Annotated in this window: 86 protein-coding genes, 4 tRNA genes and 2 pseudogenes; 46 read left to right on the forward strand and 46 right to left on the reverse strand. The window is 70.8% G+C overall.

The features are described 5' to 3' along the window. Positions 1-21: 21 nt before the first annotated feature. Entirely contained in the window at positions 22-636 is a 615-nt protein-coding gene (locus tag AB0I04_RS09800; protein WP_360881593.1) for a helix-turn-helix domain-containing protein, read from the reverse strand. 116 nt (positions 637-752) lie between these two features. Here AB0I04_RS09800 and AB0I04_RS09805 point away from each other — a divergent pair, with 116 nt between their 5' ends. Beyond that, positions 753-1070, forward strand: a complete 318-nt coding sequence (locus tag AB0I04_RS09805; RefSeq protein WP_360881595.1) for an antibiotic biosynthesis monooxygenase family protein — start codon at positions 753-755, stop codon at positions 1068-1070. A gap of 87 nt (positions 1071-1157) precedes the next feature. Here AB0I04_RS09805 and AB0I04_RS09810 read toward each other — a convergent pair whose 3' ends face one another. Then, positions 1158-1532, reverse strand: a complete 375-nt coding sequence (locus AB0I04_RS09810) for a MerR family transcriptional regulator (RefSeq protein ID WP_360881597.1) — start codon at positions 1530-1532, stop codon at positions 1158-1160. A 64-nt stretch (positions 1533-1596) separates the two neighbouring features. On the opposite strand from AB0I04_RS09810, the gene AB0I04_RS09815 reads away from it, so the two are divergent. Genes AB0I04_RS09815 through AB0I04_RS09830 form a run of 4 tightly spaced genes read left to right on the forward strand, consistent with a single transcriptional unit; the run spans position 1597 to position 3820 of the window. Continuing rightward, positions 1597-2805, forward strand: a complete 1209-nt coding sequence (locus AB0I04_RS09815) for an MFS transporter (protein ID WP_360881599.1) — start codon at positions 1597-1599, stop codon at positions 2803-2805. 60 nt (positions 2806-2865) lie between these two features. Then, positions 2866-3264 carry a Scr1 family TA system antitoxin-like transcriptional regulator gene (locus AB0I04_RS09820; protein WP_360881601.1) on the forward strand — a complete coding sequence of 133 codons (399 nt, stop codon included), beginning with the start codon at positions 2866-2868 and terminating at the stop codon, positions 3262-3264. After that, on the forward strand, positions 3264-3716 hold the full coding sequence (locus tag AB0I04_RS09825) for a DUF5753 domain-containing protein (protein ID WP_360881603.1): 453 nt from the start codon (positions 3264-3266) through the stop codon (positions 3714-3716). Before AB0I04_RS09820 ends, AB0I04_RS09825 begins: the two co-directional genes overlap by 1 nt. Then, positions 3713-3820, forward strand: a complete 108-nt coding sequence (locus AB0I04_RS09830; RefSeq protein WP_360881605.1) for a DUF397 domain-containing protein — start codon at positions 3713-3715, stop codon at positions 3818-3820. The genes AB0I04_RS09825 and AB0I04_RS09830 overlap by 4 nt, the downstream gene beginning before the upstream one ends. Positions 3821-3898: 78 nt before the next feature. Here AB0I04_RS09830 and AB0I04_RS09835 read toward each other — a convergent pair whose 3' ends face one another. Continuing rightward, positions 3899-4120 (reverse strand): aldo/keto reductase, encoded by a 222-nt coding sequence (locus AB0I04_RS09835; RefSeq protein WP_360881764.1) that lies wholly within the window; start codon positions 4118-4120, stop codon positions 3899-3901. A 92-nt stretch (positions 4121-4212) separates the two neighbouring features. Between AB0I04_RS09835 and AB0I04_RS09840 the strand changes: the two genes are divergently transcribed. Beyond that, complete coding sequence (locus tag AB0I04_RS09840; protein WP_360881607.1) at positions 4213-4614, forward strand: hypothetical protein; 402 nt, start codon at positions 4213-4215, stop codon at positions 4612-4614. Between the two features lie 109 nt (positions 4615-4723). Here AB0I04_RS09840 and AB0I04_RS09845 read toward each other — a convergent pair whose 3' ends face one another. Then, the gene (locus AB0I04_RS09845; protein WP_360881609.1) at positions 4724-6151 is read right to left on the reverse strand and encodes an Ig-like domain-containing protein; all 1428 of its coding nucleotides are present in this window, start codon (positions 6149-6151) and stop codon (positions 4724-4726) included. A 271-nt stretch (positions 6152-6422) separates the two neighbouring features. Between AB0I04_RS09845 and AB0I04_RS09850 the strand changes: the two genes are divergently transcribed. Together AB0I04_RS09850 and sigJ are read left to right on the forward strand one after the other, a co-directional pair. After that, complete coding sequence (locus AB0I04_RS09850; RefSeq protein ID WP_360881611.1) at positions 6423-7160, forward strand: NAD(P)H-binding protein; 738 nt, start codon at positions 6423-6425, stop codon at positions 7158-7160. Beyond that, positions 7157-8056, forward strand: a complete 900-nt coding sequence (gene sigJ / locus AB0I04_RS09855) for an RNA polymerase sigma factor SigJ (RefSeq protein ID WP_360881613.1) — start codon at positions 7157-7159, stop codon at positions 8054-8056. The genes AB0I04_RS09850 and sigJ overlap by 4 nt, the downstream gene beginning before the upstream one ends. 50 nt (positions 8057-8106) lie before the next feature. Here the strand turns inward: sigJ and AB0I04_RS09860 are convergent, their stop codons facing one another. Then, positions 8107-9375 (reverse strand): SGNH/GDSL hydrolase family protein, encoded by a 1269-nt coding sequence (locus AB0I04_RS09860; RefSeq protein ID WP_360881615.1) that lies wholly within the window; start codon positions 9373-9375, stop codon positions 8107-8109. A 143-nt stretch (positions 9376-9518) separates the two neighbouring features. Between AB0I04_RS09860 and AB0I04_RS09865 the strand changes: the two genes are divergently transcribed. Further along, a tRNA-Ala gene (locus AB0I04_RS09865) sits at positions 9519-9591 on the forward strand. Between the two features lie 66 nt (positions 9592-9657). Here the strand turns inward: AB0I04_RS09865 and AB0I04_RS09870 are convergent. Together AB0I04_RS09870 and AB0I04_RS09875 are read right to left on the reverse strand one after the other, a co-directional pair. After that, positions 9658-9993, reverse strand: coding sequence for a hypothetical protein (locus tag AB0I04_RS09870; protein ID WP_360881617.1), 336 nt, complete (start codon positions 9991-9993; stop codon positions 9658-9660). A gap of 94 nt (positions 9994-10087) precedes the next feature. Then, positions 10088-10825, reverse strand: a complete 738-nt coding sequence (locus AB0I04_RS09875; RefSeq protein WP_360881619.1) for a hypothetical protein — start codon at positions 10823-10825, stop codon at positions 10088-10090. 211 nt (positions 10826-11036) lie between these two features. Here AB0I04_RS09875 and AB0I04_RS09880 point away from each other — a divergent pair. The 12 genes from AB0I04_RS09880 to AB0I04_RS09935 all read left to right on the forward strand — a co-directional run bounded on the left by AB0I04_RS09880 (position 11037) and on the right by AB0I04_RS09935 (position 26085). Then, positions 11037-11109 (forward strand) — tRNA-Trp (locus AB0I04_RS09880). 28 nt (positions 11110-11137) lie between these two features. Continuing rightward, positions 11138-11210: transfer RNA gene (locus AB0I04_RS09885), tRNA-Trp, on the forward strand. 162 nt (positions 11211-11372) lie between these two features. Further along, positions 11373-11444, forward strand: a tRNA-OTHER gene (locus tag AB0I04_RS09890). 23 nt (positions 11445-11467) lie between these two features. Beyond that, positions 11468-13402: an SDR family NAD(P)-dependent oxidoreductase gene (locus AB0I04_RS09895; protein ID WP_360881621.1), complete on the forward strand. Its 1935-nt coding sequence runs from the start codon at positions 11468-11470 to the stop codon at positions 13400-13402. Further along, complete coding sequence (locus AB0I04_RS09900; RefSeq protein ID WP_360881623.1) at positions 13402-14535, forward strand: gala protein; 1134 nt, start codon at positions 13402-13404, stop codon at positions 14533-14535. The genes AB0I04_RS09895 and AB0I04_RS09900 overlap by 1 nt, the downstream gene beginning before the upstream one ends. Next, positions 14532-16442 (forward strand): hypothetical protein, encoded by a 1911-nt coding sequence (locus AB0I04_RS09905; RefSeq protein WP_360881625.1) that lies wholly within the window; start codon positions 14532-14534, stop codon positions 16440-16442. The genes AB0I04_RS09900 and AB0I04_RS09905 overlap by 4 nt, the downstream gene beginning before the upstream one ends. Continuing rightward, entirely contained in the window at positions 16439-18340 is a 1902-nt protein-coding gene (locus tag AB0I04_RS09910) for an ankyrin repeat domain-containing protein (protein ID WP_360881627.1), read from the forward strand. Before AB0I04_RS09905 ends, AB0I04_RS09910 begins: the two co-directional genes overlap by 4 nt. Beyond that, positions 18337-19569 (forward strand): AAA family ATPase, encoded by a 1233-nt coding sequence (locus AB0I04_RS09915; RefSeq protein WP_360881629.1) that lies wholly within the window; start codon positions 18337-18339, stop codon positions 19567-19569. Before AB0I04_RS09910 ends, AB0I04_RS09915 begins: the two co-directional genes overlap by 4 nt. A 3-nt stretch (positions 19570-19572) precedes the next feature. After that, positions 19573-20745: a VWA-like domain-containing protein gene (locus AB0I04_RS09920; RefSeq protein ID WP_360881631.1), complete on the forward strand. Its 1173-nt coding sequence runs from the start codon at positions 19573-19575 to the stop codon at positions 20743-20745. 196 nt (positions 20746-20941) lie between these two features. Continuing rightward, positions 20942-22135: an alpha-hydroxy acid oxidase gene (locus AB0I04_RS09925; protein WP_360881633.1), complete on the forward strand. Its 1194-nt coding sequence runs from the start codon at positions 20942-20944 to the stop codon at positions 22133-22135. 383 nt (positions 22136-22518) lie between these two features. Then, positions 22519-24387 (forward strand): hypothetical protein, encoded by a 1869-nt coding sequence (locus tag AB0I04_RS09930; RefSeq protein ID WP_360881635.1) that lies wholly within the window; start codon positions 22519-22521, stop codon positions 24385-24387. Between the two features lie 249 nt (positions 24388-24636). Continuing rightward, positions 24637-26085, forward strand: a complete 1449-nt coding sequence (locus AB0I04_RS09935) for a hypothetical protein (protein WP_360881637.1) — start codon at positions 24637-24639, stop codon at positions 26083-26085. A gap of 47 nt (positions 26086-26132) precedes the next feature. Here AB0I04_RS09935 and AB0I04_RS09940 read toward each other — a convergent pair whose 3' ends face one another. From AB0I04_RS09940 to AB0I04_RS09960, 5 genes and pseudogenes are all read right to left on the reverse strand, one after another. Next, entirely contained in the window at positions 26133-29372 is a 3240-nt protein-coding gene (locus AB0I04_RS09940; RefSeq protein ID WP_360881639.1) for a hypothetical protein, read from the reverse strand. Positions 29373-29488: 116 nt separating this feature from the next. Continuing rightward, positions 29489-30682 carry a hypothetical protein gene (locus AB0I04_RS09945; protein WP_360881641.1) on the reverse strand — a complete coding sequence of 398 codons (1194 nt, stop codon included), beginning with the start codon at positions 30680-30682 and terminating at the stop codon, positions 29489-29491. A gap of 127 nt (positions 30683-30809) precedes the next feature. Next, a complete protein-coding gene (locus AB0I04_RS09950; RefSeq protein WP_360881643.1) occupies positions 30810-32021 on the reverse strand; it encodes an Ig-like domain-containing protein in 1212 nt (403 codons plus the stop codon). A gap of 175 nt (positions 32022-32196) precedes the next feature. Further along, positions 32197-32733 (reverse strand): aldehyde dehydrogenase family protein, encoded by a 537-nt coding sequence (locus AB0I04_RS09955; protein WP_360881645.1) that lies wholly within the window; start codon positions 32731-32733, stop codon positions 32197-32199. Further along, a pseudogene (locus AB0I04_RS09960) lies at positions 32703-33464 on the reverse strand (aldehyde dehydrogenase family protein); the annotation flags it as partial. The gene AB0I04_RS09955 and the pseudogene AB0I04_RS09960, both read right to left, overlap by 31 nt. Positions 33465-33608: 144 nt before the next feature. Here AB0I04_RS09960 and AB0I04_RS09965 point away from each other — a divergent pair. The 4 genes from AB0I04_RS09965 to AB0I04_RS09980 all read left to right on the forward strand — a co-directional run bounded on the left by AB0I04_RS09965 (position 33609) and on the right by AB0I04_RS09980 (position 38991). Further along, complete coding sequence (locus AB0I04_RS09965) at positions 33609-34214, forward strand: isochorismatase family cysteine hydrolase (protein WP_360881647.1); 606 nt, start codon at positions 33609-33611, stop codon at positions 34212-34214. 400 nt (positions 34215-34614) lie between these two features. Beyond that, the gene (locus AB0I04_RS09970) at positions 34615-35874 is read left to right on the forward strand and encodes an MFS transporter (RefSeq protein WP_360881649.1); all 1260 of its coding nucleotides are present in this window, start codon (positions 34615-34617) and stop codon (positions 35872-35874) included. Between the two features lie 272 nt (positions 35875-36146). Further along, on the forward strand, positions 36147-38225 hold the full coding sequence (locus AB0I04_RS09975; RefSeq protein WP_360881651.1) for a tetratricopeptide repeat protein: 2079 nt from the start codon (positions 36147-36149) through the stop codon (positions 38223-38225). A 79-nt stretch (positions 38226-38304) separates the two neighbouring features. Continuing rightward, positions 38305-38991: a maleylpyruvate isomerase family mycothiol-dependent enzyme gene (locus tag AB0I04_RS09980; RefSeq protein ID WP_360881653.1), complete on the forward strand. Its 687-nt coding sequence runs from the start codon at positions 38305-38307 to the stop codon at positions 38989-38991. A gap of 121 nt (positions 38992-39112) precedes the next feature. Here AB0I04_RS09980 and AB0I04_RS09985 read toward each other — a convergent pair whose 3' ends face one another. Together AB0I04_RS09985 and AB0I04_RS09990 are read right to left on the reverse strand one after the other, a co-directional pair. After that, entirely contained in the window at positions 39113-40246 is a 1134-nt protein-coding gene (locus AB0I04_RS09985) for an ROK family protein (RefSeq protein ID WP_360881655.1), read from the reverse strand. Further along, a complete protein-coding gene (locus AB0I04_RS09990) occupies positions 40243-41439 on the reverse strand; it encodes an ROK family transcriptional regulator (RefSeq protein WP_360881657.1) in 1197 nt (398 codons plus the stop codon). Before AB0I04_RS09990 ends, AB0I04_RS09985 begins: the two co-directional genes overlap by 4 nt. A gap of 267 nt (positions 41440-41706) precedes the next feature. Here AB0I04_RS09990 and AB0I04_RS09995 point away from each other — a divergent pair, with 267 nt between their 5' ends. The 4 genes from AB0I04_RS09995 to AB0I04_RS10010 all read left to right on the forward strand — a co-directional run bounded on the left by AB0I04_RS09995 (position 41707) and on the right by AB0I04_RS10010 (position 47332). Further along, positions 41707-43377 carry a carboxylesterase family protein gene (locus AB0I04_RS09995; RefSeq protein ID WP_360881659.1) on the forward strand — a complete coding sequence of 557 codons (1671 nt, stop codon included), beginning with the start codon at positions 41707-41709 and terminating at the stop codon, positions 43375-43377. A gap of 117 nt (positions 43378-43494) precedes the next feature. Continuing rightward, complete coding sequence (locus tag AB0I04_RS10000; RefSeq protein ID WP_360881661.1) at positions 43495-45996, forward strand: glycoside hydrolase family 3 C-terminal domain-containing protein; 2502 nt, start codon at positions 43495-43497, stop codon at positions 45994-45996. A gap of 434 nt (positions 45997-46430) precedes the next feature. Further along, a complete protein-coding gene (locus AB0I04_RS10005; protein WP_360881663.1) occupies positions 46431-46715 on the forward strand; it encodes a hypothetical protein in 285 nt (94 codons plus the stop codon). Between the two features lie 125 nt (positions 46716-46840). Next, the gene (locus AB0I04_RS10010) at positions 46841-47332 is read left to right on the forward strand and encodes a MarR family winged helix-turn-helix transcriptional regulator (protein WP_360881665.1); all 492 of its coding nucleotides are present in this window, start codon (positions 46841-46843) and stop codon (positions 47330-47332) included. A 41-nt stretch (positions 47333-47373) separates the two neighbouring features. Here AB0I04_RS10010 and AB0I04_RS10015 read toward each other — a convergent pair whose 3' ends face one another. Continuing rightward, positions 47374-48024: an NAD(P)H-dependent oxidoreductase gene (locus tag AB0I04_RS10015; protein ID WP_360881667.1), complete on the reverse strand. Its 651-nt coding sequence runs from the start codon at positions 48022-48024 to the stop codon at positions 47374-47376. A 148-nt stretch (positions 48025-48172) separates the two neighbouring features. Between AB0I04_RS10015 and AB0I04_RS10020 the strand changes: the two genes are divergently transcribed. Both AB0I04_RS10020 and AB0I04_RS10025 read left to right on the forward strand, forming a co-directional pair. Further along, positions 48173-48841, forward strand: coding sequence for a nitroreductase (locus tag AB0I04_RS10020; RefSeq protein WP_360881669.1), 669 nt, complete (start codon positions 48173-48175; stop codon positions 48839-48841). Between the two features lie 200 nt (positions 48842-49041). Then, positions 49042-49476, forward strand: coding sequence for a DMT family transporter (locus tag AB0I04_RS10025; RefSeq protein WP_360881766.1), 435 nt, complete (start codon positions 49042-49044; stop codon positions 49474-49476). On the opposite strand, the gene AB0I04_RS10030 is transcribed toward AB0I04_RS10025, so the two are convergent. The 10 genes from AB0I04_RS10030 to AB0I04_RS10075 form a co-directional block, all read right to left on the reverse strand. Then, positions 49456-50520 (reverse strand): LLM class flavin-dependent oxidoreductase, encoded by a 1065-nt coding sequence (locus AB0I04_RS10030; protein ID WP_360881671.1) that lies wholly within the window; start codon positions 50518-50520, stop codon positions 49456-49458. The two genes, AB0I04_RS10025 and AB0I04_RS10030, sit on opposite strands and share 21 nt — an antisense overlap. Next, complete coding sequence (locus AB0I04_RS10035) at positions 50517-51887, reverse strand: FAD-dependent oxidoreductase (protein WP_360881673.1); 1371 nt, start codon at positions 51885-51887, stop codon at positions 50517-50519. Before AB0I04_RS10035 ends, AB0I04_RS10030 begins: the two co-directional genes overlap by 4 nt. A 10-nt stretch (positions 51888-51897) precedes the next feature. After that, positions 51898-52686, reverse strand: coding sequence for an enoyl-CoA hydratase/isomerase family protein (locus AB0I04_RS10040; RefSeq protein WP_360881675.1), 789 nt, complete (start codon positions 52684-52686; stop codon positions 51898-51900). Beyond that, positions 52679-53473, reverse strand: coding sequence for an amidohydrolase family protein (locus AB0I04_RS10045; protein WP_360881677.1), 795 nt, complete (start codon positions 53471-53473; stop codon positions 52679-52681). The genes AB0I04_RS10040 and AB0I04_RS10045 overlap by 8 nt, the downstream gene beginning before the upstream one ends. After that, entirely contained in the window at positions 53470-54267 is a 798-nt protein-coding gene (locus tag AB0I04_RS10050) for a glucose 1-dehydrogenase (protein WP_360881679.1), read from the reverse strand. The genes AB0I04_RS10045 and AB0I04_RS10050 overlap by 4 nt, the downstream gene beginning before the upstream one ends. Continuing rightward, on the reverse strand, positions 54264-55547 hold the full coding sequence (locus AB0I04_RS10055; protein WP_360881681.1) for a CoA transferase: 1284 nt from the start codon (positions 55545-55547) through the stop codon (positions 54264-54266). The genes AB0I04_RS10050 and AB0I04_RS10055 overlap by 4 nt, the downstream gene beginning before the upstream one ends. After that, the gene (locus AB0I04_RS10060) at positions 55544-56458 is read right to left on the reverse strand and encodes a CoA ester lyase (RefSeq protein ID WP_360881683.1); all 915 of its coding nucleotides are present in this window, start codon (positions 56456-56458) and stop codon (positions 55544-55546) included. Before AB0I04_RS10060 ends, AB0I04_RS10055 begins: the two co-directional genes overlap by 4 nt. A gap of 59 nt (positions 56459-56517) precedes the next feature. Next, positions 56518-58167 carry an AMP-binding protein gene (locus tag AB0I04_RS10065; protein ID WP_360881685.1) on the reverse strand — a complete coding sequence of 550 codons (1650 nt, stop codon included), beginning with the start codon at positions 58165-58167 and terminating at the stop codon, positions 56518-56520. An 85-nt stretch (positions 58168-58252) separates the two neighbouring features. After that, positions 58253-59389, reverse strand: coding sequence for an acyl-CoA dehydrogenase family protein (locus AB0I04_RS10070; RefSeq protein WP_360881687.1), 1137 nt, complete (start codon positions 59387-59389; stop codon positions 58253-58255). Between the two features lie 34 nt (positions 59390-59423). Then, positions 59424-60608 (reverse strand): acyl-CoA dehydrogenase family protein, encoded by a 1185-nt coding sequence (locus AB0I04_RS10075; RefSeq protein ID WP_360881689.1) that lies wholly within the window; start codon positions 60606-60608, stop codon positions 59424-59426. A 61-nt stretch (positions 60609-60669) separates the two neighbouring features. Between AB0I04_RS10075 and AB0I04_RS10080 the strand changes: the two genes are divergently transcribed. Genes AB0I04_RS10080 through AB0I04_RS10090 form a run of 3 tightly spaced genes read left to right on the forward strand, consistent with a single transcriptional unit; the run spans position 60670 to position 63400 of the window. Continuing rightward, the gene (locus AB0I04_RS10080; RefSeq protein WP_360881691.1) at positions 60670-61857 is read left to right on the forward strand and encodes a thiolase family protein; all 1188 of its coding nucleotides are present in this window, start codon (positions 60670-60672) and stop codon (positions 61855-61857) included. Between the two features lie 23 nt (positions 61858-61880). Then, positions 61881-62645 (forward strand): SDR family NAD(P)-dependent oxidoreductase, encoded by a 765-nt coding sequence (locus AB0I04_RS10085; protein ID WP_360881693.1) that lies wholly within the window; start codon positions 61881-61883, stop codon positions 62643-62645. Continuing rightward, positions 62642-63400: a crotonase/enoyl-CoA hydratase family protein gene (locus AB0I04_RS10090; protein ID WP_360881695.1), complete on the forward strand. Its 759-nt coding sequence runs from the start codon at positions 62642-62644 to the stop codon at positions 63398-63400. Before AB0I04_RS10085 ends, AB0I04_RS10090 begins: the two co-directional genes overlap by 4 nt. A 117-nt stretch (positions 63401-63517) precedes the next feature. On the opposite strand, the gene AB0I04_RS10095 is transcribed toward AB0I04_RS10090, so the two are convergent. Both AB0I04_RS10095 and AB0I04_RS10100 read right to left on the reverse strand, forming a co-directional pair. Then, entirely contained in the window at positions 63518-64279 is a 762-nt protein-coding gene (locus tag AB0I04_RS10095; protein ID WP_360881697.1) for an FCD domain-containing protein, read from the reverse strand. A gap of 174 nt (positions 64280-64453) precedes the next feature. Continuing rightward, positions 64454-66013, reverse strand: a complete 1560-nt coding sequence (locus AB0I04_RS10100) for an amidase (protein WP_360881699.1) — start codon at positions 66011-66013, stop codon at positions 64454-64456. 436 nt (positions 66014-66449) lie between these two features. Between AB0I04_RS10100 and AB0I04_RS10105 the strand changes: the two genes are divergently transcribed. Beyond that, positions 66450-68432: a protein kinase gene (locus AB0I04_RS10105; protein WP_360881701.1), complete on the forward strand. Its 1983-nt coding sequence runs from the start codon at positions 66450-66452 to the stop codon at positions 68430-68432. Between the two features lie 104 nt (positions 68433-68536). On the opposite strand, the gene AB0I04_RS10110 is transcribed toward AB0I04_RS10105, so the two are convergent. The 5 genes from AB0I04_RS10110 to AB0I04_RS10130 all read right to left on the reverse strand — a co-directional run bounded on the left by AB0I04_RS10110 (position 68537) and on the right by AB0I04_RS10130 (position 74202). Then, positions 68537-69781 carry a SpoIIE family protein phosphatase gene (locus AB0I04_RS10110; protein WP_360881703.1) on the reverse strand — a complete coding sequence of 415 codons (1245 nt, stop codon included), beginning with the start codon at positions 69779-69781 and terminating at the stop codon, positions 68537-68539. Between the two features lie 108 nt (positions 69782-69889). Beyond that, complete coding sequence (locus tag AB0I04_RS10115) at positions 69890-70735, reverse strand: hypothetical protein (protein WP_360881705.1); 846 nt, start codon at positions 70733-70735, stop codon at positions 69890-69892. Positions 70736-70851: 116 nt separating this feature from the next. Beyond that, positions 70852-71628 carry an ABC transporter ATP-binding protein gene (locus tag AB0I04_RS10120; protein ID WP_360881768.1) on the reverse strand — a complete coding sequence of 259 codons (777 nt, stop codon included), beginning with the start codon at positions 71626-71628 and terminating at the stop codon, positions 70852-70854. 458 nt (positions 71629-72086) lie between these two features. Next, on the reverse strand, positions 72087-73127 hold the full coding sequence (locus AB0I04_RS10125; protein ID WP_360881707.1) for an iron chelate uptake ABC transporter family permease subunit: 1041 nt from the start codon (positions 73125-73127) through the stop codon (positions 72087-72089). Positions 73128-73215: 88 nt separating this feature from the next. Then, positions 73216-74202 carry an iron chelate uptake ABC transporter family permease subunit gene (locus tag AB0I04_RS10130; protein WP_360881709.1) on the reverse strand — a complete coding sequence of 329 codons (987 nt, stop codon included), beginning with the start codon at positions 74200-74202 and terminating at the stop codon, positions 73216-73218. A gap of 182 nt (positions 74203-74384) precedes the next feature. Between AB0I04_RS10130 and AB0I04_RS10135 the strand changes: the two genes are divergently transcribed. The 6 genes from AB0I04_RS10135 to AB0I04_RS10160 all read left to right on the forward strand — a co-directional run bounded on the left by AB0I04_RS10135 (position 74385) and on the right by AB0I04_RS10160 (position 83237). Further along, on the forward strand, positions 74385-75407 hold the full coding sequence (locus tag AB0I04_RS10135) for an ABC transporter substrate-binding protein (RefSeq protein WP_360881711.1): 1023 nt from the start codon (positions 74385-74387) through the stop codon (positions 75405-75407). 68 nt (positions 75408-75475) lie between these two features. Then, positions 75476-76408, forward strand: a complete 933-nt coding sequence (locus AB0I04_RS10140; RefSeq protein WP_360881713.1) for a siderophore-interacting protein — start codon at positions 75476-75478, stop codon at positions 76406-76408. 17 nt (positions 76409-76425) lie between these two features. After that, positions 76426-77949 (forward strand): aspartate aminotransferase family protein, encoded by a 1524-nt coding sequence (locus tag AB0I04_RS10145; RefSeq protein WP_360881715.1) that lies wholly within the window; start codon positions 76426-76428, stop codon positions 77947-77949. Then, positions 77933-79231 carry a lysine N(6)-hydroxylase/L-ornithine N(5)-oxygenase family protein gene (locus tag AB0I04_RS10150; protein ID WP_360881717.1) on the forward strand — a complete coding sequence of 433 codons (1299 nt, stop codon included), beginning with the start codon at positions 77933-77935 and terminating at the stop codon, positions 79229-79231. The genes AB0I04_RS10145 and AB0I04_RS10150 overlap by 17 nt, the downstream gene beginning before the upstream one ends. Beyond that, positions 79228-81678 carry a GNAT family N-acetyltransferase gene (locus AB0I04_RS10155; RefSeq protein WP_360881719.1) on the forward strand — a complete coding sequence of 817 codons (2451 nt, stop codon included), beginning with the start codon at positions 79228-79230 and terminating at the stop codon, positions 81676-81678. The genes AB0I04_RS10150 and AB0I04_RS10155 overlap by 4 nt, the downstream gene beginning before the upstream one ends. A gap of 107 nt (positions 81679-81785) precedes the next feature. Beyond that, positions 81786-83237, forward strand: a complete 1452-nt coding sequence (locus AB0I04_RS10160) for an exo-alpha-sialidase (RefSeq protein WP_360881721.1) — start codon at positions 81786-81788, stop codon at positions 83235-83237. A 277-nt stretch (positions 83238-83514) separates the two neighbouring features. Here AB0I04_RS10160 and AB0I04_RS10165 read toward each other — a convergent pair whose 3' ends face one another. From AB0I04_RS10165 to AB0I04_RS10185, 5 genes are all read right to left on the reverse strand, one after another. Next, complete coding sequence (locus tag AB0I04_RS10165) at positions 83515-84072, reverse strand: hypothetical protein (protein WP_360881723.1); 558 nt, start codon at positions 84070-84072, stop codon at positions 83515-83517. A 196-nt stretch (positions 84073-84268) separates the two neighbouring features. Beyond that, positions 84269-85498, reverse strand: a complete 1230-nt coding sequence (locus AB0I04_RS10170) for a hypothetical protein (protein ID WP_360881725.1) — start codon at positions 85496-85498, stop codon at positions 84269-84271. A gap of 242 nt (positions 85499-85740) precedes the next feature. Then, on the reverse strand, positions 85741-86775 hold the full coding sequence (locus AB0I04_RS10175; protein ID WP_360881727.1) for a Gfo/Idh/MocA family oxidoreductase: 1035 nt from the start codon (positions 86773-86775) through the stop codon (positions 85741-85743). Positions 86776-86788: 13 nt separating this feature from the next. Further along, complete coding sequence (locus AB0I04_RS10180) at positions 86789-87781, reverse strand: Gfo/Idh/MocA family oxidoreductase (protein ID WP_360881729.1); 993 nt, start codon at positions 87779-87781, stop codon at positions 86789-86791. Then, positions 87778-88938, reverse strand: coding sequence for a Gfo/Idh/MocA family oxidoreductase (locus AB0I04_RS10185; RefSeq protein ID WP_360881730.1), 1161 nt, complete (start codon positions 88936-88938; stop codon positions 87778-87780). Before AB0I04_RS10185 ends, AB0I04_RS10180 begins: the two co-directional genes overlap by 4 nt. A gap of 293 nt (positions 88939-89231) precedes the next feature. Between AB0I04_RS10185 and AB0I04_RS10190 the strand changes: the two genes are divergently transcribed. Then, complete coding sequence (locus tag AB0I04_RS10190; protein ID WP_360881732.1) at positions 89232-90161, forward strand: dihydrodipicolinate synthase family protein; 930 nt, start codon at positions 89232-89234, stop codon at positions 90159-90161. Between the two features lie 10 nt (positions 90162-90171). Here AB0I04_RS10190 and AB0I04_RS10195 read toward each other — a convergent pair whose 3' ends face one another. Beyond that, complete coding sequence (locus AB0I04_RS10195; protein ID WP_360881734.1) at positions 90172-90882, reverse strand: TetR/AcrR family transcriptional regulator; 711 nt, start codon at positions 90880-90882, stop codon at positions 90172-90174. An 82-nt stretch (positions 90883-90964) separates the two neighbouring features. Here AB0I04_RS10195 and AB0I04_RS10200 point away from each other — a divergent pair, with 82 nt between their 5' ends. Further along, positions 90965-91912, forward strand: a complete 948-nt coding sequence (locus AB0I04_RS10200; RefSeq protein WP_360881736.1) for an alpha/beta hydrolase — start codon at positions 90965-90967, stop codon at positions 91910-91912. Positions 91913-91937: 25 nt separating this feature from the next. Here the strand turns inward: AB0I04_RS10200 and AB0I04_RS10205 are convergent, their stop codons facing one another. Then, positions 91938-92528 (reverse strand): helix-turn-helix domain-containing protein, encoded by a 591-nt coding sequence (locus AB0I04_RS10205; protein WP_360881738.1) that lies wholly within the window; start codon positions 92526-92528, stop codon positions 91938-91940. A gap of 100 nt (positions 92529-92628) precedes the next feature. Here AB0I04_RS10205 and AB0I04_RS10210 point away from each other — a divergent pair, with 100 nt between their 5' ends. Beyond that, positions 92629-93042: an ester cyclase gene (locus tag AB0I04_RS10210; protein WP_360881740.1), complete on the forward strand. Its 414-nt coding sequence runs from the start codon at positions 92629-92631 to the stop codon at positions 93040-93042. Between the two features lie 70 nt (positions 93043-93112). Here AB0I04_RS10210 and AB0I04_RS10215 read toward each other — a convergent pair whose 3' ends face one another. The 5 genes and pseudogenes from AB0I04_RS10215 to AB0I04_RS10235 form a co-directional block, all read right to left on the reverse strand. Then, entirely contained in the window at positions 93113-94069 is a 957-nt protein-coding gene (locus AB0I04_RS10215) for a DUF1152 domain-containing protein (RefSeq protein ID WP_360881742.1), read from the reverse strand. 75 nt (positions 94070-94144) lie between these two features. After that, on the reverse strand, positions 94145-94627 hold the full coding sequence (locus AB0I04_RS10220) for a protein kinase (protein WP_360881770.1): 483 nt from the start codon (positions 94625-94627) through the stop codon (positions 94145-94147). A gap of 94 nt (positions 94628-94721) precedes the next feature. Then, a pseudogene (locus AB0I04_RS10225) lies at positions 94722-94877 on the reverse strand (serine/threonine protein kinase); the annotation flags it as partial. A gap of 226 nt (positions 94878-95103) precedes the next feature. Next, positions 95104-95889: a hypothetical protein gene (locus AB0I04_RS10230; RefSeq protein ID WP_360881744.1), complete on the reverse strand. Its 786-nt coding sequence runs from the start codon at positions 95887-95889 to the stop codon at positions 95104-95106. A 286-nt stretch (positions 95890-96175) separates the two neighbouring features. Then, the gene (locus tag AB0I04_RS10235; RefSeq protein WP_360881746.1) at positions 96176-97309 is read right to left on the reverse strand and encodes a DUF2637 domain-containing protein; all 1134 of its coding nucleotides are present in this window, start codon (positions 97307-97309) and stop codon (positions 96176-96178) included. A gap of 142 nt (positions 97310-97451) precedes the next feature. Here AB0I04_RS10235 and AB0I04_RS10240 point away from each other — a divergent pair, with 142 nt between their 5' ends. After that, positions 97452-99767, forward strand: a complete 2316-nt coding sequence (locus AB0I04_RS10240) for a penicillin acylase family protein (RefSeq protein WP_360881748.1) — start codon at positions 97452-97454, stop codon at positions 99765-99767. 189 nt (positions 99768-99956) lie between these two features. Here the strand turns inward: AB0I04_RS10240 and AB0I04_RS10245 are convergent, their stop codons facing one another. Both AB0I04_RS10245 and AB0I04_RS10250 read right to left on the reverse strand, forming a co-directional pair. Then, positions 99957-100160: a cold-shock protein gene (locus AB0I04_RS10245; RefSeq protein ID WP_360881750.1), complete on the reverse strand. Its 204-nt coding sequence runs from the start codon at positions 100158-100160 to the stop codon at positions 99957-99959. A 166-nt stretch (positions 100161-100326) separates the two neighbouring features. Further along, the gene (locus AB0I04_RS10250) at positions 100327-100404 is read right to left on the reverse strand and encodes a hypothetical protein (RefSeq protein WP_360881772.1); all 78 of its coding nucleotides are present in this window, start codon (positions 100402-100404) and stop codon (positions 100327-100329) included. 23 nt (positions 100405-100427) lie between these two features. Between AB0I04_RS10250 and AB0I04_RS10255 the strand changes: the two genes are divergently transcribed. Next, entirely contained in the window at positions 100428-100736 is a 309-nt protein-coding gene (locus tag AB0I04_RS10255; RefSeq protein ID WP_360881774.1) for a fatty acid desaturase, read from the forward strand. Positions 100737-100915: the final 179 nt, after the last annotated feature.

Consider the following 100915-nt stretch of genomic DNA (forward strand, 5'->3'; position numbering starts at 1 on the left):
CCGCCGATCCGCTCGTTCGGGTCAAACGTGATGTTGAGTCGCGAAGCCGTACAGGAGCAGGTCGGCGACCTGGGTCCCGATCGTCGACGGGTCGGTCTTCAGGCTTCGGGCGAATCGGAGGGTGATTCGCAGGGTGCCCGCGATCGCTTGCGGAAGGAGTTCGGCGGGGAGGTCCGCCCGCAGGCTCCCCCGCTCCTGGCCTCGTCGCACGAGTGCGATGACGGCCTCCTGCATCGCCTTGCCGGCAGGTGGCGGCGTAGGGCGCCGTACGTCCCCGGGCAAGGGCTGAAGATCGGTCCCGACGGACAGAAGCGGATAGCGCTGGGCGATCCCCGCCATCTCGATGATGAGCGTCCGAAGCGCGTCGACCGGATCCATGTCGTGGTCGATCTCCGTGATGACCTTCCCGGCCTCGGAGGCGGCCGCCTCGAAGATCGCGCGACGCAGCGCGTCGCGGTTCTGATAGCGCCGATAGACAGTGAGGCGTACCACCCCCGCCTCGTCGGCGATGCGCTGAATCGTCGCCTTGGGGTCTTCGGCGAGCACGCGCGCTGCCGCCTCGAGGATGAGCCGGTCATTGCGCTGAGCGTCGGAGCGGGGACCACGGCGTCGAGGTCCAGGCGAGTGTTCACGCACGGCCTTAAGTGTTACACACGAGGCACAGATATTTCTCTAACCTCGGGGACGAGCGGACCGGCAACCCAGACGAGGCAACGGCCGCCGCAACACATCTCCCGGAAAGAGGAACCGTCATGAACGTGATCCCGACAGCCGATCAGAGCGGCGTCCTGGCCCTCAACGTCTTCACCGTACGGCCCGAAAAGCAACAGGAATTGATCGACTGCATCCTCGGCGCCGGCGATGCGGCAGACGTTCCGGGACTGCTGTCGATGCACCTACTCCGCAGCCTGGACGGAACCCAGGTGATCAACTTCATGCACTGGACGAGTGAGGGTGAGCTCAAACGGGCCACGGCCAGCCACCCGGTCGTCAAGGCGACCAGAGAGCGGGTGGGCGACCTGATCGAGAGGGCCGCTCCCAACGTGTACGAGGTCATCCCCGTGGCCTGATGAGCATCGCGCCCTTGATCCCCGGCTTTCACTGCTCCCATGGCGCAGCGACGGCCAGGGATCACAGCGGGGTCTATGGCTCGCCTCTCACGGGCGATCGCGGACGCCGCCGAGTACGGCTTCGAGGTATTCGGCGATGGCGTCCCGGTTGCGGGTCAGGCACTCGATGCGATCGGTCATGCGGTCGCGTTCCCGTTCCAGCGTGCCGATCATCTCGGGGGTCGCGTCCGGGAAGTGGATGGACCGGGGCTTGTCGAGGCACGGCAGGATCTGCTTGATGATCCGGGTCGGCAGCCCGGCGTCGAGCAGGCCCCTGATCTGGATGACCCGGTCGACGAAGCGTGGATCATAATCGCGGTAGCCGTTCGCGCAGCGCTCGGAGACGATCAGGCCCTGCTCTTCGTAGTAGCGCAGCAGCCGCCGGGACGTGCCCGTGCGCTCTGACAACTCGCCGATGCGCATGTGCGTCACCTCATAGGGCCCCGGATTGACCTTCACATCTATGTGAAGGTTTGAGCATACGGGCATGGCCCTGAGCAATACAGAGCGACCTGTCCACTCACCTGCCGAGAACCGCCGGCTCCCCCTGTCGGCGCTGCTGGCGCTGGCGACCGCCGTCTTCATCACCAGTCTGACCGAGACCCTGCCCGCGGGCCTGCTGCCCGCGATGAGCGCGGACCTTCAGGTCAGCGAGTCCGCGACCGGACAGCTGGTGACGATCTATGCGCTCGCCACGGCGCTGACCGCGATCCCCCTGACCGCCGCCACGGCGGGATGGCGGCGCAAGCGCCTGCTGCTGCCCGCGATGACGGGGTTCGCCGCCGCCAACACGGTCACGGCCCTCTCGGCGAACTATCCCCTCACCATGGCCGCCCGGTTCGTCGCCGGAGTGGCGGCGGGCCTGGCCTGGGCGTTGCTGGCCGGATACGCACGCCGCCTGGCCCCCGCCCATCTCCAGGGCAGGGCGCTGGCCATCGCGATGGCGGGCATCCCGATCGCGTTGTCGCTGGGCGTGCCCGCCGGGACCTTTCTCGGCAAGTCGCTGGACTGGCAGACGGCGTTCCTGAGCATGACCGCGCTCACCGTCGTCCTCCTCGCCTGGATCGGCGCGGCTGTCCCCGACCACCCGGGCCGCCGGCAGAACGACCGGCCCTCCATCCTGGCCGCGCTGCGCGTCCCCGGTGTGACACCGGTCCTGTTCGTCACCCTGGTGTTCGTGCTCGCCCACACGATCCTCTACGCGTACATCGCGACCTTCCTCGACCGGCGGGGCATGGGCGGCTCCACCGACCTGGTGCTGCTGGTGTTCGGCGTCGCCTCCATGGTGAGCATCTGGGTCGTCGGCGCGCACATCCACCGCCGACTGCGAACCCTCACCATCGCCGCCACCCTCCTCGTCGCCGCCGCAGCAGCCGTGCTGGCCCTGTTCGCCGGAAGCCCTGCACTTGTGTACGGCGCCGCAGCGCTGTGGGGGCTCGGCTGGGGAGGCGTTCCCACCCTGCTGCAGACCGCCGTCGGCGACGCGGGCGGCGACCAGGGCGACGCCGCACAGGCCATGCTTGTCACCCTGTGGAGCGTCGCCATGGCCGGCGGTGGAATCATCGGCGGCGTCCTCCTCGACCACGTTGGCCCGGGATCGTTCCCGTGGAGCCTCCTGCTCCTTCTAGCCCCGGTCCTGCTGGTCGTCATCGCGGCCCGTACGCACGGCTTCCCGGCGAAACGCCACACCTCCTGAACGTTCACCCTGCGCGACTTTCCGTATTCGATTCGGCGCGGACGGTGACATGCCGGGCAGATGCCCTTCGCGAAAGCGCCCTCCGTACGCCTGCGCCGGATCGGATCGGCGCTGCGCAAGGCCCGTGAAGAGAACGGGATGACCGTGGACACGGCCAGCCGCCGCTACGGCCGTTCCACGGGCTGGCTCAGCACGCTCGAGAACGGCCTGCACCCCGTCGACCCGCAGGAACTTACCGACCTGCTCGACTTCTACGGCGTCCCCAAAGGCCCCCTCCGCGAGTCCCTCATCCACCTCGCCAAGCACGACCACAAGCAGTGGGGGCGCGCCTATGAGGGGCGCATCTCGTCCGCCGCTCTCGACCTCGCCAGTCTTGAAGAGGACTCAGCGCTAATTCGCAACTTCGAGCCGAACGTCATCCCTGGCCTTCTCCAGTCCGAGGCCTATGCCTCGCCCTGATGAAAGCCGGGCTCCGTAGTGTGAGACGGAACAGCGCCGAGCTCGTGCGGTTTCGGATGAAACGACAACGGGTTCTAACCAAACCCGGCCCGCCACGCCTTGAGGTGGTGATCGGTGAAGCCGCCTTGCGGCAGCAGGTCGGTGACCACTCGATAATGAAGGACCAACTCGAGCAGCTGATCAATGTATCCGGCCTAGCGCCGGTCACGCTGCATGTGCTTCCGTTGTCCGCCAACGTGCATCTCGGCATAGCAGGGCCGTTTCATATCCTGTCGCTCCGGCCACCCGGTCAGCTGATAGCGACGGTCGTCGAGGACTTCACCCAATGCACGTTCATCGAGAACGAGGCCAAGGTCGTCACGTACGAGAGGATCTTCACCTACTTCCAAGGCGCAGCCCTCGATCCTCCCTCTTCGCTTCGACTCCTCAAAGAGATAGCGTCAGCACCATGAATACTGCCGATCTCACCGGTGCGACCTGGCGCAAGAGCGCGCGCAGCGGATCCAACGAGGGCAACTGCGTCGAGGTAACGGTCGCATCGATCAGGAACCAATGAATACCCCGGAGACCTGACGAAAGAGCACCTTCAGCGGCTCGAACGAAAGCGACTGCGTCGAGGTGACGACCTGGACGGTCAGAGCCGGGTGACCCTCATCGACAGGTCGGCGAGGCGTTCGGTCTCCTCGTTGGTCAGCGCGATTCTCATCGCGCCGGCGGCCTCCTCGGCGTGGTGTGGTTTGGAAGCGCCCGGTGTGGCGACGACGGTGTCCCCGTAGTAGGTGATCAGCCACGCCAGTGCGACCTGGCCGATCGTGGCCTGATGCGCGTCGGCGATCTTGCGTAGTTCGTCGATCAGTGGAGCGGTGCGGTCGAGGTTCTAGTTGGATATGCCGGTCATCATTCGGCGCAGGCGTGGCAGTTTGGCGACCAGGTCGTTAGGTTCGGAGCATGGAAGGTGCGTTTCCGCCGTGTCCGATCCGTGGAGTGTGGGCGCGGTATGTGCGGCAGACGAGTTGTCCCAGTGACGTCGCGATCGTCCTCGTGGACTTCGAGCCGTGGGAGGAAGGCTTCACGTTCGAGGTCGCCGACAGCGCCACCGTCGAGGATCACTTCCACCCCGAGCTGCCCGGATACCGCGCCGCGCTGGCCGAAGGCATCCGGGAGGAGCTGGCGGAGCAGGTGACCGGCACACCGCTCGCGGTCGCGGTCGTCCTCCAGAAGATCCACGTGCATGAGGTCGACTCGCACGACGGAGCGTTTCGGATGGCGGGGCGCGTCGCCGTACGGGAGGCGCTTCTCCGGCTGAACGGCCCGCCGCCGAAGCCAAAGCGTCGCCGCGCACGCTCCTGAACGACTTGGCCGCGGGCCGAAACGGGACGGACACCGAAGCTCCTGTACAGCAGGGCGATCACCACAACCCCCTGCTGCACAGGAGCATTTGCGGGTCAGCGGTCGATCACTACGCCTTCGCCGCGGTCTTGGCCGTGGGCGGGCAGCGTGGGGTCTCGAAGACGACGCCGTCCAGAAGGTTGCCGGTCGATGGATTACCGCCCGCGGTCGACACCGACTCGAAGGAGAACCGGGTGACGGTCTGCCCAGGCGGGACGACGTACGTCCCGGTGTAGCGGCGCCAGCCGGTGTTGCCGTCGGTGATGTCCGGTGAGGAGGCTCCGGCGGGGATCTGGGCCACAGTCGCGCCAGGGGCTCCGATGAGCACATGCATGGTGTCGGTGCCCGCAACGCCCCGGTGATACAGCGACCAGGTCATGACGGTTCCGGGAACGGTGGGCAGGTCCTGATACAGCGTGGAGAACATGTTGGCGTTGAGTTCGGCGAACTGCTGCCCATCAGCTGATGGGACCCCGCTGTAGCCGGTACGCCAGAACTCCACCAGGTGGTCGGTGGCGGTGGTGTGCCAGCCGATGGCCGGGTTGGTCGAGGCGTCGGGGAGCATCTGGAACCCGGTCACCGGTGGCGCTTCGAAGCTGCCGTTGGTCAGGGTGACGGGCGTATCGGTGCATGGTACGGCGACGGTGACCTTGGCGGTGGCGGTTCCGCAGTCGGTGGCGATGGTGTAGGTGAAAGTGTCGGCGCCGACGAAGCCCGGAGCGGGTGTGTAGACGACGTTACCGCCGGAGATCGTCGCGGTCCCGGCCTTAGGCTGGGTGACGCTGGTGATCGTCGGTGCGGTCGCGGTGTCGTTGGCCAGGACGGGCACGCTGACGGGTTTGCCCTGGGTGGTGGCGGTGTCGTCGGCGGCGTTGGTGGGCGAGATGGACTGCCCGTTCACGATCTGGATCGGCGGGGCGGGCGTGTTGTTTCCGAGCTGGCCCGGAGCGGAGTTGTTGCTCCAGATCCCGACCGGCCGGATGGTCATGCTCCCGCCGATGGTGCCTTGCCTGACTCGGAAGGTGATGACCTGCGGGGGGGCGTCGCGTTTTCCTCCCGGCGAGGGGATCGTCAGGGTCGTGCCGCTGATGCTGCCGGCCCCCGACTGGCCGACCACATCGGCGTAGGCCAGCAGTGACGACACATCCCACGTGGTGCGGTACTGGGAGACCACCCACGGCCACTGAGCCGTGCGGTGCGTCAGAGTGAGGGTGAAGGTGCTGCCCGGTGCGATCTGCCCGCCCCACAGGGACGGTGAGGTGGTGACCGACACCGACCCGCTGCCCAGCCGCCAGCCGATGGGGTTCTTCCAGTAGTAGTCGACGGGGTAGGTCGCCTGCCCCTGCCGGACACAGGGCGCGTAGACGGTCCGCGTCTGCCGCACTCTGGGGGCGGCGTGCGCACCGGTACCGGCCGCCACCTGCGTTCCAACCGCGACCGCCAGCGCCAACAGGGCGCAGGCCGGCGCGGTGAGCGCGGATCTGAATCGTTGTGACATCAGCACTGAACTCCCGCTCTGTCGTGAGGGATGCCCTCGTAGATCGACTTCGCGAGCGACGCTACTAGATGTATTCGATCAATCACGCTAAGTATCTGATTGATGATCTCCGTGTCGCGCTCCAGGGCGTGCCTCCACGACCGGCCGTGGCCTACAAACTCAGCCGATCCCGGTCCGGATGTACAAAATGCCCGGCAACCGTGACCGCGGACCTGGAGCGAGTACGCAAGGGGGCATGTAACACATTCAGCGGCCATGTCGTCTCTAGGGCATGAGAATCGCTGTCGCTGGAGGAACGGGGACGCTCGGCCGGCATCTGGTCGAGGAGCTGCGCTCGCGCGGGCACGACGTGCGGGTGCTGAGCCGGAGCGCGGAGAAGTACCGGGTCGACCTGACGACCGGAGAAGGGCTCGACGAGGCCCTGGCGGGATGCGAGGTCGTGGTCGACGCGGCCAACGCGCAGAAGCAAGCGGCGGACACCCTCGTCGAGGGGTCGCGGCGACTGCTGGCCGCGGAGGAGATTGCGGGCGTAGGGCACCATGTCTGTGTGTCGATCGTCGGCTGTGACCGGATTCCGATGAGCTACTTCCGGGTGAAGGCCGAGCAGGAGCGGGTCGTCGAGGATGGCCGCGTTCCGTGGACGATCGTGCGCGCGACGCAGTTCCATGAGCTGGTCGACGCCACGTTCGCGTCGGGCGCGCGGTGGCGGGTGCTGCCGGTGCCGCGGGGCCGGCTGCAGTCCATCGCCGTCGCCGAGGTGGCGCGGGCGGTCGCCGATGCCGCGGAGGGCGCCCCGTACCGGCGGCGCGTCGACGTGGCCGGCCCGGAGGTCGCCGACATCCGGGACGTCGCCCGGACCTGGCGGTCGGTGACCGGCCGCCGCGTACTGCCCCTGCCCCTGCCGCTGCCCGGCGGGATCGGGCGGGCGCTGCGCTCGGGTGCGCTCACCAGCGATCGGCCCGACGTGCGCGGATCGACGCGCTTCGCATCATGGCTGGAGGCGCGATGACGGCGGCAGGGTCGAACCGCGACGGGACCGCCGATCAAGACGAGCTCGCGCGGGCGTTCGAAGCGGAGCGGCCGCGGCTGCTCAACGTGGCGTACGCGACGACCGGCTCCCTGGCCGAGGCGGAGGACTGCGTCCAGGAGGCGTGGCTGCGCCTTCGCCGGCTCGACGATCCGGCCGGGATCCGCGATCTGCGCGCCTGGCTGACGACGGCCGTCGGCCGGCTGGCGCTCGACGCGCTGGGCAGCGCACGCGTACGGCGTGAGCGGTACGTCGGCCCGTGGCTGCCCGAACCGCTCGTCAAGGAGGTCGACGACCCCGCCGACCGGGTCACGCTCGACGAGTCGGTGAGCATGGCGCTGCTCGTCGTCCTCGAGCGTCTGTCACCGGCGGAGCGGACGGCGTTCCTGCTCCATGACGTGTTCGGGCTGTCCTTCGGCGAGGTCGCCGAGGTCGTGGGACGCTCGCCGGGGGCGGTGCGCCAGCTCGCCTCTCGCGCGCGGCAGCACGTCGAGCAGGGCCTGCCGCGTTTCCCGCCCACGTACACCGAGCAGCGGAGGGTGGTCGCCGCGTTCGTGGCGGCGTGCCGGGACGGTGACCTGGAGGGGCTCGTCTCGGTGCTCGATCCCGATGTCACGTGGCGGGGCGACGGCGGCGGAAAGGTCTCGGCGCTGCGCCATGTCGAGCGGGGCGCGGCGAACGTCGCACGGAGGCTGCTGGCGTACGCCCGCATTCCGGTCGACGCTGTGCGGATCGTGGAGATCAACGGCGCTCCGGGGCTGGTCATGCGGGATGTCGGCGGCGTGCTGAGCGTCGTCGCGTTCACCGTCGACGGCGGCCGGATCACGGAACTCGACGTCATCCGGAACCCGGACAAACTGTCGGCCGTCAGCTTCTGAGACGTGCGGCGGGCCGGCGGTCTCGGTGAGGCCGGCGGCCCGCCTCGGCCTCACAGCCCGGCCAGGTCCACCGCGTCGGCCATGACGCGGTAGCCGGCGTCGTTCGGGTGCAGGTGGTCGCCGGAGTCGTACGCGGGGAGCATCGCGAGCGGGGCGGCCGGGTCACGGGTGACCGCGTCGAAGTCGACGACGCCGTCGAACGTGCGGCTGGTGCGGATGTACGCGTTGACCGCCTGCCGGGTGGCCTCGAGGGTGTCGTCGTACACCTTCCAGCCCTTGAACGGCAGGATCGTCGCGCCGATCACCTTGATGCCCCGGGCGTGGGCGCGGGCCGCGATGGTCTCGTACGCCGCCTCGAGCTTCTTCGGGTCGGTCTGGTGCGGCGTCTGCTGGATGTCGTTGATCCCTTCGAGGACGATGAGCGTACGGACGTTCGTCCGCGACAGGACGTCCTCATCGAACCGGGCGAGCGCGTTGACGCCGAAGGATCCGCCGTCGAGCAGGAGCCGGTTCCCGCTGATGCCGGCGTTGAGCACGCCCAGGCGCCGCACCGGCGGCAGGGCGCGGATGCGGTCGGCGAGGTAGTCCGGCCAGCGGTGGTTCGCCCCGACGGTCGACGCGTAGCCGTCGGTGATCGAGTCGCCGAGGACGGCGAGGCTGCCGCGCGTGGGCGGGTTCAGCACGTCGACGCCGGTGAGGTAATACCGCTGCCCGACCGTGCCGGTGTAGGCGTCACCGGACATGTCCCGCGCGTGGTCGCCGCCGGGAGCGTCGTACGAGATCTGCTGGGCGAGCGAGTGCGTGGTCACCGGGCCCGCGACGGCGGGAAGGTAGAGGGTGACGAGCAGGTCCGTCCCGGGCCGTACGGCGAGCGGGGTCGGGTCCGTGGCCAGGTCCGCTCCGGCCGGCACGGAGGCGGATCGCGCCCCGTGGAAGGTCACCTCGCGCATGGTGCCGGGAACGGCCGCCGCGCCGTCCGCGCCCGCCCGTACGGCGACGGTGGCATGCCCGAGGGTCAGCGGCTCGGTGCCGAACCTGTTCGACAGCCGGATCCGTACGGCCGCGCCACCCGCGCTGAGGTGCACGATGTTCCGGAGCGAGGAGCCGGACAGCGTGCCGGCCGGACCGGTCACGCCCTGGGCCGGTGACGCCTCCCAGGACCCCACCCAGCCGTGCCCCGGCTGCGTGGCGGACGCCGGACGGGCGGCCGCCTCGGCAGTCGGCGTGACCGCCATCCCGCATGCCAGGAGCACCGCCGCCGCGAGGACCCGTCCCCGTACCCGACCCCATCTCGATCGCTCCGCCGTCGCGCGCACCATCGAACCACCTGCCTCGGCTGGGAAAGCGCTTTCCGGATGGAACGTAAGACGCCTACCGAACCAGGGCAATAGGGCGGTCCACTATCGGCCGCCGACGGCCTTAGGGATCATTCGCCCCTTGTGTCGCTATCCTCGCTCGCGGCGAGGCCGTAGCGCAGAGGTCGTCGCGCCTGTTCTGCAAGCAGGAGGACGCCGGTTCGAATCCGGCCGGTCTCGCCCCCGTCCCGGTTCCCCGTCCAGCGGACACCGCCGGCGGTCGAGCGACCGCCGTTGCTCGGCACGTCACTGCCACCCGCTGAAGAAGTCCTCTGGGAGGTCGGGCAACGCGCACCGTAGCGCGGCGATGGGATCGGTGGCGAACAACGCGGTATTCGCCGGGTCGGCTTCGAGCCAGCGCATCACCGCATCGTTACGACCGATGAGCTGCTGCATCCCGGTGCAGAGCCGCTCGGCTCGCTGGGGATCGCGCTTTGCGATGTCCGCGAGCACCCCGTTGTTCGCCACGCTGAGGGTTGTCCCGTCCGCTGCGGACAGGAACGTCATCGTCGTGGTGGCACTCCCGAGTCGCGCGTTGGCACACCGCAACTGGACGAATCGCTGGTCTGGAGAAGCGGTCACGGGTGCGCCCCCTTGAGTGAACGTTTCAAATGCTTCATGTCCGGACCTCCAGGTCAGACGAAGAGCGGGTCGCCTCCGAGTCGGAGCGACGCGTTCAGGCCGGCGTAGTTGAGGCTGAAGCCCGAGCTGGCCGTCCACACGACAGGGCCGATGAGTCGAAGGAGGGCTGGGACGGGAAGGCATCACCGTCGTTCAACATGCACAAGAAGCACAGGGCACCGTCGCCGTCGCCGCCTTGAGAGACGAAGTACTGCCATTCGCCTGGATTGAGCCACGACGCCAGCTCCGGCGGCGTGGGGTTCACGTCGGCGAAGACGTAGGCGACCTTGTCCCGGTTCGCGAACAGCGCGTCGGCCATCAACCCCGACAGGATCCCCGTGGCCACCGCGTCCAGCCGGTTATCGGGATCGTTGATCTTCAAGGTTGCGACGTAGCCGGGATTGTTCTGGTCCGCGCCGGGATCCGGGTTGAAGGTCAAATGCGTCTGGTCGCCACTTCCGTTTTCCACCTGCTGGTCGCCTGTTCCGACCCAGCCGAGTGTTATCTGCAGTTCGGGCGTGACGCCACTGAGGTCGTAGCTGCCGACGATCGATCCGCCCGTCAGCGCGAGCGATTCCTGCTCGATGGGAATGTTGAGATTGACCAAGGAATTCTGCCCGCCCACCATCTGCCAGGGCGCGAGCCGAGCGTTCAGCGTGATCGTCGACCCGCTGTCCTGGTCCACTGCTAAATAGTCAATGGTCTGGTCGACGCTCTCGAGATTGCTAGTCAGGATCTCGTTGACCGTGTCGACGTTCAACGCGAAAACATAGTCATAGCCATAGGTTTTCATCAGTGAAAGCCTCCCAGCCACTTATTCAAGATGCACTGCGGCCGGCCGTCAATATTCCAGCGGTAAAGCATTTCCCTTAATGGCGAAAGTATTTATGTCGGTTTTGCCTCCGGGCATTTCGCCGGTAATCCCCCGGCGTCAGGTGGCACCGATCCGCGGGTGACGGCCCTTCGCCCTGCCCGCCGCCTGATGTCGCTACGCTCTCTCGCGCGAGGCCGTAGCGCAGAGGTCGTCGCGCCTGACTCCAGATCAGGAGGACGCCGGTTCGAATCCGGTCGGTCTCGCCCCGCATTCGTTACCCTCACCAGCGGCAGGGCCGTAGCGCAGAGGTCGTCGCGCCTGACGCCAAAGCGGGAGGACGCCGGTTCGAATCCGGCCGGCCCTGTCACTCACACCGGCCGATCCGGGCGGTCGGCACCGGCCACAGAGCGGGCGCGTCTTGGCGGTCGGCACCGGCCGCCGACGGGCCGGGTCTGCGCGCCTAGGAAGCGCATCCCTCCTGTTCAATCCCGAAGTGTCCGGGTTGTTCGCTACGCTCTCTCGCGGCAGGGCCGTAGCGCAGAGGTCGTCGCGCCTTACAGCAGGTTGGAGGACGCCGGTTCGAATCCGGCCGGCCTTGCCCTTTTTTCGTGGAGCAGATCGGTGGGGGTGTCCGTGGTCGTCGATCCCGACCGGCCCGGGAGCCGCCCGGCCGGATCCGGCACCGCCCCCGACCAGGCCGAGATCGACGCGTGCCTACGCGTGATGGAGCGGGCCCGCGCGGCGCATCCGGACGACCCCCGCTGGGCGGCCGTGCACGACGCCGCCGCGCAGCTGTACCGGGCGGGCAAGAAGGCGCGGAAGGCGTCCCGGCACGCCGACCGCAGACGGCACGATCGCGAGGCGACCGCCGCCGCGACCCGATACCGGGACCAGGACCCCGAGCCCGGTCGGCCAGGCGACCCGCCCGCGCCGTCGGAGCAAGGCGCCGCCCTGCAGTCCGGCCCACCGGGCGACCGGACCGTGACGTCGGCGCGACCGGAGCGGCATCCCATGCCGCCGCCTGGACCGTCGGCACGCCCCCCGGAGCAAGGCCCCGCCCTGCAGTCCGGCCCACCCAGCGACCGGCCCGTCGCGCCGGAGCGGCATGCCGTACCGCCGGACCACCGGCCCGCACCGACGATGCGCTCACCGGAGCAGGACCCCGGCCTTCGGCCCGGTCCGCCGGGCGACCGGACCGCGGGATCCGGGCGGCTGCTGGTCAAGGCGCGGCGCTGTTACGTCTGCAAGGCGCACTACCGGCTCATGCATCCCGAGTACCACCTGCTCTGCCCGGCGTGCGCCGAGGAGAATCTGGCCCGCCGGGACGCCCGGTGCGATCTGCGCGGCCGCCGCGCGATCGTGACGGGCGGGCGGGTGAAGATCGGTTTTCAGCTCGCGCTGAAGCTGTTGCGCGACGGCGCGGAGGTCCTGGTGACCACCCGTTTCCCGCGCGACGCCGCGCGCCGGTTCGCGGCCGTTCCCGACGCCGGCGACTGGCTGGACCGGCTCCGCGTGCACGGGGTCGATCTGCTCGACCTGGCCGCCGTGGCGGGTCTGCTGGAGGCCGCGCACCGGGAGTTCCCGTCCCTGGACATCCTCGTCAACAACGCCGCCCAGACGATCCGCCGCCCCGCCGCGTACCACCGTGAGGTGCGCACGGCCGAGCACGACCCCCTCACCGGCCTCGCTGCCCGAATCGACGTGACCGATGCCGCGACCGTCGGCGGCGCTTCGGTGCCCTTCGGGCCCGCGCCCGCCATCGGCGCTTCCATGCTCCTAGGACCGGCGACCACGCCCGGCGCGCCCTCACCGCCCCATCCGGGAGCCGCGCCCGGCGCGCCCTCGCTTCCCCATGCGCCTGCCGCGCCCGGCGCATTCCCACGCCCCCGTCCGCCGGTCGGACCCGGCGCGCCCTCGCTCTCCGAGGCCGGGACCGGCGAGCCCGTGCCGGTGGCCGGGCTCCCGGACCGCTCCCCCGACGGCATGACGGCGGTCGCGGCGTGGGACGACACCCTCGAGGCGCTGTTCCCCGCCGGGCGTACGGACGAGACCGGGCAGCCGCTGGACCTGCGCGACATCAACAGCTGGAGCCTCCGGCTGCACGAGGTGGATCCGGCCGAGTGGCTGGAGGTCCACCTGGTCAACTCCTTCGCGCCGTTCCTGCTGACGTCGCGGCTGCGCGGCCTGCTGGAGGCGTCGCCGTGGCCGGACCGGTACGTCGTGCAGGTGTCGGCGATGGAGGGCAGCTTCTCCCGCGGCCACAAGACCGTGCGCCACCCGCACACGAACATGGCCAAGGCCGCCCTGAACATGCTGACCCGTACCGCTGCGGCCGACTACGCGGCGTCCGGCGTCTACATGACCAGCGTGGACACGGGCTGGGTGACCGACGAGCGCCCGCACCCGGACAAGGCCGTGCAGCGGGAGGCGGGGTTCCGCCCGCCGCTGGACGTCATCGACGGCGCGGCCCGGGTCTACGACCCGATCGTGCGCGGGGTGGGCGGGGAGCGCCTGTCCGGCCTGTTCCTGAAGGACTACCGACCGGTGGATTGGTGATGACCGAGCCGACGCCCGTACGCTGCCCCGCGATCGAGCACCCCGACGTTCCGCCGGCCGATCCGGCGGACCTCGCGCCGCTTCTCGCCCGCCTCGCCGACCCGGCCCCGGTGGCCGCGGACGAGACGTTCCCGCTCGGCACGGTGCGCCCGGACGGCCGGGTGGACCTGTGCAAACAGGGACTGGGCCCGGCGGGCGCCGCCCTGCTGCTGCCCGTCGCCGCCGCCTCGCCGCACGCCGTACACGTGCTGCTCGGCACGAACGCGATCGGGGACGACGGAGCCCGGACGGTCGCGGACGCGCTGGTCCCCGGGCACGGTGTGGAGACGGTGTACCTCGGCTGCAACCGCATCGGCGAAGCGGGTACGGAGGCGCTCGCCGACCGCCTGGCCGCGGACACCACCGTCCGCGCGCTCTGGCTGAAGCGCAACCCGATCGGCGACGCGGGAGTGCGCGCCCTCGCCGGCGCGCTGCGCCGGAACACCACGATCCGCACCGTCGACCTGGTGAACACCGGCCTGACCGCCGACGGACTGCGGGCGATGCTCGCCGCGTTCGCCGACCGGCCCGTACCGGTGGAACGCGTCTTCCTCGGCGGCAACGGGCTGGGCCCCGAGGCGGCCGACGTGCTGGCCGCGCTCATCCGGGACGCCGGTGTCCGCGAGCTGTACGTCCCGGCGAACCACCTCGGCGACGCAGGGGCCGCCGCACTCGCGGCGGCGGCCGATCCCGCCCGCCCGGTCCGGCTGGGACTCGGCGGCAACGGCATCGGCCCGGAGGGCGCCCGCGCGCTGGCCGACGCCCTCGGCGGCCTCGAGGCGCTGGACCTGGGCCGGCCGCCCTCCGAGCGCAGCCTCGGCGCGCCCGCCAACGTCACCGGCGACGCGGGCGCCGCCACCCTGGCCGCCGCGCTGCCCGGCAGCCCGCTGCGCCGGCTCGAACTCCGCCGTACGGGGGTCACCGGCCGCGGTGCGAAGGCCGTGCTGGCCGCCGTGCCCGAGGACACCCGCCTGGAGTACGTCGGGTTCGGCCCCGGCGTGCCCCGGCGGGTCAAGCGAGCGCTCGCGCCCCGGCTGCGGCCGGCCTCAGGTCCCCACCCGGACGTACACGCCATCGCGAGCCTCTACCGATGAGCGCCGTACGGGTCCCGTCCCGCTCTTACCCTCCGCACGAAGCGTCGCGGCTGCGGCGGGTCCGGCGGTACGCGGTGCCCCGGTGGATGATCGAGCAGGCCACCGAGCGACGCCTCGCCGGCGACTGGCGCGGCGCCTGCGCCGCGGCCAACGTGGACATCGCCTTCGACCTCGCCGAGGTCGCGAACGAGCACGGCGACGCCGTCGCGGCCGCGATCGAGGAGGACCTGCTCCACTTCGCCCCGGACCTACTGCGCTGGCACCTGCCCCGCCTCGACCGGGGCCACACGACGCTCGTCCCGGACCAGAGGGTGATCCTGAACCATCCGGCGGGCGCACCGGCCCTGTACATCAGGACGCCGCGCTGGATGGCCCACGGTCCGCAGCGGCCGACCCTGTGCGTCGGGAACGTGCCCCAGGAGGAGGTCTACCTGGAGACCGACGTGGCGTACGCCGCGTTCTGGCGCAACATCGTCCAGGACTGGAGCGCCGCGCGGCACCTCTGGGACGTACGGCACGTCGGCGAGCTGCGGGAACGCTGCGGCGGCGACGAGACCCGGGCACCCTTCTTCGACAGCGACGGCACCCCGCGCACGAACCTCCCGGACGGGTGTACGGGCGTCACCGACGGCACCTCCCGCATGAACCCCCCGGACGGGCGTACGGGCCTCACCGACGGCACCTCCCGTACAAGCCTTCCCGACCTCGCGCCCGGCCCCGGCGACGCGGCGGCGCTCACCGAGTGGGTCACCCTGCTGCACGAGAGGGACGAGGTCGCGGCGGCGTTCGCCGCCGCAGGCGTCGAGTTGGACACCGATCCGGTCGAGGTCGACTCCTACTACAGTGCGCCCGAGGTCGATCCGCTCGCCGTGTTCGAGCGGATGCCGCTGGCCCTCACCCGGCTGGAGCCCGAGATGCGGCGGCTCGCCGCGCGGTCGGGGCGGAACCGGTTCTGGATCCCGTACCGGCAGTACGCCGCCATCCTGTTCGAGCTCGACGGATCCGGGGCGGGCGTACGCGCGCGGGTGGCCGCGTTCGAGATGTACGACGACCCGGACGACGCCGACGTGCTGCCGGAGGCGTGCTGGCGCCGGCTGCCCGACCTGGATCTGCTCCGGGACGGGCGTACGCCTCCTGAGCAGCTGCACCCGCTCGTCCGGGAGGCCCTGTTCCCCGCCCGGAAGGCCGCCGACGGCCCGGTCGGACCGCCCGATCCCGGGCCTCCCGCCCCGGTCCGCGTCCGGTGCAAGGGCGAATGGCACGAGGTCGCGTCTCGGAAGGGCGTCATCCACATCCCGCACGACGAGGAGGAGCAGCGGCGGGAGAGCGCGCTCCGGGCGTTCGGCGGCGCGATCGCGGGCTGCTTCGCCGTACGGGAGACGTGGGCGTCGGGGGCCGGACGGCTGCCGAAGGCCCTGCGCGCCCAGCGGGACGAGCTGTTCGCGCGGATCCAGCACGGCGACGCTCCTGGCGTGCTCGCGCTGCTGGACGCCGGTGTCGACCCCCGGGTGCGCGACGGCCGAGGACGCACGCTGCTGCACTTGCTGCATCTGCTGGACCGGGGCGCCGATCCGCGCGTGCGCGGCGCCCGGCGGCGCGAGGTCGCCCACACCTTGCGCCTCCTCGACCACGACGGGCTGCTCGCCCGGCTCCTCGCGGCGGGGCTGGACATCGAGGCCAGGGACGCGGAGCGCCGCACGCCGCTGTTCACGGCCATCTGCTGCGACGGCTCGACGGCGCTCGTCCGGGCCCTGCTGGCCGCCGGGGCGCGGATCGACGTGTCCGGTGAGATCCACGGCGAGGAGCTGTCGCTCTACCGGCTGATCGAGTGGCAGGGGCGCGACGACCTCGGCTTCATCACGGAGCGGATCGAACGCGAGTACCCGGAGCTGACCGAAGAAGAGTGAACGTCATCGGCACTCCCCACACCGCGCGCCGCCGTACGCGGTCGAAGTCCTACACATCGGACACAGCGGGACACCTGCGGCGGGTCCGGCGGTATGCCGTGCCCCGGTGGATGATCGAGCAGGCCACCGAACGACGCCTCGCCGGGGACTGGCGCGGCGCCTGCGCCGCGGCCAACGTGGACATCGCCTTCGACCTCGCCGACATCGCGCACGAACACGGCGACGCCCTCGCGGCCGCGATCGAGGACGACCTGCGCCACTTCGCACCCGATCTGCTGCGTTGGCACGTGCCCCGGATCCTGAGCGACCGAACGACGATCCGCGTCGACCATCAGGTGGTGCTGAGCGCCGTACGGACCGTGGCGCGCGAGTCCGCCGACGCCGGGCCGACCGGTCCCTGGGACCGGTCCACGGCCACTCCGTGCCTGCACGTGACGACGCCCACGGGGCCCGACGCGCCGCAGCGCCTCGTCCTGCGCTTCGGCCGGGTCGACGAGCGGGACGGGTCACAGTGGGCCGCGTGGCGCGTCCACGACTGGACCCGGGGGCGGCACCTGTGGGACGTACGGCACGCCGGCGAGCTGCGCGAACGCTGCGGCGGCGGGGACCGCGCGCCGTTCTTCGAGGCCGACGGCGGCCCTCGTACGGCGCTCCCGGAGGCCGCGCCCGGCCCCGCCGATCCGGCGGCGCACACCGAATGGGTCACCCTGCTCCACGAACGCGGCGAGGTCGAGGCCGCCTTCGCGGCCGCCGGGATCGAGCTGGACGCCACCCAGCCCACCATCCTCCGGTCCTACCGGATGGAGCCCCTGGCCCTCCTGGAGCGGCTGGATCTGGCCCTGACCCGTCTCGAGCCGGAGATCCGGCGACTGGCGGACCACGGCCACGGGAACCGCTATCAGATCCCGACCCTGTACCACGGGGAGATTGCCGTGCTCCTCGAGCGGCTCGACAGCGGTGGCCTGCGTGCCAGCCTCGCCCGCCAGGTCAACACCGGCCCCCCTGTGCTGCCCGAGGCCTGCTGGCGGCGGCTGCCGGACCTCGACGCCGTGCGGTACGGCGACGTGGACCCGGAACACCTGCACCCGCTGGTGCGTGCCGCGCTGTTCCCCCGCCGGGCGGACCCCGACGGCCCGATCGGTCCCCCGGATCCCGAGCCTCCCGCCCCCGTACGGGTCCGCTGCCGCGGCGACTGGCACGTCGTCGCGTTCCGCGACGGGGCGCTGCGGGTGCCGCACGGGGAGGACGAGCAGCTGCGGGAACGCGCCATGGAGGCGCTGGGCGGCACCGTCACCGGCTGCTTCGCCGTGCTCCCGGTGGTGCGATCCGGCAGGGGCCGGCTGCCGAAGGCGCTGCGCGAGCAGCGGCGTGAGCTGTTCGCCCGCGTCGAGCACGGAGACACACCGGGGGTGCTGCGGCTCCTCGACGCCGGAATGGACCCCCTCATCCGCGACGGCCGGCGGCGCACGCTCCTGCACCTGCTCCCCCTGCTCGACCATGAGGCGCTGCTGCCGCGGCTCCTGGCGGCGGGTCTGGAAGTGAACGACCGGGACGACCTGGAGTCCACCCCGCTGCACGCCGCGGTCGGCGGTGGCGGGTCGGCCGGGCTCGTCCGGGCGCTGCTGGCCGCCGGGGCGTCGGTGGAGGCCGTGAACCAGGACAGGGGCACGCCGCTGCTCGTCGCCGTGGGCCGGGGCGCCCCGGTCGCCGTCGTGCGTCAGCTGCTGGCCGCCGGGGCCCGGCGGGACGTCACCGACCGCTGGAGCTTGTCAGTGCGCGACCACATCCATCGGTGCAAGCGCCGCGACCTGGCCTTCCTCAAGAAGGAGCTGGATCGCGACCACCCCGGCCTCGGCCGCGGCCGGTGGCCGTGGCCCTTTGAGGAAGAGGAAGATTGAACACCGCCGACATCCCCGCCAAGGATCCGCGGGCCGCCGCCGACGCATCCGGGAAAGACGCCCTGTCCGCCGCCGACGACCTGGTCCGTCGCCTCGACGCGCGGCGCACGGAGCCGGCGGCGAACCCGCAGCTCGAGGCGCTGGCCCTCGCGGTGTCGGCGAACCTGCCCGTGCTGCTGTGGGGCGAGCCGGGCATCGGCAAGTCCGCCGGCCTGCGGCAGCTGGCCGACTCGCTCGGCGTCCCGCTGGAGACGGTCATCGCCAGCGTGCACGAGCCGTCCGACTTCGCCGGCCTGCCCATCGTCGGTGACGACCCCGCCGCCACGGGCGTGCCGATGGCCCCGCCGGACTGGGCGGTCCGCCTGGCCACGGCAGGGCACGGCCTCGTGTTCTTCGACGAGCTGTCCTCCGCTCCCCCGGCCGTGCAGGCCGCACTGCTGCGCGTCGTCCTCGAACGCCGCGTCGGCAGCCTGACGCTCCCCGAGCCGGTCCGCGTGGTCGCCGCCGCGAACCCGCCGTCGAGCGCCGCGGACGGCTGGCACCTCAGCCCGCCCCTGGCCAACCGGTTCGTCCACCTGCGCTGGACCCACGATCCCCGTACGGTCGCGCGGGGCATGGCGGGGACCTGGCCGGCCGTGTCCCTGCCGCGCGTCGACCCGTCCCGCGTGCCGAGCGCGGTGGCGCGGGCCCGCGGGGTGATCTCCGGGTTCCTCACGGCGCGGCCCGGTCTGGCCCACAGCCTGCCCGGTGACGCGGAGAGCCGCGGCGGCGCGTGGCCGTCGCCGCGCACCTGGGAGATGGCGCTGCGGCTGCTCGCGGCCGGGTACGCCACCGGGGCCGACGACAAGGCGGTCGCGGCCGCGCTGATCGGCGCCGTCGGCGACGGCGCCGGGATGGAGCTGCTCAACTACCTCGAACAGCTCGACCTGCCCGACCCGAACCGCGTCCTCGCCGATCCCGACGCCTTCGCCCTGCCGACGCGCGGCGACCGGCAGCTCGCGTTCCTGACCGCCGTCGTCTCGGCGGTCCAGAGCGACCTGACCCGGCGGCGCTGGGAGGCCGGCTGGGCGGTGCTGGCCAAGGCGGTGGACGCCGGGGTTCCCGACATCGCGGCCCGGGCCGCCGCCGACCTGGCCGCGCTGCGCGACACCGACTGGGCGGTACCGAGCGGCATCGACGCCTTCGTCGACCTGCTGCGGCTGTCCGGGGCCCTGCCGGGAGGCGGCTGAGCGATGGCCGAGCTCGACCGGGTCAAACTCCTCGCGGCGCGGTACCGGGCCGCGACCGACCGGCCGTACCTCGCGTCCGCGCTGTACTCGCTGACGGTCGTGCCGAGCACCCGGGTGCCGACGATGGCCGTCGACCGGCACTGGCGGTGCTACGTGTCGCCGGCGTTCGTCGCGGAGACGCCGGTGCCCGAGCTCGCGGGCGTCTGGATCCACGAGGTGGCGCACCTGCTGCGCGACCACCACGGCCGCGCCGAGCGGCTGCCCGCCGCAGACCAGGGCGACCGGCTACGCGTCAACGTGGCCCAGGACTGCGAGATCAACGACGACCTGCTCGACGACGGGCTGGCGCTGCCGGACGGGCGGGTGGAGCCCCGGACGTTCGGCCTCGACGCGGGCGGGCTGTTCGAGGAGTACCTCCCCCACCTGCCCCCATCGGTGACGTGCTCCGACTGCGGCTCCGGAGCCCACGGAACGCCGGGCGACTGGGAGATCGCCGACCCCGGTGGGGTCAGTTCGGTCGAGGCCGACGCGCTGCGGCGGCACACCGCCGAGGCCATGCGCGCGCACCAGCGCAACCGGGGCACCCTCCCAGCGGGCTGGCAGCGCTGGGCCGACCAGGTCCTCGAACCGACCGTCGACTGGCGCCGCGTGCTCGCAGGCGCCGTACGCGAGGCGGTCGCCTGGGCGGCCGGAGCGGTCGACTACACCTACCGGCGCCCGTCCCGCCGCACCGCCGCACTGCGCGGCGTGGTCCTGCCGAGCCTGCGCCGCCCGCTGCCCGCCGTCGCGATCGTGGTGGACACGTCCGGGTCGATGGGCGAGGACGAACTGGCGGCGGCCCTCGGCGAGGTGACCGGCGTGCTGCGCGAGGTCGGCGTCGGCGGGAACCGGGTCACCGTGCTGGCCTGCGACGCCGACGTCCACGCAGCGTCCCGGGTGACGTCCGCGCAGCAGGTCACCCTCGCCGGAGGCGGCGGCACCGACATGCGGATCGGCATCGCGGCCGCCCTCGCCCTGCCCGAACGGCCCGGCGTCGTGATCGTGCTGACCGACGGTTACACGCCGTGGCCCGAGGAGCCCTCGTCGGCCCGCCTCATCGCCGCCCTCATCGGCGAGGACGCCCCGCCCCCGCCGACCTGGGCCGAGACCGTCCACGTCACCGACCGCTCCGCGTGAGCTGACGCGCGCCGCCCGGCCCGAGGAGCGCGGGGAGCGTGAGCGCGTCGGGCACCCGCGGACCGCGTTCGCGTCGGCGAGCGCCCTCCGACACAGGTTGCGGAGCGTCTGAATCTCCGTGAAACCATGTCCTGCATCTGAGGCCGGACCGTCGCGGATGAAAGGCGTGAATGTGAATCTTCGGGAGATCCGGTCCTTGATCAGGCTCGAGCCGTTCGAGCGCGACCCGGTACGACGGCGGCTCGCCCACTGCCACGACATCGACGACCTTCGCCGGGTCGCCCGGCGCCGCACCCCGAGAGCGGTGTTCGACTACGTCGACGGCGGCGCGGACGACGAGATCAGCATGGCCGCCAACGTCGACGCTCTGCGGCGGTGGCGGTTCACGCCGCGCTCCCTCACCGACGTGTCCTCCGTCGACACCGCGACCCGGCTGTTCGACCGGCCGGCCGCGCTGCCCCTCGTCCTCGCGCCGACCGGCTACACCCGCATGATGCATCCGGTCGGCGAGCCCGCCGTGGCCCGCCTGGCCGCCCGCCGCGGGGTCCCGTACACGCTGTCCACGGTCGGCACCACCTCCGTCGAGGACCTGGCGGCCATCGCGGGCCATCCGGACCTGTGGTTCCAGCTGTACGTGTGGAAGGACCGCGAGACCAGCTGGGGGCTGGTCGACCGCGCGGCTGCGGCCGGCTACCGCGTGCTGGAGGTGACCGTCGACACGGCCGTGTCCGGGCACCGTGGCCGCGACGTGCGCAACGGGCTGAGCATCCCGCCGAGTCTGACCGTCCGCACCCTGCTCGACCTCGGATCCCGCCCCGGCTACTGGACCCGGATGCTCCGCTCCCCCGGCCTGGAGTTCGCGAACCTCATCGGCGCGAACGGTGTGCCCGGCTCGGTGACGATGGAGAACATGGCCGATCAGTTCGGCCCGGTGACCTGGGAGGACATCGCCGAGCTGCGGCGGCGCTGGGCCGGCCCGCTCGTCGTGAAGGGCCCGGTCGGCCCGGACGACGCCCGCCGTGCGGTGGACGCCGGGGTCGACGGCCTTCACCTGTCCAACCACGGCGGCCGTCAGCTCGACCGGCTCATGCCGCCGATCGACACCCTCGCGGAGGTACGCGCCGCGGTCGGCGACGACGTGTGCGTCCTCGTCGACTCCGGCATCCGGCACGGCGCCGACCTCGCGGTCGCCGTGGCCCTCGGCGCGGACGCGGGAGCGATCGGCCGGGCGTACCTCTACGGCCTGATGGCCGGCGGCATCCGCGGCGTCGACCGCGCCCTGGAGCTGCTGACCGCGCAGTTCACCCGCACGCTCCAGCTGCTCGGCGTCTCCTCCGTCCGAGAACTCCGCGACCACGGCCGAGAGCTCATCCGCCGAGAGCCGGCCTGAGAGTCCGGCGCGACCGCGAAGGCCGGACGGAAGTCGGTCCGGCCTCATTTCATGCCACCGATCGGATCACGCGCAGCCAATATGCAATTGGCTGTGATCATTTTCCACTCTCGCGGCTTTTGTCGTTGATCGAAATCGCGGAACGGTATTAGACCTATCGGACCGCAGTGGTTACGGTCGGCCATAATGCAAAATTCGGCGCGAGCTAAGCGAGTACACAGAATCGCTGGTAATAGTCTGTTACGGTCCCTTGACGCCGCTCTGCACGGCCGGTCGGCCCGAGGGACGGAGTATCGCTGCCGGAGGTTCGCATGGCTTTCTCGGGACGATCGAGCCTGCTCGCACTGATAGACCAATTTATCCGAGTGAACGGCGGTCACCAGGTGACGCCGGATACGGTTCGCCCCGTCCTGGTACTCGAAGGCATCGGCGGGTCGGGCCGATCGGAGGTGCTCCGGCACGTCTGGAGACTGAACGCCGAGGCGGCACCCACGGCGATGGTCGACCCATTGGCCGTTGGGCAGGCCGATTCGATGCGCGACGTGCTGCGCGCCGTCATGCTCGGGCTGACCGCGAAGGTGCCCACGTACCAGGTCTCCTTCCCCCGGGTGGTGCTGGCCCATATCGCCATGGACGGCCCGATCGACAGTGGCGATGCCATGAAGGACGTCTGGACCCTGCGGAAGCGGATCGACGCATATCAAGACCGTGGCGCGGTGGTCAGGCTCCTCGTCCCGCTGGTCACCGACGCCTCCGCATATCTGAAGACGCCGGGAGCGGACAACCTCGTACCGGCTGCGGCCGAGGAGATCGCCGGGAGGCTGGAGCGGCGCCGGGCCAGGCTGGCGTGGAATGACGCGAAGGTGTGGTTCGGCCATCAGGACCAGGACTTCCGCCACGACCCGGAGCGGGCGCTCGTCCTTCTCAGCCGCCAGGCGCAGCAGGCGAGCGCCTCCGTCCGGCAGGACGTCGACCACCTGCTGATCGCCGCGCTGCTCGCGGATCTGCGGGACAGCCTCGCGCGGACCGTCAACCGCCAGTCGAACGCCGTCGTCCTCCTGGACAACGGAGACGCACCCTCTGCGAGGGAATTCGTGCGAGCCCTGAACCGGGTGCGAAGCGAGCTGAGGACTCAAGGGGCGCCGCCGGATCCCCTGGTGGTGGTCACCACGAGCGGCGGTCTCACCAGGTTCGACACCACAGGTCCGACCGGCCGTACACCCGGATGGTCCGAGTCGGCCGTGGAGCACCTGACCGCCGAGGAGATCGGCCGGCCCGGCTCGTTCCTGCGTGTCGTTCTCGACGGGCTGACGGAGAAGGACGTCCAGCAAATGGCGCGCGGGCGGCTGTGGGAATCGCTCGGAACCAGCGTCATCGCATCGACGATCCACCGGTTCACCGGCGGACATGCCAAGGCCACCGACCTCGTACTGAACCAGCTCCATCATGAACCCGCGCTCATCGACAATCTGGACGCCGTGCTGTCGAGGCCGCTGATCGACCTCGACGATCGGCTGGAGCGGCACGTACTCGACTCGATCACCGCCGGTCTGAGTCCACGGCAACACCGCGACAAGCAGCTCAGGAACGATCTGATCACGCTGGCGGCCGCACGGGACAACGAGGAGGCGCGACTACTGGCGCCGCTGATGGGAGATCGGGTGAACGCCGAGCTGGTTCTGTTCACCTCCACGACGCTGTGGTCGGCTCCGGGCCTCAGGGGGAAGCCGGCGATGGCCCCTTTCGTCCGCCTCCTGCTCCTACGCGAGCTCGCCGCCCGTGATCCGGCGCATGCGGCGGGATGGTGCGAGGTCTTCAAGAAGCTGCGCGACCACGCAGACGACCACGACGACCTGAGCGGTGTGCTCCACCACGACCTCGCGCTGGGTGAGGTCGGGAGCGTTGTCCGCAAGCTCTTTGATCTCCTGCCTGAGCTGCCGACGAACCAGTGGCTGGCGCTGCTCGACGGAGCCGTGGCGACCCCGCCGTTGGCCAGGTGTGGTGGCGCCCCGGCGCCTGACGCGCCATCGGCCACCGACCCGGCGCCTGGCGACCCCCTGGCCAAAGTCGCCCTCACCCGGCTCGTCACCAGCCTGCATCAGCTCACGAACCCGTTGCTGAGCAACCGGGACGGGCTTATAGAGCTCTATCTGATCGTCCGCCGCAGTTATCAGCAGCTCGACGACCAGATCCAGCTTCGCTTCGTTGACCGCACGATGCGTTACGAGGCACTCGCAAACGCCCTGGCCTGATCGTCAGATGGTGTCCGCGCTCATGAGCGCCGGGGAGAGAAAGGAAACCGAGCAACGGTGCATGGCCACGACCAGCCTCCCCGTCACAAATGGTGGATCCTCCCGAATTGGCCACGTCAGCGGCCGAGATGGCACGGGTGGTGGGGCGGGGGCGACTTTTGGAAAGACTGGTGGACGGCCTGGCGGCGACTGATCGCGTCCCTCCTCGCATTGGCGCTCGCCGCCGGCGTCGCGTCGATACTCGGTCCGGTGTACGAGCGGTTGACCTGCCATGCCGCCATATTCGGCTCCGACATCTGGCGGAAGGACGGCGAGTGCGTCGGTACGAGCACCGGCCGGTACGCGTTCCGCCGGCCCGAGGTGAACGCGGTGATGCGCAAGATCGCCGATCAGAACCGTAACGCGCGGGACGGCTCGTGCGGGAAGAACTCCAAGGCGGTGACCGTCGGCGCGCTGGTCACCTTGACGTCGAAGGACGCCGGGGGCAGGGCCGTGGATCAGCTCGAAGGCATCGCGGCCGCCCAGGCGAAGGCCAATGAGGACAAGGCCAACTGCAGCCACCCCGTCCGTGTGCGCGTAGGCCAGATGGGAGCGTCCGAACAGGCGGCGACCTCGGTGGCGAGGCTGCTGGCCGACGACGGTGTCGTCGGGGTGGTCGGAATGGGGCTGAGCTTCCAGCAGTCGGCCGACGCCGCCCAGGTGCTCGCCGCGCGGCACATCCCCATGGTGGCGCCGGTGATCACGGCGGAGGGCTTCGACAAGAACGGGTCCGCGGATGATGGACCGGACTTCAGAGGCTGTAACCCCGGCGCCACGTACAAGAACGGGGTCGGACAGGGTTTCTTCTACCGGGTCGCGTATCGCAACGCCGTACAGATCAACCGGCTGGCCGAGTACTTCAACCCGAACAAGAACAGGGTCAACTTCATCATGACCCCGGTCACCATGGACGACCCGTACACATGCACGGCGTTGCCGCTGTTGCACCGCCGGTTCGGCAACGTTCAGGAGGTGAGGTTCGACCCCACCGACCCGACGACGGTGCGGCAGTCCGCGCAGCGGATCTGCAGCAGCCCTGGCGCGGTGAACGTCCTCTACGCTGCCCGCGCCCGCGACCTGCCGACATTTCTGACAAGGACCGCGGATCTCTCCGCGAACGGGCAGTGCCAATTCTCCAGCATCACCGTGATGAGCACCTCCGACGCCGCCAGAATGCGGTCCCAGGAGACGGACACGGACGTCGAGCAGCAGCGCAATGCGGCACTGAACGCAGCGATGTTCCGCAACGGCAAGGTGCGTCTGGTGTACACGCCACTGGCCGACCCCGACCTGCTCGCCAGGTCGAGCAGTCCCGCCTTCACCGCGCTCAAACAGGAGTTCGCCGATCTCGGCTTTGCCGCAGGGCATCTCGACAGCGGCTGGGCGGTCAACGGGTACGACGCCATGCTCACGGTCGCCACGGCTCTGAACTCACTCAGCGCCGGCCAGAAGGTCACGCCGACCGAGGTCAACACGGCGATCGGCGGATTCTCCAAGGGCGGCCAGTCGGTCGCCGGGGCCGGCGGGAACATCACCTTCGACAACAACGGCAACCGCGACGACTCGGTTCCGCCCGTGGTCCGGCTCTGCCCGGCCAAGACCCCGGGCCAGGCCCCGCTGACGGTGCAGCTCCTCTCGGGGCACGAAAAGTGCCCCTGATGACGGTGACGATCGCGCGAGTGAGGGCTGCCCGCGCTCTCGAGGGGTCATCGGGTGCCGGCGGTGCGCTCCCTTCCCGCGGCCGCGACCCGGAGCCCTGGGGCCAGCCGGCCGAGGTCGGCGTCCGGCCACCGCTGTTCGATCGCCTTGACGAGCGCGACGACCAGGTCCCGGCCGTCGATGCCGTGCCCGGGTCCGCCGTCGCCCGGCAGCCGCCGCCACAGGTCGTTTATCGCCTCGAGGTACAAATCGGTCGGCCGCACGGTGTTCGCCTGCCGGAACAGGTCGACCACCGTCGCCACCGGCAGCCTGCCGACGTCGTCGCGGAGGCGCAGGAGGACGAGCCGGTACAGCTCCGGGAAGGCGGCGACGGCACGGAGGCATTCGCCGTAGACGGCCGCGCGTTCCCGGTCGGACGCGTCTCGCGTGTGGTCGAGCCGCGCCAGCTGGTAGGCGGGCAGGATCGCCGTCTCGTCGTCCGCGGACCAGCGGATCCGATCGCCCAGGGATTGGAAGAAGGGCACGGACTGGAGGAAGAGCAGCCCGAGGCGCCAGTTCGGCAGGAACGCCATCCTCCTGACGAGGAACCCGATGTCGCTGGTGGCGGGCACCCGAAGGTCGAAGGAGCCGATGGGATCGCCGGAGAGGTACACGTCGTAGGCGGTCGCCTCCGGCCGTGAGCCCGGCTCTGAGATGGCGAAGGCGTCCAGCACCGACACCGCGGAGCCGTCCTCCCGGCTCAGCCGGATCCGGAGGTCGTCCGTCAGACTCACCGTGACCCGGAGCGTCATCACGATCCCGTCCCACTCCGACGACGACAGCTGCGCCCGCCAGAGGTGACTCAGCTGGACCCAGCGCTCCACCACGGCGGCACCGGAACCGGGGAACATCTCCGCCACGGTGATCCCCTCGTCGGAGAGGAGGACGAGGAGGACGGTGAGGTTGGCCGAGTAGGCGGCGAGCCGCCGCGTGATCGGGTGCCCGGCCGGCTCGTAGCCGGCGTACGACCTGCCGCCGTGCGGGTACAGGGCGCCGTCGAGGAGTTCCCGCAGCAGCGTCCTGCGGGGGTCGGGATCGCCTGCCGGGGTCCGGCGGAGCAGCTCCCCCAGGAAGCCGACGATCGGTGCGCGTTCGGCGACGCACGCGAAGGACAGGACCGCGAAGAGGAAGCCGTCGTCGGGCCGGCCGCCTGCCGCCGTCGAGCGCGCGCTCATGACCTCCCGGACGGCGACCAGGTCGCCGAGGGCGCGGACGGTCAGCCAGGCGACGAGGAACTCCCCGAATGTCGGATGCAGGAACTCGAAGCTGCGTGCCCGCTGGTCGCGTACCCGCGCCTCGGAGCGGTGGATGAAGAAGAACCGGCTGGTGACCTGCTGCGCGGGGCTGAGCGCCGACGCGTCGTCGGAGGCGGTCGCCACCCGCTCCGGCAGCAGGACGGCGAGGTCCCGGTCCAGTTCATCCTCGGAGGCGGTCTGCCTGCCCCGGGCGAACATGGCGGCCGCGGCGACGGCCAGCCGCTCCAGTTCCGCTTCGGCGAGCCTGCGCTGAGCCTCGGACGGCAGTGCCGCGTTGTGCGGAGACTTGCGTACCTCGCGGAACGCGAAGTCCATCAGCAGGGCCTCGTACAGCCCCGCCTGTCCCAGGGCGGTCGTACCCGCGTGCTGCAGTGCGTTGTCGTTCGCGTCGAAGATGGCGAGCAGGAGCAGGAGCAGCGGCTGCCGGGCGAGCTCGATATGGGCCAGTACGGTCTCGGCCGGCAGCATCCGCCGCGCCCGCGCCTGGAGGATCTCCGCGTTGTGCCGGTTCCAGACGTCCAGCCAGTACCGCACCTGGTCGTCGGTGAAGGGCTGGAGCTGCAGCGCGATGCAGCCCGCCGGATACCGTACGCGATCGGCGACCACGGTGCGGCTCGTCACGATGACGGCGATCGGGTTACCGATCGCGAGCTGCCGGCGCTGCAACTCGCGTACCTGCTCCAGATAGTCGTACCGATTGACGCCCGACGCCTGCAGCATCTCGTCGAAACCGTCGAGCATCACGACCGGCAGTGCCCCGCCGGCCGCGTCGAGGAGGTCGGGCAGGGTCACCCGTTCTCCCGACTGCTGGAGGATCGCCTGCTCGATCTGTTCTTGGATCAGGGACTCGGCCGCGACGTCCCGCAGTTCGACCCGGATCGGCAGGAAGTCCTCCTCCGGGAGCCGCGCGGCGAGGATCTCGGTGAGCTTGGACTTGCCCGACCCTGGTTCGCCGAGAACGACGAGCGGGGCCTGGACCGCCCGGGGCGAGGTGAGGTAGCCGGAGAGGAACGTCTCGGCGTAGGGCGTCGGCTCCTGGCGGTCCCACCATTCCTGTCCCGCGGGGCTGTCCCCCGGCCGGACCTCCGCCACCTTGCAGCGTGGGTTGACGTACGCCTCGCCGAGCGTGGGCAGGACGACCCCTTCGGGCGTCCGGCCCGCCGCGACGATCGGCTCGGCGAGTGCCGCGCGGTAGCTCCGCAGCAGGTGGCGTCGCGGCCGGTCGCCGGGCCGGCTCGCCGCCATCTCGGTGAGGAGCCGGCCCACCTCGGACAGTCCCGCACCGAGCGCGTCGACCCGGGTGAGGTTCGCCCAGACCTCGAACTCCCGGTTGTCGGCGGCCAGGCGACGGAACGCCTGTTCGTAGCCGCTCAGAGCGGTGGGCGGTACGGCCATGACCGCCCGCGTCAGGCGCGTGCGTTCGGGGCCGGTGAGGTCGTCCCAGGCGGCGACGCCGCGGATGAAGGTCGTGAGCCGCCTCGACATGAGCTCATAGGTCGCCGTGATCGCCGCCCGGGTGCGCTCGTACGGCACGTGCGGTTCGGGCAACGGGAGCCTCTCGTTCACCAGTCCTTCGAGCAGTTCGGCGCCCCCTCGCGCCGGAGCGCCGCCGGTCGCGGTCGCGACCCGTTCGGCGGCGGTCAGCTCCAGCCGGTCGAGCTCGATCGGCAGGTCCGCCTGCTCGAGAGCCTCGAAGTAGGAGGACACCACAAGGACGGCATGGGCCGCGGCGAGCCGCTGCGTCCGGTCGAAGCGGGAGAGCCCGTTGCGCCGCTCCGAGATCCGGCGCACGGTCTCATGCCCGAACCTGACAATCTCCTCTTTCAGGTCGAACAGGTTGAGAGGGGCCGACACGTCGTGTCCGGTGGCCGCCGCCGCGACCGTCCACGTCGCGAGTCCCGCCGCCGCCAGCCGGTCGACGATGCCGACCAGGCGGCTGTGCCGGGTACCGAGGATCTTCAGGGCGTCGGCGTAGGTCAGCGACTCTGCCACACAGGCTCCTGGCGTGAGGGGGGCGGTGTGTTCCCGTGGGGGGCGGCGCTCCCATGGGGGTGCTCCCATCATCACCCAGGGAGCCGGAGGTTCCCACGATGGCGAGGACGCCGTCCTCAGTGGCGGTCGCCCGGGTCGTCGTACTCGATCCGCGAGGCGGGCTGGAACGGCCCGCTGACGATCTCGCGGACGAACCGGCCGCCGCTGAGGATCTCCTCGGCGGAGACCTCGTACGTGAAGTCCTGACCGGGCTGCAGCACGCGAGTGCCGATCACGACGGAACGCGCGGCACGGTAGATCGACGCCCACGGTGAGCAGTAGTACATCGATCCGGTCCGTACGATGTCGCCTCGGTACAGCGCAGCGTTGATCTGCTCCTGGACGCGTAGCGTCTTGGCGGGGTCGGGGTCGTGCCGCCACATCTCGTCGATCGACCGGATGGCCTGCGCGTCGCTCGTCCAGCGATGGAGGGAGCCGGGGTCGGTCAGGCACCAGGGGTCGAAGCCCAGGGCGCCCGGAGGAGGCAGCCGGTCGCCCACCGCGCCCCCGCCCATCACGCCGCGGCCGTACGTCGTGAGCAGGACGGGCATCGCGAGGAGCTGGCCCAGGTGGTAGTACGCGCCCAGGGCGTGCTGGAGCCGCTGCTCGATGATCTCGTGCAGCTGCTGGCTCGCGCCGGGTTCGAAGACGTGCGCGGCGTAGTCGGCGGCGGACGACGCCTCGGCGGCGATCTGACGCAGCCTGGCCAGTTCGGCGCGGTGGCCGTCGTGGGTGCACGCGACCTCGAAGGTGCCCAGGGCGACCTCGGTGTGCTCCCGGATGGCCTCACCGGCCGCGATCATGGCCTGCAGGTGCGGCGCGGGGCAGGGCTCGATCTCGATCCAGCCGGGCAGGTCGGCCGGCAGCGTCATGCCGGGATCCGGCCGGTAGTCCGGGTTGGCCGCGGCCTGGCGGCTCAGTGAGAGCCAGCCTTCGACCTGGCCGAAGAACGCCCAGACCTGCTCGGCCGTCACCCTCGGGAGGTACCCGACGGTACGGGTGTCGGCCCGGTAGTCGGCCTCGATCATCTTGTCGCCCAGGGTCTGCAGGACGTAGGCGTTCCAGGCGTACAGCTGCTGGGCGGCCGCCGCGAGCGGGGCGTCCCAGGGGTCGATCCCCCGGGCGGTCAGGTCACGGCGTACGGCCTCGGCCTCGTCGAGCGCCCGGTAGACCGCGACCCCGGCCTTCTGGATCGACTCGATCGTGTTCGCGGGGACCTCTTTCTTGAATCCCGCGACCACGCGTGTCAGTAGGCCCGGATTGGCCGTCATCGCTCTCCCGTCATGCCCGAAGGTGCTCTTCGCCGTCCTTCGACGTGGTCAGGACGGGTCACGTTCCATGATCGGAAATAGACGTGGCGGGGCCGCAGTCGCGGCCCCGCCGTCCGTCGTCCGTCCGTCAGCCCGTCAGCGGCGTCGTCGTCACCGGCTGCTTCAGCGCGCTCTCCTTCATCCACTTGGTGAAGGACAGCTGCCAGTAGCCCCAGCCGTTGTTCCACTCCAGGTCGCGGCTGGTCCCGGTGATGACCACGACGTCACCGCGGTAGGAGAGGTTGAAGAACCACTTGGCGCCGGCGGGCGTCTGCCGGACGCAGCCGTGGCTGCAATTGCTGTGCCCGAGGCAGCCGTACTCGCCGGGACTCTCGTGCATGTACTCGCCGCTGCTGCTGATCTGGACGTCCTTGTAGACCAGCTCGTGGTAATAGCCGGGCTCGCCCTTCTTGATGTTCGGCGAGGTCATGGTCACCACGGGCTCCTTGCCCATCGTGAGGTGGACGCCGCTCGTGGTGCGGAAGTCGTTGCCGTGGGAGTCGCCGCCGCCCATGCCACCGCTCACCGGGATCGTCTTGGCGAGCTTGCCGTCGACGTAGACCTTGCTCTTGTGGCTCTTGAGGTTGACCTTCGCGATGTGGGACGCGCCGATCGAGAAGTTACGGGTGACGTCCTTGGTGCCGTACACGCCGTTGGAGGCACGGACGCCGGCCAGGTGCGCGACGAGGCTGACCTTGCTGTGCGCGGGCCAGTACGACTGGGTCCGGAAGATGGCCTGCTCGTTGGTGATCCAGCGCCACGCGCCCTGCATCGGGGAGGTCGAGCGCACCTCCAGGGCCTTCTCGACCGCCGCGCGGTTGCTGACCGGCTGGTCGAAGGTCACGGTGATCGGCATGCCGACGCCGACGGTCTCTCCCGCGTCCGGCGTCACGTCGCTGATCTTCACCGTCGAGGACGCCTTGAGCGTCGTGAACTTACTCGTGGCGGTCGTGACCTTGCCATTGGCGTTCTTGGCGGTGGCGGTCACGGTGTACGTGGCGCCGGGCTTGAGCGTCCACTTGGTGTTCCAGCTCTTCTTGTCCGCGGACAGAGTGCCGTCGACGGTGCTCTGGCCCGCCTGCACGGTCACCTGCTCCAGGACGCCACTGCTCGCCGTGACCGAGACGCCCTTGTCCGGGCGGACCTTCTTGGCCCCGTCGGCCGGAGCGATCGTGGCCGCCGCGTCGGGAGCCTTGGCCTCCTTACCCGCCGGGGAGGCGCTCCCGCTGGATGAACACGCCGCGGCCAGCGTGAGAACCGCTCCGGCCGCCGCCGGCATGATCCATCGACCCGATTGCATGCGCACTGATGACCCCACTTCGCGCAGAAGATGCGCGGCTGAGGAGGGCATGCCAAGGAGACGCCGCCGCGCATCGTAGATCCCCGGTAATTCGAGCATCATAGTATCGATCATCGGCAATTAGCCCGGCAATCGGTACTTTCCATGCTCTTCACAGGAAATCGTGATCGGATCGTCAGGGACCGAGCGCGATGGAGACGGGCTCGAGGTAGGTGCGCAGGCCCTCCGGCCCCATCTCGCGGCCGAGGCCGGACTGCTTGAAACCACCGAACGGCGTGCCGAACGCCTGCGGGAAGCCGTTCAGGCTGACCATTCCGGTCCGCAGCCGCCGGGCGACGCGCAACGCCCGCTCCGCGTCGGCGGACCAGACGGACCCGGACAGCCCGTACATCGAATCGTTCGCGATGGCGACGGCCTCCTCCTCGGAGGAGTACGGGATCACGGCGACCACCGGGCCGAAGATCTCCTCGCGCGCGACGCGCATGGCGTTGGTGACGCCGGTGAGGAGGGCCGGATTGACGTACCAGCCGTCGTCCAGGCCGCCCGGACGCCCGCCGCCCACGACCGTGGCGCCCTCGGCCCGGCCCGTCTCGACGTACCCCTCGACACGCGCCCGCTGCGCCTCGCTGACCAGACGTCGGCGTCGCCGAGCACGACGGCGGCGGACTTGCCGCCGAGTTCCAGCGTGACGCGCGCGATGCGGTCCGCGCACAGCGCCATGATGCGGCGGCCCGCGGCGGTGCTGCCGGTGAAGGCCACCTTGTCCACCCGCGGGTGCCGGACGAGGTGCTCGCCCACCTCACGCCCGGCCGGCAGCACGCCGAACGCGCCCTCAGGAAGGCCCGCCGCGGCAAGGGCGTCGGCGAGCAGGTAGGCGCTCAGCGGGGTCTCCGGCGCAGGTTTGAGGATCACCGAGCAGCCGGCCGCCAGCGCCGGGGCGACCTTCAGGGCGGGGGCGCTCAGCGGGCCGTTCCACGGGGTGATGGCGGCGACCACGCCGGCCGGTTCCTGGATCACCAGGCTCCGGTTGACGCCGTCCTCCCGGATCTCTTCGAGGGGCTCCCGCTCGATGAGGTCCGCGTAGTAGCGCAGGTGGCGGATCGGGTTCGGAACATGGGCGCGCTCGGCGAACCAGCGCGGGCAGCCGAGCTCACCGGTGAGAAGGTCGACCGCGGCGTCGCCGAGCCGCTCGATGTGATCCGCCGCGGCCCGAAGGACGGCGGCGCGCTCGGCGACCGGGCGGTGGCGCCAGTCGCCGGCGGCGAACGTCTCGGCGGCCCGTGCGACGGCCGCGTCGACGTCGGCAACAGTGGCCGGCCGCACCTCGCCCACGGGCTTCCCCGTGGCCGGACTGCGCACCTGGGTGACCGCCCCGCCGCCGGACTCGTCCCAGACGCCGCCCACGAACACCCCTGGCCGGTGATGAATGCCGGAGACTGTCATTTCGCGCCCTCCATGCTCCGCGGCCCGCTCGCTCGGCGTTGAGACGGACCTTCCCGGACTGCTCGGAGGCGCCGCCGACACGAGACCGATCGCAAATCTATGCGTATCATATTCCTACTATTAGCCCGCTGGAAGGGAGCGCCCGTGGTCACCGCCGCGCTGGTCATCGACATGCAGAACGGGTTCTGCCGCGCCGACGGATCCCTCCCACGCGCCGGGTTCGGGCTGCCGCGAATCGACACGGTGATCCGGAACAACGCCGCGATGATCGACGCCGTACGCGCGGCGGGAATGCCGGTCGTCTTCACCCGGCATGTCTTCCGGCCCGACCTGGTGGACGTGCCGGCACGCATGATGGCGGCCCTGCCACCGGGCACGACACCCCTGGTCCGCGGCAGCCGGGACGCCGAGATCGTCACCGAACTCGCCCCGCTGCCCGGCGACCGCGTCATCATGAAGAACCGTTACGACGCCTTCCTCTACACGGACCTCGAACTCGTCCTGCGGCTGATGGGCGTCCGCCGGCTGCTCGTGAGCGGCGTCGTGACCAACGCCTGCGTCGAGGCGACCGTACGCTCGGCCGAACAGCGGGACTTCGAGGTCTCCGTGGCCGCCGACTGCGCCTCCGCCCCTGATGCCGCCCACGAGGCGGCCCTCGCGTCGATGGCCGTGTTCGCGACGGTCGGCCCCTGGCGGGAACTCCTCGCCGGGCTCCAGGCCGGCTCCGCGCCCGCCGGCGCGACGACCTGAAAGCCCGCGCGGAACCCGCGCGGAATGGGCGTCGGATCAGGGCAGTCCATTCCTCGCGGGCGCTGAACCCCGTCGGGCCGGGCGACGCGACTCACGTGCGAGGAACCGCGATCCGTACGGGTCACGCGCGGGGAAGACAAAGCCACAGTCGACCGGGTCCAACCGCGTGCTGTTGCGGCTGCTGCCGTCCTCGGCTCCTACCGGCAGGGCGGCCCGCCCGCGGGCGCTACTGAGCCGCCAATCAGTTGGGGTGGGCGGATCGGCGGTGACTGTTCGACCCGTGTTGTAAGAGCGGACCAAGCCCGGGCTCACAACGGTTGAGCTGACCATGATCTGGTCGCCTTCGCGGGCGACGAGTTGGGTCTTGTCCGGTTCGGCGGCCGATCACCATGATGTTTACGTGAACATCCGACAGGGCGGGGACGTGCGGCGGATGCCCGCCGGGTTGGTCGCGCTCGGGCTCGGCGGCTTCGGGATCGGTCTGACCGAGTTCGTGATCGCGGGTCTGCTGCCCCAGGTGAGCCGTGACCTGGACGTCTCCACTGCCGCGGCCGGGTGGCTCATCTCGGGGTACGCCCTGAGCGTCGCGATCGGCGCGATTCTGCTGACCGCCGCCACGACCCGCATCCGCCGCAAGGCCGTCCTCGTCGGCCTGGTGGCGTTGTTCGTCCTCGGCAACCTGCTGTCCGCCGTCGCGCCCACCTACGGCGTGGCGCTGCTCGGCCGCGTCGTCGCCGCCCTGTGTCACGGCTCCTTCTTCGGCATCGGCTCGCTCGTCGCCCGTCGCATGGTCCCGCCGGAGCGGGCCTCGCGCGCGGTCGCTGTGATGTTCGCCGGGCTGACGGTCGCCAACGTGCTGGGCGTGCCGTTCGGCGCCCTGGTCGGCGAACGTTACGGCTGGCGCGCCACGTTCTGGGCGATCACCGGGATCGGCGTGCTGGCACTGGCCGCCATCGCCGTGTGGGTTCCGGCCTGGGCGGGCGCCGTGGACGAGGCCCACAGGCCGACCGGCCTGCGTCCGCAGCTACGCTCCTTCCGTTCCTGGCAGGTCTGGCTGACGCTCGCCGCCACCGCCCTCGGCTACGGCGGCATGTTCGGGGCGTTCAGCTACATCGCGTACACCTTCACCGAGGTCACCGGCTTCTCCAGCACCGACGTCGCCTGGCTGCTCGTCGTCTACGGCTGCGGCCTGGTGATCGGCAACGTCGCCGGGGGCCGGGCGGCCGACCGGGACCGTGACCGTACGCTCATCGCGTCCCTGGCGGGACTCGCCGTCACGCTCGCGGTGTTCGGGCTGCTGGCCGACGGGAGGGTCGCGTCGGTGGTCCTGGTCTTCCTGATGGGCGTCTTCGGGTTCGCGAGTGTCCCGGGCATGATCACCCGTGTCACGGACGCCGCCGGCGGCGCGCCGCTCGCGGCCAGCGCCAACGTTTCGGCCTCCAACGTCGGCAACGCCCTGGGCGCCTGGCTCGGCGGCCTCGCGATCAGCGCCGGCCTCGGCTACACCGCGCCGCTGTACGTGGGCGCCGCGGTCGTGGCGGTCGGCCTCGGCGTGATGGTGGTCACTACACGCACCGCCTCGCCCCCGCCGGCCAGCCCTGACCAGGCCGCTGGTCACGCCTGGCTGGACCAGGAACGCGGGCACAGCACGAGCCGGTAGCCGCCCAGGTCCCCGGAGGCATTCCAGTAGGGGTTCGGCGACGCGACCCGCCTGCCCGCCTGCCCGCCTGCCCGCCTGCCCGCCTGCCCGCCTGCCCGCCTGCCCGCCTGCCCGCCTGCCCGCCTGCCCGCCTGCCCGCCTGCGACCGTGAGTCGCGAACCCTTAAAGCCGTGGCTCCTTCGGTAAAAGATCGGCGTGAAGTTCTTCTCGTTTCTTACGTGTTCGACTGTCGATCCCCGCGACGCGTAGCAGGACGTTCAACGCTTGTTGGCATGGAGATTGAAGGTGCGCCGCCGGTCAATTCGAGTGTGTCCGTCTTCCGCATACCGCCGGCGTGGTGGCGCAGGGCGATCGTCGGGTTCGCGGGTCTCTTGTCGGCCGCCGTGCTCGCCAGAGATTTCTCACGACCACACGCCCTTGTGGGGACGCATGAGTTCAACTCTTATAACGATGGCGTTTATTTCGGCGCGGCATTGCGACTGACCAACGGGTATCTTCCTTATCGAGACTTCACGTTCTTGCACCCGCCAGGCCTGCCGATGATATTGGCGCCTATCGCCGCGTTGAGCCACATCGTCGGTGAGCCGGTTGCGATGGCGATCGCTCGCCTCCTGACGGCGGTGACCGCGGTGGGAGTCGTCGTGCTGGGCACATTGATCGTGCGGTATCGCGGGCGTATCGCCATGATGACGGCAGGCGTGGCCTTGGCCTGCTCCCCGAGAATCGTCGATGCCGCCGATACGGTCGAGCTCGAGGGGTACCTTCTCATATTCTGCCTGCTCGGCACGCTTGCCCTGTTCGACTCGACCGGTCGTTTCACGTCAAGTCGGCATCGAACGTTGGCGGGTGGTCTGGCCTTCGGCTTCGCCTGTACGGTCAAAGTCTGGGCGTTGATGCCGATCGTTGCCGTGCTGGCCGTCTGTGCGGTTTCCTGTTTGGCGCACAAACAATGGTGGCGGGTCAGGTGGCTGCTCGGCGGCATCACCGCTGGTGCGGCTGTTCCTCTCGTCCCGTTCTTTGCGCCGGCCCCTGCGGCATTCGTACATGATGTGGTCGTCGTCCAGCTCACCAGAAGAAGCTCGGGGTGGCAGGAACTACCGATCGGCGCCAGGCTTCAGTCGATGACCGGCCTTGACGCGCTGCCCCGCCTGCACGCGGCATCCGCTATCGCCATCGGCGCATTGCTGGCGCTGGCGTTGGCGGTCGTCGTCAGCCATGTGATGGTCGGCGACCGCGTCGCACTGGACTGGTTCATACTCGCGGGCGCGACCGTCGCGGTAGCCGGGCTGTGTGTTCCGCACCAGTTCTTCAGAACCTACGGTTACCTTCCCGCGGTGTTCCTCGCTTTGCTGCTCGGCGTGGTCGTCGGCAGATTCGCTCGTGCGGGATTGGCCGGCCGTTATGGACCAAATCTCAACGTGGTGGCCTTGAGGCGTACGGCGACGGTGATTCTTTTGATCGTCGGCTACGTCGCCGTCCTGGCGCAAATCGGATACACGCGCAACTTTACCTCCAAGTACGTCGACTCTGGGCGTACGCTTTCCCCCTATATCCGCCCAGGCGCATGTGTGGTATCGGATGGCGCCTCAGCCCTGATCGAGGCCGATCGTCTCGTCGCGGCCCGGCGTTGTCCCGCGACGGTCGACGTCTACGGGCAGTGGCTCGCGGCAAACCCGGCGCACCCGCCCCCGTACATCGGACCATTCGAGCCGCGGCTTATTCGGACCTGGGAGTCGGCCATAAGCCAAGCCGACTACGTCCTTCTGGCCGGCCCGCAATCGACCTTCGTACCCTGGACGGTCGGGTTGCACTCGTATTTCTGGTCACACTATGCGCTGATATACATAGGGCCCGGCGGCTGCCTCTTCCAGAAGATAGAAACCCTCAACCCGAAAACCCTTCCGCCTGGATCCGCAGATCGACTGCTCGCAGCGGGGATCTCTGCCCAGCGAGCCGCCGACACGGCGGACGCCCAGATCTATTACACGGCCGCGGCACGAATAGACCCACGTAACGCGTTGACCCACTTCGACCTCGGCACCATCTTCCAGGGGAACGGGAACGCCGTCGGTGCGCAGAGCGAATACAAGCGTACCCTCGCCATCAATCCGCGCTTTGGCGGAGCGCTCTATAATATGGGCGTACTGCTGGCCGCGACCAGGCCGGCCAAAGCTATTTCGTATTATCGGAGGGATTTGCGAGTCGAACCGGGCCACGCGGCAGCAAATCTCAACCTTGGCCTGCTACTCGTAAGGCAGGGCGAGACCAGCCGAGGTCGAACTTTGATACGGAAAGCGATTCGCCTGAATCCGGCATTTAAACAACAGCTCCCACCGGGAATAAAACTGTAATGCCGGCACAAGGCGCCCAGCCCCGCCGAGACGGCGAACTCGAGTGAGTCCCGTCGGCGGTGCGCTGTATCTTGGCGCCATGGATTACCTGGCCGCTCTCCGACGCGAACTCGACGCGTTCGGTGCCGCACTGGACGGTGACTTGTCCGCTTCCGTCGAGCATTGCGGTGACTGGACGCTGTTCGAGCTGGCTGCCCATATGGGAGCAGGTAACTTGTGGGTCGTCACGGCCGTGGAAGAGGGACACGGCAATGACTACGACGAGGGTGCTGCGCCTCGGGACCAGGCGGCGCTTGAGGCCTGGTACGCCGAAACGGCGAACACGCTCGTGCGGGCGCTGTCGGTCGATCCCTCGACCGATGCGTGGACGTTCTTTCCTCCGCACACGGTCGGGTTCTGGCGTCGGCGCCGCAGCCAGGAGACGCTGATGCATCGCTGGGACGCCGAGAACGCGGTCGGCTCGGCGACACCGATGGACGTCGCGCTCGCCGCCGACGGCGTCGCCGAGGTCTTCGACACCATGGCGCCCCGCATGATCGCCAGGGGGCACGCCACCGAGCCCGAGCAAGCCGTCCGGATTATCGCCACCGATTCCGGCGGGTCCTGGACCTACGGGCCCGGCGAGCCGATAGCCGAGATCTCGGGTAGGGCCGAGGACCTGCTGCTGATGCTCTGGGGCCGGAAACCGCGGGATACGGATTCGGTGGCCTGGACCGGGGATCGCGAGGCGGGGCTGCGCGTCTTGGCCGGACCGCTGGTGCCCTGACCGGCTCGGATCAGGTCACGTTGGCTCTGGCGACGATCTGGCGTAGCCGAGATATCGCTGCACGCGACCACTCGGCTTCCGCGCGACCTGACCCGCCGCGAGTCGAGCGTCCGGGCCCCGTTCAAACCGCGCCTCGCAGGTGGGCGCCCCTGGCCAGCGCGATTCCGCCCAGTGGCTCCGCTCGGATGCCGAGTGGCGAGGGGATCACCGGTAGGTCGCCGACGGCGGGCAGCGCGGTGCGGCGTATCCCGTCCCGCATGCCGGCCAGCACGGCGGGGTGCGGTGGTACGTCGGCCGTGCTCACCACGACGCGTTCAGGGTCGATCATGTTGGCCAGCGCGCCGAGCTGCTCGCCCAGCAACTCTCCGATACGGCCGAGCACGCGCCCGGCGGCGGTGTCTCCGGCGTCGCAGCGCCGGAACAGCTCGGTCAGTGCCAGCAGACCGCCCTTGCCGCCGGTGCTGTGCCGGGCGGCGATGTACAGCTCCATGGCCAGGCATCCGCGGGCCCCGCACACGCACGGGTGACCCATCTCGTTGATCTGGACGTGGCCGATCTCGCCGGCGTAGCCCGCGGCGCCCCGGTAGAGCCGCCCTCCGATGACCAGCGCCGAGCCGATGCCGGGAGCCAGCTTCACGTACACCAGGTCGCGGCAGCCCTGCCCGGCACCCTCGGTGATCTCGCCGACGGCGGCCAGGTTCGCGTCGTTCTCCACCGTGATCCGGACGCCGGGCAGCCGGTCCCGCAGCCACTCCGCCGGCCGGAAGCCGACCCAGTCCGGCAGGATGCCGCGGGGCTGCGGCTGGTCCCCGTCACCGACGGGACAGGGCAGACCCAATGTAAGGCTCGTCAGCGACTCCACCGCCGAGTCCAGTGTCGTCAGGCATTCGTGCAGGAGCCGGTGGCCGCGGTCCAGCGCGCCCCTGGCGTTGAGGGCGACGTCCAGCGTCTCCTCACACTCTGCCGACGCCCCGTCATCGGCGTTCGCGACCCGGGCCCGGACGGAGTCACGCGAGAACGCGAGCGCGGCGAACATCCCCTGAGGCGGCCGCCTGCGCCAGCGCTGCGCGGGCCGTCCCCGGCCGCCGGACGCGACGGCGGGCTCGCACAGCACGGCCCCCTCCGCCTGCAGCCGGTGGAGCATGTCGGCGAGCGTCGGCCGGCTCAGCCCGCTGATCCGGACGAGGTCCGCCATCGTCACGGCGGTGTCGTACGGGATCAGCGCCAGCAGCCGGGACCTGCCCCCGCCGGTCATGCGCGCGCCTGCGACGTCGGCCGGACGACCGGGACGGCGATCTCCGTCGCCCGTATGAGGGCGCCCAGGCTGCTCCCGCGTTCGCCCAGCTCACCGGCCACCAGGCGCATCCCGTCGCCCACCGCCGGATGGGTGCGCCGGTCCAGCGACTCTCGGAGTCCGGCGAGCACCGGCTCGGCGGCGTCGGCCAGCAGTCCGCCGAGCACGACCGCGGCCGGGTTGAGCATGTTCGCGAGGTCGCCGACGACGGTGCCGATGGCCCGGCCCGCGTCGGTGAGCGCGCGCCGTACGATCGGATCGGCGTCGGCCAGCTCGATCAGCCGGGCCGGGCCGATCGTGCCGAAGGACGGCCGGAGCACTTCCAGGATCGCGACCGACGACGCCAGAGACTCCAGGCAGCGGTGGCCGCCGCACCGGCAAGCGCGGCCCGCGCCGCCGGCGGCGCCCACCGGGATGTGCCCCAGTTCTCCGGCGAGGCCGTGGAAGCCGTGGTGTACGCGTCCGGCGAGGATCAGGGCGGCGCCGATGCCGGACGAGACCTTGAGGTAAAGCAGGTCCTGAAGGCCGCGGCCGGCGCCGAGCCGGGCCTCCGCCAGCGCCCCGAGGTTGGCGTCGTTGTCGATGACGACGGGCAGCCCGAGCCGATCGCCGAGTTCGGCGGCCGGGCGGGAACCGCCCCAGCCGGGCAGGATCGAGCTGGTCACCACGCTCTGGTCGGCGGCCAGGACAGGTGCCGGAAGGCCCATGCCGACCGCGACCGGCTCCCGGGGACCCGGCAGCGGCGCGAGCGCGGCGCGGATCTCCTCCTCGGCCGCTCGCAGCGCGTCGTCCCGGCGGCCGGCCACGTCGAAGTCGATGGTGTGCTCGTTCAGCACCCGCAGGGACATGTCGGCGACGGCGACCGACAGGTGGCTGTGCCCGAAGTCGACGGCCGCGACCAGCCCGGCCGCGGAGGTGAGCGACAGCCCGGCGACCGGACGGCCCGGCCGGCGGTTCCCGGGGTCCGGGCCGGCGGTGCGCTCGGCCAGCAGCCCGGACGACAGAAGCTCCGCGACCGCGCCGGACACCGACGACCGGGACAGCCCGGTCCGCTCGATCAGCTCCGCCCGGGTGAGGAACACCTCCCCGCGCAGCTCGTCGAGGATCAGGCGCACGGCGGTCGGCCTCCGGCTCGCCCAGGCTGAGTCGGTCATACGCAAAACTCCAGCGGATCTCCCGGCTATTACGTTCAGTATTTTACATTAATAATTTTCGTAAAGCGCTGGACAAAATAGGTCCTTAATTAATCTCATTGACCGGTTAGATGCTGCTACCTAGTCTCCTCTTGCAGATCGAACCGGAGTCCGGCGCCGAAGGCAACCACTCGTGATCGGGGGCCGATTATGTCGCCACGCTGCGGAAAGCCGAAGTGACCACACCTCGGAATCCGCGGCCCAGGGCGGCTTGAGAGGCAGGTACACATGATCCGCCGACGACCGCGCCAAAGATCGATTCACTCCATCCTCATCGGGACGGCCCTCGTGCTGCCGGCCCTGTACGCAGCCCCGGCCCAGGCCGCGGCGTCCGGCGGCGGTGACCGGACCGTCGTCAGGACCGACAAGGGCCTCGTCCGGGGCAGCACGGTGCACGGTGTCGACAAGTTCCTCGGCATCCCGTTCGCGGCGCCCCCGGTCGGGGACCGCCGCCTCGCCGCACCCGCGCCCGCGCCGCGCTGGTCCGGCGTGCGCCAGGCCACGAAATTCAGCCCGGCCTGTCCACAGCTGCCGAGCGGCAACGGACCACGCTCGGAGGCCGAGGACTGCCTCTACGTCAACGTCTTCCGGCCCGCCGGGGCGCGGAGCGCGCACCGTCGGCTGCCGGTGCTGTTCTACATCTACGGCGGCGGCCTGCAGAACGGCGGCGCCCAGCAGTACGACGGGGCGAAGATCGCCGCTGACAACAACGTCGTCGTGGTCACCGCCAACTATCGGCTGAACGTCTTCGGCCTGCTCACGCTCCCCGGGCTCAGCGGGAACTACGCGCTGCTCGACCAGCAGGCCGCGCTGCGCTGGACGCGGACGAACGTCGCGGCGTTCGGCGGCGACCCCGGCACGGTGACCGTCGGCGGCGAGTCCGCGGGCGGGATGTCGGTGTGCGCGCACCTGGCCGCACCGGGCTCGGCGGGGCTCTTCGAGCGCGCGATCGTACAGAGCGGCTCCTGCCCGTCGGTACCACGGGCGCAGGCCGAGTCGCAGGGCACCGCGTTCGCCCGCTCGGTCGGCTGCTCCGACCCGGCCACCGTGGTGGCGTGCCTCCGCGCCAAGCCCGTCGCGGAACTCCTGGACGCGAGCACCCGCATCCAGACCTCCTTCGTGCACGGCGGTGATCCCCTGCCGACCGCACCCGCGGACGCGGTGAACACCGGCCGCTTCGCCCGGGTACCGGTGGTCATCGGCGCCAACCACGACGAGGGCCGGACCTTCGCCCTCGGGTTCCTCGGGTACACGCCGGCGCAGTACGAGGCCTGGGTCAGGTCGGTGTACGGGGACAAGGCCTCCGGGGTGCTCGAGCGCTACCCCGTCAGCGCCTACACCGGCCCGTACGCCCCGGTCTACGCCATCGCGGCGATCATGACCGATGCCGGCCTGGTCGCCGGCATCGGGGGATGCCCGGCGCTGAGCCTCGCCCAGCAGATCGCCCGCCACACCCGCACCTACCAGTACCAGTTCGACGACCGGAAGTTCCCCGGGCTCACCCCCGGCAAACCGGAGGGGTACGAGTGGGGCGCACCGCACGCGGGTGAGCTGCCCTACCTGTTCCCGAGCTTCGACAACGGCACGCCGATCACGCCGTACTTCACCGCCGCCCAGCGCCGGCTCGCCGACGACATGAGTCACTACTGGGGTTCGTTCACGCGCGCCGGCACTCCCAACTCGCCGCTCCACGGCCTGGCGTACTGGCCGGATCTCAGGGCGAAGGCCGTGCTTTCGCTCCGGCCCGGTGGGCAGAACACCCGTATCTCCTTCGGCGAGTACCGCGCCGAGCACAACTGCGACTTCTGGGACGGCTTGTCGGCTCCCGGCGCCTCGGCCCGCGCGACCGACCTGATGACCGCCCGCGGCGCCGGCCTCGGAACGCCCGCTCTCGGCTGACCGACCCCGGCGGGTTCCGAGGTTCCCGGGCCCGCCACAGCGCCCCGCTCAATCCACCGTCATCCGGGCTTTCGCCTGGATGACGGCTCCCCGCCAGAGGCAAGAGAAAGGATCTCCATGAGACGACCCGTCTCCCGGCGACGAACGGGCCGAGCGCTCCGCGTCACCACGCTCGCCGCGCTGATGACGCTTCTCGGCTCGGCCACGGCCGGCCCGGCCATCGCCGCCCCCGCGGCAGGGCGGTCGGCATGGTCGGCGACGGTGCGGTCGCTGGTCAGCGCCATGACGCTGGACGAGAAGCTCACGTTCGTCAGCGGTACCAGCGACCCCAAGGCCCTGGGCGAGGCCGGATACATCCCCGGCGTGAAGCGCCTGGGCATCCCCGAGCTGCGGCTGACCGACGGCCCGGCCGGTGTGCGGGTGACCGCCCACGCCACGGCGATGCCGGCGCCGGTCGCGCTGGCGTCGTCGTTCGATGAGGGGCTCGCCCGCGCCTACGGGCGGGTGATCGGACGGGACGGACGCGCGCTGGGCCAAGACGTCCTGCTCGCCCCCATGGTCAACACCATCCGGGTGCCGTACGCGGGCCGGAACTTCGAGACGTTCAGCGAGGACCCCCTCGTCTCATCCCGGACCGTCGCCGCCGAGGTCGGCGGGATCCAGTCCCAGGGGCTGATCGCCACCGTCAAGCACTACGCCGAGAACAACCAGGAGACCGACCGCGGGGTGTTCGGCCCGGCGGTGAACGTCAACGTCGACGAGCAGACGCTGCACGAGATCGAGCTGCCGGGCTTCAACGCGGCGGTCGAGGCGGGCGCCGGCGCGGTCATGTGCTCGTACAACAAGGTCAACGGCTCCTACGCCTGTGAGAACGAACAGCTGCTGAACTCGATCCTGAAGGAGCAGTGGGGGTTCCGCGGCTGGGTGATGTCGGACTGGGGCGCCACCCACTCCGCTGAGGCGATCACCAAGGGCCTGGACCAGGAGATGCCGGGCGACGCGTACGGCCCGATCTTCACGGCGTACTTCAAGGAGCCGCTGCGCACCGCGCTGCAGGACGGGAAGATCCCGACGTCCGCCCTCGACGAGGCGGTGGCCCGGATCCTCGGCCAGATGGAGCGGTTCGGGTTGCTCAAGAAGCAGGCGAGGCCGTCCCGCGACGCGGTGGGCGGCGCGCGGGTGGCGCAGACCGTCGCCGAGTCCGGCGCGGTCCTGCTGCGCAACCAGCACGACGCGCTGCCTCTCACCGGTGGCGCAGCGAAGAGCATCGCGGTCGTCGGCCCGACCGCCCGGACGCCGCTCGTCGGCGGCGGTGGCAGCGCCCATGTGATCCCGGAGTCCGCGAAGGCCCCCCTCGACGCGATCAAGGCACGGGCCGGAAGCGGTGCCCAGGTCGGCTACTCGGTCGGCGAGAACCTCGACGGGGTGCCGATCCCCGCGTCGGCGCTGTCGCCCGCGACGCCGATCGACCGCACCGGGGGCGACAAGGTGCCCGCCGGACAGTCGTTCTCGTACTCCGGGACCCTGACCGTGCCGGAGACCGGCGACTACCGGCTGGGCCTGCAGACGTCCGGCGGCAGCGGCACGGTGACCGTCGACGGCAAGGACGTCATCACCGCGGGCGGGTTCTTCAGCGGCAGCCTCATCCCGACCACCGACGGCCTGACCAACGCGCCGGTCACGCTGAAGCTCACCGCCGGCAGGCACACGCTCGCCGTGAAGACGACCGCGCCGGCCGACGCGGCGCAGAGCGTACGGCTCGCCTGGTCCACGCCGCAGACCGTGCAGGCCGACATCGCCACGGCGGCCGCCACGGCGAAGAAGGCCACGACCGCGGTGGTCTTCGCCTACGACGAGGGCACCGAGGGCTCCGACCGGTCATCGCTGTCGCTGCCCGGAAACCAGAACGAGCTCATCGCCGCGGTGGCGAAGGCGAACCCGCGTACGGTCGTGGTCCTCAACACCGGCTCGTCGGTCACCATGCCGTGGCTGGACGGCACCGCCGCCGTCCTCGACATGTACTACCCGGGTCAGGAAGGCGCCGAGGCCACCGCCCGGCTGCTGTTCGGGGACGTCGATCCGTCCGGAAAGCTCACCCAGACGTTCCCCGCCTCCGAAGCCCGTACGCCGGTCGCCGGAGACCCGAGGCGCTTTCCGGGGGTGGACCTGCAGGAGGACTACTCAGAGGGCATCTACGTCGGCTACCGCTGGTACGACAAGCAGAATGTCCGGCCGCTGTTCCCCTTCGGCCACGGTTTGTCCTACACGACCTTCTCTTACCACGGGCTTTCGGTGCGGCCGGGCCGGAACGGGCTGGAGGCGACGTTCACCGTCACGAACACGGGGCGGCGCGCGGGACAGGAGGTGGCACAGCTCTACCTCGGTGCCGCGCCCGGTGTGTCCCAGCCCCAGGCCGTACGGTCACTCGCCGGCTTCCAGAAGATCTCCCTGCGGCCCGGTGAGTCACGTCGCGTCCGGATCGACGTGAGCGAACGCCGGCTCAGCTACTGGGACAGCACGAGTCACCGGTGGACCGTGGGCACGGGCCTGCGCGCCGTCTCCGTCGGCTCCTCCTCGGCCGACCTGCGCCTGAACACCCGCGTCGAAGTCACCCGCTGACGGCCCGTCGCGTACGGCGGCGGTCTGCCCTCACCGGGCAGGCCGCCGCCTGGACCGTTGGCGCCAGGGAAACGTCGTGCGCCCACACCGTAAGCGCCACCGAAACCGCTGGACGGCGGCTTTCCGCTGAGCGGCAGGAAGTGAATTGGCCGAAAAATGCCTTCTGCTTGCCGGAAGGCGCTGGAACCGCGATGCCGTGCCATCGACCGGCTGCTAATGGTCGCGTCTCCGTGTCGCGTCGACGGCGGCCGCCGCGCGTGAGGGCGGTCATTGCGGCGGCGACGACCGCGCCGGACAGCCGGGCCTGCCTATTTTAAAGCGACCTTACCGAACACTTGCCCTATCAGCTGACTGGCGCGGGAAGCAGGATCTTAGCGCTCAAATCGGGCGCAAGTGTCCTAACGGTGCCATTTCAAGCAAGCAAGGGAGATGACGTGCTCAAAAAGACCAGTGCGTTCGGCGGGCTGGCGCTCACAGCTGCCGCCGCAGGCCTCATGTTCACGAGTTCGCCCGCGTCCGCCCAGGTCCCGACGTGGAAGCATCGGCATCACGCCCGCAGCGGAAACGTCAACGTGAACGTCAACCGGGTCTCCGTCGGGGTTCGCGTCAGTAACCGGAACAACAACGTCGCGATCGCCGATGACGGCTTCGGCGGCGGCTTCGGTCGCGGCTGCGGCTGGGGCTGCGACGGTTGGGGCGGTGACGGCTGGGACGACTGATCCCTCGGGCGTCCAGGTAGAGGTGGCCGTGCGGTCGACGGATCGGCCGCCGTGATATTCCGGTGCCGGACGAGCGTAGCCGCACTTAGTTTCACGCGAAACCATATCGAATGTAACGTGGCTTCATGACCGCCGACGTTCCTCACCGAACCACCGCCTCGCGTGCGACCGACCGTCCCGGGGACGCCTCGCCTTTCGCTCTCGGCCTTTTGCTGCGCCGCGCGCACTGGCGCGCGGCCGCGGTGATGACAGAGGCGCTTCGGCCGCTCGGCATCGAGTTGCGGCACTTCGCCGTGCTGATCGTGCTGGTCGACCGCGGGCCCACGATGCAGCGGGACCTGGCGGCGGCGACGGGGTCGGACAAGGCGGGGATCATGCGGATCGTGGACGATCTGGAGCGTCGGGGACTGGCCGTTCGCAAGACCGTTCCAGGGGACCGGCGGGCGCGGGCAGTCGAGATCACACCTCAGGGACTCGAACTGTTCGATGCGGCCCATGTCGCGGCGGAGCCGCTGGCCGAACGTCTGGTCGCCGATCTGGGGTCCGGCGAGTCCGGTCAGCTGAGGGATCTGCTGACCCGGTTCGCCTATCCCCCAGGCGGCGACGACGCCGTGTGACGTGCCGCATCGAGGCGTCACACGGCGTCCACGGCCCGGGGTTACGCGGCGAGGTGCTCCGCGAGTTCCCTGGCCTTGGCGGTCGCATCTTCGAAGGCCCGCTTACGGGAGTCCTCGTAGCGGGGGACCAGTTCTGACATGGCCGGGTTTCGGGTGGCCATGGTGAGTTCCGGGACGATGAAGTCGAGGTCCAGGCCGAGGGTGTCCCGGAGGACGACCTCCAGGTAGTTCTGCACGAACTCGTAGCCCTCACGCGGGGTGCCCGGCGCATAGGAGCCGCCTCGGCTGGCGACGACGACGGCCGGGGTGCCCTGGGCGGAGGGGGACTCGCCCGAGGTGCGGCCGGGCAGGAGCACGCCGTCCAGCCACGCCTTGAGGGTCGATGGGATCGAGTAGTTGTACATGGGGGCGCCGATCAGGACGGCGTCCGCCTGCTCCAACTCCTCGATGAGCTTCGCGCGCGCCGCGAACGCGGCGGACTGCTCCGGGGTGTGCTCGGAGGGGGCGGCGTAACCGGCGGACCAGGCGTCGGCGGTGATGTGCGGGACGGGGTCGGCGGCGAGGTCGCGATAGATCACCGTGCCCTCAGGGTGCTGCTCCTCCCAGGTCTTGCGGAAGGCGGCCGTGACCGAACGGGACGAGGACGCCTCGCCGGGGAACACGGACGAGTCGATGTGCAGCAGTGTGGCCATGGACTTTCTCCCAAAGCGAATGCCCGAGGCGGGGACCAAGGGCTGAGGATCCGTACTCGACGATAGTTACAGCCAATACGGTATCGAGTGATACTATCTTGGATGTAACGGAGGTGGAGCACGTCGAGCGGACGGGAGCCAGGCGATCATGGACGTCTATGAGGCGGTCACGAGCCGACGGGCGGTGCGCGGGTTCACCGATCGGCACGTGCCGAGGGAGACGCTGGAGCGCGTGCTGTCCGCCGCGGCCTGGTCGCCGTCGGGATCGAACATTCAGCCGTGGCACGCCTACGTGCTGACCGGCGGGCCGCTGGCCGAGGTCAAAAAGCGTGCCGGCGAGCGCTTGGCCGCAGGCGACCCCTGGGACGAGCCGGAGTACGAGCAGTACCCGCCCGCACTGAAGTCCCCGTACCACGAGCGCCAATTCGCCTTCGGTGAGCAGCGCTACGGCGCGCTCGGTATTTCGCACGAGGACCTGACAGCGCGCCAGAGGGCCGCTTCCGCGAACTGGGACTGTTTCGGCGCGCCCGCCGCCCTGTTCTGCTATATCGACCGTGACATGGGCTCGCCCCAATGGGCCGACGTCGGCATGTATCTGCAGACCGTCATGCTGCTGCTCCGCGCCGAAGGGCTGCACAGTTGCCCGCAGATGTCATGGGCGAAGTTTCACAGGAGCGTCGCAGAGGTCGTGTCACCGCCGGGCGAGCTCATCCTCTTCTGCGGCATGTCGATCGGGTTCGAGGACGTGACGGTGAATTACGCCCGTACGGGCCGGGCGCCGCTCGACGAGACGGTCATGTTCGTCGATGGTCATTGATGCCACCCAGCCTCAGCCCACGCAAAGCCTCACATCGGCCAGCGCCATGTCGACGGCCGCCTCGGCGTGCCCGGGGATCGTGTCGATGACGGGCACTGCGACGCCACATCGGGTTCTTCGCGGTCGGCGGCGCCCTGGCCGGCCTCGCGATCCTCGTCCTGGGCAACCAGCAGAGCGTCGTCCGTCCCCTCGGCGTCGGGCTGGCGCTGCTGTCGGCCGCCGGATACGCGGTGGCCAACGTCCTCGGCCGGTGGACCGGCCGAGACGGCACCGGCGAGGACCCCTACTCGCTCACCGTGTGGTCGTTCGGCATCGGCGCGGTCATCATGCTTCCCTTCGCGTGGGGTGAGGGCCTGTGGCCGCACACGGCGCACCTGGGACGGGTCGTACTGATGATGCTGTACGTGGCGGTCGTCACGACCGCGCTCGCCTACCCGCTGTACTTCGCCGGCGCGGCCGCCGTACGGACGGCCACCGCGGCGGTGGTGATGCTGATCGAACCGGTCAGCGCCGCCGCGCTGGCGGTGCTGCTGCTGGGCGAGCGGCTCACCCTGGCGACGACCGCGGGCACGGCCCTCCTGCTGGTGGCCATCACCGGTCTCGCCATCGCCGAATCACGGCTGACACGCAGCTGAGTCGGTGAAGGTGGTGGCGGAAGGTGGGCCCGTACGGTCGGTGAAGTACGGCATGACCTCGTCGCGGAACAGGCGCATGGTCGCCAGCACCTGCTCCTGCGGCAGGTCGTACCACTGCATTCGCAGGATCACGTATCCGACGCCGAGCCGCTCCAGGACCCGGAGCCGGTCGACGGCCAGCTCCGGTGTGCCGAAGATGTACGACTCGTCGGCGACCTCCTTCGCCGCCTCGGCGCTGGTCAGGTGACGGTAGGACGCGGTCCGGTCGGGCGCGTTGAACGCGGCGTACGCGCGGGTCAGGGCACCGCGGGCGCGCAGGCCGATCTCTCGTGCGCGGTCGCCGTCGTGGTCGAGGACGAGTTCGCGGCGGATGACGTACTCGTGCCGGCGCTCGTCTCCGAGCCGTTCGGTCTCCTCCCGGTGCCAGCCGAGCACCGTCGTCAGCCGGTCCGGTGAGACGTGCGGTGCCACGATCCAGCCGTCGCCGAGGCGGGCGGCCCGGCGGGCGCCGGTGCGGTGCGCGCCCGCGCCGACCCAGATCCGCGGGCCGCCCGGCTGGACCGGGGGCAGGCTGATCCGCTCCTCGTCGAGGGCGAAGTGCGCGCCTCGATGGCTGACCGGCTTCCCCGACCACAACGCCCGGATGATCTCCACGGACTCCTCGTACCGGGTCTTCCGCTCGTCCAAGGGGACGCCGAAGGAACGGAACTCGTTCTCCCGGTAGCCCATGCCGAACCCGGCGATCACCCGGCCGCCGGACAGGTGGTCGAGTGTGGCGAAGTGCTCGGCGACCTCGACCGGATGGTGCAAGGGCAGGATGAGCATGTTCGTGCCGATGTCCATTTCGCCGGTCTCGGCGGTCAGGGCGGCGAGCGTCGGCAGCGGCTGGAGGGTCGGCATGGTGCCGAGGTAGTGCTGCAGCATCCAGATCGAGGAGAAACCCGCCTCCCGGGCGGCGGCGACCTGCTCGCGCAGCCCGCCGATCCGCTCCGCCGGCACCACCTCCGGCGGAAAGTCGTTCATGATGGCCAGACCGAACCTCATCGCAGTCCCTTCGCCAGATCACCATGCGCGTCCAGTGCTTCCTGCCAGGTTCCTCCCGCCAGGAGCAGCCTGCGGAACGGGGCGAGCTCTCGGGTGACGCCGAATCCCGCGACCCCCTGCAACGCTCCGCCGTCACCGGCGACGGCGACGAAACGCCCGTCCTCCGGGTCGCCGTGCACGATCCGCACCTCGTCTTCGGGCCGGAACCGCCCATAGATCTGCAACCGCCCGCCGAGCTGGTCTGACCAGACGTACGGTACGGCGTCGCAGGTGACGTGGTCGCCGGTGAGGTTCGCGGCCACCACGGCGGCGTGGTCGACGGCGTTGGTCCAGTGCTCGCCGCGGACCGCTTCCCCGTACCGGGGATGGTGCCAGCGGGCGACGTCGCCGGCGGCGTACACACCCGGCGCGCCGATCGCGGCCAGGTGCTCGTCACAGAGAATCCCGTCGTCCAGGGTGAGCCCCGAGCCGGTCAGCCAGCCGGTCTCCGGCACCGCCCCGACTCCGAGTACGACCAGGTCGGCGGGGATGCACTCACCTCCAGTGAGCCGGACGGCCGTGACCGGACGACGGCCCGGATCACCGGCGACGTCCGTCCCCGCGCCGTCGGCACCGGCCCGCTCCACCCCCGCCACATCGCCCCCGGCGCACTCGACCGCTGCCGCATCAACCCCGGAGCGCTCGACCATCGCCACATCGCCCCCGGCACGCTCCACCGCCGCCACATCGCCCCCGGCACGCTCGACCGCTGCCACGCCTGTGCCGAGCCGCGGCGTCACTCCGGCGCGGGTGTGCATCCGGGTGAGGGCGGCGCCGAGGTACGGCCCGAGGCCGCGCTCCATCAGGGCAGCCCGCGGCTCGACGATCGTGACCTCACAGCCCAGGCCACGGGCGGTCCAGGCGACCTCGGCACCGATGAACCCACCGCCCACGACGACGACACGGGCGCCCGGCCGGCAGCCGGCGCGGATGGCGGCGGCGTCCTCGGGGGTGCGCAGCACGTGCACGCCGCCGCCCGGCCGTACGCCGGGGAGGAGACGCGGAGCCGACCCGGTCGCCACGACGAGCGCGTCGAAGCGGACCCGATCGCCGGCGTCCAGGGCGACCGTCCGGTCGCCGAGGTCCAGACCGGTCGCCCGCCTGCCCAGGCGCGTGTCGACGTGGAGTTCGGCCAAGCGGTCCGCGGACAGCAGGGGCGGCGCCTCGGCCCCAGGGTCAGCGAGGTAGGTCTTGGACAGCGGGGGCCGGTCGGCCGCGACACGCGGTTCGGAGCCGATCAGTGTGATGCGGGCGTCGGATCCCCTGCGGCGCAGGGCCTGCACGGTGCGGACGCCGGCCAGCGACGCGCCGACCACGACGATGTGCACGGGAAGCTCCTCAGCTGTCGGGGTCGGGGAACCGGGGACGGCGCTTCTCCAGGAACGCCCGCGCCCCTTCGGCCATGTCCGGGCTGCCGATGGACTGGACGAGCATGCCCAGTCCGGTGCTGAAGGAGTCGCGGGCGGCGTTCCACCAGACGTTCGAGCTGACCTTGGTGATCTCCAGGTAGCGCGGGCTGAGCACGGCCAGTTCCGCCACCCAGGCGTCGACGGTCGGGATGAGCTCGTCATCGGGCACGACGGCATTGATCAGGCCGAGTTCCAGGGCCTGGGCCGCGGTGTAACGACGGCAGAGCATCGCGAGTTCCTTGGCCCGTTTCTCCCCGATCTGCACGCCCATGACGTTGGTCGCGCCGGTGACCGGCGAGCTCCCGACGCGCGGACCGGTCTGGCCGAACGTCGCCGACTCGGCCGCGATCGCCAGGTCGCAGGCGACGACGAGTTCGTTCCCGCCGCCGGCGGCCGGACCGTTGACCGCGGCGATGACCGGTCGGGGGCAGGACCGTACGGCGTCGAAGAGGCGCAGCGACGCGCGGTACAGGCCGCGCATCTCCGTGACGTCGGGCTCGCCGAGGCCGGCGAGCGCGCCGCCCGCGCAGAACGCGCCTCCGGCGCCGGTCAGCACCACCGCCCGTGAGCGGTTCGCGGCGTCGATGGCCTCCGCGACCGCCTCGGCCATCGCCGGGTCGTAGGCGTTGCGGCGTTCGGGACGGTTGAGGGTGATCCAGGTGGCGTCACCGCGCTGTTCCAGCAGGACGTCACCACTGCCGTGCACACGATCAGTCATTCCCGTTCAGCCCCATCAGGCGGGCGAAGTTGCCGCCGAGAATGCCCTCGGTCCGCTCGTCGGACAGGCCGAGGGCGCGGATCGCCGCGATCTCCCGTGCGGGGTCGGCCATCGGCCAGTCCGAGCCGAAGACCACCCGGTCGGCGCCGTGCCGGTCGATGATCTTCCGGACTCGGTCGGGGTCGACCTCGGCCATCGTGGGCGGCCACGACGTCTCCAGGTAGACGTTCTCTCCCAGGAGCACGTCCTCGGCCTCGTCGAGACGGTGGTAGCCGCCGAAGTGGCAGGCGATCAGCCGCAGGTCCGGGAATCGGCGTGCGATGTCGCGGACCATCGCCGGCGTGGCCCGCTCGTTGCTCCGCCGGTCACCTCCCGCGCCGACGTGGGCGATGACCGCGATCTCCGAGCCGAACACCTCGAGGACGTCCCACAAGCGCGGATCGTCATAGGCGAACCCCTGGAACAGCGAGTGGAGCTTCACGCCGGGGATGCCGTTCCGGCGGAGGCTCGCGAGGTTCTCCTCGGCCGACAGGTCCGGATGCACCGTGCCGAAGCCCAGCAGGCGGTCGCCGCGCTCGCGGGCGACGAACCGGTTGACGCCGTCCACGTGCCGGGCGGTGTCGGCGATGCCGAGGAGCACGCCGCGGTCCACCCCCGAACGGGTCAGCACGTCGCGCAGGCTCGAGATCCGGCCGTCGCCGTGCCGCTCCAGCTGCGGAACGCGGCCGCTCAGCGCCCGTTCGGCGAGCGCGTCCGGCCACGCGTGACAGTGCACGTCGATGATCATGATGTTCCTCCGCCGTCGACGGTGAGGATGGACCCGGTCGTGTACGAGGACAGGTCGCTCGCCAGGTACAGCGCCGTGCCGACGATCTCCTCGGGCCGGCCGCCCCGGCGGAGCGCGAAGCGGTCCGCACGCTCGGCGAACGCCGCCATGTCCCAGGAGTCCCTGACGTCGGTGAGGAAGGTGCCCGCCATGATCGCGTTGACCCGTACGGCCGGTCCGAACGCGTGCGCGAGACCGACGGTGATCGCGTTGAGGCCGGCCTTGGCGGCGGCGTACGGCACGATGTCCGCCCGGGGACGCGCCGCCCCGGTGCTGCTGATGTTGATGATCGAACCCTCGCCGGCGGCGGCCATGCGGGTGCCGGTGAGCGCTGCCAGCCGGAAGGGTCCCTTGAGGTTGACCCCGATGACCTTGTCGAACAGCTCCTCGCCGACGTCCGCGACGGTGTCGTAGCGCGGCGACATGCCGGCGTTGTTGACCAGCACGTCGAGCCGGCCGAACTCCGCGTACACCGCGTCGACGAGGCCGTCGAGTTCGTCCCAGTGCCCGACGTGACAGGCGTACGGGAGGGCCCGCCGGCCGGTCGCCGCGCCGATCTCGGCGGCGGCCCGCTCACAGGCGTCGAGCTTGCGGCTGGCGATGACCACGTCGGCGCCGGCCTCGGCCAGCCCCATCGCGATCGACCGGCCGAGCCCGCGGCTGCCGCCGGTCACCAGCGCCACCCGGCCGCCGAGGTCGATCGGCACGCCGCGCGGCACCGGCCGGACGCGACCTTCCTCGACACCCCCGGTCACCGGACCCCCGCCCGCAGCGGGCCCACGACCCGCTCCGCGCCGAGTCCGGCGAGTTCCGCGGACGACAGGGCGAGCAGCTCGCGCAGGCCCGGCTCGGTGTGCTCCCCGATCTCCGGTACCCCGTCGTACACGGGCCCCGGGTACCCGCCCAGGTGCAGGATGGGGCCGGGGACCAGCGCCGGGCCGAGGACGGTTCCAGCCAGGTCGACGAGCGTGCGCTCCCGGAAGTGCGGATCCTCGACGACGTCCCGCGCGTCGTTGACCGGTGCCGCGACGACCTCGTGCCGGTCCAGGTCGGCGAGCACGTCCGCGCGCGGCCGGGCGGCCACCCAGGCGGCGACGATTCCCTGCAGTTCGTCGTTGTGCTCCATTCGCGCCGTGTTGGTGGCGAACCGCGGATCGTCGGCGAACTCCGGGTGCCCCATCGCCTGGAACAGCCGGACCGCGATCCGCTGCGACGAGGCGGCGATGGACAGCCACCGGCCATCCCCCGCCCGGTAGATGCCGCGCGGCGACGCCGAGCCCGAGCCGTTCCCGACGCGCTGCTGGATCTCCCCGGTGCTCGTGTAGCGCAGGATCATGTCGCCGAGGATGAACATCAGCGGCTCGTACAGCGCGACGTCGACGACGTCGCCGAGGCCGGTTCGCGACCGCGCCAGCAGCGTCGTGACCGTGCCGTACGCCGCGGAGATCCCGGCGATCGAGTCGGCGAACCCGAACGGCGGCGAGGTCGGCGGGCTGTCCGGCCAGCCGTTCGTGAACGCGTACCCGCTGGCGGTCTCGGCCACCGTGCCGAAGCCCGGCCGCTCGCGGTACGGACCGGTCTGCCCGAATCCGGAGACGCGCGTCAGCACCAGCCCGGGGTTGTCCGCCGCGAGCACGTCGTAGCCGAGGCCCCACTCCTCCAGCCGGCCGGGCCGGAACGACTCCAGCACGACGTCGACGCGGGCCGCCAGCCGGCGGACCAGGTCACGGCCCGCGGGCCGCCGCAGGTCGATGCCGACCGACTCCTTGCCCGCGTTGAGCCGGGCGAAGCCGAGGGCGAGGCCCTCGTGCTGAGGCGTCCAGTGCCGGGCGTAGTCGCCGGTCGCCGGGTCCTCGACCTTGACGACGCGCGCGCCGAAGTCGCGCAGCATCCGGCCGGCCGTCGGGGCGGCGTACATCGTCCCGAGCTCCAGCACCGTCACCCCGGCGAGCGGAGGGCCGGCGGCCCCTGCGCGCCCGTCCGACGCCCGCTCGTTCACAGGCTGTCGTGCCCGGCCGGTCACCTTGTCGCTCATTCCCGGCCTCCGCTCGGTACGGCGCCCGGGGGCGTCCCGGGCGTGGCGGCGACGTGGGCGAGCCACGCGCGCGCGGTGTCGGCGTGCGCCTTGTCGATGTGCAGACCGCGATACCGGACCGCGCCGTCGCCGGCGGCGGCCGCACGCTCGTACGCGGCGACGAGCCCCTCGTGGAAGGCGATCTCGTCGGGCGAGGCGGAGAAGACCTCGTTGATGGTCGCGACGTGCGACGGATGAATCGCGATCATGCCGCGGAAGCCCAGCCGGCGGCCCTGCCGCGCGAACTCCCGCAGGCCGTCGAGGTCGTCGAGGCGTTCCCACAGGGCGGTGAGCGGGTGGATGCCGGCCTCCCGGCAGGCCAGCAGGACGCGGCTGCGGAGGTAGAGGGTCTCGTCCCCCTCCGGGGTCCACTGGTAGCCGACGGCGCGCGCGATGTCGGCGTGCTCGGCGGTCGGGCCGATCATCGCTCCGATGCGGGGCGAGGCGAGCGCGATCTCCCGGGCGCGCTGGATCGCGCCGACGGTCTCGACCGGGACGATGTACCGCAGTCCGGTGACGCCGTTGCGGTGCTCGAAGTGGTCGAGGAGCGCGTCGTACCGGATGACGTCGGCGGGTTCGCCGATCTTCGGGGCGAAGACGCCGGTGAGGCCCGGCACCACCGCGGCCTCCAGGTCGGCGCCGGTCAGGCGGGTGTCCAGCGCGTTGGGGCGTACGAAGAGCCCGACCCGGCCGTCGCGTTCCCGCACGTCGGCGACCGACTCGGCGATGGCCGTACGGGCCTGTTCCTTCAGGTGGCCGGGGACCGAGTCCTCCAGGTCGAGCACGATCGCGTCGGCTCCGGCGGCCAGCGCCTTGGCGACCCAGGCGGGTTTGTGCGCGGGGGCGAAGAGGATCGAGCGGTAGGGCACCATCAGCGGCCCCCCGTCCCGGCCAGGCGGTGGACGAAGAGGATCGAGCGGTAGGGGCACCATCAGGCGCCTCCCGCGCCGGCCAGGCGGTCGTGGGTGTCGGGTGTGACGCCCTCGGCGCGCAGCGCGGCCTTCCGTACGCGCTCGGACGGGGTCTTCGGCAGCTCGTCGACGAAGCGGATGAAGCGCGGTACGGCGAAGGCGGGGACCCTCCCGGTGCACCAGTCCCACAGCTCCTGCGGCTTGACGTCACGCGACGCGATGACGCACGCCATCACCTCGTCCTCACCGGCCTCGACGCCGGCGTCCACCCCGATCACCGCGCACTCCACCACCGCCTCGTATCCCAGGAGGGCCTGCTCGACCTCGTAGGAGCTGATGTTCTCCCCGCGCCGGCGCAGGGCGTCCTTGTACCGGTCGACGAAGTAGAACCAGCCGTCGGCGTCCTTGCGCAGCGCGTCTCCGGTGTGGAACCACAGGTTCCGCCACGCCTCGGCGGTGCGTTCGGGCATGGCGTAGTAGCCGAGGCTGCACGTCCACGGGTGCTTCGGCCGGACGACGAGCTCGCCGATCTCGCCGACGGGCACCTCCACGTCGGTGTCCGGGTCGACCAGCCGCACGTCGAACCAGTCCGCGGCGGCGAGCCCGGCGGCACCGGCGGGCCGGTCCTCGCCGTACGGGGAAAGGATGGGCGCGCTGGTCTCGGTGAGTCCGAAGACCTCGACGAACGCCTCGATGCCGAACCTCTCGCTGAAGCCGGCGAGGATGGAGCTCGCGGTCGGCGCGGCGAACACCGAGCGCAGGCGGTTGTCGGCGTCGCCGGGCCGGGCGGGCTGCTTCCAGATGAAGTCCATCATCACGCCGATGAGGTTGGTGACGGTGGCGCCGGAATCGCGCAGCTGGTCCACCCAGCGGCTGGCGCTGAACCGCGATCGCACCACGAGCCGCGCGCCGGCGATCAGCGCGGGGTAGGCGGCCATGAACTGGGCGTTGCCGTGGAAGAGCGGCGTGCAGGTGAAGTAGACGTCCTCGGCGGTGAGTCGCTGCAGGCTGACGACCTCTTCGCCGAAGAAGAACATCTGCGCGTGCGGCATGGCCACGCCCTTCGACGGGCCGGTCGTGCCGGAGGTGAAGAAGATCGAGGCGAGCGAGCGGGGCTCCGGCGAGGGCGGGTCGACCCCGGGGCGGGCGCCCTCGGCGAGTTCCTCCCACGGCCGGGCGTCCCACCCGGCGTCGCGCAGCGCGCGTACGGCCTCGGCCTGCGCGCCGTGGTCGATCACCCAGAACCGTTCGATCACGCGCGCCGCGTCGGCGACGGCGAGGAAGCGGCCTGCCAGGGCGTCGTCGACGACCGCCCACCGCGGGGCCGCGGTCGTCAGCTGGTGTTCCAGGAAGACGCCTTCGTAGGCGGTGTTGACGGGTACCTCGACGTAGCCGCCGACGCCGGTGCCCAGCCAGGTCCGTACGAACTGCGAGGAGTTGGCGGCCATCACCAGGACACGGTCGCCCGCGTCCGCGCCGGCCCGCGCGAGGCGGTCGGCGACCGACTCGGCCTGCTCGAGGGCCTGCGCGTACGTCCAGCTCAGCCCCTCTTCCGGAGTGTCGAGGAAGGTCGCGTCCGGCCGATGCCGCGCCTGGTGCCGCAGCACGGTCGCCAGGGTCCAGTCGCGCTGGTCCGGGAACACCGGCCTGAGGTCCGTGTAAGTACGCATATCACCCAATCCGCCCGGCCGCTCACACCGCCGGACAAAGCAAGATAATCATACGCATGGTTTTGCGGCCAGGGCTACTGCGGGTTCACCGGCCCGTCGACGACCGGGTCAGGGTCTTGGCGAGCTGGCCGGTCAGCACCTCGTTGCCGCCCTCGTAGATCCGCATCGGCCGGGCGTCGCGGTACAGCCGCTCGATCGCCGAGCCCGACACCAGGCCGAACCGGCCCATCATCTGCACGCACCGGTCGACCACCCGGCCCGCCATCTCGGTCGCGCCCACCTTGGCCATCGACGACCAGTGCAGGTTGGCCAGCGGGTCGGCGGCGGCCCGGGACGCGGCCGCGTACGTGAGCAGGCGCGCGGACTCCAGCTCGGTCCACGACGTCCCCAGCATCTGCGGGATCGGCCCCAGCCGGGACAGGGTGGTGCCGAACTGCTCGCGCCCGGTCGTGTGCCGCACCGCCTCGTCCAGCGCGGCCTGCGCCAGGCCCACCGCCGCCCCGGCCACCGAGACCCGGAAGGTCGCGAGCGTCCCCAGGACCAGGGGGAACGCCTGTCCGGGCGCGCCGATGCGGTGGTCCGCCGGGACCCTGGCGTCCTCGAAGCGCACCGTCCCGAGCACGTGCGGGGCGATGATGTCCGGGCCGCTCTCGACGCGCACTCCCCCGGTGGCCGCCGGGACCAGGACGAGGCTGTGGCCGTCGCCCTCCCGGCACAGCACCGTGTAGACGTCGGCCGCGCCGGCGTTGGTGATCCACGACTTGACGCCGGTGACGGCCAGCTCGCCGTCGCGCTCGGCGACGCGCGTGGTGACCGCCCGGAGGTCGGAGCCGACGCCGGGCTCGGTCAGGGCCAGAGCCGCGATCGCGTCGAGGGCCGCGATCCGCGGCAGCCATTCCCGCCGCACGTCGTCGTCGCCTCCGGCGGCGAGGGCGTATCCGCCGATGCCCTGCATCGCGAACATGGAGTCCAGGTGTCCCGAGACCGCCATCAGCGCCTCGCGGACGACCGTGACGGCGAGGGGGTCCACGGTCTCGTCCACGCCTCCGTACGCGGCCGGAACGGTCAGCCCGGCCAGGCCGCTCTCGCGCAGCGCCGCGCGCAGCGCTGGGTCCAGACCGGTCCCGGCGTCGGCCGCGCCGGCCCGGTCCCGTACCGACTCCGCCAGCTTCACGGCGCGTTCTCGCAGGTCCTCGTGTCGCCGTGGCAGTTCGAAGGGCATCTCGTCTCCTCGGGTCGGGTCGGCGGGCCGCGCGTCAGCTTCGCTGATCGAAGGTGCGGCCCAGCAGCTCGGAGACGATCCGGGTGCGCTGCATCGTCGGCGTGCCTCCGGCCAGCGCCCAGCCGTGCGCGTCGCGATGCAGCCGCTCGATGCCGTACTCCTCGGTGTAGCCGTTGCCTCCGTGCAGCTGGATGGCCAGGTCGGTCACCCGCTTGGCGGTCTCGTTGGCGGTGCACTTGGCGATGGACACCTCCAGGGGCGAGGGCAGGCCGCGCCCGGCGCCCCGGGCCGTGCGGTGCACCAGCAGCCGCGCGGCCTCCACCTGCATGACCATGTCCGCGACGGTCATCTGGGTGGCCTGGAACTCGATGATCGGCTTGCCGAACGCCTTCCGCTCCTGCACGTAGGCGACCGTGCGGTCGAGCGCCGCCTGCGCGATCGCCAGGCTCATCGTGGCGTTGCCGAGGCGCTCCAGCGAGAACCCGGTGAACAGGTCGCGGAACCGCCCGGCGGGAACGAGCAGGTTGGCGACCGGCACCCGGACGTCGTCGAAGAACACGTCACAGGAGGGGATGCCGCGGAAGCCCATCAGCCGCTCCTGGGCGCCGTACGAGACGCCGGGGGTGCCGGCGTCGACGACCAGTGCGCCGATGCCCCGGGCGCCGGGCGCGTCCGACATCCGGGCGTACAGCAGGTACTGGTCGGCGTGGCCGCCGCCGGAGATCCAGCGTTTGGCCCCGTTCACGCGGAAGTGGTCGCCGTCGAGGACCGCCGAGGTCGTCATGTCGGTGGCGGCCGAGCCGGCGTCCGGCTCGGAGATCGCCACGGCCATCGTCGCGTCCCCGCGAATGATCGGGGGAAGGTAGCGAGCGCGCAGGTCGTCGCCGCCTAGCAGGTTGACGACCGTCGCGGGGCCGGTGTTGCACTCGAACACCTGGAAGGCGGCCGGGCGGCACTCCTTGGCGAGCTCCTCGATCACCACGAGGGCGTCGAGGACCGGAGCGCCGGACCCGCCGAACTCCTCGGGCAGCGTGATGCCGAGCAGGCCCAGGTCGCCGAGCCTGCGGCGTTCCTCGGCCGGGAGCGGCGTGCGCTCGGCGTCCCAGCCGGCGGCCAGCGGGGCGTAGTGCTCACGGGCCAGGTCGCGTGCCATCGCGCGGATCTGCCGCTGTTGGTCGGAGAGGTCGGCGTCCTGTGGGCTGTCGATCACTGCGGACATAGATTTCATGATATTGGTATGCATAGTTAGACCGTCAAGACTGGCTGAGGAGGCCGGCATCATGTCCGCAGCCGTCATCGTCGACGCGGTGCGCTCGCCCATGGGCCGGGGTAAGCCCGGCGGCGCGCTCGCCGGGGTCCATCCCGTCGGCCTGCTCGCCCAGGTGCTCACCGCGCTGGTCGAGCGCACCGGCCTGGACCCCGGCACCGTCGACGACGTCCTCGTCGGCTGCGTGGGCCAGGCCGGCGAGCAGTCGGCCACGCCCGGCCGGCAGGCGTGGCTCGCGGCGGGCTTCCCCGAGCACGTCCCGTCGGTGACGATCGAGCGCAAGTGCGGCTCGGGCCAGCAGGCGCTCGACTTCGCCGTCCAGGGCGTCGCAGCCGGCGCGTACGACATCGTGATCGCCGCAGGCGTCGAGTCGATGAGCCGGGTGCCGATGGGCTCGGCCCGGATGGGCGCGGATCCCTTCGGACCCGATGTCCTCGCGCGATACGCCCCGGGCCCGGTCCCGCAGGGCGTGGCGGCCGAGCTCGTCGCGGACAAGTGGGGGCTGACGCGGGAGGCGCTCGATGCGTACGCCGTGCGCTCCCACACGCGCGCCGCGCACGCCGCCGCCTCGGGCGCCTTCGACCGTGAGATCATGCCGATCACGACGGCGGACGGCGTCGTGTCCGCCGACGAGACCATCCGGCCGGGCTCGACCGCCGAGCGGCTCGCCGCCCTCCCGCCCGCCTTCGCGGGTTCCGAACACGCCGCCCGCTTCCCGAGCCTCGACTGGAAGATCACCGCGGGCAACTCCTCCCAGCTCACCGACGGCGCCGCCGCGATGCTCGTCATGAGCGAGGAGCGGGCCACGGCGCTCGGCCGCACACCGCGGGGCCGGGTCGTCGCCTCGGCGGTCCGCGGCGACGACCCGGTGCTCATGCTCACCGGCCCCATCCCCGCGACGCGCAGGCTGCTGCGGCGCTGCGGCCTGTCGCTCGACGACGTGGCCGCCGCCGAGGTCAACGAGGCGTTCGCCTGCGTCCCGCTCGCCTGGCAGGCCGAGTTCGGCCTCGACGACGACCGGCTCAACCCGCGGGGCGGCGCGATCGCGCTCGGACATCCGCTCGGCGCCTCCGGCATCCGGCTGGCGACCACGCTCCTCGGTTTCCTCGAGGACACCGGCGGGCGCTACGGCCTGCAGACCATGTGCGAGGCGGGCGGCATGGCCAACGCCCTGATCCTGGAGAACCTCGGCGCCCGCTGAGCGCCCGGACGTGGAAGGACATCATGGACGTCACATCGGGATCGGCCGTCGTCACGGGCGGGGCGTCAGGACTCGGGCTCGCGACCGCCCGGCGGCTGGTGGGCGCGGGAGTGCCCACCGTGCTGCTGGACCTGCCCCAGTCCGACGGCGCGGCGATCGCCGCGGGCCTGGGCGACAAGACCCGCTTCGTCCCCGCCGACGTCACCGACCCCACCGGGGTGAGCGCCGCGCTGGACGCCGCTGAGGAGCTGGCGCCGCTGCGTACGCTGGTGCACTGCGCGGGGCGCGGCGGCGCCCTGCGGATCGTGGACTCGGCCGGTGAACCCGGCTCGCTCGAGCTGTACGAGTCCGTGGTGCGGGTCAACCTCATCGGCACCTTCAACACCCTGCGACTCGCGGCCGCGCGGATGGCCCGCAACGAGCCGGTCGAGGACGAGCGCGGCGTCTGCGTGCTCACCGCCTCCGTCGCCGCGTGGGAGGGGCAGATCGGCCAGCTCCCCTACGCCTCGGCCAAGGCGGGCATCGTCGGGATGACCATCGTGGCCGCCCGGGATCTGGCCTCGAAACTGATCCGCGTCTGCACGATCGCGCCCGGCCTGTTCGACACCCCGATCCTGGCGCGGCTCCCGGAGAAGGTACGGGACTCGCTCGCGACGATGGCGCCGCATCCGCGCCGGCTCGGCGCTCCGGACGAGTACGCGCGGCTGGCCCTGCAGATCGTGGACAATCCGATGCTGAACGGCGAGACGATCCGGCTGGACGGCGCGATCCGGATGCAGGCCCGGTGAGCGTCCGGACCGAGTGCGAGGACGCCGTCCTCGTCGTCACCATCGACCGGCCGGACGTCCGCAACGCCATCGACACCGCCACCGCCGAGGCGATCGGGGCCGCGATGGCACGGCTCGACGAGGACGACTCGCTCTTCGCGGGCGTCCTGACCGGGGCGGGCGGCACGTTCTGCGCCGGAATGGACCTCAAGGCGTTCCTCGCCGGGGAGCGCCCGGCGGTGCCGGGCCGCGGTTTCGCCGGCCTGGTCGAGGCGCCGCCGGCCAAGCCCCTCATCGCCGCCGTCGAGGGCTACGCGCTGGCCGGCGGGTTCGAGATCGCCCTGGCCTGCGACCTGATCGTCGCCGCCGACGACGCGTGGTTCGGCCTGCCGGAGGTCCGCCGTGGCCTGATGGCCGGGGGCGGCGGGCTGCTGCGACTCCCCCGGAAGGTTCCCCTCGGGAAGGCCACCGAATGGGCGCTCACGGGTGATCGGATCAGTGCCGCCGAGGCGCACGACGCGGGGCTCGTCAACCGGCTGACGCCCCACGGAGAGGCCCTGACCGAGGCGAAGGCCCTCGCCGCTCGGATCGCCGCCAACGGCCCGCTGGGCGTACGGGCCACCAAGCGCGTCCTGTACGAGAGCGGCCAGTGGCCGGCCGACGAGGCGTTCGCTCGGCAGAACGAGATCTACGAGCCCGTACGGTCGTCAGAGGACGCACGCGAGGGCGCGACCGCGTTCACCGAGAAGCGCTCCCCGGTGTGGCGCGGCCGCTGAGCGGTCTCCGACGAGGCACCGGGCGATCTCCTCAGTGACGCAGCCGCCCGGGCGATCTCCGGCCCCGGCCTCCGGGCCGGGACGCCGGGCCGAGACGCCGCCGGGCCGGGCTCGCGCCTATCGCCAGTCGACGACCTCGTTGACGAGGTGCGGGTGGCGCCGGCGTACGAAGTCGGCGTACTCCTGCATGTGCTGGCGCATGAGACGCTCGGCCTCGGCGGCCCGGCCCTTGGCGATGGCCCGGGCGATCGCCTGGTGCGCGGCCATGACCTCGTCGCGCCGCTCCCGGGGGAACAGCAGCCCGCTGACCTGGTCGTGGAAGATGTGCTCCAGCGACAGGGTCACCAGGTTGAGGATCGGGTTGCCGGACATCGAGGCGACCCGCTGGTGGAAGTCGTGAGTAGCGGCGAAGTACGCGCGTTCGTCGTCCAGCACGGACGGGTCGTCCGCGTCGGCGAGCCGTTTCTCCAGCGAGGGGTCGTTCCGCTGGGCCGCGATCCGCGCCATCATCGGCTCCAGCACGAGCCGCGCGTCCATCAGCTCGCCGAAGGTGACCCCGCCCAGGTGGTAGAAGAGGGTGGACATCCGGCCGTAGTCGCGGGTGCCGACCTCGATGAGCATCGGGCCGCCGTGCCGCCCCGGCTTCATCGTGATGAGTCCGTGCACCTCGAGGATGCGCAGGGCCTCCCGCAGCGAACCGCGCCCGACGCCGTACTCTTCGATCATCTCGGCCTCGGACGGCAGGACGGTGCCGGGCTCGAGCTTACGGGCGACGATCTCGCGGACGATCTCCTGGGCCAGCGACTCGGCGACCTTGGTCCCTCGCTTGATCCGCTTGCGGGGAGCCGCGTCCTCGTCCATGCCCCAAGACATCATCATGATGATAAGGATACGGATACCGGCGTACGCCACGGCGCGATCGGCGCAACAGGCCGGTGTGGATCACGCTCGCCCGGCTCGGCGGCCCGCTCTTCCTCATCGGAGACGAAGTTCCGCTCGCGGGTGGCGTACGCACACAGCTCCTCGTCCTCGACGGACACCCGGTAGTACGCCCTACTTCGGTGCCTGGAAGCCGCCGATCTTCTGCTCGAGCAGTTCGGCCAGCCGCAGCGGGGTGCGGTCCTCGAACATCGGACCGATGAGCTGCACTCCCACCGGCAGACCCTCGGGGGACCGGCCCGCCGGTATGGCGGTGGCGGGTAGGCCCGGCATCGTGGCCAGACCGGCCCAGACGAGCTGGTCGAAGTACGGGTACTCGACGCCGTCGATGTCGATCCGGCGTTCCCTCGGATCGGGGTTGTGGTCGTGCGGGAACGCGGGAGTGGGCGTGATCGGACACACCACGGCGTCGAACTCGGCGAAGAACTGCCGCCAGCCGTGGCGGTGGAGCTCGCGACGGTTGTCCGCCTCGATCCAGTCGCGGTGACTGAACACCATGCCGCGCAGCATCGCCGCGTCGAGACTCTGGTCGTCCGCGCTCAGTCCGGCGGCGCGGGTCCGCAGCTGCTCGTACGCTTCGACGGGAAAACGCGCAACGGAGCCCGAAAACAGCAACTGCCTGTAGAGCGTCGCGGCTTCGGCCAGATCGGGCAGCAGCGGACTGTGCCGTTCGACGCGGGCGCCGCCGTCGACAAGCGCGTCGGCCACCCGGTTCACGCCGGCCCGCACAGCGGACGCGGTCGGAATGAACGGATGCTCGTCGAGGACCAGGACCCGGAAGCCGCTCAGCCGCTCGTGACGTGCGGGCGGCAGCGTCAGGTCGTACGCCACACCGAGCGTCAGCGGGTCCGGTCCGGCCATGACGTCGAGCAGGAGCGTGAGGTCGCGGGCGGTGCGCGCCATCGGGCCGACGACGGCGAGGTCGCGGTCGGCCGGCAATGCCGGCGCGGGCGGCGGGACCATACCGCGGCTCGCCACCAGCCCGAGTGTCGGCTTGTGCGCGTAGACACCGCAGAAATGCGCGGGGGTGCGCAACGAACCGGCGAGGTCGGAACCGATGGACAGCGCGCCGAACCCGGACGCCAGGGCCGCCGCCGATCCACCGGAGGACCCACCCGACGTGCGAGCGTGATCCCACGGGTTGTTGGTGATGCCGTAGATCTCGTTGAAGCTCTGGATATCTTGCAGCCCCAAGGGCACATTGGTCTTACCGAGCACCACCGCCCCGGCGGCCTTGAGCCGCGATACCTGTACCGCGTCCTCGGCCGGCACATAGTCCCGGTACTGCGGCATGCCCCAGGTCGTGGGCAGCCCGGCGATGTTGTAGGACTCCTTGACCGTCACCGGAATACCGAGCAGCGGCCGATCCTCACCGCGGGCGCGTGCCTGGTCGGCACCGCGCGCGGCGGCCCGCGCGCGGTCGAAGTCCGGCACACAGATCGCGTTGATCGCCTTGTCGTCCCGCTCGATACGGGCGATCGCCTCGTCGGTCAGTTCCGCCGAGGTCACTTCACCGGCACGCATGGCAGCCGCGAGTTCTTCTGCAGTCTGAAATGTCCACTCCATGAATCCGGACCGTACCGGCCTCTGGAACAGGCCATAAAATGCCGCTTCACACAACTCCGACCACCGACAATTCGCCCGACCGCAGGCGATGGCGACGCGCGGCGGCATCGGTGTCGGCCTGGGAGTTCAGGAGATTTTCATCGGACACCCGCGTGTACTTCGCGAGGCCGCGAAACCGACGTATCCCCGGAGCCGGTGTGGACGCGCCCTTCTCCGCAGCGCGGGTCGACCGCGAGTGGCGTAGGCCGTGAGGGCGCAGGACGCCGAGTTGGCGGTCGTGGTCTGTGACTTCCGCGTCGTGGATGATGCCGATCTCGCCGACGATGGTGTTGATCGACCGGGGTGAGAGTCGGCCGCCGGGGCGGCGGGACCCGATCGAGACAGCGGCCGGGAACAAGACCTCGCTTAGCTCATCGGCGTCATCGGACCGTCCGTGCTGCAGGCAGTCGGCGATGGTGTGGCGGGCGTCGCGGATCTTTTCCTGAAATGATCTGGACCGGTGATGTTAGACACCAGCGTTCTTCTGAAATGAGGGTACGTTTCGATGGATCCGCTGCAGCCGGGCGACCCGCGCCAGGTTGGGCCATACCGGCTGACCGGGCGGCTGGGCGCGGGCGGGATGGGTCAGGTGTTCTTGGGGGTTTCCCCCGGCGGCCGGAAGGTCGCGGTGAAGGTGATCCGGGCCGAGCACGCTTCCAGTCCCCAGTTTCGGGCGCGGTTCGCCCGGGAGGTGCAGGCCGCGAAACGGGTGGGTGGGTTTCATACCGCGCCGGTGGTCGATGCCGACCCCGATGCCGAATCGCCGTGGCTGGTGACCGCGTTCATTCCCGGTCGGTCCCTGCACCAAGTGGTCACCGAGCAGGGCCCACTGGAACCGGGTGCGGTGCGCGGGCTGGGGGCGGGCCTGGCCGAGGGACTGGCCGCGATCCACGCCTGCGGAGTGGTGCACCGGGATCTGAAACCGGGCAATGTGATCATGGCCGAGGACGGACCGCGGATCATCGACTTCGGCATCGCCCGGCCGGCCGACGCCAGCTCCCTGACCTCGACCGGCGTGGTCATCGGCACGTTCGCCTACATGTCCCCCGAACAGGTGCACGGCGAGCGGGCCGGACCGGCCAGCGACGTGTTCTCACTGGGGTGCCTGCTGATCTTCGCCGCCACCGGGCAGGGCCCGTTCGACGCCGCGACCATTCCCGCGATCGTGCACCGCATCATCAACGAGAAGCCCCGCCTGGACGGCATCACCGGCGACCTCCGCGAGCTGGTTGGCGCATGCCTGGCCAAAACCCCCACCGACCGTCCGGGAGTTGAGGAGATCCTCAGCCGGCTCGCCACCGGAGCCAGCCCCACCTTCACGGCACCGGCGACGAAAGCGCAGACGACGCCACCGGCCGATCGGCCCGTCACCGCAGGTGAGCCGACCACAAACCAGCTGGCCCGGCCGCCACATCATCAACCACCGGCACCGACGGCCACCCCCACCCGGCCGCTCGCCGATGACGATGGCACCGGGCCGATCGACCCGACGCGGACAGCACCCCCCACGCCCACCCCGTTCCCTCGACGCACCCTCATCCTCGGCGCGCTCGGCGCAGCCGGCCTCGCGGCCGTCTCCTACCCGATCATCCGCGTGCTCGAACCGGACAATCCTCCCACCGGCACCCTCACCGGCCACACCGGCCACGTCTACTCGGTGGCCTTCAGCCCCGACGGCAACACCCTGGCCAGCGGCAGTACCGACAAGACCGTACGGCTGTGGGACGTGGCGACCCGACGCACCACCGCCACCCTCACCGGCTTCACCGACGACGTCAACTCGGTGGCCTTCAGCCCCGACGGCAAGACCCTGGCCAGCGGCAGTCACGACGGGACCGTGCGGCTGTGGGATGTGGCGACCGGGCGCACCACCGCCACCCTCACCGACTCCTCCAACAGCGTCCTCTCGGTGGCGTTCAGCCCCGACGGCCGCACCCTGGCCAGCGGCAGTCGCGGCAGCACCCTACGGCTGTGGGATGTGGCGACCGGGCGCACCACCGCCACCCTCACCGACCACACCGGCGGCGTCGAATCGGTGGCGTTCAGCCCGGACGGCCACACCCTGGCCAGCGGTGGCGACGACAAGACCGTACGGCTGTGGGATGTGGCGGCCGGGCGCGCCACCGCCACCCTCACCGGCCACACCAACAGCGTCCAATCGGTGGCGTTCAGCCCGGACGGCCACACCCTGGCCAGCAGCGGCTACGACAACACCGTACGACTGTGGGACGTGACGACCGGACGCACCACCGCCACCCTCGGTCACAAGGACGTCGTCCTCTCGGTGGCGTTCAGCCCGGACGGCCGCACCTTGGCCAGCGGCGGCTTCGAGAACACCGTGCGGCTATGGGATGTGGCGACCCGACACAACACCACCACCCTCACCGGCCCCACCAACGGCGCCGACACGGTGGCGTTCAGCCCCGACGGCCACACCCTGGCCAGCAGCGGCTTCGACAACACCGTGCGGCTTTGGAAGATCCGCTGATCTGTCTTCATCATCTGGCGGCGAGCGCAGGGCCCGTGCCGGGCACGCCGGGAAGCTCGTGCGGGCGGCCAGCCCGATCTTCCTTCACCTGCTCCGGGAGCGCCTCACAGGCGGACGACGACGAGGGCGATGTCGTCGCCGGCGCCGCAGGAGACCTCGAGATCGGACAGGACGGCGTCGGCCAGCCGTTCCGGGGCGAGCGTGCGGTGACGGACGAGGCTGTCGGCGAGCCGATCCAGGCCCGCGTCGATGTCCTCGCCACGGCGTTCGACGAGGCCATCGGTGTAGAGGGCGAGAACACTCCCCTCCTCGTACGCCCGGGTGGCCTGGAGCCTCGGGATGTGGTCGGGCCGCGCGCCCAGCGGCGGATCAGTGGCCTGGTCGAGGAGTTCGACGCCCCGGCCGGGGCACGCCAGCATGGGCGGGAGATGCCCCGCGCAGCTGTAGTCGACCGTGTGGGCGTCCCGGTCGATGACGGTCTGGACGGCGGTCGTCGCCAGCGCCCCATCGACGTAGCGGGCGTAGAGGCCGAGGATGTTCAGTGCCTCGGCGGGCCCGTCCACGGTACGGATCGTCGCGCTCAGGGCGCTGCGCAGCTGGCCCATCACGCCCGCCGCCGACAGGCCGTGGCCGACGACGTCCCCGACGGCCACCGCGAGACGGGTCACGGTCAGATCGACCAGGTCGTACCAGTCGCCGCAGACGTTCAGTGAGCCCACGGCGGGCAGGTAGCGGACGGCCGCGTCCCGGTGCTGGGACGGGATCATCCTGGGGAGCATGGACTGCTGGAGCGCCAGCGCAACCCTGCGCTCCCGGGCGTGGGCCTGCCTCAGCTGTTCGTTGAGCTCCTGCAGTTCCTTCGCGCGGGCGTACAGCTCGGCTTCCATCTCCTCTCCGCGCTCGCGCAGGTCCCGCACCCGGCCGCCGTGGATCCGGTTCCGTTCCCGGACGAAGGCGGTCACGTCCTCGACACGGTGGATCAGCAACATGACCTTTCCGTCCGGGCCCAGGACCGGCGTGTTGATCGGGCTCCAGTAGCGTTCCTCGAACACGCCGGGGCGACCGGCGACCGGGATGTCGTACTTCTGGGTCGCCATGGTGTCCCGCCGCCCCGTCGTCAGGGCCCGGCGCAGAGAGGCGCTGAGGTTGCGCGTCCCGTCGGCGGCCGGATCCGCCGGATTGTCGGGAAACGCGTCGAAGATGTACTGGCCGAGTAGGGCATCCCGCTCGCGCCGGGTCGCTTCCAGGTAGGCCTGATTGACGTCGACGATGATCAGCTCGGGTGTCAGGACCAGGCATGGGCTGGGCGCCGCGGCGAACAGGGCCCGATAATCGATGTCCCGTTCCATCACATGCTCTCTAAGTGCATGTCTTCCCCTCGATAAATCTACGGGATTTCGGATGATCAGGCATGAATCACCCTCCGGGTATCGTCCCGGATCATGCCTGGCGGCATCTCATCCCGGCGCGGATCCGTCGTCGGGGGCGAGGACCGTCAGGACTTCGGCGACCGGCCGCGGTTTCCTCGGCGTGCACGAGGCCGAGGCCTCGCCGAAGGCCGCGGTCCGCGCCGTGACCACGACCCTGCCGATCCGCAACCGGTCGACGCCCGCCGCCTTCGGGGTCCATCCGCCCGACAGGTCGCCGGTGACCGACTGGTACGCGGGCACCAGCCCGCCGGACCCCGTCACCCGGAACGCAGCGGACTCCGCGCCGGTGACGTCGACGTCGGCCGTGGCCTTCCAGGAGTCGACGGCGACCGGAGGCCGCAGACTCATCCGGGAGATGTGCAGGCCGACCCGTGTGGCCGCGTCGGCAGGGAGCCGGTTCGGCGCCGCGGTGAGCGTGCCTTCGAGGTCCACGGACCGCGTTCCCAGCAGCGGAACCGCGCACGTGTAGGTCATGGAGAAACGGTCCGCGCGCGCGTTCACCGGCGACAAGGCGACCCCGGCCACGGCGGCCCCGACCATAGGAACGCCGACGACGGCGACCCCGACCGCAGCGACTCCGGCCGCGGCGATCCCGACCGTCGCGACCCTGCCCATGGCGATCCCGGCTGCCGCGATCCGGGCCGTCGCGATCCGGGCTCTCGCGGCCCAGGCTGTCGTGACCGGGGCCGTCGCGATCCGGGCTGTCGTGACTGGGGCCGTCGCGATCCAGGCTCTCCCGGCCCGGGCTGTCGCGGCCCAGGCTCTCGCGACCCGGGCCGTCGCGACCCTCGCCGTCGCGGCCCTGCCAATGGCGGTCCCGGCCGTGGCGGCCCCGGCCACGACCGCCGAACGCCCGCCGAGCGACTTGATCATCTGGTCCCCTTTCACAGAGATCCTTCTCGGCGACGAGATCACCACGGGCGTAGGGCGGGCGGGGCCGGTGAAACGCGGCTCGACGGAATCTTTGTCCGCCGTCGACCTTGCGACTCTTACCGCCGCCGTGCGGCCGGGACGACCAGCGGCGTGCCGGTCTCCGGATCGTCGATCACCCGGCACGGCAACCCGAAGACCTCCTCGACCCGCTCGGCCGTGACGACGTCGGCGGGCGGCCCCTCCGCGACGACCCGTCCGTCGCGCATGGCGATCAGGTGGTCGGCGTAGCGGGCCGCGTGATTCAGGTCGTGCAGCACGGCGACCAGGGTGCGGCCCTGCTCCCGGTGCAGCCGCGCGCACAGGTCGAGGACGTCGATCTGGTGGGAGATGTCCAGGTAGGTCGTCGGCTCATCGAGCAGGAGGAGCGGGGTCTCCTGGGCGAGAGCCATCGCGATCCAGACGCGCTGCCGCTGGCCGCCGGACAGCTCGTCCACGTAGGCGTCGGCCAGATCGGCCACGCCGGTGGCGGCCATCGACTCCTGGACGACGCGCTCGTCGTCGCGCGACCACTGGCGGAACAGCCCCTGGTGCGGATGACGGCCGCGCCCGACGAGATCGGCGACCGTGATGCCGTCCGGAGCGATCGACGACTGCGGCAGCAGGCCGAGCGTCCTGGCCACCGCCCGGGTGGGGCGGGCATGGATGTCCTGACCGTCCAGCAGGACGGTGCCCGAGCGGGGTTTGAGCATCCGGGCGAGGGCGCGCAGCAAGGTGGACTTGCCGCAGGCGTTCGGTCCCACGACGACCGTGAAGGAGCGGTCGGGGATGGCCACGGTGAGCCCTTCGGCGACCGTCCGGCGCTCGTACGCGAGGGTCAGCCCCCGCCCCAGCAGCCTCGGCGCGCCGCCTCCGGCCCCGCCCGTTCCGCATCCCGCGCCCGCGCCAGCCCCGCCCGCGTCGTCCCTGCTCGTGCCGTCCCTGCTCGTGCCGTCCCTGCTCGTGCCGTCCCTGCTCGTGCCGTCCCTGCTCGTGCCGGAGCCCGTGCTCACGCCGCGTCCGTCCGCCTCGGATATCGCGCCGGCACCGGGTCCGGCCGCCTCGGATGCCGTGCCCGCGCCGGGTCCGCCCGCTCCAGATACCGCGCCCGCACCGGATCCGCCCGCTCCGGACACCGTGCCCGCGCCGTCCCCGCTCGTGCCGGAGCCCGCGCCAGCGCCCTGTCCGGCCACTCCGGATGCCGCGCCCGCGCCGCGTCCCGCCGCCTCGGATGCGGTGTCCGCTCCGTGTTCGCGTTCGCGCGTCCCGTCGTGTCCCACGTTCCCTGCTTCCGTTGTCGAGGTGTCCGAGGTCTTCACAGCCGCCCCGTACGGCGGCGGGCGGCGAGCAGTCCGACCAGGTACGCGCCGCCGAGCACGCCGGTCACCACGCCGACGGGCAGTTGGTGGCCGGGGATCAGCCGCTGGGCGGCGAGGTCGGCGGTGACCAGGAGGGCCGCGCCCGTGCACAGCGAGGGCAGCAGGTTCGGGCCCGGGTCGCGGGTCAGCCGCCGGGAGAGTTGCGGGGCGGTCAGGGCGACGAACGCCACCGGGCCGGTGGCCGCGGCGGCCAGCGCGCTGAGCAGGACGGCGGCGGCCAGCAGCACCAACCGCACCGCGTCCACTCTGACGCCGAGCGCCGTTGCCGCGTCGTCGCCCATCTCCAGGATCCGCAGCCCCCGGGCGCAGCCGAGCAGCACCACCGGCACGACGACGACCATCGCCGCCAGCAGCGGGGCGAGGTCGCCCCAGCCGCGCCCGTCCAGCGTGCCGGTCAGCCACAGGATGGCGCGCGCTGCGTCGGGGATGTTCGCGCGGGTCAGCAGGTAGCCGTTGATACCGGTCAGGATCGCGTAGACGCCGATGCCGACCAGGACGAGCCGGTTGCCGTGCAGACCATCACGCCAGGCCAGCAGGTAGATCACCACTCCGGTGACCAGTCCCCCGGCCACCGCCCCGCCCGCCAGGACGAACCCGCCACCGCCGATAACGACGATCACGGTCAGGGCCCCGGCCGCCGCGCCCTGAGTGAACCCGAGGAGGTCGGGGCTGCCCAGCGGGTTGCGGGCCAGGGCCTGAAACGCGGCGCCCGACAGCGCCAGCGCCCCGCCGGCCAGCAGCGCCGTGAGCACCCGCGGCAGCCGTACCTGCTCGACGATGAAGGTGTCGGCGGGGGTGCCCTGACCGAGGAGCGTGCGGACGACAGCCGCCGGGCTCATCGGATAGTCACCGCCGCCGATGGCGAAGACGGCGACGACCAGGGCTACGAGGGCGCATGCCACGCCGACGGCCACGGGGCGCGGCCGCAGCCGTACGGAGAACCCGCCGGCGGTCCGGAGGACGGTGGCCCGGGTCACGCGCCGACCGCCCGTCCGCGCCGAACGACGGCCAAGGGCCACAGCCGTTCCAAGGACCCACATGACGCCCACGTCCCGCTCGCCCGGATCACGCGCCCACCGCCCGTCCGCGCCGGACCACGGCCAGGAAGACCGGGCCGCCTGCGACCATGGTGACGATGCCCACCTGGATCTCGGCGGGGCGGCCGAGGACCCGCCCGAGCACGTCCGCGCCGAGCAGCGTCACCGGTGCGAGCACCGCGCAGTACGGCAGCAGCCGGCGTAGGTCGAGGCCGACGAGCGCGCGTACGAGGTGCGGCACCATCAGGCCGACGAACACGATGGGCCCGCAGGCGGCGGTGGCCGCGCCGCACAGGATGGTGACGGCGACGATGGCGGCGACGCGGGTGCCGCCAGGGCGTGCGCCGAGCGCGCGGGCGGCGTCGTCGCCCAGGGCCAGCGCGTTGAGCGGCCGGGCGAGCACGGCGGTGAGCAGTACGCCGGCCGCGATGAACGGGGCGACGCCTGTCACCGTCGAGGACCGTGCGGTGGCCAGCGAGCCGACGGTCCAGAACCGCATGGCGTCGAGCGAGGCGGTGTCCAGGAGTTCGACCGCGCTGACGTAGGCGTACAGCGCTGCGTTGACGGCCGCCCCGGCCAGCGCGAGCCGGGCCGGTGTGGCGGCGCGTCCGCCGCCGACGGCCCAGACGAGGGCCGAGACCGCGCCCGCCCCCGCGAAGGCGAACCACACGTACCCCGTCACGGACGTGATCCCCAGGAAGGTGATCGCGGAGACGATGGCGGCCGAGGCGCCGGCGTTGATGCCGAGCAGCCCGGGGTCGGCGAGGGGGTTGCGGGTCAGCGCCTGCATCACCCCGCCCGCGAGACCTAGGCCGATTCCGGCCAGGAGCCCCAGCAGGGTGCGCGGCAGCCGGGTCTCGCGGACGACCGTGTAGGCGGGCGCGTGCGGGTCGAAGAGGCCGTGCCACACCTCACCGAGCGAGAACTGCCGGGCACCGATGGCCAGGCTGGCGGCGACGACGGTGAGCAGGAGGAACAGCGCGGCGAGCAGCCCCGCCGCATGCCCTCCCCTCACCGGTGCGGCCGAGGGCGACGCCGCCGGCGGCCTCGATGACTTGGTGACAGACACTTACCAGCTCCGCTACGGACCGAGAGCACGATCACACTGGACAACATGAACTTAGGTTAGGTTAACCTAAGTTCGATCACGGCTCGAGGCCGAATCTCCCCCAAATCCCGATGAAGGAAGGCACCGTCATGCCCCATGCCCGGACCCCCTCCCAGCTGTCTCGCCGCGGCCTCCTGGCCGCGTTCGGCGGAATCGGCGCCGACGCGCTGGTCACCGCGTGCGGAGGCAGCGGATCGGGCACGGCGAAGAGCGGCGGATCCTGGGCGTTCACCGACGACCGCGGGCGGAAGGTCACCGTGCGGGGCCGCCCGCAGCGCCTCGTCGCCTACGTCGGAACGGCCGCGGCCCTGCGCGACTACGGCGTCGGGGATCAGACCGTCGGGGTCTTCGGCCCCACGAAGCTCAAGGACGGCCGGCCGGACCCCCTCGCCGGCACCCTCGACGTGAACAAGGTCACGATCCTCGGCAACACCTTCGGCGAGTTCAACATCGAGAAGTACGCCGCGCTGCACCCTGACCTGCTGGTCACCAACATGTATCTGCCGAACGCGCTGTGGTACGTGCCGGACAACAGCAAGGACAAGATCGCCGCGCTCGCCCCGAGCGTCGCCATCACCGCCGCCAAGGTGCCCCTCACCGAGCCCATCCGGCGATACGAGGAGCTCGCCGGGGCCCTGGGCGCCGACCTCAAGGCGCGGCAGGTCACCGACGCCAAGGCGCGGTTCGAACAGGCGTCGGCGACGCTGCGCGCGGCGGCCAAGGCGAACGGGGGCCTCAAGGTCATGGCCGCCTCCGGGAGCCCGGACCTGTTCTACGTCTCCGACCCGAACGCCAACGCCGACCTGCGCTACTTCCGCAGCCTCGGCGTCGACCTCATCGTCCCGAACAAGGTCAGCGCCCAGGGCTTCTTCGAGGACCTCAGCTGGGAGAACGCCGACAAGTACCCGGCCGACCTGATCCTGCTCGACGCCCGTACCTCCGCCCTGCAGCCCAAGGACCTGGCGGCCAAGCCCACCTGGGCGAAGCTGCCCGCCGTGAAGGCGGGCCAGATCACTCCCTGGCAGAGCGAGCCGAGGTTCAGCCACGCGGGCTGCGCCCCGCTCATCGAGGCCCTCGCCGCCGCGATCCAGAAGGCCAAGAAGGTCCGCTGACCCGCGACGAGCTGGCCCTCGACGAGCTGGCCCTTGACGAGTTGACCCACGATGACAGGAGAACCATCGTGAGCACGACCGCGACCGCGGCCCCCTTCCGCTTCTTCGACACCCGCGTCGTACGGACCCGGCGCCTCGGCCCGTCCATGATCCGAATCACGTTCGGCGGCGAACGCCTCACCGGTCTCGCCGCCGGCGGCCGGGACCAGCGTTTCAAGCTCTTCCTCCCCCACCCCCACCAGGACGCCCCCATCGTCCCCTCCGACGCGGGCGAGGAGTGGTTCGCGCGGTGGCGGGAGATGGACCCGGCCGTACGGGCGGTGATGCGCTCCTACACCGTGCGCGAGCAGCGCCGGGACCCCGACGAGCTCGACGTCGACTTCGCCCTGCACGGGGACGGCGGCCCGGCCTCCCGCTGGGCGGTCCGGGCCCTCCCCGGCGACCGCGTCGTCGTGCTCGGCCCGACGACCCCCGACAACGGCGGCGTGGACTTCCGGCCGCCGCCCGGCACCGACTGGGTCCTGCTCACCGGGGACGAGACCGCGCTGCCCGCCGTCGCCGGCATCCTCGCCTGGCTGCCCGCGGGCACGCGGGCGCGGGTGTGGCTCGAGGTGTCGCACGCGGCCGACGTGCAGGACCTGCCGACGGAGGCCGACGCCGAGGTCACCTGGCTCGTCCGAGACGACGCCGCCCACGGCCCCCTCCCTGACGACTCCGCCCCCGGCCTCCTCCGGGACGACTCCGCCCCCGGCCTCGTCCGCGACGACTCCGCCCACGGGCTCGTCCTGGACGCGGTCCGGGCCGCCACGCTGCCCGCGGGCGCGCCGTACGCCTGGATTGCGGGCGAGGCCGGTGGCGTACGGGCCCTGCGCCGGCACCTCGTCGGCGAACGCGGCCTCGACCGCCGCGCCGTCGTCTTCACCGGTTACTGGCGCCGGGGCGCCACCGAGGAGGACCTGCTCGCCGAGGCCGTGGCCGGCACCGCCGCCGCCGACGACTGACTCTGGAAGGACGACCCGTGACCTTCACGTCGCCTCTGCTCGACGCGCACACCGCCGAGCTGTACCGCAGCCTCGTCACCGCCGGCGTCGGCCGCGTGGCGGACCGGATCGCCTCGGTGGACCGGCCGTTCACCGGGATCGCCCCCGACCGGCTCGCCGAGGAGGTCGCCGCCGTCGACCTCGACCGACCGCTCGGCGACGCGACCGCCGCCCTCGACGAGCTGGAACACCTCTACCTTCGCGACGCCGTCTACTTCCACCACCCGCGTTACCTCGCCCACCTGAACTGCCCCGTGGCGATCCCCGCCCTGCTCGGCGAGGCGGTGCTGTCGGCGGTCAACTCCTCGCTCGACACCTGGGACCAGAGCGCCGGCGGCACGCTGATCGAACGCCGCCTGATCGAGTGGACGGCTCAGCGCCTCGGCCTGGGACCGGCCGCCGACGGGGTGTTCACCAGCGGCGGCACGCAGTCCAACCTCCAGGCGCTGCTGCTGGCCCGCGAGGAGGCGTACGCCGGGACCACTCTCCCGCTGCCGACCCGTGAGGAGGCGTGCGCCGGGACCGCCCTTCCCCTGCCGGCCCGCGAAGAGACGTGCGCCGCGCCCACGCGCCTGCGCGTCTTCGCCTCCGCCTGCGGGCACTTCAGCGTCGTCAAGGCCGCCCGGCTGCTCGGGCTCGGCGAGGACGCGGTGGTCGGCGTGCCGTGCGACCGGGACCGGCGGATGCGCCCCGGCGCGCTGGCCCGCGAACTCGACCGGTGCCACCGCCAGGGCCTGGTGCCGATGGCGGTGGTCGCCACCGCCGGGACCACCGACTTCGGCAGCATCGACCCGCTCCCGGAGATCGCCGAGCTGTGCGCGGCGGCGGGCGCGTGGCTGCACGTCGACGCGGCATACGGCTGCGGTCTGCTGGTGTCCCGCCGACGGCACCTGCTCGACGGGATCGAACGCGCCGACTCGGTCACCGTGGACTACCACAAGTCCTTCTTCCAGCCGGTCAGCTCCAGCGCGGTGCTCGTACGGGACCGGGCGGCGCTGCGGCACGTGACCTACCACGCCGACTACCTCAACCCCGCGCGCAGCGCAGCCCAGGGCATCCCGAACCAGGTCGACAAGAGCCTGCAGACGACCCGGCGGTTCGACGCGCTGAAGCTGTGGCTGACGCTGCGGATGATGGGCGCGGGCGGTGTCGGCGAGCTGTTCGACGCGGTGATCGACCTGGCCGCCGAGGCCTGGGCGCTGCTGCACGCCGACCCGCGCTTCGAGGTGGTCGTACGGCCCCGGCTGAGCACGCTGGTGTTCCGCTACGCGCCGCCCGGCGTGAGCGCCGGGGCGCTCGACCGGGCGAACCTGCGCGCGGCCGCCGCGCTGTCCGCCTCCGGAGCGGCGGCCGTGGCCACGACGGTCGTCGACGGCCGCCACCACCTGAAGTTCACGCTCCTCAACCCGCGCACCACCACGGGCGACATCGCCGCCGTCCTCGACCTCCTCGCCGGACACGCCCGCGCCTACCTGGGAGACGACCTTGCCCACGCCTCATGACTTCGTCGCCATCGGACTGGGCCCCTTCAACCTCGGCCTCGCCTGCCTGACCGACCCGATCGACGGGCTCGACGGGGTGTTCCTGGAGAGCAAGCCGGAGTTCGACTGGCATCCGGGGATGCTCCTCGACGGCACGACGCTGCAGACGCCGTTCCTCGCCGACCTGGTCACGCTGGCCGACCCGACCTCGCCGTTCTCGTTCCTCAACTACCTGAAGGCGTCCGGGCGCCTGTACTCCTTCTACATCCGGGAGAGCTTCTTCCCCCTGCGGGCCGAGTACGTCAACTACTGCCGCTGGGCGGCCGGCCGGCTCGCCGCGATCCGCTTCGGCCACCACGTCACGGCCGTGGAGTACGACGAGGCCGAGGGGGTCTACGTCGTCCATGCCGAGCGGCCGCAGGGCCGCGTGACCTTCCGGGCACGCAGGCTGGTCCTGGGCACGGGCACGCCGCCGTACGTCCCGGACTGCTGCCGTGACCTACCCGGCGACGCGATCCACGCCGCCGACTACCTGCGGCACCGGTCCGCGCTGCGGGCCAAGCGCAGCGTCACGGTCGTCGGAAGCGGCCAGAGCGCGGCGGAGATCTACCACGACCTGCTGCAGGACATCGACCAGCACGACTACGAGCTCAGCTGGGTGACCCGGTCGCCGCGGTTCTTCCCGCTGGAGTACACCAAGCTGACGCTGGAGATGACGTCGCCGGAGTACGCCGACTACTTCCACGCGCTGCCCGCCGCGACCCGCGACCGGCTGTCCGCCGCCCAGAAGGGCCTGTACAAGGGCATCAACACCGACCTCATCGACGAGATCTTCGACCTGCTGTACCGCAAGAGCCTGTACCGGCCGTGCCCGACGCGGCTGATGACCAACACGGCACTTCGGGACGTGCACTACGACGCCGGTTCGTACACCCTCGGGCTGCGCCAGGAGGAGCAGGGGCGCGACTTCACCCTCACCACCGAGGGACTGATCCTCGCCACCGGCTATCGGTACGAGGTCCCCGCGTTCCTCGCCCCGGTCCGGGACCGCCTCCGGTGGGACGAGTCCGGCCGCCTCGCGGTCCGGCGCGACTACAGCGTCGACGCGACCGGCCGGGGCGTCTACGTACAGAACGCCGAGCTCCACACGCACGGCTTCACAGCGCCCGACCTGGGCATGGCCGCGTACCGCAACTCCTGCATCATCCGTGGCCTGCTGGACCGCGAGCACTACCCGATCGAACGGTCGATCGCCTTCCAGGAGTTCGGCGCCGCGGTTTCGAGGGAGGTCGTGTCCGCGTGATCGTGTTCTCCCGTACCGACGACGTGCTCGGTGAGTTCGCAGTCCGCCCCGTCGACCCGGCCGACGACGCCGCGCTGCTGCATGCGTGGGTCACCCACCCCAAGTCGGTGTTCTGGATGATGGGCGACGCGAGCCCGTCCGACGTCGTCTCGGAGTTCGAGGCCATCGTGGCCCGGCCGGGCCACGACGCGTACCTCGGCCTGCACGAGGGCCGCCCGGCCTTCCTCGTCGAACGCTACGACCCGCGCCGCGAACTCGGCGAGGTGTACGACGTCCGCCCCGGCGACGTCGGGATGCACTTCCTCGCCGCGCCGACGGACACGCCGATCCACGGCTTCACCCGCGCCGTCATCGTCACCGTGATGGAGCTGCTGTTCGCCGAGCCGGGCACGCGCCGTGTCGTCGTGGAACCCGACGTTCGCAACACCGCCGTGCACGCGCTGAACGCGGCGGTCGGGTTCGAGGTCGTCGGCACCGTCTCGCTGCCGGACAAGCAGGCCCTGCTGAGCGTCTGCACCCGCGAGCGGTACGAGGCGACGCGGGACCGCCGGTCGTACGGAACGACACGAAGCCGCCGTGAACCGTACGAGGCAACGCGGAACATCACGATTTCGGGCGGGGACGACCGTCACGACGCGGTCGCGCACCTGACGCCCGGACGCTGGGCGCACGCCAACCGGCTCCTGGTGCGCAAGGCCCTCGCCGAGTTCGCGCACGAGCGGCTGCTGGTGCCGGAGCGGCTGCCGGACGGCCGGTACGCCGTGCGCAGTGACGACGGCACCGTGGACTACTCGTTCGCGGCGCGCGTTCTGGCGCTGGACCACTGGGACATCGACGCGCACTCCATCGCCCGATGGCGCTCCGGCGCCAAGCTCCGGCTCGACGCGCTCGATTTCGTCGTCGAGCTGCGGCACACGCTCGGCCTCACCGAGGAGGTCCTCCCGGTCTACCTGGAGGAGATCGGCAGCACCCTCGCGAGCAGCGCGTACAAGCTCGCCCGGCCCCCGGTCCGCGCGGCCGACCTCGCGCGGGCGGACTTCCAGGCCGTCGAGACCGGCATGACCGAGGGCCACCCCTGCTTCGTCGCCAACAACGGGCGGCTCGGCTTCGACGCCGAGGAGTACCAGCGGTACGCCCCGGAGGCCGCCCGGCCGGTCCGGCTGCTCTGGCTGGCCGCGCGCCGGGACCGCTCCACCTTCACGAGCGGCGCGGGCCTCGACCACGACGCGCTGATGCGCGCGGAGCTGGGCGCGGCGGCCCTCGAGCGGTTCTCGGCCACGATGGCCGGCCTCGGGCTGGACCTCGCCGACTACCACCTCATCCCCGTCCACCCGTGGCAGTGGCGGAACCGGCTGTCGGTGACCTTCGCCGGTGAGGTGGCGCGGCGCCGTCTCGTGCTCCTCGGCCCCAGCGAGGACGAGTACCTCGCCCAGCAGTCGATCCGGACCTTCTTCAACGTCGGGGCACCGTCGAAGCACTACGTGAAGACGGCACTGTCCGTGCTGAACATGGGCTTCCTGCGCGGCCTGTCCGCCGAGTACATGGCGGCGACGCCGGCCATCAACGACTGGGTCGCCGGCCTGGTCGCGAACGACGAGGTCCTGAAGCGGACCGGCCTGACCGTGCTGCGGGAGCGCGCCGCGGTCGGGTACCACCATGAGCAGTACGCCGCCGCCTCCGCGAAGGGCTCCCCATACCTGAAGATGCTGGCCGCGCTCTGGCGGGAGAGCCCGGTGCCGCTGCTCGGACCGGGCGAGCGGGTCGCGACCATGGCCTCGCTGCTGCACGTCGACCGGGCGGGTGACTCCGTCGCGGGCGCCCTGATCAACGGGTCGGGGCTGGACCCGGTCGCCTGGCTGCGCCGATACCTCGACGCCTACCTGACGCCGATCCTGCACTGCTTCTACGCCCACGACCTGGTCTTCATGCCGCACGGCGAGAACGTCGTCCTCGTGCTCGACGAGCGAGGCGTCCCACAGCGTGCCATGTTCAAGGACATCGCCGAGGAGATCGGCGTGATGAGCGCCGACCGGCCGCTGCCACCGGAGATCGAGCGCGTCCGCGCGGACGTGCCCGAGGACATGAAGATCCTCTCGATCTTCACGGACGTCTTCGACTGCTTCTTCCGTTTCCTCAGCGCGATCCTCGACGCGGACGGCACCCTCGACGAGGACACCTTCTGGTCGACGGTGGCCGCCTGTGTCGCGGACTACCAGGACTCGCTCCCCCACCTGGCCGACCGCTTCGCCAGGTACGACCTGTTCGCCGAGCGGTTCGCGCTGTCCTGCCTCAACCGGCTGCAGCTACGGAACAACCGGCAGATGGTCGACCTCGCCGACCCGGCCGGCGCCCTGCAGCTCGTCGGCACCCTGGAGAACCCCATCGCCCGCTTCGCGCGCCAGGGGCTCGGTCGCGCTGAGGCAAGTGGGAGACGAAAACGATCTTGAAGCTGTAGCCTCTGCTCTGCCGTTTGGCGCCCGCTGGGGAACACGCTGCCCGGGCTTGGCGGCAGCATCCCCTGTGGAGACACCCTCATCGAGGATAGGAAGGCACGTTGAAACAACGTTCCAGGGCAGTGGTGGCCGCGGCGGCCACCATGTTCGCCTGCACCATCGCGGCTCAGCCCGCCTTGGCGGATGGTTCTGATCCTGCCGGTCTGGTAGTGATATCGGGCACCAGCGCGCTGCCGGCGGGTTGTGGGCTGGCCGAGGGCAACGGTTACGTGCTGAACCCGAATGCCGAGGTTCAGCCCATGGTGGCGCGGGATCCGAAGCAGTCGAAGCATCTCGTCGCGATTTACCAGCAGGACCGGTGGAACAAGTACGGCAGCAACGGAGCCGTCACCGTCGTGTCCAACGACGCCGGCGTGACCTGGCACAAGTCGGCGGGGCAGCCCGCGTTCTCCCGCTGCAACGGCGGCACCGCGGCCAACGGCGGGGACTACGACGTCACGACGGACCACTGGATCACGATCACGCCGTCCGGTGCGGCGGTGGCCGCGTCGTTCTCGCTGTCGCGTACCGGTCAGGTGACGGCGATGCTGGTGTCGCGGTCCGCCGACGGCGGTGAGCACTGGGATGCCCCGGTGACGCTGCAGCGGGACGACACCACGGAGTTCTTCAACGACCGCCCGTCGATCACCGCCGACCCGTACCACCCGGGCGTGGTCTACGCCGTGTGGGACCGAAGCTACAGCGAGTCGGACGGCTCCTGGGGACAGCCGGTCTACCTGGCGAAGTCGACCGACGACGGGAAGACCTGGACGTCGAAGAAGGTCTACGACTTCCCCACCAACAACGGCGCCATCGGTGCCGTGGTGCAGCCGATGTCCGACGGGACGCTGCTGCTCGGCATGCACGTGGAGAGCGACACCACCGCCGCCACCCAGGTCGTCCGCTCGACCGACGGCGGCGACACGTGGTCGACGCCGACGCTGAACGCGGCGGCGCCGTTCACCGTGGGTACCAAGATCCCGGACCCCGACAACGGGACCGACCCGGTGCGCAACGCCACGCTCCCGCTGCTGGCGGTCCAGCCGAACAGCAAGGTGGTGAACGCGGTCTGGCAGAGCCAGAACGCCGACGGCACCTTCCACGTCGCGTACGCGAGGTCCACGGACGACGGGCAGACCTGGTCCGCCCCGGTTCGCGTGGACAAGACGCCCACCGGTTCGGCCGTGGTACCGGCGATCGCCGTGGCCCCCAGCGGCGTCGTGGGGATCACGTACTACGACTTCCGGAACAACACGTCCGCCGCCACGCTGCCCACCGACTTCTGGTCCATGACCTGCGCAGAGAACTGCACGGAGTCCGGATCGTGGAGCGAGCAGCACATGGAGGGTTCGTTCGACGCGCGGACGGTGCCGCTGACGAGCTCCGGCCGGATGATCGGTGACTACACCGGCCTGGTCTGGACGACCGGCTCGACCTTCCTGGCCGTGTACGGCGTGGCCACCGGCAACACCAGCAACCCGGTGGACATCCACAGCGACACCTTCGACCGCTGACCTGCCGGGTGCGATCCGCCGGCGGTTCCCAGCGCCGGCGGGTCGCACCTTACGGCTCGGCGGTGCCACACCGACCAGGGTGCGCACGGCCAGGTCCCGAGCTTTACGGGCCGGTCGGGTCGCCACGCGACCCGACCGGCCTTGACGTTAGGCGAGCACTCGCGGCCCGCATCCGGGCGCTGACGCAACGCAGGGACCTGAGGTCCATTCGGGACCCAGGGATTAGGCTTCGAGCCTCTTTCCACGGAAAGCCGAGCAGGCGATAGTTGGCTAAAGGTCAGACGGGCGGCATCAGATCGCTCTCGCTGATGGTGTACGTCAGCAGGGGGTAGATGAAGTCCGTTTCATTGTTCTCACGGCGCCGTAGTTGGTAAAACTCATGCCTCTGCTCGTCGTCGGCCGACATGAGGCGCGCACCCTGCGGGAGGTATACATGTCCGTCGCGAAACCGAACGAAGGTCTTTGACGTTCGAAAAGTTACACCCAACCATTGGTTGTCCGCCGCCTGGACGGGCGCGTCCAATACGATTTTGTGCTTGAGTCGCCGATTCGAGTCGACAGAAAACCCGACGATACCGTTGTGGGCGAGGGGGATCTCGAACTTCTCGCCACCGGACCCCTTTGATTCGAAGATCAGCTTCCTCGGCGGGCTCGCTTCGGGATGTTGGTAGCAGGAGAAGACGGCAATAAACGACTCGTTGGCCAGATCGAGGGCTTGGTCGGAATGGCTGCCCATGGTTTTGTAAGCGTTCATGTAGCTCTCAACGAGAGCATTGTTGAAGCCGACCGCAAGCGCCGCACGTTCTTGAATCTGTTGCGCCAGCCGTTCGTGCACCGCCCGGAAACGCTGCGTCGGACTGCTGTATCGAGTGGTAGTACGTACGAGAGGCACACCACCCGCCTCGTCGATCTTGGTAAGGACTGCGCCTCGCCAGCCTTTTCCTATGTCTTCCAAACGAACCGACGCGGACAGCTGAGCAAAGAGATTCTCCTCGGCCGGCAAAGCGCACGAGAGGATCTCATCCGAAATCCTAGACTCGGGGTGCAACGTAGTCTCCCGTGTTCATACTGAAGAGAAAGTCGTCGCCGTAATCAATGAAGGACGAGGTCCTGTTCTCCTCGGCGTACAGCCTGCGCAGCTCGTTCATGCCGGTCGGTGTGGGTGGCCCCAGCTTCACCAAATCTCCGGCCACTTTGAGGAACGTGTGGCCGTTCTTGTGAACGGCTTCGGCGCTCGAACAGCGCACCACGTATCCCAGGCGGGTCGGGAGCAACTCGGCATCCAACGCTGAGGGCCGGATTTCATGCGTATACCGGCGGTTGGTGGACAGCGGCATGAAGAACACGGAGCCGGGGTAGAGAGTCAGGGTGAACTGCGAGGGGAGCGCGACCCCGTCGCGTTCTTCGGTCGGCTCCTTGAGGCGAAAGTGGAGTTTGGTCAGCCCGCTGGCACCCTTCACACCATAGTCGAAGGCGTCTTCGGCCAGAGGCTGCAGCTTGTCGAGCCGGTCATAGAAAGTACAGAAGGCCATGATGCCATTGACGGGCATGTCCTTGGTCTTGTCGGCATGGGCCGAGATCTTGGCCTTGGACTGCTTGCGCTCGGCCGTGGCAACGGTGTTGTGGTAGATCTGAGCGAGGACGTGATTTAGCGGTGCCTGGTTCCGGAAGATGGCGGCGGCCTCGCGGTTCAGAGCCTCGACGATGCGCGTGTCGGTCGGGCGAAAGCTCTCGGTCGGCCCCGAGAGATTCGTGGAGCACCGGAGCAGGCGGAAATGTAGTTCGTCACCGTTTCGCGTGACGGGCGTCAGATAGATTCCGCTGCGATGGGCTGTTCCAGGTTTGGTGGACTCCGTCAGGGACTGGAACGCGTGCTCCGCACGGATCCGTCCGAAGTGATCGGCGTCGAGTCCGAAAAAGCGGCGATAGTACACGCCGACGCCGTGTACGCGGATGGGAACTCGGCCGAGGTCGACGAGGGTCCAAGGTTCGTCGACGTCCTCATGGTAACCGTGTGATAGCTCCCGGATAACGAATACCCGGGCAGCCGCACGCAGTTGGGGGCCGCTGATCCCGGATATATCGCCACACAGGTAGACGGTCTTCTGCGCGAGGTTGGGCGAACCAGAAGCAAGGTCCTCTGGCGTGATCGTGGACCCGAAGAAGTCCCTGATCAAGTCATTATCCTGCAACGCCGAAGGCGCAACCAAGATGTTGCTCGCATCCTCGATGCAGGCTTCTGCTAGCTCTGTTGTATACATCAAACGATACCTGCCATTAGCAGATCTTGGTGGATTACTTAGAACCGTTTATATTGCAACGGACCGCACTCTTTCATATGCGTTGCGAAGCGTAAACTAAAGGAGACGGACCGTTGAACCTTGATGCTCTCACGGGGCTCTACAGCGGGCAACGGGTGAAGTAACGCTCGCCCGAACCGGTGAAACGGCACGGTCGCTGCCGAGCGGCCGGGCCGGGTTGCGTCCGCTCCGGCCGCCGGCGGTCACGATTCGGCGGGGAAGACGATGCCGCACTGGGCACGGATCTCGTCCATGACGCGGAGCGTGGTGATCGAGTCGTCGAGGGGGCGGATCGGGGACTGCGGTCGTCCGGCGGTGATGCAGCGGGCGGCGTCGGCGGCTTCGAAGCACAGGGCGTCGTGGGCGGTGCGCGGTTCGGTGAAGGTCAGTGCCAGGCCGCCGGGCGGGGTGAGGATGACGTCACCGGGCTGGTTGAACGGGCCGGGCAGGGTCAGTGTCCCGTGCGATCCGGCGATGGTGGCCGTGGTCGGAGTATCGCCGAACAGGGTGGTGTGCAGGACGGCCTGGTTACCGTACGCGTCGCGGAGCACGGCGGAGATCTGGCCGTTGACTCCCGCCGGGTGGGGCTGTCCGGCGGCCATGACCTGCGCGGGCGCGCCCAGGACCCACGTGGCGAAGGACACGGGGTAGACGCCGAGGTCGAGAAGAGGGCCGCCGGCCAGGTCGGGGTTCATGATCCGGTGGTCGGGGGTGAAGTGCTCGCCGAAGTCGGCCAGGACGGTGTGGATCTCGCCGAGGACGCTGGCTTCGAGGACCTGGCGCACGATGTCGTACCTGGGCAGGAAGAAGCTCCACAGGGCCTCCGCGCAGAACAGCCTCCGTTCGGCCGCGACCCTGGTGATCTCGGTGGCCTCCTCGGCGTTCAGCGCGAGGGGCTTTTCGACCAGGACGTGCTTTCCGTGCTCGAGGGCGAGCCGCGCGCAGGTCAGGTGGGCGGTGTGCTCGGTGGCGACGTAGACGACGTCGAGGTCGGAGGCGGCGACCAGTTCCTCGTACGAACCGTGGGCGCGAGGGATGCCGTGGCCGCGCGCGAAGTCCTCGGCGCGGCCGTGGTCGCGGGAGGCGACCGCCGTGAGGCTCTGGCGGGTGTGGCGCTGGACGGAACGGGCGAAGCGCTCGGCGATCCAGCCGGTTCCGAGGACGCCCCAGCGCAGGGCCGGGGCGGCCATCGGGTCGGGGGTACGGGCGGCGGGCAGGGCCGTGGGGAAGGCGGGCATCGCGAAGGCTCCTCTACAGCGCCGGGGCCTGGACGGGGACGGTCCTGCCGCCGTTCCTCATGGAGTCGATGACCGCCGCCGCGACGGCGCTCGCGGTCAGCCCGTCGCGGGCCGTGGCCAGCGGGGACGGCGTGCCCGCGGCGATCGCGTCGACCCAGGTCTGGAGTTCGAGCCGGTACGCGTCGGCGAACCGGGGCCGCCAGTCGGCGGGGTGGCCGGTGGCCCGCCTGCGCTCGGCGTCGGTGACGATGCGGGCCGGGTCGGCGAGCGCGACCGTACCGCGGTCGCCGACGATCTCACAGCGGATGTCGTAGCCGTAGCCGGCGTTGAGGAACACCTCGACGGTGGTCAGGGCGCCGTCGGCGGTACGGAGCAGGATCAGCTGGGGATCCCGCAGCCCGGTCGCCGCCGGCGTACGGCGCGGAGCGCGCCATTCGACCTCGGTGACCGGGGAGTCCAGCAGCCAGGGGACGGTGTCGAACTCGTGGATCGCCGAGCCGGTGACGCTGGACTCGCTGGTGGCCCCCGGCGCGGAGGCCACCCCGCGGCTGACGCAGTGCAGCAGCAGCGGCACCCCGCAGGCCCCGGCGGCGAGCGCGGCCCTCAGCTCCACGTACGCGGGGTCGAAACGGCGCATGAAGCCGAGCGAGATCAGTCCCGTTCGTTCCTCCGCCCGTACGACGCGTGCGCATTCGGCCAGGGTCGGCGCCAGCGGCTTCTCGCACATCACGGGCTTGCCGGCCCGGACCGCGGCGATGGCCAGGTCGGCATGCGTGGCGTCGTGTGAGGCGATGACGACCGCGTCGACGGCGGGATCGGCGATCAGCGCGAAGGCGTCGTCGACGGTCCGGGCGTCCGGGACGCCGACCGCGACGGCGCGAGCCCGGGCGGGGTCGATGTCGGCCACCACGGTGACGGCGGCGCCGGAGACGTGGCGGTGCAGGGTGTTCACGTGGTCGGCGCCCATGATGCCGGTGCCGATGACGCCGACGCGGATCTCGCTCACGGCAGACTCACCCACGTCCCGGTCCGGGCGGAGCGGGTCATGGCGTCGAGCACGTCCGCGGCGCGGACGGCGTCCTCGAGCGTGGCGCCGTACGGCGTCCGCTCGGCGATGGACCGCAGGAAGCGGTACGCCTCGATGACTTTCAGATCGTCGTAGCCCATGCTGATCCCGGCGCCGGGCTGGAAGGCGGCGTACTCACCGTCACCCGGCCCGACGTGGACGGTGCTGACCGGCTGATCCTGGTAGGCCGTTCCCCGGCTGACGCCCAGTTCACCCATCCGGCGGAAATCCCAGTACAGCGCGCCCCTGGTGCCGTGGATCTCCACGCCGTAGTTGTTCTGCTCGCCCACCGAGACCCGGCAGGCCTCCAGGACGCCACGCGCCCCGGAGGCGAACCGCAGCAGGCAGGAGACGTGGTCCTCGTTCTCCACCCGTCCTCGCTCCCCTCCCGCGGACCGGGTGTGCCCGGCGGTGGCGCCGACCGGGCGGGCCCGCTCGGGTACGAACACGGCGGTGTCGGCGACCAGGGATGAGATCTCGCCGAGCAGGAAGCGGGCCAGGTCCACGCCGTGCGAGGCGAGATCGCCGAGCACGCCGCTGCCGCCGCGCTCGCGCTCGTACCGCCAGGTCAAGGCGCCATCGGGATGCGCCGCGTAGTCGCTGAACAGCCGGATGCGAACGTGCGTGACGGCGCCGATCTCCCCCGCGGCGATCATCTCCCGGGCCGTCTCGACGGCCGGGGCGTTGCGGTAGTTGAACCCGACGGTGCCCTGGACCCCGGCCCTGCCGACCGCGTCGGCCACCGCGCGGGCGTCCGTGGCGGTCAGGCCGACGGGCTTCTCGATCCAGAGGTGCTTACCGGCCTCCGCCAGCGCCACACCGATCTCACGGTGCAGGAAGTTCGGGGCGGTGACGCTGACGGCGGCAACACGCGGGTCGGCCACCACGTCACGCCAGTCACGGGTCGCCGTGGCGAAGCCGAATCGGCCGGCGGCCTCCTCAGCCCGGCCGGGCACCTCATCGGCGACCGTGACCGGCTCCGGGCGCAGGTCCAGCTGCGGGAAGTGGTGCAGGACCCGGGCGTACGCCTGTGCGTGCACCCGCCCCATCCAGCCGAACCCCACCACGGCCACGCCCAGGGGGCGATGACGAGCCATCGGTCACCTCACCCGGACTCGTTGTGGGACGTCGAACGGCCCGACATCCGCGAGTGGCGGTTCGACGCTGCTCACGTGGTGACCTCCCCTGACATCGCCTTGGGCAATGAGCTAGAGCGCTCTAGGCTGGCCACTATGAGCTGGGCCGCTGAGGGATGTCAAGAGCCACCGCGGGTTACGCGAACATCGCCGGATGCGAGGTCCGGCAGAACGGGGCAAGATCCCAGGGAGTAAATCCCCGGCGAGAGGCGTGGACAGATGACGGGAACGCATCGTCAGCGGATCGGTGTCCGGTGAAACCCCCGACGGGCACCTGGGCGACGGTGCTCCTGCCGCTCGACGAAGACGACGAACTGCGCTGGGAGCATGTCGGCGAGCAGGTGGACCAGATCATCGCCGCCGGTGTCGACGGCGTGTACACGGGTGGATCGGCAGCCGAGTTCTGGACACAGGATGAAGCGGAGGTCGATCGGCTCACCGCACTTGTGGCCGAGCGCTGCGCATCGGCGGGGATGCCGTTCCAGATCGGCTGCGCCCACCCCAGCCCGCAGGTCGCCCTTCACCGGCTCCGCCGCGCTCGGGAACTGGCGCCCGCGGCGATCCAGGTGATCCTGCCGGATTGGTTCGCCGTCAGCGACCGCGAGGCGATCGCCTTCCTGCGCCGGCTCGCCGACGAGGCGACACCGGTACCCCTGGTCCTGTACAACCCCCCGCACTCCAAGCGCGTGCTGGCCCCGGACGAATATGGGCGTTTGTGCGGTGAGATCCCGGAGATCATCGGGCTCAAGGTCGGCGACGGGGACGATGTCTGGTACGAGGCGATGCGCCCGGTGATGGAGCGTGTTTCGGTGTTCGTACCGGGCCACCATCTCGCCTCCGGCCACCGTCGCGGCGCGGCCGGCGCATACTCCAACGTCGCCTGTCTGAACCCCCGCGCCGCCGTGGCCTGGTGGCACGCCATCCGCGACGGCCTTCCCGCCGCGATGTCCACGGAGGCGCGCCTCAACGCCTTCATCGGCGAGTTCATCCAGCCGCTCCAGCGCGAATACTGCAATGCCGCGCTCGACAAACTGCTGGCCACGATCGGCGGCTGGTGCCCGATCGGCACGCGGCTGCGCTGGCCGTACTCCGGCGTGCCCGCCGAGCACGCCGAAACGCTGCGGACCATCGCCCGCGAACGCCTGCCCGACTTCGTCTCCTCTGGGTCGTCGACGTCTCCCTGAGCCGCGGCCGTCAGCTGGGGGTGTCCTGCCGTAGAAGTCCGGTCAGCACCCGGGTGATGACCCGGTCGAACAGGGACTCGGCTGGATCGTCCTCGGGAGGGCGGGCCGCCAGCGCGGCGGCCAGGTGAGGGTGACGACCCGCCTTCACGACCTCGCTCAGGTAGGCCGCCTGGTCCCGCTGCCACTGCGGGAGGGTACGGCCGGTGGTTCCCTGGGCGATCTCCGCGCGTGCCAGGAGCGCGACCAGGCCGTTCAGCACGCCGATCGCCTCCAGCTTGGTACGGGGGTCGGTGTCGACGCCCGCGAGGGCGGCCAGCGCGTGCTCGAGGTAGTCGACCGCGTTCGGCCCGATCGGGTCGTCCAGGCCACCTGCGTCGAGCAGCCAGGGGTGACGGAGGTAGATGTCGCGGCCCTGCCTGGCCAGGGTCAGCAGGTCCTGGAGCCAGTGCCCGGCGCCGGGCGCGGCGAGGTCGATTTCTCCGTTCACCTCGTTGATCATCAGTTCGATCAGCTCGTCGCGGGTGGCGACGTAGCGGTAGAGGGACGCCGGTCCGGTGCCGAGGGCGTCCGCCACCGCTCGCATGGTGACGGCGCCGAGCCCGTCCGCGTCGGCGAGCGCGACGCCTGCTGCGGCGATCCGGATCCGGCTGTACTCGGGCGCCGGGCCGCGTGCCCCACGCTCAGGTCGTAGCCAGATGCTGCGGTCGGGATCTTCGGCCACTCCCCTCTCCTTTCTGCGAACGCCGTTTGCAGTATCGTAGCCGACGGCTTTATGCGAACATCGATCGCAGTAGGGAGATGACATGGTCGACAGATCAGCGACCGGGCAGGCTCTGGAATGGACGCCGACCCGGTACACGGCCAACGGCGGGGTGGACATCGCGTACGATCGCCTGCGCGGGTCACGCGGCGAGCCGCTCCTGCTCATCATGGGACTGGCGGTCTCCCGGTTCTGGTGGCCGGCCGGCCTGTGCAAAGCGTTCGCCGACGCGGGCTTCGAGGTCGCCCGGTACGACCAGCGCGACTCGGGCCAGTCCACTCGCATGCCGGCGACCCCGACCGGCAATCCCTTCGCCGCGCTGTTCGGCAAACGCGGGAGTCCGTACACCGCCGAGGACATGACCGATGACGCGGTCGCCGTTCTGGACGCTCTCGGCTGGGAACGGGCGCACGTCTTCGGACACTCTCTGGGCGGGCAGCTCGCGCAGCGCTTCGCCCTCCGCCACCCCGACCGCGTGCTCGGCCTGACGTCCTCCGCGGCGGTGCCCAGCGACGTGTCCGGGCTGGGCGTGCTGCGCTACCTGCGGTTCGGCCTGCTCGCCAAGCTGGCCCGCATGAGGTTCCCGGAGGGACGCGATGGCGACATCGAGGCGGCTCTGGCGGTCTGGCGCGGCATCGCCTCACCCGGCTACCCGTTCGACGAGGCGGCCGCTCGCGCGTGGATCGAGGCCGAAGTGGACAGCGGGCCGCGTGACAAGAAGGCGCAGAGCCGACAGATCGGCGCCCAGTGGCACGGGCCACGACTTGGCGAGCTCCATCTGCCCACATTGGTCCTGCACGGCGAGCAGGATCAGCTCCTGCGGGTCTCCGCCGCACGCGCCACCGCGCGGGCCATCGAAGGCGCACGGCTGGTGACCCTCCCCGGCGTGGGCCACGACCTCCCCGCCGCCCTGTGGCCGGACATCGCCCGGGAGGTCCGCGCGACGGCCGACGGAGCGGCACGCCGCGAGAATGGTTCTGTCGACGTCTAGCGGCAGCGTTCGTCGATGTCGCCGGCTAGGGGGCGATACCGCGACGAAGGAGTCCCAGGCACCGCTCAACTTGATCGGTGTCGCTACTGGCCACGGCGATGCCGTTGGCCAGTGCGAGCAGGTCGAAGACGTCGAGATCGGTATCGACGGCGCCACGGCTTTGGGCGTGTGTCAGCAAGGTGGATGCGGTCGTGTGCATCGCCTTGTGCCAGCGATCGAACAGTGCCGAGCGCTGCCCACCCTGATCGTTGGGGATGGCCAGCGCCAGCTCTCGTTTTGCGGCCACGTGCGCGATGAAGGCTCGCAGCCAGCCGAAGAGCGCGTCAGCGGGCGACTCATTATTGAGCAGGGCCTCGCCATGGGCGCAGAGCGCGGCCACCTCGTCGGCGTAAACGGCGATGATCAGCTCTCGGCGCGTCGGAAAATGGCGGTACATCGTCGCGTTGCCGATCCCGGCCCGGCGGGCGATGTCGTCGAGCGGCGCGTCGACACCACGCTCACTGAAGACCTCCCTGGCGGTGGCCAGCAGTCGCTCATAGTTGCGCTGCGCGTCGGCCCGGCGGGGTCGCTGCGGCGGTCCTTGGTGTGGTGCGGGGCCGGCATCGGCCGATGACATGGCCCTCCTTGCTAATCGGGGATATCCCCGATTACAGTACCGGAGCAGACTAACCGGGGAGTTCCCCAGTTACGCCCCGGCTTGATGGAGGAGACATCGCATGTCAGAACAGACGGAGGCCGCCGCGTCGGTCGCCAGTGCGGCCGAGGTCCACCGGCGCATCGTCGAGTTGTTCAGTGCGGGCCGGCGCGAGGACGCCCTGGCGCTCATCGATCCGGACGTCATCGACCACCGCGGAGGCGCTTTGGGCGATCACAAGGGGGCGGTCGCCTGGAAACTAAAGTGGGAACAAATGGACGACGGCGTCCAGTCGACGGTCGAGCACAACGTTGCTTCCGGCGATTTCTCCGTCAACCGCTATACCGTTCGCGGCACTCACACGGCGTCGGGGCGACGTTATGAGGTCACCGGCATCGACATGGTCCGCGTGCGGGACGGCAAGATCGTTGAACATTGGGCTCTGCTCGACTCGGCCGCGATGCGACATCAGCTGGGCGTCGGCGAAGGCGCCTGACAGCGACGGTTTTCAGCCCCAGCACGACCCGCGCTTTCAGCATGCCGACACATACATGCCGACGGTCTGCTCAGTGCGGTATGGCCCGCGGCGGGCGCGTGCGGACCTCGTAGCGGAAGTCCTCGATGACGGAGCTGATCTGGCGCATGAGGACAGTGTCCTTCAGCCGGTCGAGGTAGAGGTTCTGCCGGGCGAGGCCATCCGCGTCGACGGTGAAGTAGATCGCCATGAGCGGGTTGATGAACAACTCGCTGCCCGCCGTACGCCGCGTGAACCGTACGTCACCGAAGTCGCCGCGGATGGCGGCGGCGATGGAGCCGTTCACGATGCTGGTGCGGTCCGGCGTTGCCGCCTGGGCGTGGGCGACTGCGTCCAGGTACAGCATGCCTTCGCGGCTCTCGCGGGGCACGGAGAAGGCTCCGAGGTAGGAGCCGTCCCGTTCCAGAGCAGCGAGATTCTCCAGCACGAGGGAATGACTGACGCCGTGATAGGCGTCCACGCCGAAGCCGAGGCAGGCGACGAGCTTCACCGGGAGGTCGAGATGGTGGACCGCCGCGAGGCTGGCCATGTCCTGTTCCGGGGTCCCCAGCCCCGCCTCGTCTCCGCGCATGAGGATGTCGGTGCCCCCGTCGACCAGGACGACCGCGTCGATGCCCAGTCGTTCGGTCAGGGCACGATAGGCGGCCGTCAGCGGCCGGACGCCGACGCTGGCGAAGGCGTGAACCGTGGAGGGGAACCGGTGGAGGGCGAGCCACCGTGCCAGGGTGCGCTCGGGGAAGTAGCCGTCCGAGCCGCGCGTGTCCGGACCGATGGCGGCGACGTTGGATTCCAGCCACACGTCCTCGGTGAGCCCGTACAGGGACGTGAACGAGAGGTTCGCGAGCGAGACCCGGACGCCTCGCTCCATGAGGGCCAGCGCGACGGGGAGGCCGGCGTAGACGTCGAATCCCCCGCCGGCGCCTGCGACGAGGACATGTTCGCGACCGCGCAGCCGGGTGAAAAGAGGAGGTTCGTCCAGCGAGAACACCGGCGGACCGTAGCACCGCACCGGCCTCTCGCGCTCGGGCATTTCCGCCGCCGGCCCCGGGACCGCCGATGGTCGTTACAGGGCGCGGAGGGCGGCGCGGAACTCGTGGGCGGTTTGGAAGCCGATCACGGGGCGCTCCTGGAGGGCGTGGTCGATGAGCTCGGCCAGGGCGGGCGGGATGTTCGGGTCGCGTCGGCGGATCGGGGTCGCCGGTGTCTGCAGGACGGTCTGCCAGGGGTCCTTGCCGCGTGGGAAGTCGCGGGGGTGTCGCCCGCACAGGGCATGGTAGAGGCAGGCGGCGAGCGCCCAGACGTCCACGGCGGGCGAGGCGTTGCGGAAGTTGATGACCTGCTGACGTGGCATGTACCAGGGCTTGCCCGCGGTCGATCCGGTCCGGGTGAGGCCGCTCAGCCCGGCCTGGTCGAAGGCCTTGGCGAGACCGAAGTCGCCGACCTTGGCGACCGTGGTGCCGTCGTGGCCCTCGCCGAGGAGGATGTTGGACGGGCTGAGATCTCGGTGGACCACGCCCTGATCGTGCGCGTGCGCCAGGCCGTCCAGTACCTGAAGGACGAGCCGGAGGGCGTCGTCGGCCGGAAGTCGCCCAGTCGCGGATGCGCACGTCGGGCGGGTTGATGTCGAGCAGGCAGTGGTGGCGGGAGACCGTACGGTGGTGCGCGTCGTCGGGCAGCCGCGGCTCGCAGTCGTCGGCTCGGCCGAGTACGCAGGTCGTGCGCTCCTCGAAGACGTACTCGGTCTGGTCGAGCCGTCCCTTCACCAGAGTCAGGGTGACGGCGGGCGGTCGCATCATGGCTCTGTTCCTCCAGACCCGTCGCGGCGCGTCCGCCGCTCGGCCGTTCCGCCCCGGTCGTCATGTTCGAACCCCGAACGGAACCTCTCGTCTGGCGTCACATCGGCAATCTAACAAACGAGATTGTCTTTCTGATCCGGATCGGCCATCCGTGATCGCGATGCGAAATTCGACGGGCTCGCCGCCGTCCCGCAGGGTGTCCCCGGCCAGGCCGCGCCAGGCGAACTCATTTGAGGATGTTCACCGCTCGGGCGATGACCAGGGCGACCGCCACGATCGATATCGCCGACTGGGCGAGCATCATCATCTTGGCCCAGCGGGTGAGCGGCATCACGTCGGTGGGGCTGAACGCGGTCGCGTTGGTGAACGACAGGTACAGGTAGTCCAGGAAGGTGGGCTCCCAGTCCGGCGGTGCCATCTCCGGGGACTGCATCTGGGTGAACAGGAAGTCGGGGTATGGCCGGTGCGCGAGGGCTCGCGCCGCCGGTCCGCCGCGGTCCAGTTCCCAGTACCAGAGGGCGAACACGATGATGTTGGTGCCCCAGATGGACGCGCCCGTGGCCAACAGCGGTCCGGCGTTGTCGCCGGCCGTTCCGTTGATCAGCTCGCGTACGAGGATGAACGCCGAGAACGTGTTCGCCACGGTGATGATCGCGATGAGTGCGAGGCTCGCGCTGCGCAGGATCCGCGACTCCCGGTTGATCCGCCGGGGGTTGGCCGCCATCAGGCCGCCCGCCAGAGCCGCCTCGAGGCCGGGTAGCAGGTAGCGCGGCTGCAGGGCGAACCGGCGCGGAAGTTCGATCTGCAACACGATCGCGACGACGACGGTGATCGTCACGGGCAGCCGCTGTTCGCCCTCGGTATGGCGCAACCAGGCCGGGAGGTGGACATCGTCGAAGCAGTCGGGCAGGTGCGCGTCGGTGTGCAGCACCTTTTCCAGGTGCGCGGTCTGGCGGCGCATCACATCGACCAGATACTGCGCTGCGTGATCGGTCGGGGGTTGCTCGCTCATGTGCGCATCTTCCCTGGTAGCGGGTCAGTCAAGGGTAAGCCCGACAACGCGCGCAGAGTCAGTCAGCGCGGGGCGAGCGGACCGAGGCGGACCGTAGCACTCACGGTGATCTCACGCACCCGATGCGAACGGCACCCTGGAGGACCCCATCGCCGGACGAGTGGCTGTGACCAGCACAATCGCCCCTAAAAGCAGGCGATCGGTGCCGCGGCGTGGCTGACGGGGAGAGTGTGGGCGACCCACGTACGGGCCTGGCTTTCCTGGTGGCCAGGCCCGTTGATCCGGCTCAGCGGTAGCCGTTGGCGGCGTTGAGGAGTTCCGAGCGCAGGCGGCGGCCGTAGCCCGTCGTCACGCCCAGGCGACGGGCCAGTTCGGTGCCCGGGATGTCCGGCTCGGTGGCCAGGAGGGCCGCCGCGCGCTGGCGGGCGCTGCCCTCCGTTGGGGTGGACGCGCCCACGGGTGGGTCGGGGATCTGCCCGATCTTCGGCTCCACGGCCGGCAGTTCGGGTGGCGGTTCGGGGAGCGAGGGCTCCGGTGGCGTGACCGCGACCGGAGCCTGCGCCGTCTCGGGCTCGGGCCGTACGGCGGGCTCAGCCTGCACCGGAGGCTCGGCCCGTACGGCGGGCTCAGCCTGTACCGCAGGCTCGGCCCGTACCGCAGGCTCGGCCCGTACCGCAGGCTCGGGCCGTACCGCAGGCTCGGGCTGGTCTCCAAGCGCGATGGTCGCGGTCAGAGACGGGAGGAGCTCCGCCGGGGCCACCCGGGAAAGCTTGATCGCCAGCCGTTCGTCGGCTGAGGCGTGGCGGTGCCACTTGCGTCCGTGGGCCATCTCCAGCCGCGCGATCTTCGCCCGGCGCTCGGCCTCCAGCTGCAGCGCCCGCCGGTACGACGTGATCTCCCAGAGGATCATCTGGCGGCGCAGCCGGGCCGTGGACAGCGGCGCCAGCAGCCACCGTGAGCGCCGGACCTTCTCCATCCGGCCGCCGTTCACCAGACCCACCCGCGCGGCCAGGACGTGCCGGGCGTACTCGCAGAACAGTACCCACAGCGCCGGCATCGCGGCGTGCGCGACGCGGATCGGGACTGGGCCGCCGGCCTGCCAGTTCAGCCAGATCGTCGCCGCCGTGAAGGCCCACGGGATCAGCCGCATCGACGGCTTGGCCATCCGCCAGTACGACAGCAGCAGGTCGGCCGCGGAGAAGACGAGGATCGCGACGTCGATGGCGACCGGTACGGCCCAGGCCGTGCCCCGGAACCATGGGTGCACGTACTCGTACACCGTCTGGAACGACACGTACATGCCGATCAGGGCCAGCGCGAGCATCGCGGCGCCGATCAGGCACACCGCGGTGCGCTCGCCCTTGCCGTCGCCGAGTGCGCGTACCGGGCGCCCACCCGGTTCGCCGTCGCGGTAAGTCACGACCGGAGCCACCTTCCGTTATCGATCCGCCACTGTGGTCGTCCGGCACGATACGCACTAATCGCCCAATGATCGCCCGATTTGAGGCGTAACACGGTGAACATCCGTTGCGGCGGGGAGCCGCATCGGATAGTCAGGCAAGGTGACCACGACCTATGTCGTCCCCGGCCTGTCGGAATCGGTCGAGATCCTGATCGACCGCTGGGGCGTACCGCACGTGTACGCGGAGTCACGCGACGACCTGTTCGTCGCGCAGGGCTTCAACGCCGCGCGCGACCGGCTGTTCCAGATCGACTTCTGGCGCCGGCGTGGTCTGGGTCTGCTGTCGGAGGTCTTCGGCGCCGCGTACGTCGAGCACGACCGTGCCGCGCGACTGTTCCTCTACCGGGGCGACATGCACGCGGAGTGGCTGGCGTACGGCTCGGACACCAAGCGCGTGACCGGCGCGTTCGTCCGCGGCGTCAACGCCTTTGTCGCGCTGTGCCGCGAGCAGGAGGAGCACCTCCCGTCGGAGTTCGGCGAACTCGGCTACCTCCCCGCCTTCTGGGAGCCCTCCGACGTCGCGCGGATCCGCGGCCATGGCCTCTTCTACAACCTGGAACAGGAGGTCGCGCGCGCCCTCACGTTGCGGGACCACGGGCCCGACGTCGAGGACCTGCGCCGCATACGCGAACCCGGCCCGCACGAGTTGCGCGTACCCGAGGGCCTCGACCTCGACCTCATTCCCGACGACGTTCTGCGCGTCTACCGCCTCGCCACCGCACCACCCGACCTCGGCCCCCGTGGCGGCCTCGACGGCAGCAACAACTGGGTGATCGCCCCGTCCCGTACGGCCACGGGCCGCCCGCTGCTCGCCAACGACCCGCACCGCACCGTGACCCTGCCCGCGCTGCGCTACATCGCCCACCTGTCCGCGCCCGGCCTGGACGTGATCGGCGGCGGCGAGCCCGCGCTGCCCGGCGTCTCCATCGGCCACAATGGCAAGATCGCCTTCGGGCTGACGATCTTCCCGATCGACCAGGAGGACCTGTACGTCTACCGCACCAACCCGGCCGACCCGCACGAGTACGACTACCGCGGCCGGTGGGAGCCGATGGAGTGCTTGCGCGAGACGATCCCGGTACGCGACGGCGAGGCCGTCGAGGTCGACCTGTGGTTCACCCGCCACGGCCCGGTGATCGACGAGCGCCCGGACCGGAACGCCGCCTTCGCCGTACGCGCCGCGTGGCTGGAGCCGGGCATGGCCCCCTACCTCGGCAGCATGGACTACATGAACGCGGACGGGCCGGACGCGTTCGTCGCCGCGATGAACCGCTGGGGCGCGCCCGGAGAGAACCAGATCTACGCCGCCCCGGACGGCACGATCGGCTGGCGCCCCGCCGGTCTCGTGCCGAAGCGCCCGAACTGGGACGGCACCCTGCCGGTGCCCGGCGACGGCCGGTACGAGTGGGACGGCTTCCGCGACATGGACGAGCTGCCGTCCGTACGGGACCCCGAGCAGGGCTGGTTCGCCACCGCCAACCAGCTGAACCTGCCCGACGGCCACCCGGTGCCGCCGGTCACCTTCGACTGGTACCCCCCGTACCGCCATGAGCGGATCGCCGAGGAGCTCCGGTCGCGCACCGGCTGGACCGTCGCCGACTGCGTGCGCCTGCAGACCGACTACCTCAGCGTGCCCGCCCGTCGCATCCTGCCGCTGCTGGCGGACGTCGAGCCGCAGGACGACGTACGGGTCGCGGCGGCGCTGGAACTCCTGCGCGGCTGGGACGCGAGACTCACGCCGGACTCGGCCGCGGCGGCGCTGTTCGAGATCTGGTATCGCCGACACCTGCGGCCCGCCCTCCTCGACGCGGCGCTGGCCGCGCTGATCTCGCCGGACGAGCGCGCCCGGACGCTCGCCCGGCTCCTCCCGGTCGAGGACGAGTCCACCGACGCGCGCCTCGACCTGGACCTGCTGGTCTCGCCCGGCGATCGCCTCGGTCACGACACCGCCGGCACCCGGCGGCGGATCCTGCGGACGACCCTCGCCGCGGCGATGGCCGAGTCCTGCGGCCTGCTCGGCGAGGACACCGCCGCCTGGGCGTGGGGCCGGCTGCACCAGGCCGAGCCACGCCACCCGCTCGCCGCGCGGCTCGGCGACCGTGACTGGACCTCGGCCGGCCCGGCGCCGCGCGGCGGCAGCGGCGACACCGTCGGCAGCACCGCGTACACGCCGGACTTCCGCCAGACCGGCGGCGCGACGTTCCGGCTGGTCGTGGACGTCGGCGCGTGGGACGAGTCGGTCGCGATGAACTCCCCGGGCCAGTCCGGCGTCCCCGGCAGCCCGCACCACCACGACCTGTTCGACGCCTGGGCCGCCGACGAGGCGTTCCCGCTGCTCTACACCCGCGCAGCGATCGAGCGGGCGCTCGGCAAGCGCATCGTCCTGGAGCCGGGGAGCCGGCGATCGCTGCCATGACCTGCACAGACGGTGCCATTAGGCACTGAGAAAAGATCTCTTATCCGTTTCGACCCAGTTGAGCGACGTGGGCTGATCTGGACGCCGGAGAATTTGATCAAAGCGCCGAGGCGGAGTCGGCGGCAGGCCGGGGAAACGGCAGCGGGGCCCGTACCTTCAGGTACGAGCCCCACGACGCATGCGGAGAACTCAAAGAGGGATGATGTTCTCTGCCTGCAGGCCCTTCTGGCCCTGCGTGATGTCGAACTGCACCTTCTGGCCCTCCTGGAGCTCACGGAAGCCCTGAGCAGCGATGTTGGAGTAGTGAGCGAAGACGTCGGCGCCGCCGCCGTCCTGCTCAATGAAGCCGAAGCCCTTTTCCGCGTTGAACCACTTAACGGTACCTGTACTCATGATCCATATCCTTCTGGGGTGCATAGGACTCACACCGTGTGACTCCTGCATCGCCGAAATGACCCCTCCCGGACGAAGTCCGGTTACAACAAAAAATGCGCCCGAGATTGGAACCAGCAGGCGCACATAAAGTCTATGGGAACCAAAACTGCAATTTCTTTCGATTCTACCACGCCCCATATGCCCGACCGCCGTAGGACCGTGCGACCGCGCCGGTGCGGTCGGTCGAGCCGTCGTCGACCACGATGATCTCTGGGTCGCCGGCAGATCGCCCGCTCTCGTCGGATGAACGACCTGCTCGGCCTGGTGCACGGCAATCTGCTCATCGGGCTCAGCTACGGCTGGTGGGTCGCCAAACACAACCGCCACCGCGCCAATCCCAACCACGAAGGCCGGGATCCCGACATCTCGAGTGGCGCCATCGCGTGCACCACTGATCACGCCCTCGCCCGGCGCGGAAGGCCCGCCAGGGCGCTGGCCCGGTTCCAGGCGTACCTATTCTTCCCGATGCTCCTGCTCGAGGGGCACCTGAACGCCGTCGGCGCACCGCTTCGCCCCCAGGCTGATGCCGGATAGCCGCCGGAGGATCTACGGCCACGGCCGGTGATCGTCGTACGTCCGGGGCTGGGCAGTCCTCCGGTACAGCATGAGATGAGCGCCCCGGTGAGCGTCACCGTGTCTCGGCGCCGGCCTCGGTCGCCCGGGCCTGGCGTTCGGCGCGGCGTTCGGTGAATCGCGTCGCCGCCGCCTCGAGC

It is taken from the genome of Actinoallomurus sp. NPDC050550 (assembly GCF_040655075.1).
Taxonomy (GTDB): Bacteria; Actinomycetota; Actinomycetes; order Streptosporangiales; family Streptosporangiaceae; genus Actinoallomurus.

Coding starts and splice junctions, on each gene's coding strand:
- AB0I04_RS10205 (WP_360881738.1), bottom strand. CDS start 92,528: ATGTCATCGGCCGATGCCGGCCCCGCACCACACCAAGGACCGCCGCAG.
- AB0I04_RS09825 (WP_360881603.1), top strand. CDS start 3,264: ATGAAAGCCGGGCTCCGTAGTGTGAGACGGAACAGCGCCGAGCTCGTG.
- AB0I04_RS09995 (WP_360881659.1), top strand. CDS start 41,707: ATGATCCGCCGACGACCGCGCCAAAGATCGATTCACTCCATCCTCATC.
- AB0I04_RS10020 (WP_360881669.1), top strand. CDS start 48,173: ATGGACGTCTATGAGGCGGTCACGAGCCGACGGGCGGTGCGCGGGTTC.
- AB0I04_RS09905 (WP_360881625.1), top strand. CDS start 14,532: ATGAGCGCCGTACGGGTCCCGTCCCGCTCTTACCCTCCGCACGAAGCG.
- AB0I04_RS09975 (WP_360881651.1), top strand. CDS start 36,147: ATGGAGATTGAAGGTGCGCCGCCGGTCAATTCGAGTGTGTCCGTCTTC.
- AB0I04_RS09850 (WP_360881611.1), top strand. CDS start 6,423: ATGAGAATCGCTGTCGCTGGAGGAACGGGGACGCTCGGCCGGCATCTG.
- AB0I04_RS10070 (WP_360881687.1), bottom strand. CDS start 59,389: ATGCCCTTCGAACTGCCACGGCGACACGAGGACCTGCGAGAACGCGCC.
- AB0I04_RS10000 (WP_360881661.1), top strand. CDS start 43,495: ATGAGACGACCCGTCTCCCGGCGACGAACGGGCCGAGCGCTCCGCGTC.
- AB0I04_RS10170 (WP_360881725.1), bottom strand. CDS start 85,498: ATGTATACAACAGAGCTAGCAGAAGCCTGCATCGAGGATGCGAGCAAC.
- AB0I04_RS10015 (WP_360881667.1), bottom strand. CDS start 48,024: ATGGCCACACTGCTGCACATCGACTCGTCCGTGTTCCCCGGCGAGGCG.
- AB0I04_RS09985 (WP_360881655.1), bottom strand. CDS start 40,246: ATGACCGGCGGGGGCAGGTCCCGGCTGCTGGCGCTGATCCCGTACGAC.
- AB0I04_RS10060 (WP_360881683.1), bottom strand. CDS start 56,458: ATGGTGCCCTACCGCTCGATCCTCTTCGCCCCCGCGCACAAACCCGCC.
- AB0I04_RS10230 (WP_360881744.1), bottom strand. CDS start 95,889: ATGAGCGAGCAACCCCCGACCGATCACGCAGCGCAGTATCTGGTCGAT.
- AB0I04_RS10175 (WP_360881727.1), bottom strand. CDS start 86,775: ATGCCCGCCTTCCCCACGGCCCTGCCCGCCGCCCGTACCCCCGACCCG.
- AB0I04_RS09990 (WP_360881657.1), bottom strand. CDS start 41,439: ATGACCGACTCAGCCTGGGCGAGCCGGAGGCCGACCGCCGTGCGCCTG.
- sigJ (WP_360881613.1), top strand. CDS start 7,157: ATGACGGCGGCAGGGTCGAACCGCGACGGGACCGCCGATCAAGACGAG.
- AB0I04_RS10105 (WP_360881701.1), top strand. CDS start 66,450: ATGGATCCGCTGCAGCCGGGCGACCCGCGCCAGGTTGGGCCATACCGG.
- AB0I04_RS09945 (WP_360881641.1), bottom strand. CDS start 30,682: ATGACGGCCAATCCGGGCCTACTGACACGCGTGGTCGCGGGATTCAAG.
- AB0I04_RS10055 (WP_360881681.1), bottom strand. CDS start 55,547: ATGAGCGACAAGGTGACCGGCCGGGCACGACAGCCTGTGAACGAGCGG.
- AB0I04_RS10135 (WP_360881711.1), top strand. CDS start 74,385: ATGCCCCATGCCCGGACCCCCTCCCAGCTGTCTCGCCGCGGCCTCCTG.
- AB0I04_RS09815 (WP_360881599.1), top strand. CDS start 1,597: ATGGCCCTGAGCAATACAGAGCGACCTGTCCACTCACCTGCCGAGAAC.
- AB0I04_RS10115 (WP_360881705.1), bottom strand. CDS start 70,735: ATGATCAAGTCGCTCGGCGGGCGTTCGGCGGTCGTGGCCGGGGCCGCC.
- AB0I04_RS10100 (WP_360881699.1), bottom strand. CDS start 66,013: ATGCCGCCGCGCGTCGCCATCGCCTGCGGTCGGGCGAATTGTCGGTGG.
- AB0I04_RS09845 (WP_360881609.1), bottom strand. CDS start 6,151: ATGTCACAACGATTCAGATCCGCGCTCACCGCGCCGGCCTGCGCCCTG.
- AB0I04_RS10085 (WP_360881693.1), top strand. CDS start 61,881: ATGGACGTCACATCGGGATCGGCCGTCGTCACGGGCGGGGCGTCAGGA.
- AB0I04_RS09805 (WP_360881595.1), top strand. CDS start 753: ATGAACGTGATCCCGACAGCCGATCAGAGCGGCGTCCTGGCCCTCAAC.
- AB0I04_RS09810 (WP_360881597.1), bottom strand. CDS start 1,532: ATGCGCATCGGCGAGTTGTCAGAGCGCACGGGCACGTCCCGGCGGCTG.
- AB0I04_RS10080 (WP_360881691.1), top strand. CDS start 60,670: ATGTCCGCAGCCGTCATCGTCGACGCGGTGCGCTCGCCCATGGGCCGG.
- AB0I04_RS10040 (WP_360881675.1), bottom strand. CDS start 52,686: ATGACTGATCGTGTGCACGGCAGTGGTGACGTCCTGCTGGAACAGCGC.
- AB0I04_RS09980 (WP_360881653.1), top strand. CDS start 38,305: ATGGATTACCTGGCCGCTCTCCGACGCGAACTCGACGCGTTCGGTGCC.
- AB0I04_RS10110 (WP_360881703.1), bottom strand. CDS start 69,781: ATGGAACGGGACATCGATTATCGGGCCCTGTTCGCCGCGGCGCCCAGC.
- AB0I04_RS09920 (WP_360881631.1), top strand. CDS start 19,573: ATGGCCGAGCTCGACCGGGTCAAACTCCTCGCGGCGCGGTACCGGGCC.
- AB0I04_RS10075 (WP_360881689.1), bottom strand. CDS start 60,608: ATGTCCGCAGTGATCGACAGCCCACAGGACGCCGACCTCTCCGACCAA.
- AB0I04_RS09840 (WP_360881607.1), top strand. CDS start 4,213: ATGGAAGGTGCGTTTCCGCCGTGTCCGATCCGTGGAGTGTGGGCGCGG.
- AB0I04_RS10065 (WP_360881685.1), bottom strand. CDS start 58,167: ATGCGTACTTACACGGACCTCAGGCCGGTGTTCCCGGACCAGCGCGAC.
- AB0I04_RS10245 (WP_360881750.1), bottom strand. CDS start 100,160: ATGAGTACAGGTACCGTTAAGTGGTTCAACGCGGAAAAGGGCTTCGGC.
- AB0I04_RS09820 (WP_360881601.1), top strand. CDS start 2,866: ATGCCCTTCGCGAAAGCGCCCTCCGTACGCCTGCGCCGGATCGGATCG.
- AB0I04_RS09950 (WP_360881643.1), bottom strand. CDS start 32,021: ATGCAATCGGGTCGATGGATCATGCCGGCGGCGGCCGGAGCGGTTCTC.
- AB0I04_RS09900 (WP_360881623.1), top strand. CDS start 13,402: ATGACCGAGCCGACGCCCGTACGCTGCCCCGCGATCGAGCACCCCGAC.
- AB0I04_RS10095 (WP_360881697.1), bottom strand. CDS start 64,279: ATGATGATGTCTTGGGGCATGGACGAGGACGCGGCTCCCCGCAAGCGG.
- AB0I04_RS09830 (WP_360881605.1), top strand. CDS start 3,713: ATGAATACTGCCGATCTCACCGGTGCGACCTGGCGCAAGAGCGCGCGC.
- AB0I04_RS10210 (WP_360881740.1), top strand. CDS start 92,629: ATGTCAGAACAGACGGAGGCCGCCGCGTCGGTCGCCAGTGCGGCCGAG.
- AB0I04_RS10045 (WP_360881677.1), bottom strand. CDS start 53,473: ATGATCATCGACGTGCACTGTCACGCGTGGCCGGACGCGCTCGCCGAA.
- AB0I04_RS10200 (WP_360881736.1), top strand. CDS start 90,965: ATGGTCGACAGATCAGCGACCGGGCAGGCTCTGGAATGGACGCCGACC.
- AB0I04_RS10185 (WP_360881730.1), bottom strand. CDS start 88,938: ATGGCTCGTCATCGCCCCCTGGGCGTGGCCGTGGTGGGGTTCGGCTGG.
- AB0I04_RS10010 (WP_360881665.1), top strand. CDS start 46,841: ATGACCGCCGACGTTCCTCACCGAACCACCGCCTCGCGTGCGACCGAC.
- AB0I04_RS09875 (WP_360881619.1), bottom strand. CDS start 10,825: ATGAAAACCTATGGCTATGACTATGTTTTCGCGTTGAACGTCGACACG.
- AB0I04_RS10030 (WP_360881671.1), bottom strand. CDS start 50,520: ATGAGGTTCGGTCTGGCCATCATGAACGACTTTCCGCCGGAGGTGGTG.
- AB0I04_RS09860 (WP_360881615.1), bottom strand. CDS start 9,375: ATGGTGCGCGCGACGGCGGAGCGATCGAGATGGGGTCGGGTACGGGGA.